Annotated in this window: 69 protein-coding genes and 1 riboswitch (1 of these 70 only partly in view); of the genes, 53 read left to right on the top strand and 16 right to left on the bottom strand. The window is 53.2% G+C overall.

All coding sequences use genetic code 11. The features are described from left to right. Positions 1-254: 254 nt before the first annotated feature. Positions 255-986, top strand: a complete 732-nt coding sequence (locus MHI43_RS04245) for an ABC transporter ATP-binding protein (RefSeq protein WP_036664445.1) — start codon at positions 255-257, stop codon at positions 984-986. 14 nt (positions 987-1,000) lie between these two features. Next, positions 1,001-2,266 (top strand): ABC transporter permease, encoded by a 1,266-nt coding sequence (locus MHI43_RS04250; RefSeq protein ID WP_012819007.1) that lies wholly within the window; start codon positions 1,001-1,003, stop codon positions 2,264-2,266. A 50-nt stretch (positions 2,267-2,316) separates the two neighbouring features. Here the strand turns inward: MHI43_RS04250 and MHI43_RS04255 are convergent, their stop codons facing one another. After that, a complete protein-coding gene (locus MHI43_RS04255) occupies positions 2,317-3,594 on the bottom strand; it encodes an NAD(P)/FAD-dependent oxidoreductase (RefSeq protein WP_036664441.1) in 1,278 nt (425 codons plus the stop codon). 210 nt (positions 3,595-3,804) lie between these two features. Here MHI43_RS04255 and MHI43_RS04260 point away from each other — a divergent pair, with 210 nt between their 5' ends. The 3 genes from MHI43_RS04260 (at position 3,805) to nadE (ending at position 7,212) form a co-directional block, all read left to right on the top strand. Beyond that, positions 3,805-5,529 carry an ATP-binding protein gene (locus tag MHI43_RS04260; protein WP_036664437.1) on the top strand — a complete coding sequence of 575 codons (1,725 nt, stop codon included), beginning with the start codon at positions 3,805-3,807 and terminating at the stop codon, positions 5,527-5,529. A gap of 325 nt (positions 5,530-5,854) precedes the next feature. Continuing rightward, positions 5,855-6,289 carry a BrxA/BrxB family bacilliredoxin gene (locus MHI43_RS04265; RefSeq protein WP_009594942.1) on the top strand — a complete coding sequence of 145 codons (435 nt, stop codon included), beginning with the start codon at positions 5,855-5,857 and terminating at the stop codon, positions 6,287-6,289. A 113-nt stretch (positions 6,290-6,402) separates the two neighbouring features. Further along, positions 6,403-7,212, top strand: a complete 810-nt coding sequence (nadE, locus tag MHI43_RS04270; protein WP_009594931.1) for an ammonia-dependent NAD(+) synthetase — start codon at positions 6,403-6,405, stop codon at positions 7,210-7,212. Between the two features lie 78 nt (positions 7,213-7,290). Here nadE and MHI43_RS04275 read toward each other — a convergent pair whose 3' ends face one another. Continuing rightward, the gene (locus MHI43_RS04275) at positions 7,291-7,842 is read right to left on the bottom strand and encodes a dihydrofolate reductase family protein (RefSeq protein ID WP_036664435.1); all 552 of its coding nucleotides are present in this window, start codon (positions 7,840-7,842) and stop codon (positions 7,291-7,293) included. Positions 7,843-8,043: 201 nt separating this feature from the next. Between MHI43_RS04275 and acpS the strand changes: the two genes are divergently transcribed. The 3 genes from acpS (at position 8,044) to MHI43_RS04290 (ending at position 10,912) form a co-directional block, all read left to right on the top strand. Further along, positions 8,044-8,463: a holo-ACP synthase gene (gene acpS, locus MHI43_RS04280; RefSeq protein ID WP_012819011.1), complete on the top strand. Its 420-nt coding sequence runs from the start codon at positions 8,044-8,046 to the stop codon at positions 8,461-8,463. Then, positions 8,464-9,612 (top strand): A/G-specific adenine glycosylase, encoded by a 1,149-nt coding sequence (mutY, locus tag MHI43_RS04285; RefSeq protein WP_036664432.1) that lies wholly within the window; start codon positions 8,464-8,466, stop codon positions 9,610-9,612. It begins immediately after the preceding gene. A gap of 64 nt (positions 9,613-9,676) precedes the next feature. After that, on the top strand, positions 9,677-10,912 hold the full coding sequence (locus MHI43_RS04290; protein WP_036664430.1) for an MFS transporter: 1,236 nt from the start codon (positions 9,677-9,679) through the stop codon (positions 10,910-10,912). 102 nt (positions 10,913-11,014) lie between these two features. Here the strand turns inward: MHI43_RS04290 and MHI43_RS04295 are convergent, their stop codons facing one another. After that, on the bottom strand, positions 11,015-11,623 hold the full coding sequence (locus tag MHI43_RS04295) for a superoxide dismutase (protein ID WP_012819014.1): 609 nt from the start codon (positions 11,621-11,623) through the stop codon (positions 11,015-11,017). A gap of 326 nt (positions 11,624-11,949) precedes the next feature. On the opposite strand from MHI43_RS04295, the gene MHI43_RS04300 reads away from it, so the two are divergent. The 9 genes from MHI43_RS04300 (at position 11,950) to folE (ending at position 22,431) form a co-directional block, all read left to right on the top strand. Beyond that, positions 11,950-14,517, top strand: coding sequence for a hypothetical protein (locus tag MHI43_RS04300; RefSeq protein WP_036664427.1), 2,568 nt, complete (start codon positions 11,950-11,952; stop codon positions 14,515-14,517). Positions 14,518-14,544: 27 nt separating this feature from the next. Continuing rightward, positions 14,545-15,312: an ABC transporter ATP-binding protein gene (locus MHI43_RS04305; protein ID WP_036664424.1), complete on the top strand. Its 768-nt coding sequence runs from the start codon at positions 14,545-14,547 to the stop codon at positions 15,310-15,312. A 68-nt stretch (positions 15,313-15,380) separates the two neighbouring features. After that, on the top strand, positions 15,381-16,658 hold the full coding sequence (locus tag MHI43_RS04310; RefSeq protein ID WP_235201849.1) for an ABC transporter permease: 1,278 nt from the start codon (positions 15,381-15,383) through the stop codon (positions 16,656-16,658). A 33-nt stretch (positions 16,659-16,691) separates the two neighbouring features. Continuing rightward, positions 16,692-17,780: an efflux RND transporter periplasmic adaptor subunit gene (locus MHI43_RS04315; RefSeq protein ID WP_009594868.1), complete on the top strand. Its 1,089-nt coding sequence runs from the start codon at positions 16,692-16,694 to the stop codon at positions 17,778-17,780. A gap of 443 nt (positions 17,781-18,223) precedes the next feature. Then, positions 18,224-18,646, top strand: coding sequence for a GNAT family N-acetyltransferase (locus MHI43_RS04320; RefSeq protein ID WP_012819018.1), 423 nt, complete (start codon positions 18,224-18,226; stop codon positions 18,644-18,646). A gap of 206 nt (positions 18,647-18,852) precedes the next feature. Then, complete coding sequence (gene lepB / locus MHI43_RS04325) at positions 18,853-19,455, top strand: signal peptidase I (RefSeq protein WP_036664418.1); 603 nt, start codon at positions 18,853-18,855, stop codon at positions 19,453-19,455. A 41-nt stretch (positions 19,456-19,496) separates the two neighbouring features. After that, positions 19,497-21,341 (top strand): tRNA epoxyqueuosine(34) reductase QueG, encoded by a 1,845-nt coding sequence (gene queG, locus MHI43_RS04330; protein WP_036664416.1) that lies wholly within the window; start codon positions 19,497-19,499, stop codon positions 21,339-21,341. A 136-nt stretch (positions 21,342-21,477) separates the two neighbouring features. Further along, positions 21,478-21,714, top strand: a complete 237-nt coding sequence (locus MHI43_RS04335; protein WP_009594912.1) for a YneF family protein — start codon at positions 21,478-21,480, stop codon at positions 21,712-21,714. A 123-nt stretch (positions 21,715-21,837) separates the two neighbouring features. Continuing rightward, positions 21,838-22,431: a GTP cyclohydrolase I FolE gene (gene folE / locus MHI43_RS04340; RefSeq protein ID WP_012819021.1), complete on the top strand. Its 594-nt coding sequence runs from the start codon at positions 21,838-21,840 to the stop codon at positions 22,429-22,431. 112 nt (positions 22,432-22,543) lie between these two features. On the opposite strand, the gene MHI43_RS04345 is transcribed toward folE, so the two are convergent. From MHI43_RS04345 to MHI43_RS04365, 5 genes are all read right to left on the bottom strand, one after another. After that, entirely contained in the window at positions 22,544-22,816 is a 273-nt protein-coding gene (locus MHI43_RS04345) for a hypothetical protein (RefSeq protein ID WP_036664413.1), read from the bottom strand. A 32-nt stretch (positions 22,817-22,848) separates the two neighbouring features. Further along, positions 22,849-24,123 carry a hypothetical protein gene (locus tag MHI43_RS04350; RefSeq protein WP_036664411.1) on the bottom strand — a complete coding sequence of 425 codons (1,275 nt, stop codon included), beginning with the start codon at positions 24,121-24,123 and terminating at the stop codon, positions 22,849-22,851. A gap of 71 nt (positions 24,124-24,194) precedes the next feature. Further along, complete coding sequence (locus tag MHI43_RS04355) at positions 24,195-24,479, bottom strand: hypothetical protein (protein ID WP_012819024.1); 285 nt, start codon at positions 24,477-24,479, stop codon at positions 24,195-24,197. A 423-nt stretch (positions 24,480-24,902) separates the two neighbouring features. After that, positions 24,903-26,081, bottom strand: a complete 1,179-nt coding sequence (locus tag MHI43_RS04360; RefSeq protein WP_036664407.1) for a Fe-Mn family superoxide dismutase — start codon at positions 26,079-26,081, stop codon at positions 24,903-24,905. 162 nt (positions 26,082-26,243) lie between these two features. Beyond that, on the bottom strand, positions 26,244-27,236 hold the full coding sequence (locus MHI43_RS04365; RefSeq protein ID WP_012819026.1) for an alpha/beta fold hydrolase: 993 nt from the start codon (positions 27,234-27,236) through the stop codon (positions 26,244-26,246). A gap of 221 nt (positions 27,237-27,457) precedes the next feature. Here MHI43_RS04365 and MHI43_RS04370 point away from each other — a divergent pair, with 221 nt between their 5' ends. After that, entirely contained in the window at positions 27,458-28,198 is a 741-nt protein-coding gene (locus MHI43_RS04370) for an IclR family transcriptional regulator (RefSeq protein WP_009591105.1), read from the top strand. Between the two features lie 238 nt (positions 28,199-28,436). Here MHI43_RS04370 and MHI43_RS04375 read toward each other — a convergent pair whose 3' ends face one another. Continuing rightward, positions 28,437-28,592, bottom strand: a complete 156-nt coding sequence (locus MHI43_RS04375; RefSeq protein WP_012819027.1) for a hypothetical protein — start codon at positions 28,590-28,592, stop codon at positions 28,437-28,439. A 183-nt stretch (positions 28,593-28,775) separates the two neighbouring features. Further along, positions 28,776-31,493, bottom strand: a complete 2,718-nt coding sequence (acnA, locus tag MHI43_RS04380; RefSeq protein ID WP_036664403.1) for an aconitate hydratase AcnA — start codon at positions 31,491-31,493, stop codon at positions 28,776-28,778. A gap of 316 nt (positions 31,494-31,809) precedes the next feature. On the opposite strand from acnA, the gene MHI43_RS04385 reads away from it, so the two are divergent. The 13 genes from MHI43_RS04385 to MHI43_RS04445 all read left to right on the top strand — a co-directional run bounded on the left by MHI43_RS04385 (position 31,810) and on the right by MHI43_RS04445 (position 47,482). Then, positions 31,810-32,832, top strand: a complete 1,023-nt coding sequence (locus tag MHI43_RS04385; RefSeq protein ID WP_012819029.1) for an amidase domain-containing protein — start codon at positions 31,810-31,812, stop codon at positions 32,830-32,832. Between the two features lie 45 nt (positions 32,833-32,877). Further along, positions 32,878-33,972, top strand: coding sequence for a D-alanine--D-alanine ligase (locus tag MHI43_RS04390; protein WP_012819030.1), 1,095 nt, complete (start codon positions 32,878-32,880; stop codon positions 33,970-33,972). Positions 33,973-34,070: 98 nt separating this feature from the next. Beyond that, a complete protein-coding gene (locus MHI43_RS04395; protein WP_009591113.1) occupies positions 34,071-34,388 on the top strand; it encodes a hypothetical protein in 318 nt (105 codons plus the stop codon). Then, a complete protein-coding gene (gene uvsE, locus MHI43_RS04400) occupies positions 34,385-35,386 on the top strand; it encodes a UV DNA damage repair endonuclease UvsE (RefSeq protein WP_036664401.1) in 1,002 nt (333 codons plus the stop codon). Before MHI43_RS04395 ends, uvsE begins: the two co-directional genes overlap by 4 nt. A gap of 263 nt (positions 35,387-35,649) precedes the next feature. Continuing rightward, positions 35,650-36,513: an inositol monophosphatase family protein gene (locus MHI43_RS04405; RefSeq protein WP_012819032.1), complete on the top strand. Its 864-nt coding sequence runs from the start codon at positions 35,650-35,652 to the stop codon at positions 36,511-36,513. 66 nt (positions 36,514-36,579) lie between these two features. After that, complete coding sequence (locus MHI43_RS04410; protein ID WP_036664399.1) at positions 36,580-36,846, top strand: hypothetical protein; 267 nt, start codon at positions 36,580-36,582, stop codon at positions 36,844-36,846. A gap of 211 nt (positions 36,847-37,057) precedes the next feature. Continuing rightward, positions 37,058-38,320, top strand: a complete 1,263-nt coding sequence (locus MHI43_RS04415; protein ID WP_012819035.1) for a stalk domain-containing protein — start codon at positions 37,058-37,060, stop codon at positions 38,318-38,320. 364 nt (positions 38,321-38,684) lie between these two features. Next, on the top strand, positions 38,685-40,550 hold the full coding sequence (locus MHI43_RS04420; RefSeq protein ID WP_081746341.1) for an SLC13 family permease: 1,866 nt from the start codon (positions 38,685-38,687) through the stop codon (positions 40,548-40,550). A gap of 301 nt (positions 40,551-40,851) precedes the next feature. Beyond that, entirely contained in the window at positions 40,852-42,684 is a 1,833-nt protein-coding gene (locus MHI43_RS04425) for a histidine kinase (protein ID WP_036664397.1), read from the top strand. Continuing rightward, positions 42,684-44,003: a response regulator gene (locus tag MHI43_RS04430; protein ID WP_036664395.1), complete on the top strand. Its 1,320-nt coding sequence runs from the start codon at positions 42,684-42,686 to the stop codon at positions 44,001-44,003. Before MHI43_RS04425 ends, MHI43_RS04430 begins: the two co-directional genes overlap by 1 nt. A 97-nt stretch (positions 44,004-44,100) precedes the next feature. Beyond that, a complete protein-coding gene (locus tag MHI43_RS04435) occupies positions 44,101-45,036 on the top strand; it encodes a sugar ABC transporter permease (protein ID WP_012819039.1) in 936 nt (311 codons plus the stop codon). A 1-nt stretch (position 45,037) separates the two neighbouring features. After that, complete coding sequence (locus MHI43_RS04440; protein ID WP_036664392.1) at positions 45,038-45,904, top strand: carbohydrate ABC transporter permease; 867 nt, start codon at positions 45,038-45,040, stop codon at positions 45,902-45,904. Positions 45,905-46,033: 129 nt separating this feature from the next. After that, on the top strand, positions 46,034-47,482 hold the full coding sequence (locus MHI43_RS04445; RefSeq protein ID WP_012819041.1) for an extracellular solute-binding protein: 1,449 nt from the start codon (positions 46,034-46,036) through the stop codon (positions 47,480-47,482). 258 nt (positions 47,483-47,740) lie between these two features. Here the strand turns inward: MHI43_RS04445 and MHI43_RS04450 are convergent, their stop codons facing one another. From MHI43_RS04450 to MHI43_RS04470, 5 genes are all read right to left on the bottom strand, one after another. Then, positions 47,741-48,727 carry a DUF4367 domain-containing protein gene (locus MHI43_RS04450; protein ID WP_036664390.1) on the bottom strand — a complete coding sequence of 329 codons (987 nt, stop codon included), beginning with the start codon at positions 48,725-48,727 and terminating at the stop codon, positions 47,741-47,743. Continuing rightward, positions 48,678-49,277 carry an RNA polymerase sigma factor gene (locus MHI43_RS04455; RefSeq protein ID WP_036664387.1) on the bottom strand — a complete coding sequence of 200 codons (600 nt, stop codon included), beginning with the start codon at positions 49,275-49,277 and terminating at the stop codon, positions 48,678-48,680. The genes MHI43_RS04450 and MHI43_RS04455 overlap by 50 nt, the downstream gene beginning before the upstream one ends. 293 nt (positions 49,278-49,570) lie before the next feature. Then, a complete protein-coding gene (locus tag MHI43_RS04460) occupies positions 49,571-50,443 on the bottom strand; it encodes an aminoglycoside 6-adenylyltransferase (RefSeq protein ID WP_036664385.1) in 873 nt (290 codons plus the stop codon). Between the two features lie 173 nt (positions 50,444-50,616). Further along, complete coding sequence (locus tag MHI43_RS04465; RefSeq protein WP_036664383.1) at positions 50,617-51,933, bottom strand: glutamate-1-semialdehyde 2,1-aminomutase; 1,317 nt, start codon at positions 51,931-51,933, stop codon at positions 50,617-50,619. Between the two features lie 81 nt (positions 51,934-52,014). Continuing rightward, positions 52,015-53,103, bottom strand: a complete 1,089-nt coding sequence (locus tag MHI43_RS04470) for an LCP family protein (RefSeq protein WP_012819044.1) — start codon at positions 53,101-53,103, stop codon at positions 52,015-52,017. A 130-nt stretch (positions 53,104-53,233) separates the two neighbouring features. On the opposite strand from MHI43_RS04470, the gene bcp reads away from it, so the two are divergent. Beyond that, the gene (bcp, locus tag MHI43_RS04475; RefSeq protein WP_012819045.1) at positions 53,234-53,716 is read left to right on the top strand and encodes a thioredoxin-dependent thiol peroxidase; all 483 of its coding nucleotides are present in this window, start codon (positions 53,234-53,236) and stop codon (positions 53,714-53,716) included. 139 nt (positions 53,717-53,855) lie between these two features. Here bcp and MHI43_RS04480 read toward each other — a convergent pair whose 3' ends face one another. After that, complete coding sequence (locus MHI43_RS04480) at positions 53,856-54,704, bottom strand: pirin family protein (RefSeq protein ID WP_036664381.1); 849 nt, start codon at positions 54,702-54,704, stop codon at positions 53,856-53,858. Between the two features lie 167 nt (positions 54,705-54,871). On the opposite strand from MHI43_RS04480, the gene MHI43_RS04485 reads away from it, so the two are divergent. The 21 genes from MHI43_RS04485 to MHI43_RS04585 form a co-directional block, all read left to right on the top strand. Then, positions 54,872-56,185 carry a polysaccharide deacetylase gene (locus tag MHI43_RS04485; protein WP_036664379.1) on the top strand — a complete coding sequence of 438 codons (1,314 nt, stop codon included), beginning with the start codon at positions 54,872-54,874 and terminating at the stop codon, positions 56,183-56,185. 269 nt (positions 56,186-56,454) lie between these two features. Beyond that, positions 56,455-56,925: a DUF1641 domain-containing protein gene (locus MHI43_RS04490; protein ID WP_009591098.1), complete on the top strand. Its 471-nt coding sequence runs from the start codon at positions 56,455-56,457 to the stop codon at positions 56,923-56,925. A gap of 32 nt (positions 56,926-56,957) precedes the next feature. Continuing rightward, a complete protein-coding gene (locus MHI43_RS04495) occupies positions 56,958-58,133 on the top strand; it encodes an NAD(P)/FAD-dependent oxidoreductase (protein ID WP_009591109.1) in 1,176 nt (391 codons plus the stop codon). Between the two features lie 324 nt (positions 58,134-58,457). Next, a complete protein-coding gene (locus tag MHI43_RS04500) occupies positions 58,458-60,236 on the top strand; it encodes a sensor histidine kinase (protein WP_012819049.1) in 1,779 nt (592 codons plus the stop codon). Further along, entirely contained in the window at positions 60,211-61,761 is a 1,551-nt protein-coding gene (locus tag MHI43_RS04505; protein WP_036664377.1) for a response regulator, read from the top strand. Before MHI43_RS04500 ends, MHI43_RS04505 begins: the two co-directional genes overlap by 26 nt. Positions 61,762-61,902: 141 nt before the next feature. Continuing rightward, complete coding sequence (locus MHI43_RS04510; RefSeq protein ID WP_009591115.1) at positions 61,903-63,225, top strand: sugar ABC transporter substrate-binding protein; 1,323 nt, start codon at positions 61,903-61,905, stop codon at positions 63,223-63,225. Positions 63,226-63,255: 30 nt separating this feature from the next. Next, complete coding sequence (locus tag MHI43_RS04515; protein WP_036664374.1) at positions 63,256-64,206, top strand: sugar ABC transporter permease; 951 nt, start codon at positions 63,256-63,258, stop codon at positions 64,204-64,206. Positions 64,207-64,235: 29 nt separating this feature from the next. Continuing rightward, positions 64,236-65,069, top strand: a complete 834-nt coding sequence (locus MHI43_RS04520; RefSeq protein ID WP_012819052.1) for a carbohydrate ABC transporter permease — start codon at positions 64,236-64,238, stop codon at positions 65,067-65,069. Between the two features lie 167 nt (positions 65,070-65,236). Then, entirely contained in the window at positions 65,237-66,784 is a 1,548-nt protein-coding gene (locus MHI43_RS04525) for a helix-turn-helix domain-containing protein (RefSeq protein WP_036664370.1), read from the top strand. A gap of 17 nt (positions 66,785-66,801) precedes the next feature. Next, positions 66,802-68,646, top strand: coding sequence for a histidine kinase (locus MHI43_RS04530; RefSeq protein WP_036664368.1), 1,845 nt, complete (start codon positions 66,802-66,804; stop codon positions 68,644-68,646). Then, the gene (locus tag MHI43_RS04535) at positions 68,618-70,150 is read left to right on the top strand and encodes a response regulator (protein WP_036664366.1); all 1,533 of its coding nucleotides are present in this window, start codon (positions 68,618-68,620) and stop codon (positions 70,148-70,150) included. The genes MHI43_RS04530 and MHI43_RS04535 overlap by 29 nt, the downstream gene beginning before the upstream one ends. A gap of 126 nt (positions 70,151-70,276) precedes the next feature. Continuing rightward, positions 70,277-71,980 (top strand): extracellular solute-binding protein, encoded by a 1,704-nt coding sequence (locus MHI43_RS04540; protein WP_036664364.1) that lies wholly within the window; start codon positions 70,277-70,279, stop codon positions 71,978-71,980. Between the two features lie 86 nt (positions 71,981-72,066). Next, positions 72,067-73,026 (top strand): ABC transporter permease subunit, encoded by a 960-nt coding sequence (locus MHI43_RS04545; protein WP_036664362.1) that lies wholly within the window; start codon positions 72,067-72,069, stop codon positions 73,024-73,026. Beyond that, positions 73,026-73,985: a carbohydrate ABC transporter permease gene (locus MHI43_RS04550; protein ID WP_036664360.1), complete on the top strand. Its 960-nt coding sequence runs from the start codon at positions 73,026-73,028 to the stop codon at positions 73,983-73,985. Before MHI43_RS04545 ends, MHI43_RS04550 begins: the two co-directional genes overlap by 1 nt. Positions 73,986-74,042: 57 nt before the next feature. Continuing rightward, positions 74,043-78,494: an endo-1,4-beta-xylanase gene (locus MHI43_RS04555; RefSeq protein WP_012819059.1), complete on the top strand. Its 4,452-nt coding sequence runs from the start codon at positions 74,043-74,045 to the stop codon at positions 78,492-78,494. A gap of 255 nt (positions 78,495-78,749) precedes the next feature. Then, a complete protein-coding gene (locus MHI43_RS04560; RefSeq protein WP_049788667.1) occupies positions 78,750-79,757 on the top strand; it encodes a MoxR family ATPase in 1,008 nt (335 codons plus the stop codon). Further along, the gene (locus MHI43_RS04565; protein ID WP_036664356.1) at positions 79,754-81,052 is read left to right on the top strand and encodes a DUF58 domain-containing protein; all 1,299 of its coding nucleotides are present in this window, start codon (positions 79,754-79,756) and stop codon (positions 81,050-81,052) included. The genes MHI43_RS04560 and MHI43_RS04565 overlap by 4 nt, the downstream gene beginning before the upstream one ends. Further along, on the top strand, positions 81,024-83,348 hold the full coding sequence (locus tag MHI43_RS04570; RefSeq protein WP_036664354.1) for a transglutaminase-like domain-containing protein: 2,325 nt from the start codon (positions 81,024-81,026) through the stop codon (positions 83,346-83,348). The genes MHI43_RS04565 and MHI43_RS04570 overlap by 29 nt, the downstream gene beginning before the upstream one ends. A gap of 78 nt (positions 83,349-83,426) precedes the next feature. Further along, positions 83,427-84,965 (top strand): glutamine-hydrolyzing GMP synthase, encoded by a 1,539-nt coding sequence (gene guaA / locus MHI43_RS04575; protein ID WP_012819063.1) that lies wholly within the window; start codon positions 83,427-83,429, stop codon positions 84,963-84,965. A gap of 227 nt (positions 84,966-85,192) precedes the next feature. Beyond that, a complete protein-coding gene (locus tag MHI43_RS04580) occupies positions 85,193-86,131 on the top strand; it encodes an NADP-dependent oxidoreductase (RefSeq protein ID WP_036664351.1) in 939 nt (312 codons plus the stop codon). A 282-nt stretch (positions 86,132-86,413) separates the two neighbouring features. After that, a riboswitch (purine riboswitch) is annotated at positions 86,414-86,512 on the top strand. A gap of 209 nt (positions 86,513-86,721) precedes the next feature. Beyond that, positions 86,722-88,057, top strand: partial view of an NCS2 family permease gene (locus tag MHI43_RS04585; protein ID WP_012819065.1) — the 5' portion only. It continues 35 nt past the right edge of the window; the window shows 1,336 of its 1,371 coding nt (coding positions 1-1,336); it begins with the start codon at positions 86,722-86,724; its stop codon lies off the right edge, out of view.

Genomic DNA, 88,057 nt, shown 5'->3' on the forward strand with positions numbered 1-88,057 from the left:
AAGATTACGCTGAAATGTACAAATGCAACATGTGATTTGTCACAATGCGGACGAAACATTTTCCATCCTCCGGCTCCGGCAGCCACGATGCCTCCAGCCCGATACGCCCTCCGTGCGCCGATCCTATAATGAAATTCAAATGGGAAGGGTCCCTGAAACGACTACGATATAATGCAAGAATGTTTCGCTAAATGCAACTAATCCTTGCCCTGATGCGTAATACTGGGAATAGAGACAACGGATGGGGTGTTAGGATGCATAAGATTCAAGAGAATGGACTTGGGCCTGAACCGGTGCTGAAGGTGGATATTCAGGAGGCAGGATACGAACCAAGCCGCCCGCGCATACGGGATATATCGTTTCAAGTGGTGCCCGGCGAGCTTCTGGGTTTGATCGGACCGAACGGAGCGGGGAAAAGCACGACCATTAAGACGGTGCTGGGGCTTCTTAAAGATAGCAAGGCCGACGTCTATATTGCGGGCAGTCCTCCGCGATATGCTTACGTTCCCGAGCAGCCCGTGTTTTACGAGGACTTGACGCTGTGGGAGCATTTGGATCTGGCAGCCGCTGCTTTTGGAATGGACGATCAGCATTTTGAGGAGCAGGCCGCCCAGCTGCTTCGGCAGTTCGGCATGGAGTCGGTACGCCATGAACTGCCGGGAGGCTTCTCCAAAGGAATGAAGCAGAAGATGATGCTGATGATCGGCTTTCTCTCCAAACCCGACGTTTATATCGTAGACGAGCCGTTTATCGGTTTGGATCCCCGGGCAACCCGCGACTTCCTGAATTTGCTGCTCGAGGAGAGGCACCGTGGCGCAGGTGTATTGATGTCTACCCATGTGCTGGACACCGCGGAGAAAATTTGCGATCGATTTGTGCTCATATCCGGAGGGCGGATTGCCTCGGAGGGCACGCTGGACCAAATCCGGCAGTCCGCTGAACTTCCCGGCGCATCGTTGTTTGACTGCTTCGATGCGCTGACATGAGGGGGATGATGGATATGGAACGATCACATCACTTCAGACATCCGGGCTCCCTTTTATGGCGAAGGGTGACCGCTCATTGGAAGAATCAGCGCGACAATCTGGCGACCGTGGTCGACTGGGTCGTGATGCTCTACATTATTGTCCCCGGCCTTCTCTTGGGAGGCGGGTTATACCGCGAGTTATGGACGAGCCCGCTTCCCGGATGGGTACAATTCCTGCCGCTGCAAGCGGTGGTAGGGATCCTGCTCTTCATGTTTTCCGGCAGAGTGCTGCTATTCTTTGAAGAGGCCGACACGTTGTTTCTTCGCCAGCAGCGGGAATGGATGAAGGGATTAATGATCGGAGGCATGGCGTACAGTCATGCGGTTTCAACGATCAAGGGATTGATCATCTCGGTGCTTGCGCTGCCGATTCTCGTCAGGGAACATGAAATTACCGGAACTGCCCTGATGACATTGCTGGCAGTTACAGTCGTTTGCGCCTGGTGCGCCAATCTATGGACGGCCATGATTCGTTCCCGTTATAAAGGCTGGCGGAAGCATCTGATGACGTATGTTGTACGCTGGCTATCATTCGGACTGCTGACGCTGCTTGTTACGTTTTGGCTTCAGTCCTATGTTGTGATATGGGCGGCGGTTTTGCTTCTGCTCATACTGCTTTTTTTTCTCAGCCGAAAACGTCTGGCCATGCAGGGGACCTTCCTGGCCGATGCGCGCGAAGATGCAAAGACTCGGGTGCAGCTGACGGAGAAGCTGCTGGTTCAAGCCGTCGGGAAACCGCCCAGCATACGAAGCAAAACCTGGTTTATGCGGAAGTCCGGCCGATTGTTTAAAGGCACGGCGGAGAAAAGGCTAGCCGATGCGGGGCTTAAAGCGATTTTGCGCCAACCTGAGAGCCTGTTATTGTACGTTCAGATTACGCTGGTCGGCATCCCGGCCATCTGGCTCCCGCCGCTGATCATCAAAATCATCGTTTATGTTGCCCTTGTCTTGATGATGTCGTATTGGCTGAACACAAGATGGGCGTTGTTTGCCAAAGCCGAATTCATGCATGTGCTTCCGTTTACGAATCAGCAGCATCGAGCCGCCGGCATTGTTGCGGTACGAGCTTTGCTCGCCGTTCCCGCATTTCTTTATTCGCTCGTGGCAGGGTTAACGCTTTTTCAGGGCGTAATGGGATGGCTCGCCGTGCTTGCATTGACCGTGCTTGCTCTCATGGTCGCGCCATCGCTCATGTCTTGGCCGGTATACAAGGAGGAGAAACGCCAACCTCAGGAATAATCAAAGCGCGCCGGAATGCTCCCATCTACAGGGCATTCCGGCGCGCTTTTTTAATCGGCTATGTGCGATAAGGACTCGGCGGCATGCTTGCCTGCCGTATATCCGGTCGCAAAGGCGGCCGTGATGTTGTAGCCGCCGGTGTATCCATGTATATCCATAATCTCGCCACAGAAGAAGAGGCCGGGCATCAGCTTCGATTCCATGCTTTTGGGCTGGATTTCCTTGAGGCTGACGCCGCCGCCCGTCACGAAGGCCTCCTTCAGCGAACGGGTGCCTGAAGCGCGGAACGTAAACTTTTTAAGAACGGAGGCCAGGTTTTCCTGCGCGGCTTTGGATATGCCGCTGCAGATCATGTCGCTATCGATGGACGATTTGGATAACAGCAGCGGGATCATCCGCTCCGGCAGCATGCCCTTAAGCACGTTCTTGATGCTCTTTCGCGGCTCCTCCTCCAATCGCCCTTTGAGCTCGGCCGCAAGCTCCGTTTGAGAGCGCTCGGGGAACATGTCGATGGCCATGTCCACGTTGACGACATCGAATTTCCGCTGCACCTGGCGGATGAACTGACTGCAGCGAAGCGCGATCGGTCCGGACACCCCGAAATGGGTAAACAGCATATCTCCCCGGTGGGCAATCACTTTTTTTCCTTTCGGATTCCAGACGGACAGCTCCACCTCCCGCAGTGACAAGCCCTGCAGCTCTTTAGAGGCAATAAAAGGCTCGGTAGACACGATAGGCACCTCGGTCGGATACAGCTCCGTTATCGTATGGCCTGCGGCTTCAGCCCATGGATAACCGTCTCCCGTCGAACCGGTCTGGGGCACGGATTGCCCGCCGGTGGCAATGATCACACAGGAAGATTGGATCACTTCCCCGGATTTCAGCTCGACCCCGGCCGTCCGGCCGTTCTCATAGAGAACGCGGTTCACCGGGCTATTCGTCCGGATATCGGTACCGAGCTCCTTCACTTTGCCAATCAGGGCATTCACCACGCTGGAGGCTTTGTCCGTAACAGGGAACATGCGCCCGTTGTCTTCCTCCTTCAGCCGAATGCCAAGACCCTCGAAGAAGGTCATGATGTCCCTGTTGTTCCAATGCTGAAAAGCGCTGTATAAAAAGCGTCCGTTCCCCGGAATGTTGGCAATCAATTCATCCTGTTCTTTGGCATTCGTGACATTGCATCTTCCGCCGCCCGAGATGCCAAGCTTACGGCCTAGCTTGTCCCCTTTGTCGATCAAGAGGACAGAAGCTCCTCTTTCCCCTGCAGCCACGCAGGACATCAATCCGGAAGGTCCGCCTCCGACGACGATAATATCATAATCAAGCATGTTTGCTCATAGCTCCTTTGGGGGTATATCAATTAATAGATGGATCTTATTATATAGGATATTCACGAATTATCCCAAACCTCATGAATAGGACATAAGACGTGGGACTCCGTCGCCGCTGCAGGAATTTACAAGATATTGTAATATGATGTCGCCTGTGCTTTAATCAGAAATATTAGATGCGTTGTCCAATTGAGGTGATGGATCACTGTGCTGAGCCTATGGAAAGATATTTTGCTGCAAGTTTTGCTGTCTGGTACACTCATCTTTCATCTGCCGCTTCTCCTCGACAGACATCTAAAGTGCCTGAACAAGAAGAACCCGGATGATCTGCTTCGATTTCGCAAGCATATTGTCATTGCCAGCGGAATCAGTACCGTATTGTGCGTCTTGATTTCTGCAATGAGCGATTATTACGTTCCGATCCATCTTGGCGTGATCCCGTTATTTTTAGGCATATTATATGGAAGCAGGAGTTCAGGGCTATGTCTTGCAGTAATTTATTTCACAAGCCATGGGCTGATTAACGGCTGGTCAACGACCGGCCTCGTTCTGAATTTGCTTGTCTTGGGATACTCGCTATTACCTAGGGTATCCTCCAATTTCAAGAAAGGCTCCATGACCGAAAAGATTTATTGGCTCTGGAGCGCGCTCGTTCCGGCTATGCTGATTATTGTAGCCTGCCACGCGATGGAAGGAAAGGCTAGGAATGACGATCTGAATCCGGACACGATTCTGGTGACCATTCTGTATATGCTGATCGGCATTTTTTATTCGGGAGTGATCGTGTATTGGATCGAATTAACCTCTGGGCGTCTGGCTTCGGGCCAGTACGACGTGAAGGACGGAGAGATTGCTTCATTAACGAAAATAATGGAGATGATTCCTTTAGGGATGGTTGCGGTGGATCGCAGCGGCAATATCATCGCCTTTAATCAACCGCTTATCCGCAGCTTTCGAAGCGTGTTTCCCAATCTGACCACCAAGGATGTCATCGGCAGGCCGTTGTTCGACTTGTTGGAGGGCATGATTCAAAAGGAACATCTGCGCAGCCGATTTCAGAGAGCCATAAACGGTGTCGAAAGCACAGGGGAAATTATGCGCAGCGCTACTAGAGTGTATTCTACCGGCATTTATCCGCTTATACATAATGGGAACGGCGACATCATGGGTGCGGTAGGCATTATGGAAGACATTACGGAGCTTGAGAAGCTCCGCACGGAATTTATTAATGTAGAACGGTTAAGCTTGGTCGGCCAAATGGCGGCAAGCATCACCCACGAGATTCGCAACCCGATGGCTGTCGTGCGCGGATTCCTGCAGCTTATGAAAGAGAAGAGTCCGGATACGCTGGATCATTATTACCGGATCGTCATGGAAGAGCTCGATCGGGCCAATGGCATCATCAGCGACTTTTTGTCCCTGGCCCAGAACCGGGCAGCCGAGAAAGAAGAGTGCCACCTTCATGACATTATCCATGAGCTCAGTCCGCTTTTGTGGGCGGACGCCAATTTGCGCGGACAGAACATCGAGCTGAAACTGGGAACCGGCATTCCCGAACTGTATCTGAATGCCAAGGAAATGAAGCAGCTCATTCTGAACTTGTGCCGCAATGGGATGGAGGCCATGGATGACAAGGGGACGTTGACGATCGAAACCCGGCTGGAAGGGAACCTCGCCCAGTTGTATGTGGCGGATACCGGAATCGGCATACCGGAGAATGAGCTGGAGCGCTTGTTTGAACCTTTCTTTACCACGAAGAGCAAGGGGACGGGGCTTGGACTCGCCCTGTGCATGAGCATTGTACAGCGTCATCATGGAACGATAGACGTAAAATCGCACCTAGGTGAGGGCACGGTGTTCATCATTTCTTTTCCTGTCCGCTCGTACCCGCACGGCCTGCCGGAATCCCAGAGCGCTGCCGCTTCCGAATAAACGGTCTGTTAATTACGCATCATAAGGCAGAGCTCAGGGTAAAGGAGGGATTCGGATGAGTAAGAACGATTCCAAGCAACAGGAGCAGCAGGAGCGTGAAAACAAAGATCGCCGTGGCGAGCCCATCGTTGACAAGAAAAAGGACGGGGTAAACTATCCTGCTACCTAGTATGATGAAAATGAAGCAAGAAGACGGGCGGTATCCCATTTTGTGATGCTGCTCGTTTTGTATTTTCTTGCTTTCACTCTTTAGGATTGTATAATATAGATATCGATGAGCTGTTATAATTCGAACAATCTTGTTTATATAAGGAGTGAAGCAGTTATGGGTATGTCTTTTGACCGATATATGCGCGATATGGTTCAACCGATGCGGGATGAACTGACCAGTTTGGGAATCAAGGAGCTCACAACACCTGAAGAGGTGGAAGAAGTGCTTCCGGAGGCGAAAGGCACAACGCTGGTCGTTGTAAACTCCGTATGCGGATGCGCAGCGGGGCAAGCACGTCCTGGTGTAGCCATTGCGCTTGAGAACCAGGTGAAGCCGGATCATTTGTATACCGTGTTCGCCGGACAGGATAAGGAAGCAACGGCGAAAGCCCGTGAGTATTTTGCTCCGTATCCTCCATCCTCCCCATCGATTGCGCTGCTGAAGGACGGGGAATTGGTACACTTTATTGAGCGTCATCAAGTGGAGAACCGTTCCGCCGAGGAAATCGCCGCAGATTTGACCGACGCATTCAATCGCTACTGCCAGTAATTCGGCAGTTACATAGGCCCCGAAGCATTCGGCATATTCCGAAGCCGCGGGGCTTTTGTTGTATGAATGAAGTACTTAAGTTAGAGAGAACATACTGAAAGGAGTCATCTATCATGAGCCTGCAAGAACAAATTATCGCTGAACTCGGTGTCAAACCTACGATTAACGTGGAGGAAGAGGTACGCAAGCGCGTGGATTTCCTGAAAAACTACGTGAAGAACTCCGGCACTTCCGGACTGCTGATCGCCATTAGCGGCGGGATCGATTCGGCCGTGGCCGCCGGCCTGTGCAAGCGGGCTACAGACGAGCTCACAGAGGAGAACGGCAAGGAATACAAGACGCTCGGGGTGTTCCAGCCATACGGCGAACAGGCCGATATTTCCGACAGCTACGCAACGGCGAAGGCCTTCGATTTGAAATATACCGTCGAGACCAATATCGAGGAGGCGGTGAACGAGGTTGCTTTGGAAGTGGAGCATGGCCTGAAGAATATCGGCGTCCATCAACATATGAGTATCCCCGGCAAAGGCAACGTGAAGGCCAGAGTGCGTATGGTGGTACAATATGCGCTGGCATTCGAGCAGAATTTGATTGTTGTCGGCACGGACCATGCATCCGAGGCGATTACCGGCTTCTATACCAAGTGGGGGGACGGTGCAGTGGACATTACGCCGCTGAGTTCCCTCAACAAGCGTCAGGTTCGCATGCTTGCATCCTATTTGGGGGTACCGCAATCGATTCTTGACAAAGCGCCTTCTGCCGGACTTTGGGAAGGACAAACGGACGAGAAAGAGCTCGGAATCAGCTATGATGATAACAGCGACTATCTGGAAGGCAAAACGATCAATCCCGAGGTTCAGCAGAAGCTTGAGAGCTATTACGTCAAAACGGCGCACAAGCGCAATACGATTCCAGGCATCTAACATAACCATATCCCAAGCGCAACAAGCCTTTCGGAGGATCATCCATCCCCCGGAAGGCTTTATATTTTTTATGAGAGACTAGGTATACATGATGTTGTAGGTCGGTTTGAGAACGCCGTTGGCATATTGCTTCGTATCGATCAAATCGAACTTCAGCCTGGGTTTGACACCGCCGAATAACGGAACACCGTCACCAACCATCACTGGATTAATTTTTAAAACCAGCTGATCGATGAGTTTATGCTGGAGCAGGTTTCCTGCCAATTCTCCGCCGCCGCACAGCCACAGCTTGCCGACTGTCTGCTCTTTGAGATGACGGATGAAGGGGATGGCGTCCTCCTTGATCAATTCAACCTCATCGTTGGATTCGAATTCTAACGAACGTGAGAATATATAATGCTTAAGACCTTGGTAACCTGGCTCCCCCGGCTTAGCCCCCATCTTAAAACCAAACGCATACGTTTTACCGCCCATGAGGACCGCCTCATAATCCTGGATTTCAGCTACGAAGTCCGGAACATGTTCACCATCGAATAAAAAAAGGGTCTGATCGATTCTCCCCTCCATCATAGCTTGATCTGCGATAAAATAGTCAAGCGAAACGGCAACGTGATAAATTAATGTACCCACAAGATGATTCCTCCTTCGTTTTATATGCTGTTCTGTTCAGTCTATATGGATAAAATTTGAAATACAACAAATATATATTTAATTTCATCCTGTTGTAACACCGTAGTCTCGCGTTGGCGGACATCGACTGCTACAATAAGTAGGAGCGTGTTTATTTTTTTGGAACAGGAAGACTGGATCAACGAAGGGGAGCAGACGATTGTGATCTACGGAATCGGGCATGATGTGCTGGATATGAAGCGAATGGAGACGTTGATGACAGGCCCGCATGGAGAGAAGTTCATTCAGCGCGTGCTTACGCAGCAAGAGCAGGCCGTTGCCGCTAAGAAGGGGGCAAGACGGACGGAGTTTGTTGCCGGGCGTTTTGCTGCCAAGGAGGCGATATCCAAGGCTTTTGGCTGCGGAATCGGCCGCCTGATCGGGTTCCATGACATGGAAGTAATGCCGGGTGCTCTCGGCAGGCCGGAAGCCAGTCTGTCCAAGGAAGCCTGGGACCGTCTGGGCTTGGGGGGCCCCGCCCATTATGCGATTCATTTGACGATTTCCCATCAGGCCACGCTGGCTTCCGCTTTCGCCGTGGTGGAGAGATCAAGTAAGGAAGACGAAGGAGATTACGAATAGATGCATAACACGGAACACAAACGATACTTCAGCCAAGAGCTGCTGGATTGGTATGAAATCAATAAACGGGATTTGCCATGGCGCAGGCATCGCGATCCTTATTATATATGGGTATCTGAAATTATGCTGCAGCAGACCCGGGTAGACACGGTGATTCCGTATTTCCATCGGTTTATCGAGCGGTTTCCGACGATCCAATCGCTTGCGGACGCGCCGGAGGACGATGTATTGAAATGCTGGGAAGGTCTGGGCTATTATTCCCGCGCACGCAACCTTCAGGCTGCCGCTAGACAAGTGACGGAGCAGTACGATGGCGTGATGCCCAGCGGCAAAGATGAAGTGTCGGGTCTGAAAGGGATAGGTCCCTATACTTCGGGCGCCATTCGCAGCATCGCGTTCAACATTCCGGCCGCGGCCGTGGACGGCAACGTGATGCGCGTGCTTTCCCGTTATTTTTTGATCGAGGAAGATATCATGAAAGTGAAAACCCGTACCAAGATGGAGGATCTGGTGCTGACGCTGGTACCGGATGGACGGGCCTCGGATTTCACCCAGGCGCTGATGGAGCTGGGGGCCTTGATCTGTACGCCGAAGTCGCCCAAATGCCTGGTATGTCCGGTCATGGAGCATTGTTCGGCCAGGCTGGAGGGCAAAGAGGAATCGCTTCCTATTAAAACGAAGGCCAAGCCGCCGCGTCCTGAATACCGTCTTACCGCGATTGTAGAGGGTACCGGCGTGCACGAAGGCAAGATCCTGATCCGCAAGCGTCCAGCCGCCGGTTTATTGGCCGGTATGTGGGAGCTGCCGCATGTGATCGTACCGGCCGATGGGAGCAGCGTACCGGCCGCAATGCCCGAGGAGACGGCGATGGTCCGCTTGCGCGATGCCTTGCTGGAGGAAGGGGTACCGGTCCAGCCGATCGGCCATGTGATGGACGCGGAGCATACCTTTAGCCATATTCAATGGAATATGGGCGTATACCGCTGTAAGTGGCAGGATGTGCCGCCGGCAGCCCTGCAAGCAGCGGAAAGCGCGGCTGCATATGAGACGGGCGAAGAGAATTTCCGGTGGATTCACGTTCAGGATATGGAGCGTTACGCATTTCCCAATGTATTCATCCGGATTCTGAATGCCTATTTCTCATCTTGAAGCCGCTTTTGCCTTTTTCATTAGGATGTAATGCAGAAGAGGTTTGTAAGGAGTCGTGAAGCTTTTGCATAGTTGGAAGAATGCGTTGTTGTACATTTTTGGCATCGGGATCTCCAATCTCGGGAACTGGATCTATCTGGTTGCCATCAATTTGCTCGTGCTCCACATGACGGGGTCTCCCGCGGCAGTGGCCGGATTGTTCATCATCCGGCCGCTCGCTACTCTGTTGACCAACTCCTGGGCGGGCAGCATCATCGACAGGGCGAACAAGCGCAGGCTTATGATGATCACCGATGTGATCCGAGGGGCCTTGATCGCCCTGATTCCCTTCATGTCCTCGGTGTGGGGCATCTATGGCATCATGTTTCTGATTAACGTGGCGGGCTCTTTCTTTGGGCCTACGTCCATGACGTACGTAACGAAGCTGATTCCGGCAGAGGAACGAAAGCGGTTCAACGCATGGTCCAGCTTTACGACTTCCGGCGCGGTGCTGCTTGGACCCGCCTTATCCGGCCTGTTGATCGCCTACACGGATATTCGAGTCAGCATCGTCATCAATGCGGTATCCTTCCTGATCTGTGCGCTTGTCATCTACTTCCTTCCCGATGTGGATGGAGAGGAGGCGGCAGACAGCAAGCGGGAGGCCATGACGATGAGAATGCTGCTGCGGGACTGGGCCGCGGTGATCGATTTCGGAAAGGCCGCGAAGTATTTTATGCTCGTATACGTGCTGTTTCAATCCGCCGCGCTGCTCGGTTTTGCGCTTGATTCCCAGGAGGCCACGTTCATTAAGCAGGTGCTGCTCCTCGGCGACGAGGATTACGGATTGCTTGTCAGCGTTGCGGGAGCAGGGTATCTGGCAGGCTCGATGGCTGCGTCTTTATCCGTTAAACGGCTGTCGCTGCGTATGTTTATCGGTGCAGGGATGCTCCTGTCGAGCATCGGCTATATGATCTTCTATGCGGCATCGGGCCTCATGACGGCCGTAATCGGTTTTATCGTGTTTGGTTTCTTCTCTTCGTATGCCAACGCGGGCTATACCACCTTTTTTCAAAACCAGGTACCCGTTGATCTCATGGGACGCTTTACGAGCGTGACCCGACTGCTGGAAGGGATGCTGCAGATTCTCTTCACGCTCCTGCTCGGTTTTGCCGCCGATGCCTGGTCGCTGCAGGCCGTATGCCTGATCGGGGCAGGCGCAGCGGTTCTGTCCTCTGTCATGCTGCTGGCGGTCATCTACTCTCCGTCCAAAGCGCGCTATTATGAGTCCGGCCCTGCAGCAGCGGCAAACGATGCGTAGGAGGAATAAAATGAATATGAAAAGGCTGCTTTCGCGATAGACAGGGTCTACGGCGGAAAGCAGCCTTTTTGGTGATATGAGATCGGTTTTAGTCAGGCGTTATTACTTCGCGTTGTCGTAACGTTTGCCGACTTCTTCCCAGTTGACTACATTCCAGAATGCGGAGATGTAATCCGGGCGTTTGTTTTGATATTTCAGGTAGTAAGCATGCTCCCAAACGTCCAGGCCGAGGAGAGGAGTTTGACCTTCCATGATCGGGCTGTCTTGGTTAGCGGTGCTGGTTACTGCCAGTTTGCCGTCTTTAACAACGAGCCAAGCCCAGCCGCTGCCGAAGCGAGTTGTAGCCGCTTTAGCGAAATCTTCCTTGAATTTATCGAAGCCGCCCAGCTCGCTGTTGATGGCATCAGCCAAAGCGCCGGTTGGTTGTCCGCCGCCGTTTGGTCCGATCACTTCCCAGAACAGGGAGTGGTTAGCATGGCCGCCGCCGTTGTTGCGAACCGCTGTGCGGATGCTTTCCGGTACAGCATCAAGGTTGCCGATCAGATCCTCAAGGGATTTGCCTTGAAGCTCAGGAGCGTTCTCAAGAGCAGCGTTCAAGTTGGTTACGTAGGTATTATGGTGGCGATCATGGTGGATCTCCATCGTTTGTGCGTCGATGTGAGGCTCGAGCGCGTCGTTAGCGTAAGGAAGTGCTGGTAATTGAAATGCCATAGTAAAAACCTCCTGTAAATTTAGTTTTTGGTTATGATGAAAGGTCTTCCTTCATCAGGAAGTCTTTATCATCCCGGAGCAATGGAATATGTAATCCGGCTACACTACATATATTAAACCGTTTTGGGTGATTAAATCAACTTTTATGTTTGAAAAGTCCGCGAGAGCCGATTTATGGCCTAAAGAATGTTGTTTCGCCGCAATGGAAAATGATGAAAAACTTTCCTAAGAAACTTGTCGTTATATATATAGCCTTGAAGAAATCTGTGACTTATAGATGGAGCATGAAAGGGATAGATCGAGGTAGAAAGGAGTCGTTTCATAACATGAATAGTACAAAGTTCAGAGTGACGGCCATTTTGATGGCTGCGATTCTGGCTGCGGCGCCGCAAGTGGAAGCTGCTGCATCTAAGACGGAGACATCGCAAATCGCGAAGTCGGCCGCGCAGAAAAATGCAAATCTAGCCTGGAGCGTGAAGCTGGGCGGCAACGTCACGGCGAAGCTCGACCATGCCGACGTATGGCAGCAAAACGGGACGCATGCGGCGGTATTTACCCTGACTTATAAAAATGGGGGCAAGAGCGCGGCGCGCCTGGTATCTTATTTTCCCAAGGTGGTCCTTCCCGGCGGTTCCGTGAATGCGGCCAACCCCATTTCCAAGGATCTGGCCAAGAAGAAGGTAGAGCCCGGGCAAAGCGTGAGCGTCACCTACTATGCGAAAACCGACAGCAGTTCTTTGGCCGGCATGAAGCTGGTCATGGACGTATGGAATCCGCAGGTCAAAGGCTACCTGCAGCGCGTCGGAACGTACAGAATGCCCGCCAATTATTCCGCAGCCGTCCCAACGGGCTCAAGCACCAAGCTGAAGCTGGGCGGAACGCCGGTTACCGTACAGGCGGAATCGCTGGAGATCATCAAGTACGACGGCAAAGTCATCGCCAAAGTCGGGATGTATATGACCAACCATGGCGGCAAGGAATGGAACGATCGGGGGTTCGAGCCACATTTGGTGACGGCCGGCGGCAATTCGTTCCCTCTGCGTCATGAGGCGGGGGCAGAGGGGGTGCCTGTCCAGCCGAAAGAAAAGAAACTGGTTTACTACATAACGGAAGTTCCCTCTTACCTGAAGACGGCCGGCCTGCGTTTCTTATGGACCGAAAACGATGACACGCTGAAGCTGTCCCTGCCTGTCGCCTCATTCAAGCTACCGGCGGCAACAGCTCCGAAGTGGGACGTCAAGGCGGGCGAAGCCAAGAAGTTGACCATCCGGGGGATTCCGGTCGATGCCAGAATCCGCCAGTCTTCGCTGCGTGCCTCCGGCGGACAGGGCATATGGACCATCGAGATGGCCTTCAAGAACAAAGGAAAAAAATCGGTGGAGGTTCCGGCCTACGAGTTCGCGATTAAAGCGTCCGAAGGCTCCTTCCATCCTTATACGCCGGATGGCAAAACGGGCTTGACGCTCCTCCCCGGGGAAGAGAAAACGATGGTGATGGAGATCACGCTTCCGCTTGATCTCAAGCAGGACCGGCTGAAGCTGCAAATGATCGGGGCATCAGACACGGCCGGCGCATCCAAACCGCCCGCGAATCCGGGTGAGTCGGGCAGCGAGCCGACCTCCGAGGTTCAGGAGCCGTTGACCCTGCCGATTGCATACTTTGCCATCCCGTACCAAACGGAACGCAAGTCATCCATCGGCGTGGAATACGGCGCGCAGTCGGCCAAAGGATTTGCGTATACGCTGGAATCCATCCAGCGCCTGCCGTGGCAGGACCAGGACCTGATCGTGGCGAAGCTGCGGCTACGGAATACCCAGGAATCCAAATCGCTGCCGCTGCCTGAGCTTAAAGCGAACGTCACGGCGGATGAAAAAACAAGCTTGGCCGGCCCGGAGGTCATCGCTGAGGAGCAGGGCTCCCTGATTGCGCCGGGGGCATCAACCGAGGTGTACGTCATGGCGCGGATCCCGTATACGAAGGATATCCGTTCGCTCCGTTTCGAGCTGTTTACGCAGCAGGAGGCGGCCAAAACGTCGTTCCTGACCATGACCACGTCCGGGATGATGCAGTCGATCGGCGTTCTGGAGAAAGGGAAGCCGTATACGGTCACGGCTGCGGGTAAACGTGCGGAGGCACAAGAACGGCGGACGGTCATCTATGAAGGAGCAGACTCCGATATCGTCTATTCGGAGTTCGTGCTGACCAGCAATGAACAGCGCCGCGTTCAAGCCGCAGTGCTGAAGGGATACTTCCAAAGCGCCGACGGCAGGATTTATGAAGCGGAGACCATTCAGCCGGAAGCGGCCCTTCAGCCGGGATCCAGGCAGTCGATCGTCTTTTGGGCCCGAGTGCCGAAAGGGGCTGCCAGCGAATTGGGCCTGGCCCTCGGCACGGCGATGTCCGGAGGCAAGCTTGCGGAAACGGGCAAGGACGCTACGGGTGTGCTGGGCGTGAAAAAATTGATGCTGAATCCGGCCAGACCTGCCGCAAGCTCCGGCCTGACGCAGCTCGATTGGTATCCTTACAGCGTTTCGGTCACGAAAGCGGCTGGACATTTACAGGAGGGCAGTTCCACCATATCGCTCAATGCCACGTTCGATGTGAAACGGAGCGAGAGCATTGCGGCCGCGGATTCCGGCCGCAAGCTGATACTCATCATCAAGGACAGCCTCGGACAAACACAGGAGCGGACGCTTACGCCAGGCACCGATATCCAAGTGCCGGGCACCCGGTCGATATCGATGGAGCTGACGGACGAGCAGTACAAAAAGCTCCGCGGCGGCTGGTTTAACTTGACCCTTGTGGACGAATTCCAGAACGAGCGGATCACGCTGGGCAGCCAGAGCTACAACCTGACGTTCCAGCCCCTTCTGGACCCGAACGAGGAGAGATAGACTAAGAACCGGAAAGGAATAGCGAACATGCTGCGTTTGGAAAATGTATCGCACAGCTTTAAGAACGGCAACGAAGTGTTAAAGGTGCTTCATAACATCCAGTTCGAAGTCCAGAAGGGCGAGATGATTGCGCTGCTCGGCAGCTCCGGATCGGGCAAGTCCACGCTGCTCAACTTGATGGCCGGGCTGATGAAACCGACGGAAGGCCATATTTATATTGCGGATCAGGATATCGTCAAATACGGGGAAAACAAGCTTGCCGTTTTTCGGCGCAAGCATATAGGATTTATTTTTCAAGCTTACGAATTGATTCCGACACTCACGGTCCGGGAGAACGTGGAGCTTCCGCTTGTTTTTCAATCCGTTTCTCCGTCCAAGCGCCGCAAGAAAGCGATGGAGCTTCTGGAGATGACGGGGATCGGCGATAAGGCTTCGCTGTACCCGTCCCAGCTGTCCGGCGGACAGCAGCAGCGCGTCAGTATTGCCCGCTCGTTAATTACCGAGCCTTCCGTCATTTTTGCGGACGAGCCGACGGGCAACCTGGACACCAAAACGGAAGAGGAAATTATCAGAATCATGATGTCGCTGAACGAGTCCATGAAAACGACGTTTGTCATCGTTACCCATGAGATGGAAGTCGCCGCCCAAATGAAAAAAACGATTATGCTCCGAGACGGTTATTTGGTTCAGCCGGAGAACTACGGGACTTCCACGGGAGGGGAGCGGGGGCCGAGCGCCCCTTCGCCCCTGTCCGGGGTCCCGGTTCATTCGGAGGAGGCAGGTGAGGTCAGCTGAGATTTTTAGACAGCATACGGCTGGCATGGGGACAGATCAAACGCCGTAAAGTGGTAACGGCCCTGTGCATGACCGGCATTTCGATCGGATGTGCGGCTATCATCGTAGCGATCAGCATTGGCAACGGCGCCCAGAGTTATTTGGAGACGGAAATCATAGGCGGCATGAAACTTGACGAGATTACGGTGACTCCGCAGAGCACAGGCGGGCCCGGGGAAGGCGGCGGCCAATCGGCGGGAGGAGAACGGGGATTGCTTACCGATGATAAGGTTCAGGTCATTCAGGGCTTCAATCACGTCAAATCCGTTGTAGCCACCAAGCAGCTCGGTTATTTCCGGACCATATCGTCCGACAACCTGATCCATGAAGGCATCAACGTCGTGGCCGTGGACCTGTCCAAGCTTAAAGAGCAGGGGAACCGGTTCAAGGAAGGCGGCCCGCTGGAGCAGATCGGTGCCATGGTACTGAATTACGGAGCGACAACCGGATGGAAGGACGCGGAGACGAGCGAAAGATTGAACAATATGATGAATTCCGATCCCAACAATCCGCAGCTATGGGAAGAGTTCCAGAAGTATGAGAGCACCGTTTCGGAAATGATCGGAAAGAACGTTCAGCTGGAGCAGATGGACAACGACAAGAAATTGCTCAGCCCGCAGCTCTACGTCGGGGGCGTGCTGGATGTGCCCAAGGGGCGGGATGCCCAGTTTGCATTCTATGACCGTCAGGCCTACATATCCTTTGACACGGCAGATTGGCTGACGGACAGCTTGAATCTGCAAAAAGGGCCAGCTTCGAAACAGCGGATTTACGATAATCTGACGGTCAAAGTGGAGGATCTGCAATATATTAAACCGCTCGAGGACCTGATCTCCAAGCTTGCGCTGAATGCGAGCGACAATCTGGCCATGCGGGATCAGGTTGCTTCCCAATTGGATACCTTCAAGGCGATCGCTCTCGGCGTAGGCGTATTTATCCTGTTGCTGGCCTCGATTTCGATCATCGTCGCCATGACGATGTCGACGCATCAGCGCCGCCGGCAAATCGGCATCATGAAGGTTCTGGGAGCGAATATGCCGCAAATCCGGAACATGTTCATCGTGGAAGCCAGCCTGCTCGGTTTGCTTGGCGGCTTGCTCGGCATCGTATTCGCGTATTTGATCATCAAAGGGCTGAATTCATTCATCATGGCTTCGGCAGGCATGTCGGGACTGCAAATCGCCGTGACGGCGGAGACGCTGCCGATCGGCATTGCCTTCGCCGTAATGACGGGCATCTTCTCGGGGATTTACCCGGCGATCAGCGCAGCAAGAACGAATGCGCTGCTGGCCATCAAGCGGGATTAGGATCATGAGTTTCGGAAAGGAAGCTAAATCGGTATGATAAAAAAAATCATAAAATGGACGGTTATCGCTGCTGTGCTGGGTCTGGTGGGGTATTGGGGATATGGGCAGGTGAAACCCAAGGAACCTGAGATTCCCATGATGGAAGAGCCGCAGGTCATCTCATTCCCCGTAACCGAGGAAACGATTCTATCGACCGTGCAGGTCAAGGGAACGTCCGAATACGGAAAGGAAACGAACGTATACGCGCCTTTTGAGGCGAAGGTGGAGTCCTGGAACGTCGAGAACGGCCAGCAGATCAAAAAAGGCGACGCCCTTTTCAAATTGGAGCAAAAGGCGATTCGCCAGCAGCTCCAGCAGAAGGAGGCGGAGCTGCAGAAGCGGAAGCTGGAGCAGGAGCTGAAGGAGTTTACGCTGAATCAGGATCTCGACAACGCGCCTGTAGGCGCAACGGAGGCGGAGCGCCTGAAAATGCTGGCAGACCAGGAAAATGCGCGGCTGAGCAGTCAGCTGGACGAGGTGAACAACGATATTGAACGTCAGACGCTTGCCGATTTGAACGACAGGCTGAGGCAATCGACATACGTATCTCCGGCAGCAGGCCTGTTCCTGTTCGACCCGACCCAGCAGCGGCCGCAATCGGTGACGGCCAACCAGTATATCGGCAAAATCGTCGACCTGGATTCCCTGCGGTTAGTGGCATACGTCGGGGAAAACGACATCTTCAGCATTCAGCCGGACATGGCGGTAGAGGTCAAGCTGCCGTCCATCAAGGATTTGAAGCTAAAGGGCAAGGTGCTGGAAGTGGCCAAATTCGCCGAGGCGACGGCTCAGGAGAAGCAGACGTCCCAGACGCCGCAGTTCAAGGTCATCATCTCGCTGCCGAAGAATGATCGCTTGATCGGCGGATTGACGCTGAACGGAGAGATCGTGACCAAACGGAAGAACAAGGCGGTTGTGGTTCCCAAGCTGGCCGTCATGACGGAGGGAGATAGCTCTTATGTCATGGTGGACAAGGGAGGCGGCCAGATCGAGCGGCAGGATATTGAGACGGGGATGCAGACGCTTGATAAAATCGAGGTTTTGTCAGGGCTGAAAGCGGGAGATACCGTCGTTCTTCAGTAAACATGGATGTACGAAAGCAGCGTTCCTCCAAAGGCACATGGCCGGGGGGCGCTGTTTTTTTACATCAAGTTCCATTACAGCATGTGTCGCCACAGGAAAGGTAGCCCGGTGGATTTCAAAAATACATGGAGACAATGATGTAAACTCATTGGTAATTAATGGGGTTCATTTTACCGTGAGCTAATGGTTTAACGGCAGGAAACGAATCAATTATTCAACAAAAATATGGAATTTTATCCATCGAAATTAATGAAAACGCTTCATATAAAGCGCTTTCAGAAGAAAACTCGTGAATTTACGAGAAAGATGTGGTTTAATGGACAAGGAAACAGGATTTTCGGGTTTTTTGTAGTAAACTTAAATGTCAGGTTTGCGTTAACGGAATACTAGATCTTTGTAAACCGGGTAAACCGCATCATGCTAACGAAAAGGGAGATTTTGAAATGCATGTTCGTTCCTTTCAGTTGAGTGACTGTAACCCCGTAACCGAGCTATTACAGATTGCTTTATCGGAAGAATGCTACGAAAACACGATGGAGCCTTTCTCCAGGCAGCTCGCTTGGGACTCCGATCTGATTATGGTGGCAGAAGAAAACGGTGAAATCGTTGGTGCCTTAATCGGTACGATCGAACGCAATCATGGTTGTTATTACCGCATCGCCATTCATCCCGACTATCGCAGGAAAGGGATTGGCAAAGCCTTGATATCAGCGATGGAACAGCGTTTTCAATCACGGAAAGTCAGTCGGATCATGGTAGCCGGAGATGAGCACAACGCCGCAGCCATGCCATTTTATGAAGCCATGGGATACGGTGCCAGCCAAATCCTGCGGTCGTTCCAGAAGCTCAGTATCCTTGGTCAATAGTTGCAGCGACTACAGCGGTACATACGAGCAGCGCAAAACGGCGGCCTTAAGCTTCGACAGAGATAAGAAACGACATTTTTTCGATATGAAGCATATCTTTCAGCCGTTGCAAATGGGTGGGAGATATGCTTTTCTATTAATGTACCTGTTTTTGAAGGTGCCGCCCTCGATGCTCGAAGGTGAAATCGAAGTAAAGTAGGTGTAGCATGGGACAAGTGATTCCTCCGGATTCAACTGAGCATGGCGAGAACAACGGGCCTCAGAATCAACCGGCCAAGAAGAACGGCTGGGCCGCCGAGCTGTGGGATTGGGTAAAGACGATTGCGATTGCATTTGTTATTATGGTGCTTCTAAATATGTTTGTGTTTAACCTGTCTATGGTTAAGGGCGAATCCATGCAGCCGACGCTGGTGGCATCGGAGCGGCTCTTTATTAATAAAGTGGTCTATCGCTTTTCGGAACCGAGCCACGGCGACGTCATTGTGCTTAAGGATCCGAGCGACGGACCGGACAAGAAGGAGTTTCTTGTTAAGCGCGTCGTCGGCGTACCCGGGGATACCATTGAGGTAAAGGATCAGAAGCTGTACGTGAACGGCGTGGCCCAAGAGGAAGGGTATACCGATGTCCCGATCGAGGATCCTGGCTTCGAGCCCGTTACCCTGGAAGAGGGAAGGTATTTTGTTATGGGGGATAACCGCCACCTCGGAAAGAGCAAGGACAGCCGCATGTTCGGCAGCGTGAAGGAAAGCGACATCGTGGGCAGGGCCGAATTTATTTTCTGGCCGTTGTCCGAGATCAAAAAGCTGTAGCTTAAGACAGAACATCATCCCAGAAAAGGAGGCGCTGGAGAATGACCTACACACTCGGCTCGTACGCTCCTCCGCCTTCGGTATGGGAGGAGCTCAAGCAGGAGCTAAAAGCCGTTGCACCCGAGCTCGGCATAGATGATATCGGCTTCGCCTCGGCGGAGCCGTTCCAATCCCTGAAGGGGATTTTGCAATCCCATCGGGATAAGGGTTATGAGTCCGGGTTCGAGGAGCCGGATCTGGATAAGCGGGTGACTCCCGCACTCCCCGGCACCGAGCCGAAGTCCCTGATCGCCATCGCGATAACGTACCACTCCAAGATGGAGAACCCGCCGAAATCGGAGCCTGGCAAGTACAGGGGCATCATGGCGCGATCCGCTTGGGGAAGGGATTATCACCATGTGCTCCGGGAGGCGATGAGCCGCCTGGAGGCGTACATCAAGGAACGCGTGCCGGATGCAAAGCTTGAAAGCATGGTGGACACCGGCGCGCTTGTCGACCGGGCCGTCTCGCAGCGTGCCGGCATCGGTTTCAGTGCCAAGAACTGCGCCATCATCTCTCCGAAGTTCGGCTCCTGGATATTCCTTGGCGAAATGGTGACCAATATCCCGTTTCCGCCGGATTCGCCGGTAACCGAGGATTGCGGGGAGTGCACCAAATGCATCGATGCATGCCCAACCGGCGCCCTTGTCGGTCCCGGGCAGCTGAATGCCCAGCGCTGCGTTTCTTTTCTGACCCAGACCAAAGGATTTCTGGACGAAGAAGCCATGCGCAAGATCGGCAACCGGCTGTATGGATGCGATACCTGTCAAATTGTTTGTCCGAAGAACCGGGGCAAGAGCTGGACTCATCAAGAGGACTTCAAGCCCGATCCTGAAAAAGCCAAGCCGCTGCTCCTACCCATTCTGGATATGAGCAACCGGGAATTCAAGGAGGCCTTCGGAGATACGTCCGCCGCTTGGCGCGGCCGTAAGCCGATTCAGCGCAATGCCGTCATCGCGCTCGGCAATTTTAAAGATATTTCAGCCGTACCGAAGCTGAGCGAAGTACTGCTGAAGGACCCGCGCCCGGAGCTGCGGGGAACCGCTGCATGGGCTCTGGGCCGTATTGGAGGCGAAGAAGCGTTGAACAACTTAGAGAAAAGCATGAAATCAGAAGGGGATTCCCGAGTACGAGATATGCTGCAGCAAGCCTTGAATAAACTAAAGCCTGAACCGGCTGGAAATGAAGCACCTGCCGAAGCGCAAGCCGCGGCCGAAGTTTCATCCGCCGGGGTTTCGGGTTCCTCTAATGGGGGCAATCCGGAGCAGGAGGGTCCTGTCATTCAGGGGGTCGAGCCGATGGCCATCCCTGAAGGAGGACCGGAAATGCTGTATTATGATGAAGTTCAATCTCCGATCGGACCGTTGACGGTCTGCGCCACGGAGAAGGGCCTTTGTCTCATTGAATTCGGCAGCTTCTATGTGAAGGAAGCAGTCATCCAGCAGTGGTCGCGGACTTGGGCCGGCAACGGCGGATACCAACGGGACGAGGGCAGACTAGCCCCCGCGATCACGCAGTTGAAGCAGTACTTTGCCGGGGAACTGAAGGCCTTCGACGTACAGCTGGACATGCGCGGAACCTCATTCCAACTGCAGGTATGGGAAGCGCTGAAATCCATTCCCTATGGAACGGTTTGCTCCTATAAGGATGTAGCCGAATCCATCGGGCGTCCGAAAGCGGTTCGAGCCGTGGGCGGAGCGAACAATAAGAACCCCGTTCCGATCATCGTGCCGTGCCATCGGGTGGTAGGGGCCGACGGAGCGTTGATCGGCTATGCCGGCGGCCCGGAAATCAAACGCACCTTGTTGACGATCGAAGGAGCCATGCCGGACCGTAAAGGGTCGTAGTTGACCAAGCGTAATCATCGGAACTGCCTGCTGCCGAACATCCGTTATTTTCATTTGCTGTGACGAAAAGGACATGCTATGATAGGTTCGTGTATGCGCCATGAAATGGCAGATATTAGTAGAAGGTGGTCAAGTGATGGATATTGTCATTCCGATTATTACATTGATCGTGGGTCTGGTCGGCGGATTCTTCATCGGCGTATTCTATCTGCGCAAGCAATTGGAGAAGATGCAGAACGATCCGCAAATGCTGCAGAAGATGGCAAAACAAATGGGGTATAACATGAACAGCAAGCAGATGCAGCGTGCACAGCAAATGATGAAAAATCAGCCTATGCCGGGCAAAGGGCAAGGCCGCAAACGCAAATCATAATGCAAGAAAGCCCGCTCCCGTCTAAATGGAACGACGGAGGGGCATTTCTATTTAAAAAGACCGCTAACAGCGGCTATAAGTTAACCGTTTGCTTTTTTTTGGAACGGAAAGGGGGATTGTACTGTGGCGGGCGTAAAGGACTATGTGAACCATAAAGTAGGCCAAAACCGGGAGCAGATCGAGTACCATGTAGAGCAAATATTGAAGCTGATCGGTGAAGATCCCAAGCGTGAGGGTCTGCTTGAGACACCGGCCCGCGTGACGCGGATGTACGAAGAGATCTTTGCGGGGTATGAAGTCGACCCCAAGGACGTTCTCGGGGTTACCTTCGACGAGAATCACGAGGAACTGGTCATCGTGAAGGATATCGTGTACTACAGCCAGTGTGAGCACCATATGGCGCCGTTCTTCGGCAAAGTCCATATCGGATATGTCCCGAGCGGCAAAATCGCCGGCTTGAGCAAGCTGGCGCGCTTGGTAGAGGCGGTAACTCGCCGTCTTCAGGTGCAGGAGCGCATCACCTCGCAAATCGCCGATATTATGGTGGAGGCGCTACAGCCTAACGGCGTTATGGTTGTGGTGGAAGGCGAGCATCTGTGCATGTGCGCACGCGGCGTGAAGAAGCCGGGCAGCAAGACGGTAACGTCGGCTGTACGCGGTACGTTCCAGAGCGATTCCGCGCAGCGCTCGGAGTTTCTGTCCTTGATTAAAGACTAAGCTGGATTTTCATGATATCAAAAAGGCTTCGCCCACGGAGGCGAAGCCTTTTTTTTGATTATCCCTGTGACGATATGAAGCCATCTGATCATCCAGGACAAGCAAGGAAAGATCAAGATGCGCCATCGACTTGTTTCATATATTGCACATACTGGACGAGGGCGCTTTTTTGCTCCTCGATCTCCCGGATTCGACGGGACATCTCCATGAAAAAGAATTCGATCTGATCCCTCAGCACATTAGCCGATTGTCCCTTCCAATCATGAAGGCGGGCATACATGACCCGCGCCTCTTGTTCGTCGGCCCGAAGGGCTGCAAGCAGCCCCGTCAGCTCGCGTTCGGCTTGAAGCAAATCATCAAGCTCCAGCAGAATCTCTCGACTCATCCCCATTCCTCCCGGTGGTTGCTAATAGATGTTTACCCGCTGTTATCTGTACGTTCAAACAGATCCGCCTTAAATTTAATGTACTGCACGATGTCGGTGGTATGCTGCAGATGCCACTGACTCATCGACATGATGGATGTATCCAGCTGCTGGACGATCGGCTGCAGACGCCGGCTGTGGCTGGAGAACATGTATTTGGAGAGACGCTGCCGGATTCCCTGCATTTCGGCATCGCTCTGATGGGCATGCGATCGCCATTTCTCGGCTACGCTTCGCAGCTCGGCAGGGGTAACCTGGATGGTACCGGAGGAGCCTCCTGCCGATCCGGCTATGGCTCCCAGCGAGCCGCCTAAACCTAAGCCCAAGTTGCTCAACGGCCCGCCAAGACCAAACAAGAGACCGCTGTGGGAAGGGATTCTGGGCGAATCCACGGACTTACCGGTAGCGCCGTCATACAGACGGTTCGAAATGTAACCATTCTCGAATTGATAGCGGTCCAACTGGTGATAGTTGGGGCCTCCCAGCGTATTATCGATTTTTTCTTTGATGCTGAGCCCGTCATTGGCATCTTTGTAACTGGAGTCTATGTAATAGGTAGAGCCGACGTGACCGTCGTAACCTCCGAGCGCGCCGCTGGCAATAATGTCGCCGGGATGGGCGAAATTAATGATCTGGGAGTCGAATTCCCCATTCTCGGCTTTTCTTCTGGCTTCAGGGGAGAGGCTCCCGATGACGGACGGGGCGCTGAAGGTGACTGCTGACATGCCCGTATAAGCTGCAGCATATTGCGCGTTGGCTCCGCCCAGCGAATGACCGGTAAGGGAAAAATCAACGCCCTTGTACTTCTCCTTCATTTCCAGCGCGTAATCCTCAGCTTGATACAACTGATTGGTGCCCAAGATATCCGTTTTCTTATCGATTTTCCTCGATTGTTCGCCGAACCAATCCGTGACATCGTTAATGCCCGTCACTTCTTTGACTTTGTCTACATGGTCGGCCCAAGGAGCCCGGAACTCCGGGATTTTTCGTTTGATCTCTTCAATGCCAATATCCGCATCGGCCAGATAATCGGGGAGAGCATGGGATAAATCTTTGCCTGCTTCGGTGCCGCGGTATGCGATAACGGCCTGGTTCGTTTCCTTGTTGTAGAAAGTTACCGCGTCAAAACCGGATATGCTGTTGCTCTTATAGTCCTCAAGAACCTCCCATCCCGGCAGGTCCTCAACGGTATCTTCTTTTTTCAGATCGAGGTAAGCCGCTTCCGACATAAGTCGGTATGTCTCGTCATCCACTTGCGGTGAACTCAAATATATTCCCTCCTTAACGTGATCTTTCAGGTTCAGAGCCTATGGTTGCTGCAAAGAGAAACATAGGTCCGTCACTCGCCCTTAATAGCTTTTCTAAGCTCCGGGTTCATCACGAAATTGGACGTTTCGCCTGTGTTGAAATCTACGGATATTTTAAAGGTTTGTTCAGGATGATCCACGACATACCCTTCGAGGTTGACCTTGTCCGCTACGATCGAAGGCATCATCTCTTCTTTGGTAATCTCTACATCCAAATTGTATTTTTCCTTAAAATACTGAACGGCCGTGGTTTTCGCCTTTGTTATAACCTCGTCCGAGCTGCCGTTTGCAGTGGCTTCGTTTTGATTATGGTTCACGGGCTGGCATCCTCCAACAATTAGAATAATGAATACAAAAGCAAAAATGAAAATACGCGATTTGAACCTACTGTTCACACTGACCCATCCCTTCAGTCGTGATGTCCTGCTCCCACAGGCACGCCGGATCTTTCGGTTGTTGCCTTAGACCAATGCTGAGGCTGCGTACCAAGCTTACTGTCATATCATAATCCAGCATATGGTAGCGTTCAACCGAATAAATAACCAGATATGTGGTAAAAAAGACCTAACAATAAGGTTGGGTTACTCCTTAGCTTGAATAATCCTGTTCAATTCCGGGCTCATGACCAAGTGCCCCTCTGAACAGGGAAGCCCTCCCTAAACCCCATAAAGGAAGTAAGGAGGGCTATAGACTTCATACCCAATATTAACCAATCCGAAGCAGCTAATGCCGACTGAGAATTAAAACGGTTTCCATTTCAGCTTGCTGGCATGCTTGAAACGCTCCGCAACTTCCGGCCAGTAGACCACGTTCCACCAATCGTTGATGTAATCCTTGCGTTTATTTTGATGTTTAAGGTAATATGCATGCTCCCATACATCCAGGGCGAGGAGAGGGACGACGTCCCACTGGGAGAGATTTTGATGTTTCTCGGCCTGCAAAATTTCAAGCCGATGGCTGCGCGGGCTCCAGACGAGGATCGCCCAGCCGCCGCCTTCCACTTTGTCTGCTGCTTCGGTAAAATGCTTCTTGAATCGATCGAAGCTTCCGAAATCCTTCTTGATCTGCTGTGCAAGCTCTCCGCCCGGTTCGCCGCCGCCCCGCGGGTTCATGATGTTCCAGAAGATCGTATGCAGATAGTGGCCGGCACCGTGGAACGCAAGCTCGCGTTCCCAATGCTTCACGAGCTCGAAATCGCCGCTTTTACGGGCCTCCTCCAATTTCTTCTCCGCCTTGTTCAGGCCGTCGACGTAGCTTTGGTGATGGATGTCGTGGTGAATCCGCATGGTTTTCTCGTCGATATAAGGCTCGAGCGCATTATAAGCGTAAGGCAGTGGAGGGAGGCGGTGTCCGCCAATCGGCACAGCTTTGCCGCCGCTGTCTCCCATGCCTTGAATGGACAGCTCGGCTTCGGGAGTAGACGGCGGAGGAGACGTGGCCTCGTGCAGCGTCATCGACTGCAGCGGCATATCCACATCCATGAATCTCTCCAGCGCTCCGGCGGCGTTCAGTGTTTCGAGTGCATTCAGGAAATATTCGGACTCCCGAATCACATGGTGCAGGACCGTACCGGCAAGCGGTACTTTCTGAACGGCTTCACTGTTCTCTTTTAAGCTGTGCAGCTGGCGAATGAACTCCCTGGACTGCTCGCAGGAAGCGCCCAAGAGCTGCTCGACCTGGGCCAGCATTTGAGGCGTGGGAGAAGCATTATAACTTAGAATATGGCGCAGAAGTTCGTCTGCCGCCTTCTCCGTGTCGGAGAACACGACGGCCCATTGATCCAGCATCTTGACGTAGACCGGCTCCAGATCGGGCACCACGGCTTTGATCAGCGCGAGGTGTTTTCTTTCCTGATGCTTCCAAAAGCGAATTTCCTCCAGTAATCGCACCGGGAGCTTCGCTCCATAATGAAATAACATGTCCGTTCCCTCCAGTATCAGGTTCACTAAACACACTATATTCATTTGGCGGCCTGTATTATGAAGGAAAAATAAAAACCCCCGCTGCATCAGGCAGCAGGGGAGTAGAATCTTATACTGAAAGGCACGGTCTCTTCGCTATATAAACAACTGATGAAAACCTCAGGGTTCGTCCGGCGTTTCGAGTTTGCCGAGGAAGGTCGATACTTTGCGCAGATATTCCCTAGGGTGCTCGCGGAAGATAAGCTCATGATGGGCATCCTCTACAATCCAGGAATCGGAATCCGCATGCGTCTGGTTGGAAGCAATTTTCTCGGCGATCGGGTAAGGGGCCTTATCGTCCTTCGTTCCGTGGATGAACAAGGTCGGGAACGGGTAATCGTGCTTCTTCACTTCATTGTACGGGATTTGGTCCAGACTTGTGCCGTTAAGCACAGGGAAGAGCAGCTCCAGAATCTCCAGCGAAGGATGACGGGGGAGATCAATCTGGTTGTGGATATTGTGGTAAAGCGTGTCCGGCTCCAATAAAAAGGCGCTGTCCAGAATCATGGCATCCACGTCCTTGGTCTCAAGCCCTGCCTGCAGCGCGGTGCCGGCCCCCATGGAGAACCCCCAGACGACAATTTGCTTCGCGCCGCGTTGCTTCACATGCTCAATGGCTCCAAGAAGCTGGCGTTTCTCCTCCTTGCCCCCGGTCGCCACTTCCTTGCTGGTCTGGGAGGCAAAACCGTAATCAAACATGAGCACATTGAAATTCATATTGTGCGCGTAGTGGGCGATATCGTACATCGGTACCCAGGTTTCCTCCCGGTTAGCGCCGTAACCATGGCTGAGCACGATGGTTTTCGAGGAATTCTCGGCCGGGATATACCATCCATTGATATTTCGTTTCCCGTCAATCGAGTGGAACGTGACGTTCTCGTAATTCATATCTTTCGCAAGCTTGGGATTGGAATAGAGCGGAGCCACCGTCGGATTCGACAAAACCCAAGCGATATAGGCATGAAGCGCAATAAAACAGAAAATGAGGAAAAAAACGACAGATAATAACAGCGCTAATATAATATGCTTTAGACGGACCAAGCCCGTGGACAGCTCGGTCGGCGCGTCATTCAATTGGGAGAGTGGGGCATTACTACCAGTCGTAGTGCTCATAAGTGGCCCCTCCTTACCATATAGTCTGAGTGCGTTTCGTGAACATGAAAAAGTTGAAATTATAATAATCGTATGCCCGGATGCCTATAAAGTCAATGCAAAACCATAGATTGTAAGACAACTGTAAAGTCCCTGTCCCCATGGTTTACTTTTGAGAAAAATTCTCATATAATTCTTGTAACCAGGTTTCATACAATGAAACAGGAGAGGAGCTGATCGGGATGGAAGACCGCAAATTGACGGTACGCGCCGTAGAGCGAGCCCTTGATATCTTGATGTGTTTTACGAAGGATGGCGAACTTGCTCTCACGGAGATTTCTTCCCTTATCGGATTACATAAAAGCACCGTCCATCGGCTGCTAACAACGCTGGAAGACAAAGGATTCGTTGTGCGGAACAAAGAGACGGAGAAATACCGGCTCGGCTTAAAAATATGGGAGCTGTCGATGCATCTGTCCCAAAGCGATGACCCTGCCATTCGCCTTCAGCCGGCGATGGAGGCCTTGCGGGATCGGCTTGGGGAAACGGTAAGTCTGTATTTAAGGGACGGTTCGGATCGCCTTCGGATTCAAGCGGTTCAGAGCAACCAGGGGATCCGGCGGGTCGCCCAGGTCGGCGTGCGGCTGCCGCTCTCGGTGGGCGCGTCCAGCAAGGTTCTTGTGGCCTTTGCGCCTGAGGCGGACCAGGAGGAGCTGCTGAATGCGCCGGATTGGCCGGAGGCGGTCGATAAGAACGCGTACCGGCAGCAGCTGGCGGAAATACTGGAGAACGGTTACGCGATCAGCATCGAAGAGCGCGAACCTGGAGCGGCTGCCGTATCCGTGCCGATCTTCGACCGCAGCGGCCGCGTCGCCGCCGCGTTGTCGATGTCCGGGCCTGTAACCCGCCTGTCGGCCGAAACGCTTCGCGAGCATGCGCCAATTCTGATGGAAGCGGCACGGGAAATGGGAATGATGATTTAATTTATTCTATTGCCGGGTCAGAGACAGCATCACTATAAGTTATTGAATGACCGGGAGGCTGCATGTGATACAGCCGTCCGGCATAACAAACCGTCCAAGCGCTGTCCGTCTTCAGAGAAGGCTCGCCCATAAACGCTATTTCTTATAGGATAGAAAAGGACCGTCCCCCATGATCTTGGTGATCGCGGGGAACGGTCCTTTTGCCGCTGCAGCTCAGTATGTAACACGTAAGCGCAACTTAGGTCAGCTTCACGTTCTTTTCCTTCATTTTCTGGTTAAGGATCTCTTGAAAGGTGAGGGCTTTATCCGTCGTGTCCTCCTTCTTAGGCGCTGCTACCGGCTGCGGCCGTTGGTATTGATATTGGAACGAAGCCATCGTATGTATTTTGATCATAGGTACTTTCCTCCTGGGCATGGATTTCCGAAAATGTTTTTTACCAATTAACCTTCTTGGCATCATTCGAAACGGAATATCCAATATTCAGGAAAGAAGTACCGAAAAATAACAAAATCCCCATCATCCATAAGCGGATGATGGGGATTTGTTCCTAAGGCTAAAGCGCCTATAGGGAGTGTCTTATTGGTTCGATGCGATCATTTGACGCAGTACCGTTTGGAGGATACCTCCGTTATGGTAGTAATCCACGTCCACCATGCTGTCGAGACGAGCGATGGCTGGGAACTCGAATTGGGTTCCGTCTTCGCGCGTAGCGACAACCGTCAATTCCTGGCCTGGCTTCACATCGTTGCTGAGGCCCAGAATATCGAATGTCTCGCGGCCGTTCAGACCGAGGCTCTTCCAGCCGTGACCTTCCTGGAACTGGAGCGGCAGAACGCCCATGCCCACCAGGTTGGAGCGGTGGATACGCTCGAAGCTTTCAGCCAGCACAGCCTTGACGCCGAGGAGATACGTACCTTTTGCGGCCCAGTCGCGGGAGCTTCCCGTACCGTATTCTTTACCTGCGATAACGATCAGGTTCTGTCCGCCTGCTTGATAATTCATCGATGCATCATAGATGGACATCACTTCTTCCGTTGGCAGGTAAGTCGTAACGCCGCCTTCCGTACCTGGAGCGACCTGGTTACGGATCCGGATGTTAGCGAACGTACCGCGCATCATGACTTCGTGGTTACCGCGGCGGGAGCCGTAGGAGTTGAAGTCTTTGCGCTCCACGTTGCGATCGCTCAGATATTTGCCGGCAGGGCTGTTCGTTGCGATGTTGCCCGCTGGAGAGATGTGGTCCGTCGTAACGGAATCGCCCAAGAGAGCCAGCACGCGCGCTTCCTTGATGTCCTGGATGTCGTTCAGGCCGTTGCCCAGGCTTTCGAAGAACGGCGGGTTCTGAATGTAAGTGGATTGATCGTCCCACTCGTACAGCTCGCCTTCAGGCACAGGAATCTTGTTCCAACGCTCATTGGCGGTGAACACGTTCTCGTACTTGGAGCGGAATGCTTCAGGGCTGACGGACAGGCCGATCGCTTCGCGGATTTCCGCGCTCGTTGGCCAGATGTCCTTCAGATACACAGGCTCATTGTTCGGATCGTAACCGATCGGATCGTTCTGAAGATCGATGTTCACCGTGCCTGCCAGGGCGTAAGCAACAACCAGCGGCGGCGAAGCCAGGTAGTTGGCTTTGACTTGAGCATGCACGCGGCCTTCGAAGTTACGGTTACCGGACAATACGGCAGCTACCGTCATGTCGTTGTCGGCAATCGCTTCGCTCACTTCATCCGGCAATGGACCGGAGTTACCGATGCACGTTGCGCAGCCATAGCCTGCCACGTAGAAGCCAAGGGATTCCAGATAGTGTAGGAGACCGGCTTTTTCCAGGTAGTCGGTTACGACGAGGGAGCCTGGAGTCAAGCTGCTCTTCACATAGCCAGGCTTCTTCAGTCCGCGTTCAACGGCTTTCTTGGCCAGGAGGCCTGCGCCGAGCATAACGCTTGGGTTCGACGTGTTTGTACAGCTGGTGATGGCCGCGATTACAACCGCACCCGTACCCATTTCGCTGGTAGAGCCGTCTTTATGGTTAACTTTAACGGTCTCTGCGATTTTCTCGTCGCTGAGTCCATATCCGCCCTTATCGATCGGCGTACGGATGATGTCGTTAAAGTTTTGTTTCATGCTGGTAAGCTCGATACGGTCCTGCGGACGTTTCGGTCCGGCCAAGCTCGGCACAACCGAAGCCAGGTCCAGTTCGATTACGTCGGAGAACTCAGGGTCCGGCGTATCGGCCGTACGGAACATGTTTTGCGCTTTATAGTAGTTCTCCACAAGCTCAACCTGCTCATCGGAGCGGCCCGTGTTGCGAAGATAAGCCACCGTTTCGTCGTCAACCGGGAAGAAGCCGATCGTAGCGCCATATTCCGGAGCCATGTTGGCAACCGTTGCGCGGTCAGCCAAGCTGATGTTGGCGAGGCCTGGACCGTAGAATTCTACGAATTTGCCTACGACGCCTTTCTTGCGGAGAAGCTCGGTTACCGTGAGGGCAAGGTCAGTCGCGGTAGCGCCTTCTGCCAGGCTGCCTGTCAGCTTGAAGCCGATAACTTCAGGGGTGACAAAGTACAGCGGCTGGCCGAGCATGCCGGCTTCCGCCTCGATGCCGCCGACGCCCCAGCCCACAACGCCAAGACCGTTGATCATGGTGGTATGGGAGTCCGTGCCTACGAGGGAATCAGGGAAGACCAGCGTTTCGCCGTCAACGGTCTTCGTAGCCGCAACGGAAGCCAGGTACTCCAGGTTAACCTGGTGAACGATACCTGTTCCCGGAGGAACCGCGCGGAAGTTGTTGAATGCCGTTTGAGCCCAGCGGAGGAAACGGTAACGCTCCTCGTTGCGCTCAAATTCAAGCTTCATGTTCGTTTCAAGCGCTTGGTCGGTACCAAAAGCGTCGACCATGACAGAGTGGTCGATAACGAGGTCGACCGGAACGAGCGGATTGATCTGTTTAGGATCGCCGCCGGATTTTTTTACAGTGTCGCGCATGGCTGCAAGGTCTACGACAACGGGTACGCCGGTGAAGTCCTGCAGTACGATACGGGCAGGGATAAACGGAATTTCCTTGTTGTTGTCGCGTCCTTCGTTCCACTTGGACAAGAGTTTTACGTGATCTTCGGTAATCGCGCGTCCGTCAAACTGACGAACGGCAGCTTCAAGCAGCACCCGAATGGAGAAAGGAAGCTTGGACACGCTGCCGTATCCTTGCTCTTCGAGCGCCTGCAGGCTGAAATAGCGGTAACTTTTACCGCCCACCTCTAGGTTGCGAGAGATGGAGAATTGATCCTTTGCTGGCATTGATGAACCTCCTTAAGTCATTTCATAAATCGAATAAAGACAGTTAGGGTTAAATCCTTTTCGGTTTCACTAGATGAAACCTAATTTCATAAATTGACTACTTTAAGTATAACGTTTTCAACTCCCCGCGTAAAGCATTTTTTATAGAAGAAACGCATTTCAAAAAGGTGAAAACAAGCCTGTTTTCTTACCGGAAAGCAGCCGCTGCAATCCCGCGTTTCTGCAATCTCTTGACCGAAGCTCATAGCCTGAAGATTTGCTTCATATAGTTGTGATAGGGAACGGCGTGAATGGCAAGGTTAGAGGAGGAGAGAGGATGAACAGTTTGAAGCAAGCCGAGAAGCCTTGGAAGCAAGCTCTATATATTTACGTCAATCAATATAACCAAAATCGCGTGGACTATTCCTCAGGCCTGAAAGAGCAGATTGTGGCGGACCTGAACTACCTGGTAGAGAGAGGAGAGAGGCAGTTTCGCCTGCAATCGTGGTATGCGGAGCGGGAGGCAACGCCGCTTAAGAGCGAGACCCGTGCCCGTCTTCAGCGCATCCTGAGGGAAACAGAGGATGATGTGGTCGCCGACGTGCGGCTCCACAGCGTCTTTTATTATGAAAAAAGAGGGATGACGCATCGGGAAGACACGGTTTTCAGGGAGCGGCTGACGCTGATTCGGGACGGGGATGCCTGGCTGATCGTCGGCATTGAACGTCTGCAGGATGAACGCCATCCTTTGCAAAGGGCCGACATACCGGGAGCAAGCTCGGACGCGGCCGGAAGGGAACCGTCCACTCCTTTCATGAACGGACGCGTATACGCCGCTGGCAGCAGTCCGCGGTCGGGACGTTACGAACGCGAAGCCGCGGCTGCCTATGCCGACCGTTGGTGGGATTCGGGGAATCCGGAGTTTGAGGAATTCGACGTGGATTGCACGAACTATATCTCCCAGTGCCTCTTTGCAGGCAAAGCCCCAATCCACTATACTGGTAAAAGAGAAACGGGATGGTGGTACAAGGGATACGTCAACAAACGGGAGTGGTGGAGCTACAGCTGGGCGGTGTCGAACAGCTTCGCGCATTATCTGAATGCCAGTACCACGGGGCTTCGTGCCGAGCGGGTGGAGCGTCCCGAACAGCTGATGCTGGGGGACGTCATCGTGTACGACTGGGACGGCGACGGCGCGTTTCAGCACAGCACCATCGTAACGGCGTTTGACGCGGGCGGGATGCCGCTGGTTAATGCGCATACGGTGTCAAGCCGCCACCGCTATTGGGACTACCGGGATTCCTATGCTTGGAACGATAACACCGAATACCGGTTTTACCATATTCCCGATTATTTTTAAGATGACAGCATGTCATGCTGCAATACGGACAAGAGAGAGGTTAACATGGGACAGGATAAATTGACGGTTGGTTTAGTATACGGGGGGAAATCCGGCGAGCATGAGGTGTCGCTATCCACGGCATTCGCGGTCATGAACGCTTTTGATTTTGATAAATACGAGATTGTCCCGTTTTATATTTCAAAGCAGGGAACCTGGAGAATCGGCAGCAAGATGTCGGCTCCTTTCGCCCGGCAGGAGGAATTGAAGCTGGCTGAAGGGGAAGGCACGCAAACGGCGCTGAACGCCGTGTTCAGCAGACTGTACGGGGAAGAGAATCAGGCGGTCGATATTATGTTCCCGCTGCTTCACGGGACGTTCGGCGAGGACGGGACGATCCAGGGGCTGTTCGAAATGGCGGACATCCCTTACGTGGGAACCGGCGTGCTTGCATCCGCTGCCGGGATGGACAAAGTCGTCATGAAGAAGCTCTTTGCCCAGGCAGGATTGCCGCAATGCGAGTACTGCTATTTCAACCGCACCCAGTGGGAGCGGAGCCAGCATGAAGTGCTCAAGAACATCGAGGACAAACTCGGATTCCCGAGCTTCGTGAAGCCGGCTAACCTCGGCTCGAGCGTCGGGATTTCCAAGGCCAAGAACCGGGAGCAGTTGAAGGCAGCGATTGAATCCGCGCTGCGCTTCGATGACAAGATCATCGTTGAAGAGTTCGTCGATGCGCGCGAAGTGGAGGTCAGCGTGCTCGGCAATGACGAGCCGATGGCGTCCGTTCCGGGTGAAATCGTCTCTTCCAGTGAATACTATGACTACGCGGCCAAATATACGGATGGACAATCGCAGATGCAAATCCCGGCCGAGATCGACCCGGATACGGCGGATCGGCTGCGCGACCTGGCCATTGCCGCCTTCAAAGCGATTGAGGGCGGGGGCATTACCCGCGCCGACTTCTTTGTTCGCCGCTCGGACGGTGCGATACTGATCAACGAAGTGAACACGATGCCGGGCTTCACGCCGTTCAGCATGTACCCGCTCTTGTGGCGGGAGACGGGCGTTTCCTATCGCGAGCTGCTTGACCGGATGATCGAGCTGGGCCTTGAGCGGTACCATCGCAAGCAATCCCTGATTTATGAGAACCAGGCGTAAGCCGTCACAATAGGATATGAAACACCAGGGGGAGTCCGCGCTATTCATTACGGCTCCCCTTGAGTCTAATATTTTGGGATGAAAGGAAGAGACATGATATGGGATTTCAAACCGAGTTCAATTCCGTTTGTAAGTTTAAAAGCGAGCAGGAGCTCTACGAGCTGCTGGAATACGGCCGCGGCAAAATGCTGAAGGACGGGCTCCGGGTGTTTCCGACGGGACAGAAGGTCATTGCCTATACGCCGGATAACCGGGCGGTGGCCATCGTCCTGATCACCGCATGCGTATCGGAGATCAACTTCCAGGGGCGGGAGGTCACTTCGGTCGAGCTGCAGCTCATCCGCAAATTGACGGATGAGGAAGCGCGCGTACAGACCGCGCTCGCGCACGAGATGTTCTTCGGAGACCATGCATGATTGTCCGTTTCGGTTATGTGGCCATGTCCACGGTCGTGCAGAATGCTTCTCCTTCCAAGACGATGACGATGAAGAGTTTCATGAAGCTGAATGACCGTGAGGCCGGCCTGCACAAACTGGAGCGGATCGCGAATGAGAACCTACATAATACCCTTCGGCTTCTGAAGCATAATGCGGCTCACGATATCAAGGTATACCGCTTCTCGTCCAAGCTGATTCCGCTGGCCACGCATAACGACATGCTGGACTGGGACCCGTTCCCGGCTTTGCGGGAAGGCTTTCAGGCCATTGGGGAATTCGTGAAAAAACACGGGATGCGGGTTTCCTTCCATCCGGATCATTTTACGGTGCTGAGCACGCCGCGTCCCGAAGTGCTGGTCAATTCGGTTCGCGACTTGGAGTCGCACGTCCGCATGCTGCAGGCGATGGAACTGCCTGCTTCCATGAAGAATAACATTCACATTGGGGGAGCTTATGGGGACAAGCCTTCGGCAGGGGCCCGATTCGTTGAACATTTTCATGAGCTTGACCCGCACATCAAGGAACGGCTGACCCTTGAAAATGACGATAAAACCTTTACGGCCCAGGAAACGCTGGCCGTATGCAAGCAGACCGGGCTGCCGATGGTGCTGGACATCCATCACCAGTGGGTCAATAACGACGGCAAGGCGTCCTGGGAGCTGTGGCCGGATATCCTTCGCACCTGGGAGACGCCGCTGGCGCAGGCCGATTCGGAGCCGGCTCAGCCGCTCCCGCCGAAGATTCATGTCTCCAGCCCCAAGAGCAAGACCGATATCCGCAGCCATGCGGACGGGGTGGATGTCGTGCCGCTGCTGGCTTTTTTAAGGAATATTGCCGGGGTTACGCCGAAAGTGGACGTGATGATTGAAGCGAAGATGAAGGACGGCGCCTTGTTTGACCTGATGAAGGATCTGGGAAATTATTCGGAAGAGGGCATTACCATTCTCGACGGTGCTTCCATCGAAGTGAACCCTTAACCGATAAGTTGAGCTTGTTGACACTTGCAAGTTGATGGGTTTTGGGTTACGTTGGAAGTAGCCAAACAGAGATTCCCCTCAAGATAATGACATTGGACTAAAAAGTTCGTTCTCGCCAAGCATTCAGGTGCACAGCATAGGACGGACTTTTATTGAAATAGGCGGAATTTTCGCGTGGCTGCCCTTTCGGCTACCGTAATGACGGAATAGGATGTAGAGATTCCCAAGATTACTAGATTTATATAGAAAGTAGAGTGAGTGCTTTGAACGAGAATGAAAAGATTCCTTATGTTGTCAGCAGTAAGAGCTATACCGCCGTTGCGATTAATTGCGCCGCGAAAGCGGGAGAATGGATTAAGAGCAAACTGGGCACCGTCAAGCAGCTGAGCACCAAGTCTTCGGCGCAGGATATCGTAACCGAGGTCGACAAAGGCGCGGAGCAGATGATCCGCAAGCTGATCCTGACGCATTTCCCGGATCATGCGATCCTGGGAGAAGAAGGGGTTGCCCCGGGTACGGATGCCTATGCGAAGGCGCTTGAGGAAGCCAAAGACGAAGAGTATCTTTGGATTATCGATCCTGTGGACGGCACGACGAACTATGTTCACGGATTTCCGTTTTACTCCGTATCCATCGCGCTGGCTCATCATGGAGAAGTGATTGTCGGCGTTATCTACGACCCTTCCCGGGACGAGTTGTTCGTGGCGGAAAAAGGCAAAGGGGCTTACGTTCACGGCAATCCGACCTATGTCTCCACGGAGGAACAATTGTCGGACAGCTTGCTGGCCACGGGCTTCCCGCTGGACAGCAAGGTCAACTTGCCGCTCAACATGGCGGAGCTTCAGGCGCTGCTGCCGATGGTACGCAATATAAGAGCGGGCGGTTCCGCCGCGCTTCATCTTGCTTATGTGGCGGCCGGCCGGCTGAGCGGATACTGGGAGCACGGCTTGAGTGCCTGGGACGTTGCCGCGGGCGCGCTGCTGGTTCAGGAGTCCGGCGGCAAAGTAACCGATACGGAAGGACGGCCCTACGATCTGTCGGTGCGTCATTTAGCGGCAACCAACGGGTTGATTCATCAGCGTTTTTTGGATACGCTAAAAGATGCGGGCGAGGCTTTGGTCCGCTAAACGGTCACCATCCGCAGAGAGAATGCCGTTCACTATGAACCGCTTGATAAAAGGAGTGTGCGTACGATGAATGAGAAGTCGGATCAGGATTTGGAGCGCCAGCTCAGCGAGATGTTAACGGACGGTGAAATGGAGAAGAAGGATCGGGAGAAGGAGGAGCGCAGGCTGCTCTCTCCGAAATACGAGATCCGGATTCAGACGCAGCTCGATCCCATCGTGGAGGAGACGCTCAAATACCGCAGCATGGCAAAGGAATTGGATGACCGCTATGACAAGTATATCGATAAGGCGGTAAAGAAGGAGAAGCCTGAGGATTCAGGCGAAGACGTGTGATAGCGCTTCAAGGAATATTGCGTTATTGGAGCCTAACATCATCCTAGTTCGGTATCAGGAATGGACAGCATGAAACGGGCTGTCCATTTTTTTGTTAATTCGCTTATCTTCTCATGAAGCCGACTCGTCCGGCTTGATTCGGTACCATTCGCCTGATGGTGGTGGTAAAATAAGGCTGTATCAAGATATTCGACGTTAAGGGAGTGAAGTCATGTTCAAACAATGGAAGAAGGGGCTGGCGGCAGTAACCGGCAGCTTGACGCTCGCGGTGGCGCTAGTCGGACCGGGCGTTGCGCCGGCTTATGCCGATGAGGCTGCGGCTAAGAATACATATCGTATCGTAACGCTGGGGGATTCGCTGACCGTCGGGTATGAGCCGGGAATGGATCTGAACAGCAAACCGTACGGTTTTGTTGACCGGCTGTATGAGCAAGGGCTGTTCCATGGCCGGACCGAAGTCACGAATCTGGGGATCGGCGGGTTGAAGACCGACGGGCTGAACAACTACGTCAAGGCCGTCCTGGATGAACGGGCGATCACGCCGGAGGAGCTGCAGCCGGGACTCAGCAGCATCGATCCGCGGACCAAGCAGATCGGCGCCGATGCAGCAAAAGCCAAGCCGATGATCGCCGAAGCCGATCTGATCACCATTACGATCGGCGGCAATGACATGATGAGTCTTGTCAGCACCGTGGAAACGTTAAGCGATGAGCAGCTGCAAGCCAAGATGCAGGAACTGTTCCAGATCTATAAGGACAACGTGTCATCCGTCATTACGGGCCTGCATTCCCTGAATCCGGATGCCGCGATCGTAGTGGCCGACCAGTATAATCCGGTTCCCAAAATCGCCGATGACGTCGCGTACGCGAAACTGCTTGCGGCATCCGGTGAGTTCACGAAGCTGGTGGACGGGGTGGCCGGCGGTTTTGCAAGCCAGGGCGTAGACATCAAGGTAGCGCATGTCGCGAAGAAATTCGTGGGCTCCGAGCTGACGATGACCCATATCCTGAAGGATGACATCCATCCGAACCAATACGGATACGAAACGATGGCCAGCGTATTTGCCGAGACAATCTGGGGCAGCTATCAGAAACCTCCTGTTCAAAATGAGGGGCAGCCGATGCGCATCGTCGTGAAAGGGCAGGAGCTGAATACGCCTTACAAGCCGATCCTCCGCGACAACCTGAATTACGTAGCCATACAAGACATCGTGAACGCGGTGGGGGCGACTACCAAATGGGAGAATAAAACATCCAGCGCAACGATTACCTTCGGAGACCAGACGGTCGTGGTGAAGATCGGCGCCAAAACCGTTCAAGTCAACGGAACGGCCGTACCGATCGATACGCCGGCTTTTCTGCACAAGGTAGGAAAAGAGGATAAAACCTACGTGCCGCTCGCCGTGATTGCATCCGGCCTGGGCTTTGACGTTCAGTACAGTTCCAAATTGCGTACCGCATTCATCAATTTGTAATTCCAAGGGCAAGCTGCACCGGCTGGAAGGAGCCGATGCAGCTTTTTTTTGTGATTCCTCCGTGGCGGCCTACGAGAGAAGTCCTTTGTTTACCCCTCGTTATGGTCGACGGTGCGATAGAGGATCGGATGGGGATATCGCCTAAAGATTTGCACACAGGGTTGTGACGTTTTTAACATGAGATGCTCCCGGCAGGTGTTACAATACTACATCATTTCCCTTGAACGGGTGGTGTGACGTTGGCGCAGATTGGCCGCCCGCTCCGGACCGGAAAGTGGCGGATCCGTGAAATGGGCAGGGAAAGGTTTATCGAATGTCGAATCTTGGAAGAAACATAGATATGGCATTATAGGGGGATCAAGGAATGAATGGACCGATGATCATTACGTTGTCTGTTTTGGCCGTGGCATCCGTATTGTTCATGTCGGGAAAAGCGCGGTCGGATTTGGTCGCGATCGGCGTGTTGATGGTACTTATGCTAACGGACATTTTAAGTCCGGCTGAAGCCCTGTCGGGCTTTTCCAATTCGGTTGTCATCATGATGATCGGTTTGTTTGTTGTGGGGGGCGGCATTTTCCAGACCGGGCTGGCCAAGATGGCCAGCGGGAAGCTGCTGAAGCTTGGCGGAGGAAGCGAGACCCGGCTCTTGATCATGATCATGCTGGTGACGTCGCTCATCGGCGGATTCGTCAGCAATACGGGCACGGTAGCTGTGATGCTGCCCATCGTTGTCAGTCTGGCATACAGCGCGGAGATCAATCCGGGGCGGCTGCTGATGCCCCTTGCGTTTGCAAGCAGCTTGGGCGGCATGCTCACCTTGATCGGAACGCCGCCGAACCTTGTGATTCAGGAGACGCTGATTAACGCAGGGTACGAACGGTTGTCGTTTTTTGCTTTTCTGCCGATCGGCCTGGTGTGTCTGGCAACCGGGATTCTCGCGATATTGTTCCTTCGCCGTTATCTTCCCAGCAATGAAGAAGGAAGAACGGGGAACCAGGGCGGACGCTCGCTCAGGGAGCTGGCCAAGCAGTATCGGCTGACACAGAACCTGTATCGGATTCAGGTCGGAGCCGATTCCTCCATTCGCTCCAAGACGCTGCGGGAGCTGGATATTCCGGCACAGTTCGAAATCAACATCATTGAAATCCGCCGTAAAATGTCGGCCAAGAATCAATTCTTCAAAACGATCAACCAGGAGATCGCAGGTCCTGGGACCGTGATAGAGGAAGAGGATATTCTGTACGTGAATGGTCCATTCGAGCGGGCCTCGGAGTTTGCGGAGACATACGGGCTTGTCATGCTGGACCAGGGTGTGCCCGAGCATCGTAAACATGCCGAAGAGTCGCAGTACGCCACAAGCGACGTCGGCATTGCGGAAGTGATGCTGACGCCGTCCTCGCGCCTGATCGGCCGGCTCGTCAAGCATTCGGGATTCCGCGAGAAGTATCGGGTGAACATTCTGGGCATCCAGCGTAAAGAACAGTATTTGCTGCATCATCTGAAGGAAGAGAAAATGCGCTTTGGCGACGCGCTGCTCGTGCAGGGCACGTGGAAGGACATTGCCCTGCTGGCAGCCGAGCAGACGGATGTCGTGGTGGTGGGGCAGCCTGCAGAGGAGTCGCGCAAATTGACGATGGATCACAAAGCGCCGATCGCGGCGGGGATCATGCTGCTGATGGTGATCCTGCTCGTGACGGAATGGATTCCGGCGGTAGCCTCCGTGATGATTGCCGCGGTGTTGATGGTGGTGTTCGGCTGCGTGCGCAACATGGAGGAAGCGTATAAGACGGTCAACTGGGAGAGCATCGTCCTTATTGGAGGGATGATCCCGATGTCCATTGCCATCGAGAAGACGGGAGCCGCCACGCTGATCTCGGATATGCTGGTTCATTCCCTGGGCAGCTATGGATCGCTTGCCCTGCTGGCAGGGGTGTATTTCACCACTTCGCTGCTAACGCTGTTTATCAGCAATACCGCCTGCGCGGTATTATTCGCGCCGATTGCGTTATCGGCTGCGATCCAGATGGGAGCCAGTCCGTATCCGTTTCTGTTCGCCGTTTCGATTGGGGCGAGCATGTGTTTTGCGTCCCCGTTCTCCACGCCGCCGAACGCGCTCGTCATGTCGGCAGGACGTTATAAATTCAGTCATTACGTGAAGGTCGGCCTGCCGCTTCAACTGACGATCGGGCTCGTCATGATGGCGGTACTGCCGCTGTTCTTTCCGTTTTAAAAGGGAACCGGCACCTAACACCCGCATGTTCAATCCGATGAGGATAGCGCATGCGGGTGTTATTCCATTTTGAGGGTAGATAGCGTGGAAGACGGGCGGTTAATACTCCCTCACACCTCGACAGATCGACTCCTGCCAGATGCCCCTGCCCCTTTTGCAGGAAATCGCCTGCCGCAGGGCTAATACATCCACTTAGGACATCCTGCCTAATCGTAAAAATGCGCATCATTTCCGTAGAAATGACTACGCTGATCCCACTGGATTGTTGCTATGCTTGAGAAAGCCGGAGGTGCAAGGGCCGATGAAGAACCGCTTCAAAAATCCGCTGGGCCGCATGAACATCAAACAGCAGATGATTCTGCTGTTCCTGGTGCTGGTCATTCCGTTATTCGGGCTGAACGCCTACGGGAATTCCATGGCCGGTCAAATCCTGAAGCGCCATGTGACCAATGCTTATATTGAACTGAACAAACAAAATTTCAAGCTGATTAACCGGGACATTGAAACCGTTAACAAAGTAACCTCCACGGTCATCCAGAACTCGCAGATCCAGCAGCTGGACCCCTTTGCCGAGGTTACCGTACTGGAACGCGTCAAAAATTACGAGCGGCTCGAAAAGATGCTGATTTCCTTCTCCCAAGAGACGGATGAGCGTGAACCGGTCTATTACTCGCTTTATGTGTACGACCCGGACAACAGCTACTTCTTTGCCCCGTATTACCCTGACCGCAGAAAAGCAGGGGTATATTTTTTCTCCGACGAGAAGGAGAAGCCCGCTTGGTTCGATGAAGCCGTGGCGATGAAGGGGAACGGATACCTGAAGCGCATGGCCAATCTGTCGCCGCCGGTGCAAGGGCGCCAGGATCTAGAGACTTTAAGCTATGTGCGGGCCGTTAACAATATCTATCGGGGCGGTACCATCGGTGTACTGCTGGTTACCAATTTGGACGCGCGGATCGGCGAGTCGTTATCGACGGTCTCGATTCCGGATGGGGAGCTGTATTTTACGGATTGGGACGATAATATCCTGACCTCGTCGGTACAGGGCATGGCGGGCAAGCTGGAATTGCCGCCCGAAGCGGATCCGGGCCATTCCACGATCGGCGTGATGGACGTGATCACGTCGGATTTCATCTATGTCATCGATTACAATTACGTGCTCCAGCAGAAGCTGGTTTACAAGGTGCCCGTCAAAACGCTGCTTGCCCAGCAAAGCGAGATGAAGCGCGTCATACAGGTCATTTCCGTCGCTTATTTTGCCGTGGGCCTCATTATCGTCTTTTACTTCTGGCAGTCGCTGATGACGCCGCTCCAGAAGCTGGCGCACTTCGTGAGGAGGTACGAACCGGGAAACGTCGTGCCGGAAACCCCTTATCGGCGCAGAAAAGACGAAGTCAGCGTCCTGATCTCCACGATCTATGACATGGCCCGCCGACTGAATGACCTGATCCATTACAAATACAATATGGATTTGAAGCAGAAGGAGGCGCAGCTGCAGCTGCTCTATCAGCAGATCAATCCCCACTTGCTGTACAACACCCTGGAGAGCATTTACTGGAAGAGCACGATGGAGGGCAATACCGAGTCCGCCGAAATGATCAAGGATTTATCCAAATTGATGAAGATCAGTCTCAGCCGGGGCCGGGATCTTATCACGCTTGGGGAAGAGCTTGAGCATGCGGGGGCTTATATGAATCTCCAGCTGAATCGTTATGATTATCAGTTTACGATCCGATGGGACGTTCCCGAGGCATTGCTGGCGAATCATGTGCCGAAGATCACGCTGCAGCCGCTGCTGGAGAACGCGATCATTCATGGCATTAAAAATATGGGCGAGGACGGAATGATCCGCGTATCGGGTCATCTGGAGGGTGATCGATGCCGGATCGTCATTGAAGATAACGGCTTCCGCCCCGTGAACTACGAATCCATTCACCGGCTTCTTCATGATGATGCACCCGATCATTCGCTGGGCTACGGCATCCGCAATATCCAGGAGCGGATCCGGCTGCATTTCGGCAGCCGCTACGGGCTGCAGTATGAACCCGGGGAAGAAGGGGGAACCCGCGTGACGATCACGATACCGCGAACAGAAGCAGCAACCATTACAGCAACCGGACAGGAGGTTTCCTGATGTACAACATTTTGGTGGTAGATGACGAACGTTTGATATGTAAGGGCTTGGCAGGGCTGTTAACGTCCTCGGGCCTTGCCATCGATGGCATAACCACGGCCTACAGCGGGCAGGAAGCGCTGGACTACATACGGATGGGGGACATCGACCTGCTGGTCACCGATATCCAGATGGGCGAGATGAACGGCATTGAGCTGATGCAGCAGGCGAAGATCGTGAAGCCTTGGGTACAGACGATCATTATTTCAGCCCATGAAACATTTCAATACGCCCAGCGGGCGCTTCAGCTCGGAGCCAAGGATTATTTGATCAAACCGCTGAACAGCGAGCAGTTTCTGGATTCGGTCCGCAGCGTGTTGCTCAAGATGGACCGGCCGGCGCCCCAGGTCGAGCCGTTTCTCATGGCCGATAATGAGCATTTCCGGATGGAGGAGCCGCCGTCCGAAAGAATAGAGCGGCTGAACGAGCGGCTCTCCATGGAGCCGGATCCATCGGCCACTGCCGGTCCCGACGAGTCGGAGCTGGGCCTGGTCGGCCCCTATTTTGCCGTTATCAAAATGAAACTGGGCCTGGCGGAAGAGCGCAGCGCTTCTTTTTCCAGTCATGATATAAACCTGATTCAATATGCCGCGCTGAATATCGCCAAGGAGCTGCTGGAGCAGGAGCCGCACACCTTAGTGTTCTATTCGCCGGAACGGGACGTCAACATCATCCTTCAATGGAGCGAGCAGGAAATGGAGGAGAACGCCAGCGGGAAAATCCATCATCTGGAGATGATCGGCCGGAGTCTGCACCACCATGTGGAGCTGCACCTGAAACGGAGCTGTACCGTGGGCATCAGCCAAATATTGAGGGGACGGGAATTCTTGAGCGTGCTCAGCCGCCAGGCGGACAAAGCGATGCTGTGGAGCGAGCAGCTGCATGATTTCCATGTCTTTTATTACGGGGATTTCAATTGGCACAATTATGCCCAGGAGACGTCGCAGGAGGTGCTTTCGAGCCAGAGCAACCGGATCGTGGAGAATACGAGGCAATATATCGACGAGCATTACCGCCAGAAGGGATTGACCATTCATGATGTAGCGAAGAACAATCACGTGAGCCCCAACTATTTGAGTTACCTGTTCAAAAAATATACCGGCAGCAGCCTTTGGGAGTATGTGGTGAAGCTACGAATGGAGGAGAGCAGGGCATTGATCCTGAACACGGATCTCCGCCGGTACGAGATAGCCGAGCGGGTGGGGTATGAATCCCCGGAGCATTTCAGCAAAATCTTCAAAAAATACTACGGCGTCAGCCCAAGCGAGCTAAAGAAGTAAGATCCGTCATACTTCACATAGTTTTAGACATGTTCGAAGGCTCCCCGGCTTTTTTACAATAAAAGCTAGACATTGAATAAAGGAATGAGGGAGTCGGATGGAAGAAACGATCATGTCACAAGGCCAGGCTCTGGTCAAGCCCGGCCGCCGCGCCGGGAAGGAGCATAAGCGCAAGCCGCTGTGGAGGAAGTATGTATGGGGGTATTTGTTCCTTGTCCCGGCCATAGCGATCTTTATCGTCTTTTTATGGGTGCCGATTTTCAAAGGGATCTTTTACAGCTTTTTTCATATCGATTTCGTAAAAGGCAATACCTTCGTCGGGTTCGATAATTATGCCAACGTTCTGAGCAATCCCGACCTGCTGCTATCGGTCAGAAATACATTGTATTTCATGCTGTTAACGCTTGTCATCGGCTTCTGGGTGCCCATCGCCGCATCCATTGCCATCTCGGAGCTGAAGCTGTTTCAAGGGTTCGCCCGGATTGCCGCGTATCTCCCGTTTGTCGTGCCCGGGGTCGTGCTCTACGGCATGTGGCGATGGATGTACGATCCGGTGGGCCCGGTCAATGCGTTGTTCGGCTTCTTCGGGGCAGAGCCGGTATCGTTCATATCGGATAGCCGCTTCTCGATGGTATCGCTGGTCGTCATGGAGACATGGCAGCAATTCGGCTCGGCGATGCTGATCTATCTGGCCGGAGTGCTGAGCATACCGAAGGATTGGTATGAAGCCGCCGAAATCGACGGTGCCGGCGTGTGGGCCCGGATTAAATACATCACGCTTCCCTCGATGCGCAACCTGATTGTGCTCATGCTGATTTTGCAGCTGATCGGCACGTCACAGGCGTATCAATCGCAGCTGGCGATGCTGGACGGTGGACCGAACAAGGCCACGCTCACCTATGCGCTCCTTACCGTAAAATATGCGTTTAACCAACTGGATTACGGGGCCGGAACCGCGATGGGCATCTTGATGTTCCTTGTGCTGAGTTTGCTGGGCATCCTGCAATTCAAGATGAACAGGGAGGAGTACTAGGATGAAAGAGAGAGGCATTTTGTCCGCTTCGGATTTGAGAAAACCGTGGAATAAGGCGGTTTACGGATTTATGGTGCTGTGCATTGCCGTGATGACCTTCACGATGCTGTACCCGATCGGCATGACGATGTTCAACGGATTGAAGAGCAATCAGGAAATCAACACGTTTCCGCCGCGCTTTTTTCCGTCGGAATGGCATTGGGAGAACTTCCCGAAGGGGTGGGCATACATCGATCTGCCGATGTTTCTGAAGAATACGCTGCTGATTTTCGGCGGTAATCTGCTGGTCACGATTCTGGTGCTGGGCATGGCGGCATTCAGCATTTCCCGCATCCGGGTTCCGTATCATCGGGCCATCTATTTCTTCATTCTCATGACCTTGTTCATTCCGGCGTCGAGTTACATGATTCCGAATTTTGTCAATTTGAAGGAGCTCGGCCTGCTGAATTCCTACTGGGCCTTCTGGCTGCCGGCCGGAGCGAACGCATACTTCTTCCTGCTGATCAAAAACTTCTTCGACGGCATTCACCCGGAGATCTTCGAGGCGGCGCGCATCGACGGCGCTTCGGAGATGAGCAGCTTCCTGCGGATCGCCATACCGCTATCCGTTCCGATCTTCGCGACGCTGGCGATTTTTACATTCTCCACGGCATGGAACGACTGGTTCTGGCCGTCGCTCGTCATGCAGACCCAGGACAAATATACGCTGGCTACGGCCATTTACAAGTATGTCATCAACGCAAGGAGCCTGGACAGCAGCGTTAAATTTTCGATCCTGTTCATGGTGATGGTGCCGCCGATCTTCGTATTTCTGGTGTTCCAGAAATTCATCATGCGCAGCGTCAGCCTCTCGGCCGTCAAAGGGTAGGGCAGCAGCGGCGCACATCGTAGCCCTGCACACGATCGTCATATGAATGCACATCGTCCTTTCCGGATTTGGCTTTTATGATGGAGAGAGGAAAGGACATCATTATTTCTAAAGAAAAGGGGAGTATCCATGCGCAAGTTCTCAGCATTACTGATCTGCCTTATGCTGTTCAGCTCCTTGCTCGCCGCATGCGGCGGCGGCAAAGCGTCGCCGGAGGTCACGAATACAGAGGGAGGGACCGCCAATTCCGGAGGGACGGCCACGACGCAGACGGAGGAGCCGAAGGAGGATATCGCGGATCAAAAGATCACGATCAAGATTCACTATCCGCTGCCGGATGATACAACGCTGCGTCAGCAGGAGGACGATAAAATCGCCCGCTTCCAGGCGAAATATCCGAACGTGACCATCGTGAAGGACGACTGGCAGTACAGCGTCAACGAAATTGGGGTGAAGATGGCTTCGAACGAAGCGCCGACATTTTATAACACTTGGGCCACGGAGGCACAGCTGCTCGTGGAGCGGGGCTGGGTGGCCGACATTACGGAGTTCTGGAACGACTGGGAGTACAAGGACGACATGAATCCCGTGCTGCAGGATCAATTCATCGTGGACGGCAAGGTGTACGGCGTCACGCAGAACGGTTATATCACGTCTACGATCGTGAACAAGAAGCTGCTGGACGCGAAGGGCGTGCCCGTACCGCCGATGGATTGGACATGGGACGACATGTATAACACGGCGAAAGGCGCTGCGGACCCGAAGGCCGGCATCTCCGGAATCGCGCCGATGGGCAAGGGCAATGAGGCAGGCTGGAACTGGACCAACTTCTTGTTCGAAGCCGGCGGGGATATCGAAGTGAACGAGGACGGCAAAGTGAAAGCGGTGTTTAACTCGGAAGCCGGCGTGAAGGCGTTGGATTTCTACAAGAAGCTGAGATGGGAAGCAAACGCCATTCCGCAGGACTGGGCCCTAGGCTGGGGCGATGCTGTCAGCTCGTTCCAGCAAGGACGGACGGCGATGGTCATTGCAGGCGCATTTGACGTGATCCAGCCGGCATTGAACGAGGGCGGCATGAAGCCTGAGGACGTGCTTGCGTATCCGATGCCTGCGATGGAGAAAGGCGGAGCGCACCACGGCATTTTGGGCGGCAACTATCTGGTCATCAATCCGAATGCCACGAAGGAAGAACAGGAAATGGCATTCCGCTATATCACGTTTGATTATTTTACGGATGATGCGCTGAAATCGGTGGAAGATACGATCAATGCCCGCAAGGCCGAGGGCAAATATTTTGTGCCGACGCCGTTGGAATATTTCAGCGACGATTCGGAGTATGCGGCGAAGGTGAAGGCGATCTACGATAAGTACGACAACGTCTACGAATATGATCCGCAGCTCTTCAGCCTGTTGGAAGGAAAGCCTGAAGCGCAATTCGGCACGCAGGATTACTATGCGGCAATGTCGAACGTGGTGCAGGAATCGTTCTCGAAGGAAGGCACGGATTCCAAGAAGCAGCTGGACGAAACGGCCAAACTGGTTCAGGAGAATTTCTTTGATAAGATCGAGCAGAAGTAGGAATGCGGCTACCCAGGATGGGATTGGGGAACATGGCAGTACAAAAGAGAGACGTCGGTGCGGCGTCTCTCTTTGCTTTCTCATATCCCCGGCAATAGTTGCTAAAGCTGGGCGAAAGGTCAGCCCTTCAAGCAAGGACGCCTGATTGGTGTTCCGATTCCCAGACCGCCACAGGCAACTTTTTTTGTATTATCTTTCATTTTCAGCGTTCCAACGAGAAAAGAGCCATATTGTCTAATGATTGCTATTATGACGGCCTTACCTGGAATCCGCCTTCGGAATGATCGTCTTTGCGATGCGAATCAGCTCTTCGACCGCGATGTCACCCGTGGTAGAGTTGAGCGATAACATGTAATGATGTCCGGTGGTTGGTTCTTCATAGACCCAGTCCAGCTGCGCCAACTGCGCCGAGTTTCCGCCGTTCCACGTTTTTTGCAGCACGTCCTGCCCATTGATCTTGATTTTCCGGCTGGTCATGCCCATGCTCTCATCCCAGTAGGAGGTCACGCTTCCGTGGTCCCCGTTATTCAGAATGGTAAGGGAGACTTTTTTGTTGTGGTTGGCATAATATACCGTCGAAAGCCAGAATTGATCGGTGAACTTCACCGGCATCAGTGCATATTCCTTCCCGGAAGCCTTGGCTTTCTCAAGCAGCTTTTTGGCGATGTCGGCTTTCTCCTGCTCGGTCAGCGGGTTCACGTCAGTCTCACGTTCCATGTGCACGTTGGCGTTTGTGAACGTATACGTGCCCGAACCGGACAGCTCCTTGGCTAGCGGTAAGCCAGGCACATTCACCATGTTTTGAAGCTTGGCGAAATCCTTGACGGCATGCGGAGTGGATTTGATGTCGATGACATGCTCGGGATTGTCCGGTACGACATAAATGATGGCGGCTTCGCCCGGCTCGATCTGTTCGTCCCAGATGGTGTTCATGAGATGTATGCGGTTCAGTTCCTTTTTCGAATAGCTTTTCGGCGAAGGCGCCTGAGCGTTCGATTTCTCCTCATAAAGAACTTCTCCCTTGCTGTTGGTTAAGGAATGGTACTGTACTGCGGCAAATCCGGTCGACGCGGTAAGCAGCATACCGACCATCATGAGAATGCTTACTTTGTATTTCACGATAAATCGCTCCTTTTTAAGTTGTTTTTCCCGAATCTGGTTCATGACACGTTCCTGGAGGGCCGTCCCGGGCGGCTCAACCCTTTGAAAGAGTGGTTTCAGGTCCTGGCCGTTGTCCATGCTCATTCGTTTCTTCCCCCTCGGCGATGGCGTAATGTTTGCGGAACTTGGCTGCGGCCCGCTCAAATTTTTTCCTAAGATAGGTCGTGCTTTGTTGCAAAATAAGACTGATTTCATGATAGCTCTTGTCCTCGACAGAGCGCAGGATGAGCAGGCTGCGTTCCTCGGCGGTCAGCTTGGCCAGCGCCTGGAGTACAGACGGATTGTAGTATTTGTGCTCGATGACCTGATCGACATGCCTGTTATCCTGATCCTTCTGATATAGAAAGGGGAGGTATCGGGATAGCTTTCGCTTGCGGAGCAAGTCGATGCACTGGTTACAGGCTATGCGGTACAGCCAGGCTTCGAAGGGCTTGTCCGTTTCGAATGTAGATAGATTGCGGTAAGCTTTCAAAAAAGCTTCCTGGGTGCAATCTTCTGCTTCGGCATAGTCGCCGAGCATGTGATAGCAATAGTTGAAGATGGCTTTATGGAATCGGTTCATGATCAGCTCATATTTGTCGATCTCTCCCTTCAAAACATCAGCAACGATCTGATGGAATGCTGGTTCATCCAAGTGGCTTCACCCCTTTACAATTTGTATTACGTTTGGGCAAAGGATAAATGTGACAACGGATTCAAGAAATCTTATTGGCAGGAGAGTGTATTCGGCAAAATCGAGTTGGAGTAAGGGTACGGCTGCCAGGATGGGATTCTGCAAAATAAAAAAAGAGACGCCGGAGTGGCGTCTCTCTGCTGACTGATTTCCTCAGCAATCGGGACTTAATTTGAAAACCAGTGGTTCGTCCTCGTTGAGCCCGACTGCCTGATTATATTGGGAACCAACGGGAACCGCAACTTCCGGCAATCTTAGTAGATCTCGCTCGCATCCGCCGGCAGCTGCCGGACATGCTGCAGGAAGCCCGTTACGCGCTGATCCTGCCCAATATCGTATTCAAAGCCCAGCAACTTGGCGACATCCAGCGCGGTTCTGCGGAACAGCGCTCCCATCGTAAACAGCGCCTCCCACACCTCTTCGTAGGTTCCGCGAGGGTAGGTGGACATCAGCTCGTTCCAGCTGTCCGCAGACAGGTGGTTTTTCAAGTACTTGCCGTTCTTGCCTACGCTTAGCGAGAAATCGGTCTGGGTGCCCACCTGCCACTCCAGCATTTTCATCAGCATCGGCCGCATGATGTTGTGAAGATGGTCCTGGGCATACAGGATTTCTTCACGCCACAAGCCTTTGGCGACATACGTGGATACCCACCAGAACTCGTTGCAGCAATCCTCGAAAAAGGCCGCCGACGGACGCTGTACCCAGAAATCCTCGTCGGACGGAGCAGGAACCTTGGGAAAGGTTTGATCTTTATCCATTAAGATCTGGATCAATTTATCTTCCTTGCAGTATTTCTCCTTCTCCTCGATGGGGATCAGGGTCATGTCAATCCGGTTCCCGTCGGTAAATAACATCAGGTACGAGAACCAGCCTCCAAGATCCGGAGGGAACAGGGCCATATCTTCCGGCGTCTGCAGAATCAACCGTTCCCCGAAGACGTCGATCCAGTTTGGATCCTGGATAAAGCTTTCCATATCCGTAACATGAAAGCTGATGTCGTAATCTTGAAAAATATCCTTCGGGACGTTAGGGTTCGTTCGGGAGCCTTCCAGGGTTACGGCCCGAACCCGCTCATCGCGGGCTGCATAGCCCAATACCAAATCCATCATTTCTTGCTCGCTTCTCATGTGTTCGTAGCCTCCGTATTCATATTTGGACTACCGATGATTCGAATCGAACAGGTCAGGAGGTCCACGGATCCGGATCGTAGAAGCATGGCATGGATGTGGAGCAGGTTATAACTTGTTCAACAGCTTTTTCATGAGGAAATCTCCTTTCGCGTTCTTTGAATTTATCTAGGTTAATTCTTCATGGCCTTAAAAGATTCCTCCGCGGCCTCAAGCGTTGCCTCGATGTCCGCCTCCGTATGGGCCGTGGTCATGAACCAGGCTTCGTATTTGGAAGGGGCCAGGTTCACGCCGCGGTCCAGCATGTGGCGGAAGAAGGCCGCAAAGGCTTCGCCGTCGGTATCCTGCGCTTCGTCATAGTTCGTGACCGGATGATCGCAGAAGTGCGTGGAGAAGGAGCCCCGGATGCGGTTGATCGTGAGCGGAACGCCATGGCGGTCTGCGGACGCTTGCAGGCCTTCCGTCAATTTGATGGTCAAGCGCTCCATCTCCTCATACACGCCTTCGCCCTGCAATACCTCCAAGCAGGCGATTCCAGCCGCGATGGAGGCAGGATTGCCAGCCATGGTTCCCGCCTGATAAGCCGGGCCGAGCGGGGCAACCTGCTCCATCACGTGTTTCCGGCCGCCGTAAGCGCCGATCGGCAGTCCGCCGCCGATGATTTTACCGAGAGCCGTAAGATCCGGCTGAATCGCCTCGTGATTGGCCAGACCCGCATAGGTTTGGGTGGATCCGTAATGGAAGCGGAAGGCGCTGATAACTTCGTCATAGATGACCAGCGACCCGTTGTCGTGCGCCATCTGGCACAGGCCTTCGAGGAATCCCGGCTTCGGCATGACCATTCCGAAGTTGCCGACGATCGGCTCGACCATCACGGCGGCCACATCTTCGCCCCATGCGTCGAGGGCAGCGCGCAGGCCTTCCAGATCGTTGAAAGGAACGGTAATGACTTCCGTGGCAATGCTGGCCGGGATGCCGGCGCTGTCCGGAATGCCGAGCGTGGAAGGCCCGGAGCCCGCAGCCACGAGGACCAGATCGGAATGGCCATGGTAGCAGCCGGCGAACTTGATGATTTTGTTGCGCTTGGTGTAAGCGCGGGCGACCCGAATCGTGGTCATGACGGCCTCGGTGCCGGAATTGACGAAACGTACCTTGTCCATGGACGGGATGGCTTCCTTCAGCATTTTGGCCAAGGTAATTTCAAGCTCCGTCGGCGTTCCGTATAGGGTGCCGTTTTGGGCAGCCGCCGTGATCGCCGCCGTAATATGCGGATGGGCGTGTCCGGTAATGATCGGGCCGTAAGCCGCCAAGTAATCGATATAACGGTTGCCGTCCTCGTCCCAGAAGTGGGCTCCGCTTGCGCGTTTCATGAAGACGGGGGCACCGCCGCCTACGGCTTTAAACGAACGGGAGGGGCTGTTTACGCCGCCTACGATATGCTGCAGCGCTTCTTGATACAGGGCTTCGGAACGGTATCTTGAGGTTGACATGATAGTAAAACTTCCTTTCTTCATGAAGCAGGACAGGAAGCTAGATTGACGTAGCGCCCTGTCCTGATTGCTGTAAGTGTATTAGTTGCGATCCGTTGTCGCAGATGGTGTTGCGGAGCTTTCAGAGTCGCTGTTCTCGGAGTCGGTATTCCCGGTATCGGTGTACCCGGAATCACCTTCCGTGCCTTCGCCGTCTTCGGTCTCAAGGTCTGGCGTCGGCGGGTTCATGATGTCCTGGATATACTGCTTCAGCGTATCCGGATTGCCGACCGTTAAGACGGCGGCGCCGCCGATATGTTCTTCCTTCAGTAGTTTCATCGGAGGTACCTGCTCGCTGCCGCTCATTTTGCTCTTGTAGGCGACGTTCGCAAGCTTCCACATATCCTCGACATCGAGATTCGTATCAATATAAGGGCTGACGGACTTCAAGATGTCCGGAAGCTTCATGATGGAAGTGGTGGTCTGCATTTTCTTGGCTACGGCCTTCAGGAGCTCGCGCTGCCGCTCGGTGCGGGTGAAGTCGCCCATCGCATCATAGCGGAACCGGACGTATTGCAGTGCCGCATTGCCGTCCAGATGCTGCATGCCTTGCTTCAAATCAATGTCGTACTCGTTCTTGTCGGCTTTACTTGAATAACTCATGTCCTTCTCCACGTAGAAATCAACCCCGCCGACGGAATCAACCAGCTTCATGAAGCCCTGGAAGTCCGTATAGACGTAGTATTGAATCGGTATGCCCAGCAGATCGCCTACCGCCTTCATGGCCGTGTTCGGGCCGTGCGTGATGGCCGTATTGATACGGTTTCGGTCATACCCGGGTATTTCTACGTAAGTATCGCGCAGAATAGAGAATAAGTGCATTTTCTTCTTTACGGGATCAATCGAGGCAACAAGCATACTGTCGGAACGAGGAATTTCCCCTTCCTCGAAACCGCGCGCATCGACGCCCATCAGCAGAATGTTAACCGTCTCCTTGCCTTCCCACTCCGGCGGGGCAGGGACTTTGGCATCCACCTTCTCGATTTCCCGAAAAGGGGAGGCTTCGCCAGTTTTCTGAAGACTTTGCAAGCCGTCATAAAACGAGGCCGCATAATAGATGCCGTAACCAATGACGGCGGCCAGTATGATGCTGACACTCCATATAATCGTCTTCTTTGTTTTTTTGGTCATTGGGTTCTTCCTTTCGGATTACGCTGATGAATAAATTCGATAGAACATTTGAACATTCGACATTCATTCTATTATAATTTTTTTCGAAAAGACAATCAATTTTACGGGCCTAAAGTCCGTATAGCAGGAGTTGAGCCTTATCGCAGACCAAAAGCAGTTGAAGATTGGAAGCAAGGTGCCGGATTTTTCACTTCCGGCTTCGAACGGGGAGAAGGTAGCATTAAGCGATTTTCGTGGGCGCAAAGTCGTGCTGTTCTTCTATCCGAAAAATATGACCCCAACCTGCACCGAGGAGGCTTGCAGCTTCCGGGACAACTATGGTGCGTTGGAGCAAGCCGGCGCAGTCGTGATCGGGATCAGCCCCGATCCGCTGAAATCCCACGCCAAATTCATCGATAAGCATAGCCTGCCCTATTTGCTCTTGTCTGATGAGGAGCATAAGGTAAGCGAAATGTTCGGCGTATGGCAGATGAAGAAGATGTTCGGCCGTGAATATATGGGTATTGTACGCTCAACCTTCTTGATTGATGAGAAGGGGAAGCTGGCCGGCGAGTGGCGGAAGGTGAAAGTGAAAGGCCATGTCGAAGCGGTTCTCGCAGCCGTGCTGTCATAGCTATATATGAAGAACGGTCCCTCGGCATGCCTGAACAGGCATGGTAAGGGACCGTTTTTTTTGAATATATCTTGCAAGCAGGGAACCTCCAATGAGGAGCTTATCACCTAAATCAGAGGATTTGGCCAACCTGAATGAATCAGAACTTCAAGAACGTACCCGTCCGATATTCGCGGAAGGCTTCGTTCACTTCTTCCTCCGTGTTCATGACGAAGGGACCGCGGGCTGCCACGGGCTCCCGCAGCGGCTCGCCTGCGTACAGAACAAAGCGAAGAGGCTCCGCAGCCGCTGCCCGTATTTCGCTAGGTTTTCCGTCGATTCCAGCGCCCAGCCACAACACCTGGCTTTTAGCCGCGTTTACGCCATTGCCTCCGAAGGTTCCGCTGCCCTGAAGGATGTAGATGAAGCCGTTATAACTGCCGGGCAGGTCCTGCGCGATGGAAGCGCCGGGCTCCAGCAGCACCTCGACCATCGTGACCGGAACATGATTTTTGGTGGCGGATACGACATCGCCGGAAGAACCGGAGAAGACTCGCACAACCGCGCCATCCTCTTGTCGGATCGGCATATCCGCGCCTTTCAGGTTCTGGTAGCGGGGAGTCGTCATCTTCTGCTCGCGGGGCAGATTGATCCAGAGCTGCAGGACGTGGGCCGTTATGCCTTCTGACGGTACTTCGTTGTGGATGACGCCGCTTCCCGCCGTCATCCACTGCACGTCTCCAGGCCCTAGCACGCCGCCCTTGGAGAGGCTGTCATAGTGTTCAACGGTTCCATCGATGACAAAAGTAACGGTTTCGATTCCCCGATGGGGATGGTCGTCGAATGAACCGGCCTGGAACTTGTCCTCCATCATCCCGAGAAACGGATCGGCTTTGCTCCAGTTTCCAAATTCGATGACGGGTCCTGAGGCATGGATGGAGCTGTGCCGCCGAAGAACGACATCCCGGACTTCCGTAATATCACGCTGAATGACCGCTTGGTGATTCATATGTCTATCATCCCTTCCGAGTTCTGGATTTGAATTCAGTTTACTAGTAATGTGAATAGGAATCAAGGGACGTAAGAAAATATCAGATTCTAGTCTTTTTTTGAATCGCCCTCCATATAATCTATCAGGAAGCCGAACTCATAGAAACGATGGAGGTAGAGTTGATAATGAAAAATATGGTGCGGGTTACATCGATAGCGGTATTCTTCGGCGTTGTGGCAGTGCTGATCATGATCGGCATGGGACTTGAGGTTCAGGCGCCGATGGCAGACTATGCGGAGCAGGCCCCTTTAGCAGCGGCACCCCTGACAGCAGTGCCAGAGCAGAATGTTCAAGCAAAGACCCGGGAGGCAAGCAAGCCGGTCGTCACCACTGCATTCAAGAAACCATCGGCTGTGAACGCCGCACCTGTTCAATATAAGAAGAAGCCTAGCGACAAAACGGTATACCTGACATTTGATGACGGACCATCGGATTTAACGCTCGACGTGCTGGATATTTTGAAGCGGGAAGGAATCAAAGGCACGTTTTTTGTACTGGGCAAGGAGGCGGAGACCCGTCCCGAAATTATCAACCGCATCTATGAGGAAGGCCATGTGATCGGGAATCATACATATGATCATCGTTATGACGAGCTCTACGGGCATTTTCAGGATTTCTGGGGACAGATTAAGAAAACCGAGGAAATCATCCGTTTGATTACAGGGGAACGGCCGCAGCTGGTCAGAGCTCCCGGGGGGACGGCCGGACATTTCGACGAAGCTTATTTTCAATACATGAAGCAGGGGGGATATCATGTATTCGATTGGAATGTCGACAGCGGCGATTCCAGGTATAGGGGCGTCCCGGCTAAGGACATCGTAAAGGGGGCGACCACGAAAGTGAACGGCAAGGAGGCGATCGTGCTTCTCCATGACGGTAAAGGCCATGCCGAAAGCGTTAAGGCTCTGCCTGACATTATTTCTTATTATAAAAAGCAAGACTATGCCTTTGACGTGCTGTCTCCGGAAACCGAGCCCGTTCAATTTCGTGCTCAGCAGACCGCCCGCAAGGCTTCACAGCCTTCACAGCAGTGGATTCGCGAGCACGTCGTCGTCAACGCCGCGCTATTCGGGACCGGGCGAACGCTGGCCGTGGAATTCGGAGGGCTTGAAACCGCGTTTGCGGCAGGCGAATACAAGCTGGTCGACGGCCGGCTGATGGTTCCGCTGCGCGCTTTGGTGGAGCGGCTTGGCGGAAGCGTATCCTGGAAGTCTCACAACAAGACCGTGCAGGTGACGCTGGCAGGGAATCGCTGGGAAGCCGACCCGGTGGGAGGCTTGCTGTTCCCCATGCAAACAGGCGGCAAGCCGGTGTCCTCCGATGTTCATTTAATCGGCGGTACCGCTTGGATTCCGCTTCGGGAAGCGCTTGACTTTTCCGGCCGGCCTGTTACAAGAGTGACATATGAAGAAGGCGAGTATCGCGTTCTAACTTTGTAGTCGAAAATTGTATTTTATGTTTGTAATTATGCTTCACAAGTTATAGACTAGTACTTAGAGATATTTATCACAATCCCTAAGATTGTTTCAGATAAAGGAGGGGGAAGCTTCCCCCTGCTTTATTTTTGGCGATAGTGAGTCACCCATAAGTTCGCACTTTTGTAAGTGATGCATAATAGATACCGGTTATCCCAAAATTAAAGCTAGCCGGTACGATCGTCGCCAAGTTCATCTTGGGAATTCACTTAAAGAAAAGGAGGCAATTCATTATGACAGAAACATCTTCTCCACAGCCGTCCGAAACTCCGGAAAATGTTGTAGGAAACCAAGAAGCTGCGGCGTCCAGCCGTCCTGATGTGCTGCTCGAACAACTGCTCAAGCCCGAGGTTCAGGAATCCCTCACAACTCTCGTGGACAATCTTCCAAAACTTACGGAAATGCTGACCGTCATGACTAAGGCGTATGACTTCGGTAAATCCGTAGCTACGGATCCCGTGCTAGCGGAAGACACCATGGCTTCCCTGAGCGGATTCGCGAAGCCGATCACGACAACAGCAAAAAGCGTTGCATCTGCAGCCATCGAAGCCGGAGACCGCGTACACGCTCAAGGCGACCAAGCTCAGATCGGCGTATTTGGTCTGATGAAAATGCTGAAAGATCCTCAGGTTCAAAAGGGTCTTCGCTATGCTCAGGCTTTTTTGGACGTTCTTAACGAGCGCGACCAACAAAACAAGCGTTAATCCATAAATCATACGAAGAACGGAGGATGGTCATGTCTAAACATATTTTAATTTTGGGCGGAGGCTATGGCGGCTTGCTTAGTGCGCTTTCTGCACGCGAGCATTTTGGTGCTGCCGCAAAAATCACGCTGATCAACCGTTTCCCAACCCATCAGATCATTACGGAATTGCACCGTCTGGCAGCAGGCAACATCGCAGAGAAGGCAGTAGCTTTGCCGCTCGACAAGCTTCTGCGCGGCGCGAACGTTGACCTGCGCATCGGCAACGTTAAGGAAATCAAGCCGGATGAGCGTTCGGTTTCCCTGGACGACGGCGGAAACTTCACCTACGATGCCCTGGTTATCGCACTGGGCAGCGAAACGGCATTCTTCGGCATTCCGGGACTGCAAGAGAACAGCTTCATTCTGAAGTCCGTGAACGATGCTAACCGTCTGCGTGCTCATGTGGAGTCCCGCATTGCGGAATACAGCAAAACCAAAAACAAAGCGGACGCTACCATCGTGGTTGGCGGCGGCGGCTTGACAGGCGTTGAGCTTGTTGGCGAATATGCCGATATGAGAAGCGAGTTGGCTCGCAAATACGGTATCGACCCACAAGAAATCACGCTTTATTGTGTTGAAGCAGCTCCTTCCATTCTGCCGGGCTTCCCTGCCGAACTGGTTGACCGCGCGACAACAAGCCTGCAAAAACGCGGCGTGAACTTCCTGACCGGATTGCCGATTACCAAAATGGACGGCACGACCGTTGAACTGAAAGACGGCAGCACGATTGAAACCAGCACCTTGGTTTGGACTGGCGGCGTACAGGGCAACTCCGTTGTGGCTAACTGCGGCATCGAAGTCAACCGCGGACGTGCGGTTGTCAACGAATTCCTGCAATCCGCTTCCCATCCTGACGTATACGTTGCAGGCGACAGTGCGGTTGTTATGGGACCGGAAGGCCGTCCATACCCGCCAACGGCACAGCTGGCATGGCAAATGGGCGAGCTGATCGGCTACAACATCTTCGCTCAATTGAACGGCGGCGCACCGGCTTCCTTCAACCCGGTATTCTCCGGTACGCTCGGCAGCTTGGGACGTAAAGACGCCATCGGCACCATCGGCGCCAACAAAACCCAATTGAAAGGTCTGCCTGCAACCTTGATGAAGGAAGCAAGTAACATGCGTTACCTGTCCCACATCAACGGTTTGTTCACGCTGGCTTACTAAGCCTGGAAGGCGACATTATATCCAAATACAAGAGATGGACCCGGAATGATTCGGGTCCATCTTTTTTTATTGCGCAGCCCAAACATAAGCGCAGAGACTTAGGGACAACGTCAGGAAAACATAATACGATGGATACACCCGAAGCGAGGATGCAAGCAGGGAAGGGATTCCCGGGCGCCGCTCCCGACGGGATGTGGGAGAAGGAGGTAAGAAAGGCAGAATGGATGAGCGTCCAGAGCGAAGAAGAAAGAAGGTCAGATAGTTATGTAAGCGCTATCTCAAATGGTTCGCAATTTTCATTTCATGAAACAGGAGGGAGCATGTATGCGGGGATACCGTCGTCTTCATTCGATCGTGATTCAACTGTTTATGTTTTTTTTCATCGGCACAACACTCCCGGTTCTCATCATGGGTTTCCTTTCGTATCACAAATCGGCATCGATCGTGGAGGAGCAGGTCAGTAAAGTGGCTTCCCTCACGATCACCCAAGTCAGCGACAAGCTGAATATGTTCTTCAAGAAACTGGACGACTCCTCGATGATGGTGCTGAACAGCAAAGTGGTTCACGGCATACTGGAGGATCAGGATATCAGTAAATACGACCTGACGTTGAAGGTGAAGGAGGGGAAGGACCTGCTGACGTCCATCATGATCAATTCGCCGGAGATCTTGGATGTATACGTGTTTGACGTGCAGCGGAACAATTCGGTCCTGAGCGCGGATTCCTTGATGTCCATCCCGGACCAGTGGGATTCTCCTTGGTATCGGGCGATATTGGAGGCGAACGGGCAGGCGGTATGGTTCGGCTTGTCGGATACCTCCTACCTGAAGCAAACGGGAATGGGATTTCCCGTGTTCGGGCTGGGCCGGGCAATCCGGAGCTGGGATACGGGGGAGATCGTCGGGGTGATGTTCATTGAAATTATGGGGGATGTCCTGATTGATGAATTAAACCATGTCCAATTCGGCGACACGGGGTATATGTACGTGGCGAATGACGAGAATCGTTACTTTTACCATCCCGATCCATCGATGTACGGGAAGCAGTCCAGGATCAAGCTGCCCTCGGGTTTGACGGAATACAACCTGAATAACAACAAAACGCTGATGATCCCCTCGCGCCTGAACAACGGCTGGCATGTGGTCGGCATGGTGCCGCTTAAGGAACTGACGGCCGATTCCGCCAGCATCCGGAGTTTCACGGTCTGGATCGTATTCGGATCGATTCTGGCCGCGATCGGCATCGGATATTTCATGACGCGGAGAATCGGCAATCCGCTCGTTCAGCTGAGCCGCTTGATGCGCAGAAGCGAGGCGGGCGATTTATCGGTCCGCAGCAAGAACGTAGGTCCCAGCGAGATCGGTCAGCTGGGCCGAAGCTTCAACAAAATGATAGAGCAGATCGACCTGCTCATCAGGCGGATCGCCGCGGAGGAGTCCGAGAAGAAAAAAGCCGAAATCCGCGCGCTGCGGTATCAGATCAATCCCCATTTTCTCTACAATACGCTGAACTCGATCCGCTGGATGGCCAAGCTGAATCGAACGAATGACGTGGACCGATCGGTCACGGCCCTGGTTCATCTGCTGGAGGGGAGCCTGGAGCGCAACGGTGTGTTTATAAGGCTTGGAGATGAATTGGAGCTGCTTCGGAAATATATGATCATCCAGAATTACCGTTATGACCACCCAATCGAGCTGCGGATCGATTGCCCCGAGGAAATGGAGGATCTCCACGTTCCCCGGATGCTGCTGCAGCCGATCGTGGAGAATGCGATCTTTCACGGGATTGCCCCGCTTGATGAAGGGGGCGTCATTCAGATCCGGATAACACTGCAGCAGCAGGATGTCATGGTGCGGATCGAGGACAACGGAATCGGCATTAAGCCTGAACGGATCAAGGGACTGCTGTCGTATGAGCAGGATCACTCCAAGCAAGGCATGACCCATATCGGCCTGCGTCATGTTCACCAAACGGTCCAGCTGTATTACGGCAGCAGGTACGGGGTATGGGTGGAAAGCACGGAAGGCGGAGGAACGAGGGTCACGGTCACGTTTGCGAAACAAAGGGGGGACGATTATGTACAGAGTGCTGCTCGTGGATGACGAAGCGATCGCGCGTACGGGACTGCGCTCGACCTTCGATTGGGAGAAATACGGTTACCGGCTTGTCGGGGAGGCCTCCAATGGACAACGGGCCATGAAGTGGATCGTAAACGGGGATCTGGACATTCTGATCACGGATATCGCCATGCCGGTCATGGACGGCCTGGAATTGACCCGGCGGACAAGGGAGCTTTGTCCTTGGGTGAAGGTACTGCTGCTCAGCTGTCACAGCGATTTCGAATTCGTGCGGGAAGGCATCAGGCTTGGCGCATCGGATTATATCCTCAAGCCGACGCTGGACGCGGACTCCCTGGTCGCCGTGCTTGATCACATGCGATTGAAGCTGGAAGAGGAGAAGCAGATGCAGCGGATTCTGACCGAGCATGAGCAGCAGCAGCGGCTGAATAAGAAGAAGGCTGCCGGAAAAATGCTCTTTCAGGCGCTGTCCGGTGAGCCGGATGCACTCGCGAAGCTGGAAGCATGGAACCATAACGGCTCGTATCTGCTGGCCGTGCTCCAGCTAGATTCGGATCTGGGCGCTGCTGCGGCCGGCGTACAGCCAAAGGATTGGCAGGAGGAGATCGAACGGTTCATGGGGCAGTTATATGACCAGGCGCCGGAGGCGCTGGCAGCTCGGCTGGAAACGGACCGGATCGCAGTCTGCTTACCGTTAAGGGATGAAGCAAACGGGCAGGATTCAGGGTACGAAGGAGCTATCCGCCTGCCGATCCGGAGCACGATGGGGCTCAGCAGGAGATATAACAGCATGGATAAGCTGCAAGAAGCGTTTAGAGAAGCCGCTGAAAGCCTGGAGGGCCTCTTCTTTCATCCAGATCAACAGATATTGCGGGCAGAGGAGCTTCCCCTGACCGCCGATTCGGCTCAGGAGAGGCCGGCTGCCGAGCTGCATGCCCTAAGGGCCGCGCTGACCGTCGGGAACATGGACATAAGCCAAGAGCGTCTCCAGTCCATTATGCAGAGCTGGCGTCCCGGACGGATGAAGAAGCCGGCGGTCCTCCGGGAAGCAGAGGAGCTTCTGAGCTTGCTTGCTATGTTTCATCTTCCCGGCGGCCCGCCGCTTCCGCAGATCGGGGAGGTGGGCAAGCTTCGCTCGGTGGAGGAAGTGAAGAAGCTGGTGCTTCAAGGCTTCCATGCGCTGCGGGAGGAAGCCATGCGCCACCCTGTACCGGAATCCACGCTGCATGAGCGGATCGTGCTGCAGGCCGTCCGATATATTAAGGCGCGCTTTACCGAGCCGATCTCCCTGCAGGAGGTGGCGGACGAAGTGGCCGTCAGCCGCAACTATTTTAGCGAATTGTTTAAGCGCGTCACGGGACACAACTTCATTGACTATGTCATTGATCTCCGCTTGAAACGGGCCAAGGAGCTGCTTTCCACAACATCGCTGCGTGTGTATGAAGTGGCGGATCGTTCCGGATTCAATGACGTCAAATACTTCAGCAAGCTGTTCAAGAAAATGGTAGGCATGACGCCAGCTGAGTACCAGGGACAGCATCGAAAATAAGGGGAATTTCATAGGATCGGAAAAGAAACCACTTTTTCGGAACATAATCCGTTCAAAAGCTTTTTGCCAAAATTTTATAATTAAAGCGTTTACAAAAGCTGTGCCAGCGAGTCCAAATCTGGTTTGAATGGAGGAAATGAAATGACAAGGAAACAGGTGAGAGGGTCATTGCTTGCAATCATTCTTCTACTATCATCCATACTCCAAGCGTGTGGAGGCGGCGGAACATCAGAGGGCGGGGAGTCCGGAAGCGGCGAGAAGGTCAAGATCAAATGGGCGACCTGGGGAAATCCCGGCGAGCTTAGCCGCTTTCAGGAGCTGACGAAGGAATTTAATAAGAATCACTCGGACATTGAGGTCGAATTTATTCCGATTCCGGGCGAGTATGATCAGAAAATATTAACCCAATTAACAGGCGGGACGGCTCCGGATATCTTCTATGCAGGCGACGCCCTGGTCGTGAAACTGATCGAGAATCAGAGCATTGAGAATTTGACGACGTATATGGAAGCTCCGGAAAGCGTGATCAAGAAAGAGGATTATTTCGAAGGCTTGTGGGGCGCAGCCGTGCGGGATGACCAGATCTTCGGGGTACCGGTGGATTGTAACCCGATGGTGCTGTGGTACAACAAGAAGGTGCTGAAGGAAGCAGGGATAACCGAGATGCCGGCCGATCTTCAGGCGAACGGACAGTGGACCTGGGACAAATTCAAGGAGATGGCGGACAAGATCAGGGACAGCAAAAAGTACGGCTACGTGCTGGATAACTCCTGGAACAGCTACCACAGCTGGGTTACTTCCAACGGCGGCCGGGTGTACGACGACGAAGGGAATTTCGTAGCGGCTTCGGATCCGAAGGCGATGGAGGCTTTCCGCTTCCTGTACGACAACGTGAAATCCAAAAACATCACCTTCTCCGGCACGCTTCCCAAAGGGCAAGGCGGGGATGCCATGTTTATGTCCAACCAGGTCGGATTCGTTGCTGCAGGCCGCTGGTACCTGCCGCTGTTCAAGAAGAATCAAGGGCTAGAATATGACGTGGTCACATGGCCAACCAATACCGGCAATAAGATCGAGCCGGCCGGTATTCCGACCGCCTACATGGTGATGAACAAGGCATCGAAGAATAAGGAAGCGGCATACACCTTCTTCTCCGAGTACGTAAGCAAAGAGGGCCAACGCTTCCGCCTGCAGGGCGGCGGCAATGCCGTTCCGTCGGTACAGGGAACGGATGAGGTGGTGCTGGAAGGGAATCTGCCGGAGCACGCCCAGTTATTCCTGGACGCGCGCGAGATCGGGTATTCCCTGACTCCGTTCGAGGCGGGCATTCCCGGACTAAGCCAGGATATAACGTCCAAGTTCGAGGCGCTGTGGCTGAAAGATCAGGAGCTTGAAAGCTCCTTGAAGGATATTCAGGATATGGCCAACAAGAAAATACAGGATTACAAGAGCGGCAATAATTGATCCAGCTCTGGGGAGGAACGGTGAGATGAAATGAACACGCAGCCTGCTGGAAGCTCCGGAGCCGCTCCTTCTCCGGAGCGGTTTCCGGAGAGGAGAACAACCTTAAAGAGCAAGACGTCCGACGGTTTATGGGGCTACTTTTTTATCTTTCCCCAGATGATCGGTTTGATCGCTTTTTCATTGGTTCCGCTCATCTCGGCTTTTGTCATCAGCATGATGAACTGGGACGGCATGGGGGCGAAGAAGTTTATCGGACTCCAAAATTTCGTGTCCCAGCTTCAGGATGAGGAGTTCCACATCGCTTTGGTGAACACGGTGTATTACACGATTCTGTCGGTACCGACCGGCATCGTTCTCGCCATGCTGGTGGCGGTGGGCTTAAACCGGGTTCGCGGAAAGATTCTGTACCGGCTGATCTACTTCATGCCGAACATTACGATGTCCGTCGCCGTGGCCGTCGTGTTTATGTGGCTGTTCAACGCAGACTTCGGCCTCATTAACATGTACCTGCAGCAGTGGTTCGGGATAACGGGCCCCTCCTGGCTGACGGATTCCAGGTACGTGATGCCTTCGATTGCCCTGCTGAGCGTCTGGATGGGGCTGGGAGGCAACATGGTGCTGTTCCTGGCCGGACTTCAGGGCATATCGAGAAGCTATTACGAGGCGGCTGAGATTGACGGCGCCGGCAAATGGCAGCAGTTGATCCATATTACGATTCCGCTGCTGTCCCCGACGACCTTTTTCGTGACGATCATGTCCATCATCGGTTCCTTTCAGGTGTTCGACCAGTCGTTTGTCATGACCTCCGGCGGACCGGCGAAGGCCAGTTATACGCTTGTCTATCACATCTACGAGACGGCCTTTGCGGACTTTACCTTTGGCAAGAGCACGGCGTCGGCAGTCATCCTGTTCGTGATGATCCTGTCGCTCACCTTGTTCCAGATGAAGATGTCCAAGCGGTGGGTGCATTACGAAGACTGACGATTCGAACCTAGGAAGGAGGAAAACGAATGATACATCGGGGATTGAGGATGTCCACCGTGGTGCTGCATATCGTGCTGATTTTAGGCGCCTGCCTGATGGCCCTGCCGTTTGTGTGGATGGTGCTCAGCTCGCTCAAGGATTTGTCGCAAGTATTCGTCGTGCCGCCCAAATGGATTCCGGATCCGTTCATCTGGTCCAATTATAAGGATTCGCTGACGGCCCTGCCGTTCGGGCGCGCGTATTTCAACAGCTTCTATATCAATATCATCGTGGTGGTTTCACAGCTGGTTACCTGCTCCATGGCGGCTTATGCTTTTGCCAAAATCACGTTCCCGTTCCGGGAGCCGCTGTTCGTCCTGTTTCTGGCAACGATGATGGTTCCGGGACAAGTGACCATTATTCCGCTCTATCTGATCATGAAAAATATCGGGTGGCTGGATACGCATCTGGCGATTATCGTCCCTTCTGCGCTGCTGAACGCCTTCGGGGTATTTCTGCTCCGGCAATTCTTCAGGGGCATTCCGAAGGAAATGGAAGAGGCGGCCATCGTGGACGGCGCGAATCGCTGGACGATCTACGCCCGGATCATGATTCCTCTAATCAAGCCGGCTTTATCGGCACTCGGGATTTTTACCTTCCTCGGGATGTGGAACAACTTCTTTAACCCGCTGATTTTTCTCAGCAGCACGGATAAATTTACCGTACCGATGATGCTGAATTTGTACCGGGGCATGTATGCAACGGATTGGACGCTGATGATGGCGGGGGCTTCCATTGCGCTCGTCCCGGTGCTCATCGTGTATATCATTGGGCAGAAATATATTATTGAAGGCGTTACGTTATCCGGGATTAAGGGATAGGCCGGCTTGAGCAGCCCGTAAGCGGGGTTCCTTTGTACAAAGGAACCCCGCTTACGGTTATTTGTGTTTGTGTTCCTGTAGTATATTCTCATAGATATACTAGTATGGTAGTATAAGTAAAAATGAGTGCGCTTACATTATTCGCTTGGTAAAGGAGGACGAGGGCGATGTTCAATGTGCTTCTGGTGGACGACGAACCATGGGTCTTGGAGGGATTGAGAACGATGATCGACTGGGAGCGGTTCGGATTCCAAATATGCGGGGAAGCCCTGAGCGCTCCCGAAGCGCTAAAGCTAATGGAACAATGGAAGCCTGAACTGGTGATGACGGATATCCACATGCCAGTCCTGAACGGCCTGGAATTGATTGAGCACAGCAAACGGATACTGCCTCTTCCTCCGAAATTCGTTATTTTGAGCGGATATGATGATTTTGGATACGCGCATCAAGCCATGCGCCAACGGGTCGCCGAGTATTTGCTGAAACCGATTGATGACGAGGAGATCGAGGCAGTGCTTGCCAAGCTCAGCCATGAGATCCAGGACGAACGAGACGCTGAACGCAGCAACCGGAAGAAAGCCGGCCTTGCCGTCCATTATTTGTTGAACCGGCTCATTCGGGAAGAGTTGAGTCCTGATTTGGCCGAGCAAGCCAGCAATGCGATGCAAATCCAGGGCGAGCCGCTGCTGCAGTGCCTATTGATTGAAACAGGGATTACTGAAACGGGAGTGGATTGGATCGAATGGATGACCGATTACGGGCCCCCGAGCTTACTGGGATGCTTCCAGGACAATAGCGGGAGCATCGGAGTGGTGCTGCATGTCGAGCATTCGACTCCGGATGAGGTCATGGAGACTGCGCTGCTGTTGCAGTCTGCTCTGGCCCGGGAGCTTGAAGGGCCGGTTATCGTGGCGTTAAGCGGCACAGGGGAGGGAATCCAGGCGATCGGAAAGCTTTACAGGCAAAGCGCGGAGGTGCGCGACGATAAGCGAAGCCAAGGCCGAAGCGGCGTGTTTTGTTGCCAAGAACCGAGAGGAGCCGAGCGGCTCCGGGGACTTCCCTGCGGATGGATGGACGAATTGCTTTCCATGATTATGGCGGGGGAGCATGCGTCCATCGAGTCATGCTTGGCGCGGATTTTTACGGCCATGCCCGATCATCTCCTCCACCTGAGGGCTTTTCAAGCCGATGTGGCCGATCTGGAATTGAAGCTGTGTCGAAGAATCGCGGAAATGAATGGAGATCCGGATCTATTCATGAACCGGCTGCAAAGGAAGCTTGGTCATCTGAGTGATGCTTGCCATAAAGCGCCGTTGAAGAATTATATGCGGTTGCTCGCGTTTGAGGCCGCTTCGCAGCTGGAAGAGTTAAGCAAGCTTAACGAGCACAACACCATTTTTCAAGTGATTCAGTATGTCGACCGGGAGTACCGGAGCAGGCTTCAGCTTCAGGATTTGGCACGACATTTCCATATGAACGCCACCTATTTGGGGCAGCTGTTCAAGAAGCATGCTGGCAAGCCGTTCAAGGAATACCTGAATGACAAGCGGATCGAGGAGGCCAAGCTGCTGCTGAAACGGAGCGGAATGAAGGTTTCCGAGATTGCGCTCCATGTCGGGTTCCCGAACGCGGACTATTTTATCCATAAGTTTAAGTTGACAACCGGGATTCTGCCCTCGAATTACAAGAATCATGTTGAAAGCAAGCAGCGCTAAACCGGGAGGGTGCCTTCATGAAGAGAATGTTCAGGCTGGGGAATTTCGTGAACGATATTCCGTTGAAAACTAAATTTTTTCTTATTTTTGTCATTGGTGTACTGCTGCCTATTCTGGTGGTCAACCTCATCTTTATGGATCGGATGTCGGAGCTGATCCGGGAGAGAGAGGAGCAGAACCTCGATATCTCGATGGAGCGGGCTAGGAAGGATATTCATAATTTCATCGACGGCGGGGTGGCTGTAAGTCATGCGCTGAGTACGGATAAGACCCTTTACGAAATGCTCGATCGCGAGTATGAGTCCCAGCTGGACTTCTACGAAACCTTTGATGAGCAGCTCCGGAATCGGGTAACGAGCTACATACCGGTTAACAACCAGATTCAGCGGATTAGCATCTTCACCGAAAATTCCACCATTGTGTCCGGCGGCAATTATCATGTGATCAACGATAATGTGCTCGAGAGCGACTGGTATGCATTATGGAGCAGCTCGGCCCATCCGGTGCTGGTGGCGGCGTACAGGGCGGCAGAAGCGAACAACTCGGCATCGACGGTTCCGTACTTAAGCGTGATTGAGAAGATGGATTACTACGATACCTATGACACCTATGAGAAGCTGCTTCGAATCGATATCGATTTAAGCAAGATTTATGACGTCATTGTACGGGAACGCGATTATCTGGATATGTATTTGGTGAACGAGAACAATGAGATTATTATGTCGGCCAGCAGCGGTTATGAAAGAGGGAAGTACAGCGCATATTCGAAGCTTGACCTGGAGCAATACGACGAAGAGGATCGGCATGTGTTCTCGATCGGAACGGCCAGGTACGTGAAGGGGTGGAAGCTGATCGGCATCAACCGGGGGAGCCGGATTACGAGCGCCATGCTGGATATGCAGCTGTTTACCGTTGTATTGGCAGCGGTTGTTACGCTGGTTGCGGCGGTCTTTATTACGGTCATGCTGAGATCCTACAATTACCGGGTGAAGCGTTTGGCGCGTCATATGCAGAAGGTGAGCAACGAGAAATTCGACTTGATTGAACTGGACGAAGGCCGGGACGAAATCGGCGGACTCATCCGGAATTTCAATCAGATGACAGCGAAGATGAACTCCCTGATCAACAATGTGTACAAGCTGGAGATTCAGAAGAAAAGCCTGGAGATGGAGCGGGTTCGGGCTGAATTGAACTTTTTGCAGAGCCAGATGAATCCCCATTTCCTGTTCAATACCCTGAATGCGATATTGGTGGTCTGCACGAAGAATCGATACACGGATGTGACGGATATTATCAAAAGCTTGTCCAAGCTGCTTCGCAGACTCCTGAGCTGGAGAGAGGATTTGGTCTCCGTGGAGGAGGAAATCAGATTTATCGAAATGTATCTCAAAATCGAAAAATTCCGCTTTCGGGATAAATTCGAATATCAATTCAACATCGATATGGAAGCGCTTCATTATAAAATTCCAAGAATGAGCATTCAGCCGCTCGTTGAGAATGCATGCAAATATGGCTTGCAGGCGATGGATGGAGCGGGTCTGGTGACCATAAGCGCTTCGGTTGCCCGTGATTATCTTCGCATCGTCATTACGGATAGCGGTAAGGGCATTGAGCAAAGCAAGCTACGGGACATTATTCTCTCGGTTCGCAACGAGCAGTTCTCGGGCAACAGCTTCGGCATTCGAAACGTATATCGGCGGCTGGAGCTGTACTACGACGATCATGTCATTTTCAACATTGCCAGCACCCCGAATCAAGGGACAACCGTTTCATTCGAGATTCCGATCCGGCTGTTGGAGTCTCGGGAGCATGAAGGCGGAGAGGGGGAGAACCATGCCTTTCAAAGTGCTGTTGATCGATGACGAACCGGGTGCGCTGGAAGGGCTGGCGCTGTGGATCGATTGGGAACGCTTGGGGTTTAGCGTCTGCGGAACCGCGGGCAACGGAGTGGAAGGCTTGAAGATGATTCATGGGCTTGCGCCGGATTTGGTCATTACCGATGTAAACATGCCGCTAATGGACGGGCTTCATATGATTGAAACCTGGCAGCAGCATCACCGGGATAGCAGTGTGAAATTTGCCATCATGAGCGGCTACAGTGAATTTGAATATGCAAGGAAGGCATTGCGGCACGGCATCCATCACTACATGCTGAAGCCTATTATTGCAGAGGAAGCCGAGGAGGAGCTCGGCAAGATTCATGCTGAGCTGATGCAGGAGCATCGCAGATTAAGCCTGAGTGCGATTGCTAAGAGGGAAGAGGATGTTTCGCTGATCATGCAAACGCTCTTGGAGATGCCGCTTAGGGCTAGCGGCCTGTCGAGGCTTCAGGTTTTATCCTCCGCCCATCAAGAGTGGAACGTATGTCTGATCCAAGCAGAGTCTGCCTTGTTTCCTGACGTCAAGGAAACCGTCGCCCGCTTGTCAGCCCACGCGAATTCGGAGTATGTCATCGATCTGGAATCGAACCGGCTTGGTTTGGTGAACGGTTATTCCCCTGACAACGGGAGCGTACCCTCAGGCACGATCCGCGAGCTGGTCCGCCATTATGCAGGACAGCGGCTGTTTATGGCTGTAGGAGAAGGCCAGCAGTCTCTGGTGCATATCCGTCGCTGCTACGAAACCGCCAAGGAAGCCATCGAGCATCAATTTTACGATCCGGCGTACGGCGGGATGATTTCATATGAAGAGGTACGGGATCGGCCGTTTCATTATCGTTACCCCACGAACCTGATGGATGATGTCATCAGGTCCGTGGAACTCCTCGACAAGAAGGGATACCGCGAGGCTGCCGGATTGGCTGCGTCCAGGTTTGCGGAGCAGCGAATCGCGCCGGGGATCGTGAAGAAAATGGTGATCCATGTTTTGTATAAAATCATGGATTTGGTGAGGGAGGCGGAAGGTGCGGAAGCTCGAATCCTGGCAGCCAAATCCAATGCAGCTGGATTAACGGACGGAACCTTCCATTTGAACGACTTGATGGGAGAGCTGCTGCGCTTCGGGGAAGAGTGCATCGAGCTTCTTCTCAAGGAGCAGGCCCGGCATTCGCAAGGCATAATCCAGGAGATTAACGATTATATTCGGCAGCACTACCGGGAGAATCTGACCATTAAGCGATTGGCGGAGCTTTTTTATCTGCATCCCGTCTATCTCGGCCAGCTGCTGATGCGTAAGAATGGGATTGGCTTCAACGAACTCATACATAATTTGCGGATTGAGGAAGCGGCCGCGCTGTTGAAGCAGAACAAGCTGAAGAACAGCGAAATCGCCGAAAGGGTCGGCTACACCCACTACAACCAATTCCTTAAGCATTTCGAAAAAAGATGGGGCATGGCACCGAATGAGTTCAAGAAGAGGATGTTCTAAAGTTTTTAAGGTTAATGCTTTAATTATAGTATAGTCCGCCTTTGAAAGCGCTTTTAAAATAAAGGAAGGTTACATGAAGAGGCGTATCGACCAACGATGTAACCACATTATGACGGAGGTGCTTTTATGGGGGGTAAGACAAAATCATGGCTTCGGCTCAGCACGGTGTTGCTGTTGTCGCTTTGCATCGTCCTTACGGGCTGCGGGGGCGGAAACGGGAATAGCGGGGCCAAGCCGGAAGCAAAGGACTCCGCAGAACAAACAACACCCGGGACGGACGGGGATAAGATCGAACCATTTGAGGTGAGTGTTTTTATCGGTCAGCCCGACCAGCAACCAACACCTGACAACAAGATTTATAAATTAATCAGGGAAAAGACAGGAGCATCCTTCAAATTCGAGTTCCTGGCAGGCGATATTGACCAGAAGCTCGGCGTTATGATTGCAGGCGGCGATTATCCGGACATGATGACAGCGAATCAAAAGCTGACAGCTGCCGGTGCCTTTATCCCGCTCGAGGATTTGATTGAAGAACATGCGCCAAACTTGAAGAAGCATTATGAGAAGTACTGGAACATGATGAAAGACCCGAATGACGGTCATATTTACAATCTTCCAAACTATGGTGTAACGAATGCTGATGTTACCTCGTCTTATTATTCGGGCCCAGCCTTCTGGATTCAGAAGGACGTATTGGCAGAGGCAGGATATCCAGAGGTTAAAACCTTGGATCAATATTTTGACATCATTAAACAATACAAGGAAAAGCATCCGACCATCGACGGTACCCCGACGATCGGCTTTGAAATTCTGAACTATGACTGGAAAAACTGGGGTCTGTTCAATGCTCCTCAGCATTTGATCGGTCATCCGAATGACGGCGGTGTAGTTGTTAAAGACGGCAAGGCGGAAATTTTTGCCGATAAGGACTATGCCAAACGTTATTATAAAAAGCTGAACGAAATGAATGCCCTGGGTATCATCGATAAGGAAACGTTTACCCAGAACTTTGACCAGTATATGGCGAAAATCTCCAGCGGTGCAGTTCTTGGCATGTTTGACCAGCACTGGAACTTCCAAAGCGCAGAGGACGCGCTGATTACTCAGAAGAAAGATGAAAGAACGTATGTCGGTCTTCCGCTTGTATTTGATGAAAGTATCAAGGATCATTACAAAGATCGTCCGGCTCTGAACCTCAACAACGGTTTCGGGATCACGGTCAACGCATCCGAAGAGCAGGCGATCAGAATTATCAAATTGTTGGATACGCTGATTCAAGAAGATTGGCAAAAAATCTTGTCCTGGGGGATCGAAGGGGAAGATTACATTGTCAAGGACGGCCGCTTCATGAAAACGCAAGAGCAGCGCGATCTGTTTACCGATGCAACCTGGAAGCTCGCGAATAAAGCCGATTCTTTCCACGGTCAAGCACCAAAAATGGAAGGTTTATTCTCGGACGGCAACGCTACGGACGGCGCTGCACAGCCTGAAGAAATGGTAGCCGCTTTGAGAGAGTATGACAAGAACTTCCTTGCCCAATACGGTTTCAACAGCTATGTTGACTTCTTCAGTCCGGCTCCCGAGAACGACATCGCTTACCCGGCATGGTCTGTCGACCTGGTAGACGGATCTGAAGCGAAAATCGTGAATACGAAGCAAAATGAGTTGTCCACGAAGTACTTGCCAAAAGCCATTCTTGCTAAACCGGAAGAATTCGACAGCGTCTGGGGTGAGTACGTCACTGATATCCGCAAGCTCAACATCAAGGCTTATGAGGATCGGATTAATGAAGTGCTGCAATGGAGAAGAGACACTTGGTCTGTTAAGTAAAGCAGCGGAAGGTACATGAATCGGAAACGGGAAGGCTTCTTGCCTTCCTTGTTTACGAAATATGGGGTTTTGGGGAGAACAAACTTATGGAAGAGACCGTAGTCAAAGACTCTGCCGTCCGCAAGCCTAAGACAAACAAGAAAATCACCTGGGCCGTACTCAAAGAACAGAGACAGTTGATCTATATGTCGGTGCCTCTGATGGCTTACATCATCTTGTTTGCCTACGTTCCTATTTGGGGATGGACCATGGCTTTCCAGGACTACAAGCCGGCTAGAGACTTTAGTGAACAGAAGTGGGTAGGCTTTAAACATTTTGAATTTCTTTTTAAGGACGATAGTTTCCTGCAAGTGCTTCGCAATACGCTCGCAATGAGTGTTATCAATATGATTCTCGGCTTTACGACTGCAATTATCCTTGCATTGTTACTGAATGAAATCAGAAAAGTATTTTGGAAAAGAACCGTACAGACGATCTCCTATCTTCCGCACTTTCTATCCTGGATCATCGTAACCGGGATTGTGGCGACGAGCTTGGCTTCGGACGGAATCATCAATGATGTCCTTATGAAGCTGCATCTCATCAAGGAGCCGATCCAATGGCTCAGTGAAGGCAAATACTTCTGGGGAATCGTCGGAGCGTCGCATGTTTGGAAAGAAGTCGGCTGGAATACGATTATATATTTGGCTGCGATGGCATCCATCGACCCGGCGCTTTATGAGGCTGCCGATATGGACGGGGCAAGCCGCTATCGGAAAATGTTCCATGTTACTTTGCCGGGCATTAAGCCAACGATCATTATTCTGTTGATCATGCAGGTCGGTCACATTCTGGAAGCAGGCTTCGAGGTTCAATACTTGCTGGGCAACGGTCTTGTTGTCGACTGGTCGCAAACGATTGACATTTTCGTGCTGAAGTACGGGCTTGCCCAAGGCAATTACTCATTAGCAACGGCTGCCGGTATATTTAAAACGGTCGTTAGTGTGACGCTGTTATTGATTGCAAACGGAGTCGCGAAACGGCTAGGGGAAGAGAGGCTGCTATAGTGGACAATCAAACAATCAGCCCTGGGCCAGCAACTGCTGCCGCAGCGACTAAACCTGTCAGAAAAAAAAGCGTTGAGTCGATCCTATTTAATACGTTCAATACCTTGTTTATGATTGGTCTTGTCGTTGTCACATTATATCCTTTCTTGAATACGATCGTCGTTTCCCTGAATGCGGGGAATGATACGATCCGAGGCGGAATCTATCTCTGGCCAAGGGAATTTACATGGCAGAATTACAAGGCGGTATTCGCTTCTGGAACGATATATGACGCGTTCTGGATTTCCGTGGCAAGAACGGTGCTGTCGACGCTGCTGAATCTGGGTCTGACCACGATGCTGGCGTATACGCTGAGCCGCCGGGAATATGTATTTCGTAAGCCGATTACCTTGATCTTTATTTTGACGATGTACTTTAACGCAGGTTTGATTCCTGGATACTTTCTGATGAAGGACTTGAACCTGATTAATTCGTTCTGGGTATATGTGATCCCGTCGATGATCAGCGCATTTAATATGATCGTTATCCGGACGTATATCGGAACGATTCCGGAAAGCTTGGTTGAATCGGCAAGAATCGACGGAGCCGGAGATTTCAAAATCTTCATCCGGATCATCTTCCCGCTATGTAAACCGGTGCTGGCAACCATTGCACTATTCGTGGCCGTGGGGGCTTGGAACTCCTGGTTCGATGCATTCATCTATACCTCCTCCCGTCAAGAGCTGAGTACTTTGCAGTATGAGCTGATGAAGCTCCTATCATCCAGTATGAACGCGAACAGCAACCCGGCAGTAGCTGCCGGCGCGGGGATGACGAAGGACTCTGCGGTGAATATGGTAACGCCGATTTCGATTCGCGCTGCCGTAACGGTCGTGGCATCCGTTCCGATTCTGCTGGTCTATCCGTTTCTGCAGAAATATTTCGTTGTCGGGTTGAACGTGGGCAGCGTCAAAGAATGAACAAGATTTTGCTGGAGGACAGATCATAACGGCAACCGATGAGGAGGCAAGCATTTCGTGTCTAAGAGAACGATCATTAGAAAGATCAGCCTGATGCTGATCGCGTTCTTGCTGCTTATTCCGCCTAGCTGGAGCGCGGCGGCAGTTGAACCGGCCCAAACGCCCGCTGATCAGAATCTTGTGATTCACCATCATTTCGATGGCGGGACGGAGGGGTGGTTCAAACGGGGGACGGAGACGGTGACTTCCGCTACCTATGCTTATGAAGGAACAGGGAGCTTGCTGACGGAGGGAAGGACAGCGACCTGGAACGGACCGGGGTTTAATCTATCCGCCACGAATCGGCTGGACAAGGGAGCGACATATGAAATTTCCGCTTATGTCCATCTGAAGGAGGGCACCCAAGGGTCTCAGAAGCTTCAGCTTGCCATGCAGCAAACCGGGGCCGAGCCGGAATACGTGAACTTCAGCAGCCCGGTCGATGTAACCGCCGACGGGTGGGTGGAGGTAAAAGGCCGTTATAAATACGATGCCAATGCATCAGCCCTGCAGGTGTATTTGCAGAGTCCGAGCAGTCCGGACGCCGCTTATTATATGGACGACTTCAAAGTCCGGCTGATTGAGCCGGCACCGGACCCGGGCAATGGGGTGCCGGGAGGAGAGAATACGGTCGTATGGGATTTTGAAGACGGAACGACGATGGATTGGGGACCTCGCGATTCGGAGACCGTAGAAGCTGTGCCAGAAGCAGCCCATAGCGGCGGCTACGGTTTAAAGGTCCATGATCGGACGAACAACTGGAACGGGCCCAGCCAGGACGTCAAAGACATCATGGTGAGCCAAAAAACGTATACGATCTCAGCCTATGCCAGGCTTGAGCAGGCTCCTGCCGCTGCGGTCAAACTATCGCTTTCGATGGAGAATAAAGCGGCGGGCGCAGCAGAGACGTCTTATACGACCCTCGCCTCAGCCTCCGCGAGCGGCACGGAGTGGGTGGAACTGAAAGGAACCTTCGGCTTCAGCTCGGATATGGAAACCTTGAAGCTGTACGTGGAAACCTCGGATCTTTCCAATTTCTATGTCGATGACATTAAGCTCGCTCTGCCGGGCTCCATTCAGACGGATATTCCCGCCCTGAAGGATGTGTATCGGGAGTATTTCGAGATCGGGGCAGCCGTGGAGCCCAAGCATCTGTCCGGCGTGCACAAGGAGCTTCTGGATTATCATTACAACTCGCTTGTTGCCGAGAACGTGATGAAACCGGAATCTCTCAATCCGAGAGAGGGAACCTATAACTTTACCAACGCGGATCTGATCAGGGATTATGCCAGGGATCATGATATGAACCTCCGGTTCCATACGCTGCTGTGGCATCAGCAAGGCGCCGAATGGATGCTGAAGGATGATCAGGGCCAATATCTTGAAGCCACGCCGGAGAACAAAGCGCTCGTCCTTCAGAGGCTGGAAGCTTATATCCATGAGGTGGCCGGCCGTTACAAGGGAGATGTCCGCGATTGGGACGTCGTGAATGAGGTTATTGACGAAGGGCGTCCGGACGGCATGCGGGACAGCCAGTGGTACCGGATAACGGGACTCGACTATATCCGGACCGCATTTCATGCGGCGCGAGACGCAGCCGGACCCGAGGCCAAGCTGTACATCAACGATTACAGCACGCACAACCCGAAGAAACGCGATTATTTGCTGAATCTCGTAAAACAGCTGAAGGCGGAAGGCGTTCCGATCGATGGCGTGGGCCATCAAACGCATATCAATATCAGCGGGCCCTCCATCCAGCAAATCTCGGATTCCATCCGGATGTTCGGCGAGGCGGGCTTTGATAATCAGCTTACCGAGCTGGACGTTTCGGTGTACACGAACAATACCGACGCCTTCCAGACCGTTCCTCAGGAATTGCTCGACAAGCAAGGCTATCGGTACAAAGAGCTGTTTGAAGAATTGAAGCGGCTGGACCAAATGGGCGTTGATGCAGGCGTGGAGGGTGGCTGGATCAGCAATGTCACTCTTTGGGGGATTGCAGACGACCATACCTGGCTGCATGACCGTCCCGCCGGGACGGGCCGCCAGGATGCCCCGTTTCCTTTTGACAAGCAATATCAGGCCAAGCCAGCTTATTGGGGAATGGTCGATCCCTCCAGGCTAACGATTGTGAGAAAAACCGGAATGGCTGTGGAGGGTAAGGCCGTCATCGACGGACAACCGGATGCTGCCTGGAATCTGGTTCCGTCACTTAGGACGGAGAAGCTAGGATCGTTGTCTGCCGAATTTAAGACGCTATGGGACAAGGACCATATCTATGTCAGGGTTGACGTGAAAGACGGATCGATAGCCCCAGGGGATCAGGTTGATATCTTCGCGGTGGTGAACGGTACCCTGCAAGAGGCCCGGATTCAGCGTGGAGCCGCCAACACGGCAGAGACCGCGGGAGGTTACGCGGGGGAGGCTCTTCTCCAGCTACACGGAACAGGGGCATTGGGCGGCGACATTTATTTCGATGTCAGGGTAACGGATTCCGGTTCGGATGACGGTTCCGAGCATGGCAAGAATGGAGCGGTGGTGTCCTGGAGCGATCCAAGGCATGCCCAGGAGAGCGATCAAGACGGACTCGGCATTCTTACGCTCGCTGCTGCGCCGAAATCGGCCCAGGCCCGCTACGGCACCCCGAAGGTGGACGGCGAGCTGGACGTGGTCTGGAAGGACGCCGCGGAACTGGCAACCGACGTGTGGGTCGAGGGTAACAGCGGCGCGACCGCAACATTCCGGACGCTATGGGATGAGAATTACCTGTATGTTTACGCCATAGTTAGCGACAGCTTGTTGTCGGATGCGAGTCCCAACGTATGGGAGCAGGATTCGGTAGAGATTTTTGTGGATCAGAATAATGGAAAGACGGATGCTTACCAAGAAGATGATGGACAGTACCGGATGAACTTCAACAATCTGCGTTCCTTTGGCGGTTATGCGGGCGAGGATAACTTCACTTCGGCAGCGAAGGTGATCGACGGGGGATATGTCGTTGAAGCAGCGATCCGCCTCGACAAGATCAAGCCTGAGAAAGGGACGGTCATCGGATTCGATTTGCAGGTGAACAACGATGAAGACGGCCAGGGCACAAGAGACAGCGTGGCCATCTGGTCGGATCCGACGGGCCAGTCCTATCAGAACACGTCCAGGTTCGGCGTGCTGGAATTCACGAAGAGCTCCGCTCCTGGCGGAGGAGACGGAAACGGCGGAGAACATAACGGCGGCGGTGACGGAGGAAGCGGTGCAAACGCGGGCGGAGGCGGAAGCAGTACAAGTCCAGCTCCAAACACGCCTTCACTCGAAATCCGGAACAACGACGGGCGGATTCTCGCTGTAGTCTCGAGCCAAGTCCTTCAGCAGGCATTGGATAGGGCGGCAGCCGGTGTGGAAGGACCGAAGCGAGCAATCGTGGCTATCCCGGCTCAAACAGAGGCCCAGTCCTACGAAATTCAATTGCCGGGCAAGTGGCTGCTGGGGAACTCGGAGGTTGTGTTGATCCTCCAAACGGAGTTCGGCGCACTGGAGCTGCCAAGCGCATGGGTTCGGGGAGCCGGAGTAAAGGATACGGAAACCGTCGCGCTGCGTCTGGCGAAAGCTTCGGGCAGCAATCTGGGTGCAGCCCTTCGCGAGGAGATCGGTGATCGTCCGGTGTTCCGGATAGAGGCTCTTGCCGGCGACCGGGCCCTGTCGTGGAAATCGGGCAAAGCTCGCCTGATCTGGTCGGTGCCTTACACACCAACCAAGGAAGAGCTGGCACAACCGGATCATATCTTTGTCAGGGAGATCGATGCCAACGGGCAAGGCGGGCCTCTTGCTAACAGCCGTTATGATGCGAAACAGGGGATCGTTCGCGCAGCGCTGCCGCATGGCGGCACGTTTGCAGTCGCTTCCGCATTCAAGACGTTTCATGACCTGAAGCATGTGCCGTGGGCGATCGATGCGATCGAAACGATGGCATCCCGCGGATTTATCCAAGGGGTAAGCGAAACGATGTTCGATCCGCAGAACGAAATCACCCGGGCCGAATTCCTCGTTATGCTCGTACGCGTGCTGGAACTGGAAGGCTCGAGCGAAGGCCGGGCAGCATTCGGAGATGTTACGTCTGCGGCCTATTATTACAAACACGTGCAAATCGCCGCAGAGCTTGGGCTCGTTCAAGGCGTCGGCGGAAATCGTTTCTCGCCGGACACGCCGATGACGCGCCAGGACATGATGCTGATCACGCAGCGTGCCCTGGAGGCGGCAGGCAAGAAGCTGGAGGGCGAAGGGGCGCTGGATGCTTTTGCCGATGGGGATGAGGTTGCCGAATATGCCAAATCGAGTGCAGCTCTGCTTGCAGGGTCGGGCATCGTGAACGGCATGAACGGCAAAATCGCGCCGAAGGCTTACTTTACGCGTGCCCAGGCAGCCGTGATTCTGGACCGGATTTGGAATTGGGAACTGATTAAGGCCGTGAATCGTTAATGCGATGATCGGACGTGAACGATGAAAAGCAGCATGTACGTATGAATGAGATGGAGGCCACCCGTTGCTACGGGCTGGCCTTTTTCGTGCAGATCCTCCAGGCCAGGCGGGCGACGTGCTATGAATCATGCGGGACAGGCGAATCCTTTTCTAGCAAAAGACGTCTATCTTCGTGCTTTCTTGGAAAACCTATTCATAGATTCAAGATTCTAAGCTAGCGCTATTAAATAATCTATGAATATAGGTTGGAGGTTGATGTACTTGTATCGTTCATCCGTTCATGCTGAAGAAGCCGATCATCCGGAGTGGGCGCCAGATCTTCTGGGGAGGGTTACCAAACGGGTCGGCAGCGTCATCGTCGGACATGAGGAGCAAATCTCGTTAACGATGATTGCCTTGCTGGCCGGGGGCCATGTGCTGCTGGAGGACGTGCCGGGAGTCGGGAAGACCATGCTGGTGAAGTCGGTGGCTGCGTTAATCGGCTGCGATTTCAGCCGCATTCAGTTTACTTATGATCTGATGCCAGGGGACATTACGGGCGCATCGGTCTATTATCCGCACACGGGAGAATTTGTATTTAGGCCCGGACCGGTGATATCCAATATCGTGTTGGCCGATGAGATTAACCGGGCATCGCCGCGGGCGCAATCCGCGCTGCTGGAGGCGATGGAAGAGGGGCGCGTCACCGTGGACGGTCATACGTATCCGCTGCCTGCCCCGTTCTTCCTGCTGGCAACGCAAAATCCGTACGAATATGAAGGCACAAGCCGCCTGCCGGAGGCGCAGCTGGATCGCTTTTTGATGAGATTATCGCTGGGCTACCCCAACATGGAAGGCGAATTGGAGCTGCTGGAGCGGGGAATGGGCAGTTCCAGACTGGATGATCTGAAGCCGATCATGATGGGCTCCGAGCTCATCCGGATGCAGCAGAGCGTGTCCCGCGTCTTCGTGGATGACACCATCAAACGCTACATGGTCAGTGTGGCCGATGCTTCCCGAAGGCAGCAGGGCGTATCCCTGGGCATCAGTCCGAGAGGGACATTAGCGTGGCTCCGTGCTTCGCAGGCAGCCGCATTCTTGACAGGCCGAATGTATGTCATCCCGGATGACTGCCTGCGCGTTGCCGTACCGGTGCTGACCCACCGGATTCACCTCGGTCATGATGCACGCGCAGCCGGCGTGACTCCTTATGAAATGGTAGAATCCATCCTTACGAGGTTTGACCTGCCGCGCCAGCGCAGCCGGAAGGGAAGCACCTCATGAGACGGCGTCTGCTGGAATGGTTGAGAGGCATAGCCATCTGGTCGGTGTCTTTGGGGCTCTATCTTTGGTTAGGCGGGGAAGCGCTGCGGCTGGTTTGGTGGGCATCCACGATTCTATTGCTGGGAGGGGCTGTGACGAGCTTGCTCGGTCCGACCCGAATCACCATCTCGCACACAAGCTCCCCTTTGTGCATACAGGCTGGAGACTCCGTCCAGATGACGGTTCATGTTGCCTATCGTTGCATTCTTCCCCTGCCATGGCTTATCATCACCGACCGCATCGGCAGCAGGACATATCGCAAACTGCTGTTCCCGGGCATGCGGCGACGACTTGAGTATACCTACCGACTGAACCAGGTTCCCCGCGGAGTCTGGTCTTCGATCTATAGCGAGATGGAATGGGGTGATCTGTTCGGCTGGTTCAGGACAAACCGAAGTCTCCTCAGCGATTCGGGCGGCCTGATCGTGCTGCCAAAGCCCGCGGAGTGGCCTGTGGCCCAGATGCCCATGCATGGAAGCGATATGGATACGGAAGATGAACGCGTACGCTTCAACGTTTGGAATGAAATGAGAGGATCGGGCGTGCGCGATTATGTTCCAGGGGATCCCATGAATCGGATTCATTGGAAGAATTCCGCGAAGCTTGGCCGCTTGCAATCTTTTATGCCTCATGAGGGCTTTGGAGCAAGGCAGGGCGTTGTGCTGGATACATCGCTCCAAGGGTATGAGGGCCATGAAGCCCGGAAACCGCAGGAAGTATTTGAAGAAGCGGTATCGGCTGCAGCGGGAATGGTATCCCGGCTTATACGCCATAGAATCCCCTATCAATTATGCATGGATGGGACGGATTTAGAGGGTTCATCGATTGAACGCAAAGGCAGGTCCAAGGGGCAGCCGGATTCGTTGGTGCCTCTGGCCTCTGTTCAGCTAACCGGGAATGATCCGATGCGGAACCGAAGATTCCAGCAATCCTTCAATCCCTCGCAAAAGAATACGGATTGGGCTATCATCACCGGGTACTTCCATCAGGGTGCCGCTGTCGCCGGCATAAACCTCCTGAATGCGGGCTGCAGAAAGGTGACCATTTATTGCATTCAAAGCGTAAGCCGGTTGAAATCGGCTGAAAGCACAGCGGCGGCTCCATCGGAGAATCAGGCGCATCCGCCGTGGGCGCAGGAATTTTTCGGCAAAGGCGGGAAGCTGGTGTATGTACATGAAAAACCAGCAGTAGAGGTAGAGCACCCTATCAAGATCGGAGGTGCCGTCCATGACAGGACCGGACAGCTCGCCCGTTAGGGCTGGCGGCAATCGGGAAGCCGGGTCATTCGGATCACGGAGTGTGCCTTCGGTATTCGTTTCCAGATTGTCGCACGGAACGCTGCTTCATCGCATATTAATCACGCTGCCGGTGATGGGACTTCTGTCAGAGTGGCTCTTGCCCCTTCGGAATGCGGGTGAAACAGGCGGCCGGTTTGTGCTGGAAACCTTATTCCTATGGGCTTTGTTTCTGCTGCTACAAGGGTTGTTTACATGGCGAGGCTGGGTGTGGCTGCCGCTGAATGCCGGGCTGGTGGTCTGGCTCTGTTCCCGGTTGTTTGAATATAGCGATCCGCTCGCATGGCTGTCCGATTACGCTTCGCTGATACTTCCAGGCGACGCTTCGGCTTTCAGAAATGCGTGGGAGTTTACGATCTTAAGCCAGGAAACGAAGACGATCATCCTGCTTGTCGGCTGGGGCATCATGGTATCCGCAGTGCATATGCTGGCTCTGTATCGCCGGACCGTTTGGCTGTTTGGCGGTTCGACGCTGGTTTATTTGGCGGTGCTGGAGTCTGCCATGGAAGAAAGCGTCTATGGGGATATGCTGTGCGCGGTGCTGTACATGTTGCTGGCCCAGGGCATGATGCTGATCCTTAAGCTGAAGCAGGAAACCGTTGAGGGAACCTCTTCGGAAATGGACCTCCCCGAACCAATGCGAACCGGCCGCTTGTCCGGGCTGCCTCTGCTGCGCTGGAGCCTGTTTGTGCTGCTGGCCTCCGTTCTGATCGCGGGGATTACCCGAGTAGGAGGGGGCTTGGGCGAGCCTTCGCCAGGCATTGGATTGAGTGTGGCGGAAATGGCGGAACGACTGGCGGGATGGGGGGAGCGGCTCCGCGGAAATACGGAACCGTCGATTCCTGCCTCCCAGGTTGCGGGATATGCTTCCCAAGGAGAAGATTTGGGAGGCCCTCTGACGCTCAGCGATGCATTGTATTTTACGGCGCAATCGCCTGTACCGACGTATTGGCGCGGAGACACGTATAATCGATATGACGGCCGGAAATGGGATACAGATCCCTCCATCCGCAAGCCAGTCAAGCTATTGGAGGACCTGAGCGGTTTCCTGCCGTATTGGGAGCGTCCTTCTGGAGAGACGATCGTGCAGTCGCTGACTTTTGTACAGGAGACCCCCGTCCCATCTTTGCTGTCGGGAGGTATTATTACCCGCGTTAAGGAGATGCATTCTTCCAAAAAGAGAGGTGCGCCAAGGTTGGCCGTCGACAGGCTGTCCGAAACGATTTCCTTGCAAGGCGAGAGGGCGGTGTCCGGTTATACCGTAGAGACTTTATACGTGCAGCCGGAGGAGCAAGCGCTCCGCAGGGCGAACGGGGACGATCCCGAATATATGGAAGAAATGTATCTGGAGCTTCCCGAGGAACTGCCCTCCAGGGTGAAGGATTTAGCGCGGAAGATTACATCGGACGCCGCGGGCAGGTATGAAACGGCGCAAGCTATCGAATCCTATTTGGAGCAGAACTATACGTATACGCTGCAAACCTCCGTGCCACCGGAGGGCCGGGATTTTACGGATCATTTTTTGTTCGATGCGAAGGAAGGGTACTGCGTTCATTTTGCTACGGCGATGACCGTCTTACTCCGATCCGAGGGCATCCCCGCACGCTATGTGACGGGATTCGCGCCTGGCGATCGGGTGGCCGGCACGATGGATCGTTACGAGGTCGCCCAAAAGAATGCGCATGCGTGGGTGGAAGTGTTTTTCCCGGGACAGGGGTGGGTCCTGTTTGATCCGACTCCGGGCTTTGGGGTCGAGGGGATGTCCCCGCCTCCGGCTGCCGGCGATTCCGGCTCCGCCGGAATGATGTCATGGCATACCTTGTGGAGTACCATGATCTACGCTGCCGTTAAAGTGCTCCTTGTGATATCCGCCATCGGTCCCGTGATGTTTGGGGTCGCGCTTTTGTTGATCTTCCCTCTTATTGTGGCCGTCATTTGCCGAATTCCGGCCGTACGCCAAAGTTGGGCCTTCATGAGGATGGCCCGGACGATAGCGGTCAGCGGGCGGGAGGGACTCGTATCGGCGGCGGTATGGGTCTGGGACAAGTTGCAGCGCAAGTATGGGGATCTGGAAAGAGGGCAGACCATGCGTCAATACGTCAGCGCCCTGTCGATTGCCGATGCCGAATTCAGGGCGGAGCTGGAGGCGTTCGCGTCGCGTTGGGAGCGGGCGGCGTACCAGGATGAACCTTGGTCCCGTACGGAAAAAGTACTCTTTTTGCGCCAATGCATTCGAATTGTCAAAAAACTGGCATGAAAACAAAGGGCCCTCTTTCTTGACGGTATGAATTGGGGTTGCGTATAATTAATTTCATTAATCAAGGGAGGCCCGGTAATGAATAAGCCTAATGAAATCATCGTCGTTTTGGACTTCGGTGGACAGTACAACCAACTTATAGCACGACGCATTCGCGATCTTGGCGTTTATAGTGAGCTTCTGCCATACAATACGCCCGTCGAGAAGATTAAAGATCTCTCCCCGCGCGGCATTGTTTTCTCAGGAGGTCCTTCCAGCGTGTATTCCGAGAATGCACCGCATGTGGATCCTGCCATTTACGATCTGGGACTGCCGATCTTCGGCATTTGCTACGGCATGCAGCTGATGGCTCAGCAGCTGGACGGAAAAGTAGAGCGTGCTTCGAAGCGCGAATACGGTAAAGCCGAATTGGAATTCGCTCCGAACTCGACGCTTGTCAAAGGGATTGAGCAAAAACAAACCGTATGGATGAGTCATGGCGATCACGTGGTATCGCTGCCTTCCGGCTTCAAGCTGGATGCAGGAACGGAATCCGCTCCGATCGCCGCGATGAGTAACGAAGACAAGAAGCTGTACGCCGTGCAATTCCATCCGGAGGTTCGCCACTCCGTCCATGGTAACGAAATGATTAAGAATTTCCTGTACGAAGTATGCGGCTGCGAAGGCAACTGGAGCATGGAGACTTTCATCGAGGATCAGGTTCGCGAAATCCGTGAAGTGGTCGGCGAGAAAAAAGTGCTGTGTGCACTGAGCGGCGGCGTTGATTCATCCGTTGTGGCCATGCTGATTCACAAAGCCATCGGCGATCAGCTGACATGCATGTTCATCGATCATGGACTGCTGCGCAAGGGCGAGGCCGAGAGCGTGATGGAGACCTTTGTCGGCAAGTTCGACATGAAGGTCGTCAAGATTGACGCTCAGGAGCGTTTCATGTCCAAGCTGAAGGGCGTGGACGATCCGGAGAAAAAACGTAAAATCATCGGCAACGAGTTCATCTACGTATTCGATGAGGAATCCAGCAAGTTTGATGATTTCGCATTCCTGGCTCAAGGCACGCTGTATACCGATATCGTGGAGAGCGGAACGGACACGGCACATACGATCAAGTCCCACCACAATGTCGGCGGGCTGCCTGAAGACATGAAATTCGAGCTCATCGAGCCGCTCAAAGCCCTCTTTAAGGACGAAGTTCGCAAAGTCGGCGAAGAGCTTGGCTTGCCGGACGAGATCGTTCATCGTCAGCCTTTCCCTGGCCCGGGTCTTGCGATTCGCGTACTGGGCGAAGTAACGGAGGACAAGCTGCAAATCGTCCGCGACTCCGACTACATCCTGCGCGAGGAAATCGCGAAAGCTGGTCTGGATCGCGAAATCTGGCAGTATTTCACGGCGCTTCCGAACATGAAGAGCGTCGGCGTTATGGGTGATGCGCGCACGTATTCCTACACCGTAGGCATCCGCGCCGTAACCTCCATCGACGGCATGACGGCGGACTGGGCGCGCATCCCATGGGATGTGCTGGAGAAAATCTCCGTCCGCATCGTGAACGAAGTCGAGAACGTCAACCGCATCGTGTACGACGTGACTTCCAAGCCGCCAGCAACGATCGAGTGGGAGTAATTTTTATACTGCTTCACTAAACATAAAAACCTTCAAATCCACATCCGTGGGATTGAAGGTTTTTTGCGTTGGTACCATACGAGCTTTCCTCTTAAAACAATGGATTGAGGCCCTGGTTTATTGCATGCATCTTTTGTCCAATAAGATAAATAATACGTTAAGGTGCAATGGGTAAGAGCGAGCTTTAGGGAAGTTGAACCAAGACCGAACCTGTGAGGAGGAAAAGAATGAAAGCTATCGTCATTGACCGTTATGGTGGCAAGGAAGAGCTTCAGGAAAGAGAAGTACCTACTCCTGCACCGCAAGCGCATCAGGTCTTAGTCAAAGTGGCCGCTACCTCGATCAATCCAATTGACTGGAAGCTTCGAGAAGGCTATTTAAAACAAATGATGGATTGTGAGTTTCCCATTATTTTAGGATGGGATGTTGCCGGGACCATTTCGGAAATCGGGAGCGAGGTAACGGATTGGAAAGTGGGGGACGAAGTGTTTGCCCGCCCGGAAACGACCCGGTTTGGCACATATGCCGAATTTACTTTGGTGGATGACCACCTGTTGGCACGCAAGCCTGCTGCTATCTCATGGGAGGAAGCGGCATCCGTTCCGCTCGCGGGACTCACTGCTTGGCAGGCGCTGTTTACACATGGTGAACTGACCAAAGGAGAGAAGGTATTGATTCATGCAGGCGCTGGCGGCGTCGGCATGTTCGCTATCCAGTTTGCCAAACAAGCGGGTGCTTACGTCATAACGACCGCCACCGAACGCAATCATGAACTGCTTGCCTCACTCGGTGCTGATCGGATGATCGATTATCGGACGACCCGATTTGAAGATGAATTATCGGATGTGGACGTTGTGTTCGATACGATGGGCGGTGACGTGCAGAAGAACAGCTTTAAAGTACTGAAACAGCATACCGGGCGAATCATATCGATTGTCAGCGATTTTGATGAAGAACTGGTAAGAAAATACGACGTGACCGCCAAAAATATATGGCTGGATCCCAATGGCCAGCAGCTTCAGGAAATAGCCGATCTGTTAGAGCAAAAAAAGGTAAGAGCCGTCGTGGGAGCTACGTTTCCTTTTTCGCGAAAAGGGCTCTACGATGCCCACGCATTAAGTGAGACCCACCATGCTGTCGGTAAAATAGCCATAAGTTTCTCCTAAGGAGATAGACGATTCCGATTTCATCCTGCGTGTCCGGTTTCGACCCGCGTCTGCCACCATCGGATGTAAAACACCTCACCGGGCGGATTTCGATGAACATGTGCGCATCTTCCCAGGTTTTGGGTTATTTTTAGCCGTATGTAGGTCAGTCGTCCTAGAGCGGAAAGCTTTTGGAAAGGCAATTCCCGAACGTTTCTTTAAATTGACAAGTTTAATATTCGTTTTTGTTGTTGACAAGGTTGGGCTTCTCGTCCTAGAATATGTGTAGAAACCGACACGACAACTACAAATAACGAGCTTTTTCGTATAATCCCGGGAATGGGCCCGGGAGTCTCTACAGGTCACCGTAATGATCTCGCTACGAAAAGAAGAGCGGCAATATAATGATGCGGACTCGTCCAGCATTCGAGACCGGCCTGCAAGCTGGAGCAAAGCTCCAATGCAGCAGACCGGTTATTCGATAAGGATGCTGCCCGGCAGCATGCGAAAGATTGTTTTGCGGCTCTTTTTTCAAGCGACGGCCCTAGGGATCTATCCTTAGGGTCTATTTGTATGTTGCCGGTCATTAATTTAAGGGGGATATCTCTACAATGGAGCGTTTCTTTAAACTAAAGGAACACGGAACGAATGTAAGAACCGAGATTATCGCAGGCTTGACGACCTTTATGACCATGGCTTACATCCTGCTGGTCAACAATCTGTTCCTGGGTCCTGACGGCGCGGGCATTCCACAAGAAGGCGTATTCTTCGCTACCGCTGTTGGTGCCGGTCTCGTGACCATGGCCATGGGCTTTTTCGTTAACATTCCGGTTGCGCTGGCACCAGGTATGGGTTTGAATGCGTATTTCATGACAGTTGTATTAAGCTCGAACGGTGCGATTACTTGGCAGGCGGCGCTCGGTGCCGTATTCATCTCCGGTATCGTCTTCATCATTCTTACGGTAACCAAAGTCCGCCAAATGCTGTTGACGGCGGTTCCGAACAACTTGAAGATCGCCATTACCGTTGGTATCGGATTGTTCATTACGATCGTTGGCCTGAAGCTGGGCAATATCGTTACGGCTTCCATCAACCCGGGAACGGATATCTCTCATCCGGTACCAGGCGGTGCCTTCAATCTTGGTCTTGGAAATTTCGTTGAAAACAAGGATACGCTGCTTGCGATCATCGGGCTGTTCCTGATTGCCATCCTGATGGTCCTGAAGCTGAAAGGCGCACTGCTTATCGGTATCGTGCTGACGACGCTGATCGGTATTCCGATGGGCGTTACCGATCTGTCGGGTCTGAGCACCGCGAGCTGGATTCCTTCGTTCGATAATCTGGCTGTCGGTCAGATGGACTTGAAGGGTGCGCTCGGGATTGGTCTTATCGAAGTTATTTTCATCTTCACATTCGTCGAGCTGTTCGATACGTTCGGAACGCTGGTTGGTACGGCCGGCCGTGCCGGACTTCTGAAGAACAAAGAAGAAGGCGAGAAAAAGCTCGGCAAAGCGATGCTCGTGGATGCGGGCGGCGTAAGCGCAGGCGCATTCCTCGGAACTAGTACGATCACGGCCTTCGTAGAAAGTACTTCCGGTGTTGCTGAAGGCGGACGTACAGGCTTGACTGCGGTTACCACAGGCGTACTCTTCATTCTGGCATTGTTCCTGGCTCCGATTGCACTGGTTGTTCCTTCGGCCGCTACGGCACCCGCACTTGTCATCGTCGGCGTCCTGATGATGAGCCAGGTACGCGATATCGAGTGGGACGATTTCATGCAAGCTTTCCCGGCATTCTTGACGATCATCCTGATGCCATTCACAGGCGGTATCGCGAACGGGATCTCCGCTGGTATCATTGCTTATGTGATTCTTGCGGTATTCGGCAAATTGATTGGCCGCACGGATACCAAGGTACATTGGCTGATGTGGATCTTGTTTGTGATCA

Source organism: Paenibacillus sp. FSL H8-0457, from assembly GCF_038051935.1.
Taxonomy (GTDB): Bacteria; Bacillota; Bacilli; order Paenibacillales; family Paenibacillaceae; genus Paenibacillus_AQ; species Paenibacillus_AQ lautus_A.

Excerpts from the sequence above, each read along its gene's own strand:
- MHI43_RS04245 (WP_036664445.1), top strand. The coding sequence starts at position 255 with ATGCATAAGATTCAAGAGAATGGACTTGGGCCTGAACCGGTGCTGAAG.
- MHI43_RS04250 (WP_012819007.1), top strand. The coding sequence starts at position 1,001 with ATGGAACGATCACATCACTTCAGACATCCGGGCTCCCTTTTATGGCGA.
- MHI43_RS04255 (WP_036664441.1), bottom strand. The coding sequence starts at position 3,594 with ATGCTTGATTATGATATTATCGTCGTCGGAGGCGGACCTTCCGGATTG.
- MHI43_RS04265 (WP_009594942.1), top strand. The coding sequence starts at position 5,855 with ATGGGTATGTCTTTTGACCGATATATGCGCGATATGGTTCAACCGATG.
- nadE (WP_009594931.1), top strand. The coding sequence starts at position 6,403 with ATGAGCCTGCAAGAACAAATTATCGCTGAACTCGGTGTCAAACCTACG.
- mutY (WP_036664432.1), top strand. The coding sequence starts at position 8,464 with ATGCATAACACGGAACACAAACGATACTTCAGCCAAGAGCTGCTGGAT.
- MHI43_RS04295 (WP_012819014.1), bottom strand. The coding sequence starts at position 11,623 with ATGGCATTTCAATTACCAGCACTTCCTTACGCTAACGACGCGCTCGAG.
- MHI43_RS04300 (WP_036664427.1), top strand. The coding sequence starts at position 11,950 with ATGAATAGTACAAAGTTCAGAGTGACGGCCATTTTGATGGCTGCGATT.
- MHI43_RS04305 (WP_036664424.1), top strand. The coding sequence starts at position 14,545 with ATGCTGCGTTTGGAAAATGTATCGCACAGCTTTAAGAACGGCAACGAA.
- MHI43_RS04310 (WP_235201849.1), top strand. The coding sequence starts at position 15,381 with ATGACCGGCATTTCGATCGGATGTGCGGCTATCATCGTAGCGATCAGC.
- MHI43_RS04315 (WP_009594868.1), top strand. The coding sequence starts at position 16,692 with ATGATAAAAAAAATCATAAAATGGACGGTTATCGCTGCTGTGCTGGGT.
- MHI43_RS04320 (WP_012819018.1), top strand. The coding sequence starts at position 18,224 with ATGCATGTTCGTTCCTTTCAGTTGAGTGACTGTAACCCCGTAACCGAG.
- lepB (WP_036664418.1), top strand. The coding sequence starts at position 18,853 with ATGGGACAAGTGATTCCTCCGGATTCAACTGAGCATGGCGAGAACAAC.
- queG (WP_036664416.1), top strand. The coding sequence starts at position 19,497 with ATGACCTACACACTCGGCTCGTACGCTCCTCCGCCTTCGGTATGGGAG.
- MHI43_RS04335 (WP_009594912.1), top strand. The coding sequence starts at position 21,478 with ATGGATATTGTCATTCCGATTATTACATTGATCGTGGGTCTGGTCGGC.
- MHI43_RS04345 (WP_036664413.1), bottom strand. The coding sequence starts at position 22,816 with ATGAGTCGAGAGATTCTGCTGGAGCTTGATGATTTGCTTCAAGCCGAA.
- MHI43_RS04360 (WP_036664407.1), bottom strand. The coding sequence starts at position 26,081 with ATGTTATTTCATTATGGAGCGAAGCTCCCGGTGCGATTACTGGAGGAA.
- MHI43_RS04365 (WP_012819026.1), bottom strand. The coding sequence starts at position 27,236 with ATGAGCACTACGACTGGTAGTAATGCCCCACTCTCCCAATTGAATGAC.
- MHI43_RS04370 (WP_009591105.1), top strand. The coding sequence starts at position 27,458 with ATGGAAGACCGCAAATTGACGGTACGCGCCGTAGAGCGAGCCCTTGAT.
- MHI43_RS04375 (WP_012819027.1), bottom strand. The coding sequence starts at position 28,592 with ATGATCAAAATACATACGATGGCTTCGTTCCAATATCAATACCAACGG.
- acnA (WP_036664403.1), bottom strand. The coding sequence starts at position 31,493 with ATGCCAGCAAAGGATCAATTCTCCATCTCTCGCAACCTAGAGGTGGGC.
- MHI43_RS04385 (WP_012819029.1), top strand. The coding sequence starts at position 31,810 with ATGAACAGTTTGAAGCAAGCCGAGAAGCCTTGGAAGCAAGCTCTATAT.
- MHI43_RS04390 (WP_012819030.1), top strand. The coding sequence starts at position 32,878 with ATGGGACAGGATAAATTGACGGTTGGTTTAGTATACGGGGGGAAATCC.
- MHI43_RS04395 (WP_009591113.1), top strand. The coding sequence starts at position 34,071 with ATGGGATTTCAAACCGAGTTCAATTCCGTTTGTAAGTTTAAAAGCGAG.
- uvsE (WP_036664401.1), top strand. The coding sequence starts at position 34,385 with ATGATTGTCCGTTTCGGTTATGTGGCCATGTCCACGGTCGTGCAGAAT.
- MHI43_RS04410 (WP_036664399.1), top strand. The coding sequence starts at position 36,580 with ATGAATGAGAAGTCGGATCAGGATTTGGAGCGCCAGCTCAGCGAGATG.
- MHI43_RS04415 (WP_012819035.1), top strand. The coding sequence starts at position 37,058 with ATGTTCAAACAATGGAAGAAGGGGCTGGCGGCAGTAACCGGCAGCTTG.
- MHI43_RS04420 (WP_081746341.1), top strand. The coding sequence starts at position 38,685 with ATGAATGGACCGATGATCATTACGTTGTCTGTTTTGGCCGTGGCATCC.
- MHI43_RS04425 (WP_036664397.1), top strand. The coding sequence starts at position 40,852 with ATGAAGAACCGCTTCAAAAATCCGCTGGGCCGCATGAACATCAAACAG.
- MHI43_RS04430 (WP_036664395.1), top strand. The coding sequence starts at position 42,684 with ATGTACAACATTTTGGTGGTAGATGACGAACGTTTGATATGTAAGGGC.
- MHI43_RS04435 (WP_012819039.1), top strand. The coding sequence starts at position 44,101 with ATGGAAGAAACGATCATGTCACAAGGCCAGGCTCTGGTCAAGCCCGGC.
- MHI43_RS04440 (WP_036664392.1), top strand. The coding sequence starts at position 45,038 with ATGAAAGAGAGAGGCATTTTGTCCGCTTCGGATTTGAGAAAACCGTGG.
- MHI43_RS04445 (WP_012819041.1), top strand. The coding sequence starts at position 46,034 with ATGCGCAAGTTCTCAGCATTACTGATCTGCCTTATGCTGTTCAGCTCC.
- MHI43_RS04450 (WP_036664390.1), bottom strand. The coding sequence starts at position 48,727 with ATGAGCATGGACAACGGCCAGGACCTGAAACCACTCTTTCAAAGGGTT.
- MHI43_RS04460 (WP_036664385.1), bottom strand. The coding sequence starts at position 50,443 with ATGAGAAGCGAGCAAGAAATGATGGATTTGGTATTGGGCTATGCAGCC.
- MHI43_RS04465 (WP_036664383.1), bottom strand. The coding sequence starts at position 51,933 with ATGTCAACCTCAAGATACCGTTCCGAAGCCCTGTATCAAGAAGCGCTG.
- MHI43_RS04470 (WP_012819044.1), bottom strand. The coding sequence starts at position 53,103 with ATGACCAAAAAAACAAAGAAGACGATTATATGGAGTGTCAGCATCATA.
- MHI43_RS04480 (WP_036664381.1), bottom strand. The coding sequence starts at position 54,704 with ATGAATCACCAAGCGGTCATTCAGCGTGATATTACGGAAGTCCGGGAT.
- MHI43_RS04485 (WP_036664379.1), top strand. The coding sequence starts at position 54,872 with ATGAAAAATATGGTGCGGGTTACATCGATAGCGGTATTCTTCGGCGTT.
- MHI43_RS04490 (WP_009591098.1), top strand. The coding sequence starts at position 56,455 with ATGACAGAAACATCTTCTCCACAGCCGTCCGAAACTCCGGAAAATGTT.
- MHI43_RS04495 (WP_009591109.1), top strand. The coding sequence starts at position 56,958 with ATGTCTAAACATATTTTAATTTTGGGCGGAGGCTATGGCGGCTTGCTT.
- MHI43_RS04500 (WP_012819049.1), top strand. The coding sequence starts at position 58,458 with ATGCGGGGATACCGTCGTCTTCATTCGATCGTGATTCAACTGTTTATG.
- MHI43_RS04505 (WP_036664377.1), top strand. The coding sequence starts at position 60,211 with ATGTACAGAGTGCTGCTCGTGGATGACGAAGCGATCGCGCGTACGGGA.
- MHI43_RS04510 (WP_009591115.1), top strand. The coding sequence starts at position 61,903 with ATGACAAGGAAACAGGTGAGAGGGTCATTGCTTGCAATCATTCTTCTA.
- MHI43_RS04515 (WP_036664374.1), top strand. The coding sequence starts at position 63,256 with ATGAACACGCAGCCTGCTGGAAGCTCCGGAGCCGCTCCTTCTCCGGAG.
- MHI43_RS04520 (WP_012819052.1), top strand. The coding sequence starts at position 64,236 with ATGATACATCGGGGATTGAGGATGTCCACCGTGGTGCTGCATATCGTG.
- MHI43_RS04525 (WP_036664370.1), top strand. The coding sequence starts at position 65,237 with ATGTTCAATGTGCTTCTGGTGGACGACGAACCATGGGTCTTGGAGGGA.
- MHI43_RS04530 (WP_036664368.1), top strand. The coding sequence starts at position 66,802 with ATGAAGAGAATGTTCAGGCTGGGGAATTTCGTGAACGATATTCCGTTG.
- MHI43_RS04535 (WP_036664366.1), top strand. The coding sequence starts at position 68,618 with ATGCCTTTCAAAGTGCTGTTGATCGATGACGAACCGGGTGCGCTGGAA.
- MHI43_RS04540 (WP_036664364.1), top strand. The coding sequence starts at position 70,277 with ATGGGGGGTAAGACAAAATCATGGCTTCGGCTCAGCACGGTGTTGCTG.
- MHI43_RS04545 (WP_036664362.1), top strand. The coding sequence starts at position 72,067 with ATGGAAGAGACCGTAGTCAAAGACTCTGCCGTCCGCAAGCCTAAGACA.
- MHI43_RS04560 (WP_049788667.1), top strand. The coding sequence starts at position 78,750 with ATGTACTTGTATCGTTCATCCGTTCATGCTGAAGAAGCCGATCATCCG.
- MHI43_RS04565 (WP_036664356.1), top strand. The coding sequence starts at position 79,754 with ATGAGACGGCGTCTGCTGGAATGGTTGAGAGGCATAGCCATCTGGTCG.
- MHI43_RS04570 (WP_036664354.1), top strand. The coding sequence starts at position 81,024 with ATGACAGGACCGGACAGCTCGCCCGTTAGGGCTGGCGGCAATCGGGAA.
- guaA (WP_012819063.1), top strand. The coding sequence starts at position 83,427 with ATGAATAAGCCTAATGAAATCATCGTCGTTTTGGACTTCGGTGGACAG.
- MHI43_RS04580 (WP_036664351.1), top strand. The coding sequence starts at position 85,193 with ATGAAAGCTATCGTCATTGACCGTTATGGTGGCAAGGAAGAGCTTCAG.